Below are 115343 nucleotides of genomic sequence, written 5' to 3'. Positions count from 1 at the left end.
AACACCAGCCAGCAGTTCGGCTCCGTGGTGGGCCTGGCCGTCCTCGTCGCGATCGCCACCGCCCGTACCGACGCGCTGGCCGCGAGCGGCGCGGCCGGCCCCGTCGCCGAGACCGCGGGCTTCCGGGCCGCCCTCCTCGCCGGCGCCGCCCTCGCCGCCTGCGCGGCGCTGCTCAGCCTGCGGCTGCGGCTGCCCGCGCCGGGCCCCGCGCCTTCGCACCAGGACCGGGTGGGTGGCGCCCGGGACTAGATCCATGACGAGGCGCGAGTGCGCAGGCGGGGCGAGGCCCGGTCGACGGTCGAGGTCCGGACACGGGCCGTGGGGGGATCGCGGCGGCGGGGTGAAGGAGCAGCCGGTACCGGCCGGGGACGCGGACACGACGCGGCCCCGGCCGCGACGGCGTGACGCCGCCCGTCCCGTGGACCACCACCCGACCCGACCCACGCCCGAGGGGGGCCATTCCATGACGTTGTACGACCTAGTCGCGCCCGCGATCGAGGCGCGCTGTGAACCGCGCTATCGCATAGCCCGTATCCGCGCGGCCGACCCGCTCGGCGCCGACGCGATACTCGCCGCCGTACCGGCGATGAACCGGGACGCGGACGTCCCCGCGCTCACCGTCGCCCTGCGCACGCTCCTCCCCGACCACGACCGCGCCGCCTCGCTGGGCGTGGTCGAGTCGCTCGCCGCCGTACGCGACCTCGGTCTGCTCCTCGGCTCGCTCAAACGGCACGGCGTCGAACCGCTCGCCGCCGTGCCCGAGGCCCTGCCCGTCCTGGTGGAGCTCGGCCGCCGCACCGACATGGTGCCGCGCGACACGGTGCACCACTACACGACCTGGAATCCGCTCGGCGACCGCCAGCGCATGTACACGGGTGAGCGGATGGAGGCGCACCTCCAGAACGCGGTACGGATGGTCTTCCCCGCCCTGGTCGCCGCGCTGGGGACCTGTACCGAACTGGCGGGACTCGAACCGTACGACCCCCGCTTCGCCGAGGTGCTGGACCGGACCGGCCAGCACGTCCAGGCCATGGTGGACTCGATCGACTTCACCGTCGCGCAGGTCACGCCCGAGTTCTTCGCGCGGGAGCTGCGCCCGTACTTCGAGGAGATCGACGTCGGGGGCCGCGACTACCTGGGCCCGGCCGCCGCGCAGGTGCCGCTGTGGCTGGTCGATCTGACGCTGTGGCAGAGCGACCGGAGCAGCCCGGAGTACGACGCGTTCCTGGACGAGTCGGTGCGCTACAGCCTGCCGTCGTGGCGGGCCTTCCACGCGGCGCACCGGGGCTCGACCTCCGCCGTGAGCAAGCTGTCCGCCGCGATCAGCTGGGAGTCGACGCCGCTGCTGCCGCAGGGGCTGGCGGCGTCGGCGGTCTCGCTGGCGCGGGTGCTGCGGATCCTCAAGACGTTCCGGGCCCGGCACATCGGTCTGGCGCGCAAGGCGTACAGCGACGAACTGCGGCTGTACGAGGCGGGCAGCGGGGGCGCGCCGATCGAACTGCTGCGGTCCGTGCTCGACCTGACACGCGACAACGAGACGCTGGTACGGCAGGCCAACGTCCGCGTTCCCCTCTCCGCCCCCACTCCCGCAGTGCCTGTACCCGAGCCCGTCGCCGTGGCCGCCGCGGCACCGCTTCACGAGGAGAGATACCGCGCATGACCCGGATACTGATCGCGGGCGGCGGCATCGCCGGTCTCACCGCGGCGCTCTCCCTGCACGCGGCCGGGTTCGACGGGATCACCGTCGCCGAGGCGGCTCGGGAGATCCAGCCGCTCGGCGCCGGGCTGAACATCATGCCCAACGCCGTACGCGAACTCGACGCGCTCGGGCTGCTCGGCCGGCTCGACGCGTGCGCCGTACGGACCCGGGAGCTGCGCTACTACCACCGCGCGGGCGGGCTGATCTCGCGGGAGCCGCGCGGCCTGGGGGCGGGTTACCGCTGGCCGCAGCTCTCCATCCACCGGGGGGAGCTGCAACGCGTGCTCGCGGACGCGGTGCGGGAACGGCTCGGCCCGGACGCGGTGCGTTCCGGGGTGCGGGTCGGCGGCGTGGAGACCCTGCCGGACGGGCGGGCGCGGGTGCTGCTCGCGCACCGGGGCGGGACGGGCGAGGATGTGCCCCCGGGTTCGGCCGGTTCGCCGGGCTCCCCCGACTCGTCGGTCTCCTCGGACTTCTCGGACTTCTCCGAGACTGTGGAGCCCGAGGTGCTGATCGGCGCGGACGGCATCCGTTCGGCGGTCCGCGCGGCGCTCAACCCCGCCGAGGGCGAACCGCCGTGGAACGGGCTGCTGGTCTGGCGCGGTGTCTCCCGGGTTCCGGCGGACCGCGTGCACACGTTCATGTTCATCGCGGGCGACGACCGGCAGAAGGCGGTGGTCTACCCGATGACCCACCCGGACGGGGCGGAGGACGCGGACGGGTCCGGCGGGGCGGAGGGGTACGTCCTCGTCAACTGGGCGCTCGCGATGCCCGCCGCGGACATCGCCGATGCCGGGCGCGGTGACTGGAACCGGCCGGTGCCGGTGGCGAAGTTCGCCCACCACTACGCGGGGTGGGAGTTCGACGGCGTCGCGGTCCCCGAGATCCTGGCGGCGGCGGAGCGTGCCTTCGAGTACCCGATGGTGGACCGCGAACCGCTGGACCGGTGGACGTACGGCCGTACGACCCTGATCGGCGACGCGGCCCACGCGATGTACCCGATCGGGTCGAACGGCGCGACCCAGTCGATCGTCGACGCGCGCGCCCTGGCCCACGCGATGGCGACGCACCCCGACCGCGCCGAGGCCCTGCGGGCGTACGAGGCGGAGCGCCGCCCGGCCATGACGGAGCTTCAGCGGGCCAACCGCCGGCAGGGCCCCGAGGTCGTCATCGGCCTGGCCCACGCCCGCGCCCCCCAGGGCTTCACGGACATCGCCGAGGTGATCCCGCCGTCCGAACTGGCCCGGATCGCGTCGCGGTACGCCGAGACGGGAGCGTTCGACCCGGCATCGGTGAACGCGGGGTCCCCGTACGAGCTGCCGGAGACCACGCGGCGGTGACGGGTCGACCGTGACGGGGCGAGGGCGACGCGGCGGGGGTGACGGGGTGACGGGGCGGGTGGCACCGGGGCCCCGGCGCCGTCACCCCGGTCCGCGCGGCACACACCCCCCTCCTGTGCGCTCGTGCGCCGTCGCTGGGGCCGGGTGCCGGGCGCTACCGTCAGGGTGATGGCGGGGCGCACAGCGTGGTGCGGTCCGTCGGCCCCGATGTCCCCTGCGAAGGTGGAACACGTGAAGGCAATCCGTCGATTCACCGTGCGCCCCGTCCTGCCCGACACCCTGCGACCACTCAGCGACCTCGCGCGCAATCTGCGCTGGTCCTGGCACCCCGAGACCCGCGCGCTCTTCGAGGCCGTCGACCCCGGGGGCTGGGCCGCCGCCGGCCGTGACCCGGTGCGGCTGCTCGGGGCCGTGTCCGCCACCCGGCTGGCGGAGCTGGCCGGGGACCCGGTGTTCCTCGACCGGCTGGGCGGTGTCGCCCGTGACCTCGACGCCTATCTGCGCGACGGCCGCTGGTACCAGGAACAGAGCGGCCAGGGCGCCGAGCTGCCCGCGGCCGTCGCGTACTTCTCACCCGAGTTCGGTGTCACCGCCGCCCTGCCCCAGTACTCCGGCGGCCTCGGCATCCTCGCCGGGGACCATCTCAAGGCCGCCAGCGACCTGGGCGTACCGCTCGTCGGGGTCGGACTGCTCTACCGGCACGGCTACTTCCGCCAGTCCCTCTCCCGCGACGGCTGGCAGCAGGAGCACTATCCCGTCCTCGACCCGAACGAACTGCCGCTCAGCCTCCTGAGGGAGGAGGACGGGCGGCCCACCCGTGTCGCGCTCACCCTGCCCGGCGGCCGGTCGCTGCGGGCCTGCGTCTGGCAGGCGCGCGTCGGCCGGGTGCCGCTCCTGCTGCTCGACTCGGACATAGAGGACAACGGCCCGGCGGAGCGCGAGGTGACCGACCGTCTCTACGGCGGCGGCAGCGAACACCGGCTCCTCCAGGAGATGCTGCTCGGCATCGGCGGCGTCCGCGCCGTCCGCGCGTACTGCCGGCTCTCCGGCCACCCCGAGCCCGAGGTCTTCCACACCAACGAGGGCCACGCGGGCTTCCAGGGCCTGGAGCGCATCCGTGAACTCGTCGACACGGGGCTCGGGTTCGACACCGCGCTGGAGGCCGTCCGGGGCGGGACGCTGTTCACCACCCACACCCCCGTGCCCGCCGGCATCGACCGGTTCGACCGCGGCCTCGTCGCCCGCCACTTCGGCGACGACGGAGAACTGCCCGGCGTCGCCGCCGAGGAGGTGCTGGATCTCGGCCGGGAGACCTTCCCCGGCGGCGAGCCGAACCTCTTCAACATGGCCGCCATGGGCCTGCGGCTCGCCCAGCGCGCCAACGGCGTCTCCACCCTGCACGGCGCCGTCAGCCGCCAGATGTTCGCCGGGCTCTGGCCGGGCTTCGACCCGGGGGACGTACCGATCACCTCCGTCACCAACGGCGTGCACGCCCCGACCTGGGTCGCGCCCGAGATCGCCGCGCTCGGTACGGGAGCCGGAGGGAGGACGGGAGCCGGGGGGAGTACCGGAACCGGCACAAGCCCGGCCGCCGTCGGCGTCGCCGGTGTTCCCGACGCCGACCTCTGGGCCGTACGCCGCACCCTGCGCGAGCAGTTGGTGCACGAGGTGCGCGACCGGCTGCGCGCCTCCTGGCACCAGCGCGGCGCGGCCGACGCCGAACTGGGCTGGATCGACGGCGTCCTCGACCCCGACATCCTGACCATCGGCTTCGCCCGGCGCGTCCCCTCGTACAAGCGCCTCACGCTGATGCTGCGCGACCGCGAGCGGCTGACGGAGCTGCTGCTCCACCCCGAGCGGCCGATCCAGATCGTCGTCGCGGGCAAGGCGCACCCGGCGGACGACGGCGGCAAGCGGCTGATCCAGGAGCTGGTGAAGTTCGCCGACGACCCGCGCGTGCGCCACCGCGTGGTCTTCCTGCCCGACTACGGCATGGCGATGGCGCAGAAGCTCTACCCGGGCTGCGACGTCTGGCTGAACAACCCGCTGCGCCCGCTGGAGGCGTGCGGCACGAGCGGGATGAAGGCGGCGCTCAACGGCTGTCTCAACCTGTCGGTGCTGGACGGGTGGTGGGACGAATGGTTCGAGCCGGACTTCGGCTGGGCCATCCCGACGGCCGACGGTTCCGCCTCCGACGAGGACCGGCGCGACGTGCTGGAGGCGAACGCCCTCTACGCGCTGATCGAGGACCGGGTCGCGCCCCGCTTCTACGACCGTACGCAGCCGGGCGGCGACGGCGGCGCGGACACGGACAACGCCCCCGCCCTGCCGGGCCGCTGGATCGAGATGGTCCGCCGCACCATGACCACGCTCGGCCCGAAGGTGCTCGCGGACCGCATGGTGCGGGAGTACGTGGAGCGGCTGTACGCGCCCGCCGCGCACGCCCACCGCGCCCTCGACCCGGCGACGGCGGGGGAGCTGGCCGACTGGAAGAACCTGGTCCGGGCGGCCTGGCCGGCGGTGGCCGTGGACCATGTGGAGGCCGTGTCGGCGACCACGGCGGGCGGCAGCGCCGAACTGGGCTCGACACTCGCGCTGCGGGTGCGCGTCACCCTCGGCCGGCTGCTGCCCGACGACGTCGAGGTGCAGGCCGTCGCGGGCCGGGTGGGCGCCGACGACACGATCGCCGACGCGCAGGTCTTCCCGCTGAAACCGGCGGGCGGGCCCGACGACGCGGGCCGCTGGGTGTACGAGGGTCCGCTTGCCCTCGACCGTACGGGGCCGTTCGGCTACACCGTCCGGGTCCTGCCGACGCATCCGATGCTCGCCGCCGCCGACCTGGGGCTGGTCGCGCTGCCGACCGAGGCCACGGGGGAGGGCGCGGGCGTACTGATGCGGTGAGTTCACCGGTCCGACGTTCAGGACCGAAGGGCCCCGGCGGACGCCGACAGCGTCCGCCGGGCCCTTCGCGTGCGCGGCCCCGGGGTCGAATCCATTGGTCCAGACCTTGACGTGCTCATGGGGAAGCTCTAAGTTCCTGACTCACCACGGATTCACAACTCCGCCCATCGTTCACATGGATGAATCAACGTCCGATGCGGTCGAGTTGGAACACCCCCGACCGGAAGGCACCCCCCATGCGTCCCGGAGTCATCCCCAGAGTCCTCGGCCTGTCCGCCGCCCTCGCCGGTCTGATCGGCGCGGCCTTCACGGCCCCCGCGTCGGCCGGCGACCGGCCGGCGGCACCGCCGGCCGCCGCCACGGCCCTGCCCGCCGCCGTCGCGGCCCCCGCGACCTTCACCCACCCCGGCGTCGGCGTCAGCCGGCCCCAACTCGACTTCGTACGCGGCAAGGTGCAGGCCGGCGCCCAGCCCTGGAAGGCCGCCTACGACCAGATGCTGGGCAGCAGGTACGCCTCCCTGTCCCGGGTGCCCAAGCCCCGCGCGGTCGTCGAGTGCGGCTCGTACTCCAACCCCAACAACGGCTGCACCGACGAGCGCGAGGACGCCATCGCGGCCTACACCACCGCGCTGGCCTGGTACATCAACCGTGACGACCGCTACGCCCGGAAGTCCATCGAGCTGATGGACGCCTGGTCCAACACCATCCGCGACCACACCAACAGCAACGCGCCGCTCCAGACCGCGTGGGCCGGCTCCTCGTGGCCCAAGGCCGCCGAGATCATCAAGCACACCTACAGCGGCTGGCCCAACTCCGGCCGCTTCGCCACGATGCTGCGCTCCGTGTATCTGCCGGAGATCATCAACGGCTCGGGCTCCAACGGCAATTGGGAACTCAGCATGAACGAGGCCGCGCTCGGCATCGCGGTCCATCTGGAGGACCGCGGCGCCTACGACAAGACGGTCGGCATCTTCCGCAACCGTGTGCCCGCGTTCATCTATCTGCCCTCCGACGGCGCGCTGCCGAGGACGGTGCCCGGCAGCGGCCTCGACACGCGCGACGAGATCATCGGCTACTGGCACAACCAGTCCACCTTCATGCAGGGCCTCGCGCAGGAGACCTGCCGCGACCTGACCCACACCGGCTACGGCCTCTCCGCCATCTCGCACGTCGCCGAGACCAGCCGGATCCAGGGCCAGGACCTCTACCCCGAGGTGGGGGACCGGCTGCGGCACGCGTTCGGGCTGCACACCAAGTACCAGAACGGCGAGCCCGTCCCCGGCAACCTGTGCGGCGGCAGTCTCAAGGACAACCTCGGACCGATCAGCGAAGTCGCCTTCAACGCGCTGGGCAACCGGCTCGGCAACGCCATGACCAACACCCAGCTCTACACCGAGCGGATGCGCCCCCAGGGCACGAACAACCTGTTCGTCGCCTGGGAGACGCTGACGCACGCCAACAACCCCGCGTGAACGGGTAGGCACGGGTGGAGCCCTGACGAACCGTCAGGGCTTCACCCATGTCCCGGACTCGTGGTCGCGCCGGTGGAGCCCGTCCGCCGCCGACGCGCTCGTACGGAACGGCCGGCCCCCGTCGTCGATCCGGGTGAGCCCCGTACGGCTCCCGGCCGACCAGCGCACCTCCAGATACCAGTCGCAGTCGCAGCCGTCGGTGCTCGCCTCGACCTTCAGCACGAGCGGATCGTCCGCCGTCACCTGGTACGGAAGCCGGGTCGCGGGCAGCGGCCCGTTCTCGTCGGCGCCGTCGACGGGGCGCAGCACCGGCCGCGGCGCGTCGAGGTCGGCGGTGAACACGGCGGGGGTGACCGACCCGCCGCAGCCGTCGCTCATGTCGTACGCGTTCCACGCGAGCGGCGCCCGGCGGCCCACCACCCGGACGAAGGCCTCCTGGACGACGACCGGGCCCGCGCCGGCCGCCGCGCGCACCGTGGCCTGGGTGATCGACTCGTCGCCGTGCACCGCGCCGAGTGCCGTCGCCCACTGGCGGGCGTCCTGGGCGGCGGGCGGCGGCGGTACGGCGGAGGGGGCGCGGTTGATCAGATACGTATGGCCGCAGTCCAGCTTCCACTTGTGGCTGTCCGCGCTCCAGACGAGGGGCTTCGCCGGGCCGGGCCGGGCGCCGGGCTCGTCCTTGCCGGGCAGGCCGTCGGCGCCTCGCGCGCCGGTGCCGCCACCGCCCCCGGCCCTGCCCGAGCCGGTCGCGCCGGGCGACCCGGACGGTGAACCGCTCTTGCCGCCGGCGGACGCCGAGGGACCGGCCGTCGCCGACGGGGCGCCCGACCGGGCGGACGGCGCCACCGGGTCCACCGGGCCGTCCGGGCCCGGATCGACCGGCCGGGGGCCGCTGTTGTCGCTCCGTGAGTCCGGGTTGCCCAGGTCGGCCGCGACCACGACGGTCCCGCCGAGGACGGCGACGACGGCGAGCGCGGCGCTCACGATCTGACGGCGGCGCAGCCGGGAGGCACGGAGCCGGGACGGGGGCGGGGCCGTGGCGGCGGACGGCGGATCGAGTTCGTCCGCGTCCGCGTTCCCGTCCGAGTGCGCATTCCCGTCCCTGTGCTCGGGTTCAGCGCCGGGCCCGGGTGCGGGTTCAGGTGCGGGTGCGGGTTCGTGGCCGGTGTCTTCGCCCGGCCGCCGCTCCGGTTCCGACGCCGGTTCCGGCTGTGCCGCGCGTACGGGTTCCGCCGCGCGTACGGGCTCCCCGGCGGAGGCCACGACCGCCGCCGTGCCCTGCGGCTCCCCCGGCCCCTCCTCCTCCGTCCGCGCCGTGTGCGCCCGCAGCCACAGCCGGTGCAGCTCCACCCGCTCCGCCGCCGTCGCGCCGACCACCCGGGCCAGCCGCTCCACCGGCGCGTAGTCCACCGGCAGCGCGTGCCCGTGGCAGTACCGGTGCAGAGTCGAGGCGCCGAGGTGGAGTTGGGTGGCGAGCGACCCGTAACTGCGGTCCGTTCTCTCCTTCAGCGCCCGCAGCCGCCCCGCGAACTCCGCCGTCTCCGCCGGGATCTGCTCCGACCGGCCCATGCCACGCCCCCTACCGCCCGCCACGCCGTTCCGCGGTCATTCCAGGCACTTGTCATTTCCCCAGGCCAGGGTACGCGTCGGCGTTCCACCCGTTCCGCACTTCAGGCGGGTTGTTGCCGCCGGACGGATCACCGCCCAGTCTGGGATCACCGGCCGGTCAAGCCGGTACGAACAGCACGACCAGGGGGGATCCACACCATGACCACAGGCAGGAACACGAGAGGCGGCACCGCCCGCCGGGGGCTCACGGCTCTCGCGGCCACGGCCCTCGCCGGGGCTCTGGCGCTCTCGGTGTCCGGCGGCGTCCAGGCCGCGCCGAAGACGCCCGCACCCGGTTTCCTCGCGGCCAAGGACATGCCGCAGGCCCCGGGCAACGCCTGGAACGCGGGGGCGGTGACCGCCGGCGCTCCCGAGTCGGACCCGTTCTGCCTCGACACGGTGCTGCCCGCCCAGGGCACCACCTGGCACCGGCAGTTCCACACGGACCTCGACACGGGCGGCGTCCAGGTGAGTGTGCGGGCGGCGAACGCCGCCGCTGCCGAGAAGCTGGCCGCGCGGGCCGGGGCGGCCGTCGCCGCCTGTGCGGCCGACTGGCTGCGCACCACTCCCGGCGGCACGGCCTCGTGGGACGACTACGGCACGATCGCCGTCGAGGAGGGTGCCCGTGTCGTCGGGGTCGCCATCTCGATCCCGGACGCCGGGCTGGGAGTGCATCTGCTGGGCGTCGGCCGGGACGGCGACACCGTCACGATCGTGTCGTGGGGCCGGATGGGGAAGCTGAGCGACGCACCGGTCGCGGCTTTCAAGAAGACCACCACCACGGCGGTGAACAAGCTCCGTTAGGGGCTGACGCCGGGTGGAGGGCGCGGGCGACGGGGGAAGCGGCTGCCCGGCCCGGGGGATCGGTGACAGTGGGGAAGCGGGGGAGCCGTCGCGGCGTGGTCGGCGACGGTCGGTCTCCTCACTGTTCACTCGACCACGATCCTCCGGGCCGTGAGCCGGTCGTCTGTGACACACGGCCGGCGGACGGACCCCGCGGCGTACTCCGTGACCGGAGTACGCCCGGGAGTCCCCGCCGGCCGGTTCCCGGCCCGCCCCCTCGGGCGCGCTTCGAGGGGGCGGCCGGGAACACGCCCATGCACGACGCGGTGAGGCCGCCCGGATCCTTCAGGATCCGGGCGGCCTCACTCACTTCGGCGGGCCGTGCCGCGCGGTGCCGTTGCCGGTGCCGCGCGGCTCAGCCCAACTCATCTCGCCGCGACTCGACTTACGGGTTACGGGTTACGGGAAGGTGAGCTTCACGCTGTTGATGCGGCCGGTGTCCTGGGCCGCGACGTCCTGCACCCGCAGCTTCCAGGCGCCGTTCGCCACCTCCGACGACGCGTTGACGGTGAACGTCTCCTGGACGTTGTCCGCCGAGTCGGCGCTGCTGGAGTTCTTCAGCCGGTAGGCCGTCCCGTCCGGGGCGAGCAGGTCGATGACCAGGTCACCGCGCCAGGTGTGCGTGATGTCCACCGCGACCGGGAGGGTGGCGGGCGCGTTGCCCGTACGGCCGGTGACGTTGACGGTCGAGGTGACCGCCGCGCCGTTGTCCGGGATCGCGACGGCCGTGTTGTTCTCGAAGACCGTGCCCGTGTTGCCGCCGCCACCGGGGCGGGAGCCGACCGCGATGCCGGCCCACGCGTCGGCGACCGACTTGTACTCGGCGCTCGTCGTGCCGTACAGCTCACCGGCGACCGCGAGCGTGCCGGTGCGGGCCGCCGCGTAGTTGGTCGTGGAGGTGAACTTCGTGGTGAGCGCCTTGAACCAGATCTGCTCGGCCTTCGCCCGGCCGATGCCGGTCACCGGCAGCCCGTCGGAGGTCGCCGAGTTGTAGCTGACACCGTTGATGGTCTTGGTGCCGCTGCCCTCGGAGAGCAGGTAGAAGAAGTGGTTCGCCGGACCCGACGAGTAGTGGACGTCGACGCTGCCGATACCCGAGTACCAGTAGTCCTTCGACGCGCCGTCCTTGCTCGGCTTGTCCATGTACCGCAGCGGCGTGCCGTTGCCGTTGATGTCGATCTTCTCGCCGACGAGGTAGTCGCCCACGTCCGAGGCGTTGGCGGCGTTGAACTCAACGCCCGCGGCGAAGATGTCCGAGGTCGCCTCGTTGAGGCCGCCGGACTCACCGCTGTAGACGAGGCCCGCGGTCACCGAGGTGACGCCGTGCGACATCTCGTGCGCGGCCACGTCGATGGAGGTCAGCGGCTTCGCGTTGCCCGCGCCGTCGCCGTACGTCATGCAGAAGCAGCTGTCCTGCCAGAAGGCGTTGACGTAGTTGTTGCCGTAGTGCACGCGGGAGTACGCGCCGACACCGTCGCCCCGGATACCGGAACGGCCGTGCACGTTCTTGAAGTAGTCCCACGTGAGCGCGGCACCGAAGTGCGCGTCGGCGCCGGCGGTCTCCGCGTTCGAGGCGAGGCCGTTGCCCCAGACGTCGTCCGTGCCCGAGAAGAGGGTGCCGGTGCCCGAGGAGCCGCGGTTCAGGTTGTACGTCTTGTGGTTGCCCCGCCCGGTGTCGGTCAGGGTGAACGAGGGCGCCGTGCCCAGCGTCACCGTGCCGCTGTACTGGGTGTTGCCGGTGCCCTCGTGGACGCCCTGCCACTCGAAGAGCTTCTCGCCGGAGGCCGCGTCGGTGACGACGTGCAGCTCGTTCGGCGTACCGCCCTCCTGGACACCGCCGACGACCGTCTCGTACGCGAGGGTCGGCTTGCCGCTCGCCATCCAGACGACCTTGCGCGGAGCGCGCTCGGTCGCGGCCTTCGCCGCACCGTCCGCCTTCGCCAGGGACAGCGCCTGCTTCTCCGCGGCGGCGGCCGGGATGTCGGCGCTCGTGTCGACGGAGGTGAGGGCCGCCCGGGACGCCTTGGAGACGCCTTCGGTGGCGCCCGCCTTCGAGGTGGCGACGACGAGGTCACCGCCGAGGACGGGGAGACCGGCGTAGGTGCGCTCGTAGCGGGTGTGCGTGGTGCCGTCACGGTCCTGGACGACATCGCGTACGACGAGCTTCTCCTGGGCGCCGAGGCCGAGTTCGTCGGCCGTGGCCGCCTTGGTGGCGTTGGCCTCGCGAAGCAGCTCGGCGCGCTCGGCGGGGGAGAGCGACTTGGGGAGCGCGCCGGGGTCGGCCTTGCCGGCGACCGGTGCCGCCGGGGCGGTCGGCGCGGCGGCAGCGCCGCCGGCCTGGACGCCGACGGCGAGAAGGGCTGTGACTGCGATCAGAGCGCCGGTCGCGGTGATGCGGCGGCTGGGCGTGGGTCTCACGCGAACTCCTTCTGCGAGGGGGGTACCGGACCACACTCGGGTGGGTGGTCAGGACAGTGCGTCAGAGCAGGGTCGAGCACAGGCGGTGAAGCACGAGATGCGAAGCCGAGGTGCACGAGATGCGAAGCAGTGGTGCGCAGAACGCAGGAAGAGTGGCAGGAATCCGGTCTGTCTGTCAGGAGCGCGTCAACAAGTTGGCCGGAAATCGTCCGCTGCGCGAACCGCGGTGTTCGTTAAGCGAAATCTGCGGTGATGTTGCGGGGGTGTTACGCGGACGTACACGGGGCGACCGTGACGATTTCCGGACTCACCCCGGTGAGCGGGCTCCGGTCCCGGTCGCCGTACGGGCATCGGCGGTCGGGACCGCCTCCGCGAGGAACCCGTCGAGGCGGTCGGCCGGGAGGAAGCGCACGGTGCTGTCGCCGCGCCGTGCGGCGGGCTCGCCGGGGAGGCCGGCCGTCGTGCGGAACGACGCCATCTCGCCCTACGCGGAACGAAGTTGACGATCCATCGGCAGCGCACCGCCCGGGTCCCCGGCGGCCCCCGGAGAAGCGACGCCGACGGGCGTGTCCGTCGTCCGGGACTCCCCTGCGCGCGTGTGCGGACCCTGGGTCTCGGAGCCGGACCGCCCGCCCTCCCGGAGCGCCGCGCGCACGGCGGTGGGAGCGGTGCGCACCTCGTCGTGCCCGAGGAGCAGCTGGAACGCGTGCCCGGTCATCGGTACGACGTCGGACTCCCGCTCCCGGGACACCGACCCGGGATCCCCGAGCACCCACTCGATGTCCAGATCCGGCCGTCGCCGGTCGGCCTGGATCAGCCTGCCGTCAGTCTTCAGCAGTCAGCCGTGAGTCTTCAGCTCTCAGTTCCGGCCCCGCCCTCGGCCCTCGGCCCTCGGCGGTCCGGATTCGGCGTCACGGCCGCTGACACCGCTCGGAGGAGTGCTCCGGGCCCGGCGCCCCGCGGCCTCCTGACGCTCCAGTCGCTCGCCCACCCGCGTCACGCTCCGGCACCTCTTCCCCCGCACTCTTCGTCGTGCGCCACCGCCCGCCCACGCCTGCCCCGCGCCCACGCCTGGCCGGCGCCCACGCCTGCCCGGCGGGCGGGCAACGGCCCGTCAGGCACCCGCATTTCCGTCCGCGTCAGGCCAGGCTGTCCCGCCAGGCGCGGTGCAGACCCGCGAAACGGCCCACCCCGGCGATCAGTTCGGACGGGGAGCCGTCCTCCACGACCCGGCCGTGGTCCATCACCAGCACCCGGTCGGCGATCTCCACCGTGGACAGCCGGTGCGCGATCACCACCGCCGTACGGCCGCCCAGCACCGTGTCCATCGCCCGCTGCACCGCCCGCTCACCCGGAATGTCCAGCGAACTCGTCGCCTCGTCCAGGATCAGGACGGACGGGTCGGCGAGCAGCGCGCGGGCGAAGGCCACCAACTGGCGCTGACCGGCCGAGATCCGGCCGCCCCGCTTCCGTACGTCCGTGTCGTACCCCTCCGGCAGACCGCTGATGAAGTCGTGCGCGCCGATCGCCTTCGCCGCCCGCTCGATGTCGTCGCGCGACGCGTCGGGGCGGCCGATCGCGATGTTCTCGGCGACCGTGCCCGAGAAGAGGAACGCCTCCTGGGTCACCATCACCACCCCGCGCCGCAGGGTGAGGGTGTCCAGATCACGCAGATCGGTGCCGTCGAGCAGCACCCGGCCCTCGGTCGGGTCGTAGAACCGGGCCAGCAGCTTCGCCAGCGTCGACTTGCCCGCGCCCGTCGAGCCGACGACGGCGACCGTCTGCCCGGCCGGGATCGTCAGGTCGAAGCGGGGCAGGACCTCACCGCCCGTGCGGTACGCGAAGCTGACCCCGTCGAACACGACCTCCCGGCCCGGATGGCCGCTCGTCAGCTCCGGCAGCGGGCGGGACTCCGCCGCCTCCGGCACGGACGGCGTCTGGGCCAGCAGGCCCGCGATCTTCTCCAGCGAGGCCGCCGCCGACTGGTACGAGTTGAGGAACATCCCGAGCCGGTCGATCGGGTCGTACAGCCTGCGCAGGAACAGCACCGACGCGGCGAGCACCCCGAGGGCCAGCGTGCCCTCGGCCACCCGGTAGGCGCCCCACAGGACGATCCCGGCGACGGCGGTGTTGGCGACGAGCCGGGACCCCACCACATAGCGCGCCATCTCCAGGAGCGCGTCGCCGTTGGTGCGTTCGTGGTGGTGGTTCAGCTCGTGGAACCGGGCGTCGTTCGCGTCCTCGCGGCGGAACGCCTGGACGGGGCGGATGCCGTTCATCGTCTCCGCGAACTTCACGATCACCGCCGCGATGGCCGTGGACCGCCTGCCGAAGATGGTCCCGGCCCGGTGCTGGTACAGCCGCACCAGCGCGTACAGCGGGACGAAGGAGAGCACGGCGAGTCCGCCGATGCCGATGTCCAGATAGAGCAGCATCGCCGAGATGTAGACGAAGGCGAGGACGACCCCGATGAGCTCCTGGAGCCCCTCGGAGAGCAGTTCGCGCAGCGATTCCACGTCGGCGGTGGAGCGTGAGATCAGCCGGCCCGAGGTGTAGCGCTCGTGGAAGTCCACGCTCAGCGCCTGGGCATGGCGGAAGATCCGGCCCCGCAGATCGAGGAGCACGTCCTGGTTGACCCGGGCCGAGGAGCGGATGTAGGCGTACTGGAAGACGCCGGACCCGGCGGAACAGAGGAGATAGCCGACGGCGACGGCGATCAGCGGGCCGTTGTCGTGGGCACGGAACGCGGGTACGCCCCGGTCGATGGCGTACGCGACGAGCAGCGGCCCCGCCTGCACCGCCGCCTGCTGGAGCAGCAGGAACAGCGCGGCGAGGGCGACCCGGCCGCGCCGGGCGCGCAGCAGCGACCGGAGCAGCGCGCCGGTGGCTCCGGGCGGGGCGGGCAGGGCGTCCTGGGCGAACGGATCGTCATCCCCGGGGGCGGGCAGATGCTCGGCGGCGGAGGGCGCGTCGGTCGGTGAGCCGGGCGGCGCGTCGGTCGGTCGCGTGGCCGGTCCCGCTCCCTCGGCCGGTACGGCGGTGCGTACGCCGGCCGGTCCCGGTGCCACCGGCACGGTGACGGTGGTGCCGCTGCCGGGGCCCGCGGTCTCCTCCGGCCGGGACGGGCCGTCGCCCGTGGTCGTCGGCGACGACGTCATCGCATGCTCCCCTCGACGGCTTGCGCCTCTGTGTCGCTTTCGTCACATTCATCGTTCTCCGGCGCGGCACCGTCGGCCGTCTCCGACCCCGCTCCGGGCGCCGACCCCGCTCCCGGCCTCGGCTCCGCCTCCGTGCCGGGCTTCGCGGCCACTCCCGGCTCCGCGTCCGGCTCCCCGTCGGCCCCCGACATCAGCCACGCGTACTCCGCGTTGCTCCGCAGCAGTTCGTGATGGGTGCCGACCGCCGTGATCCGCCCGCCCGAGATCAGCGCCACCCGGTCCGCCAGCATCACCGTCGACGGCCGGTGCGCCACCACCAGTGCCGTCGTCTCCTCCAGCACCCGGCGCAGGGCGGCCTCCACCAGGGCCTCCGTATGGACGTCGAGCGCGGACAGCGGGTCGTCCAGCACCAGGAAGCGCGGTCTGCCGACCACCGCCCGCGCCAGCGCCAGCCGTTGCCGCTGGCCGCCGGAGAGGCTGAGCCCCTGCTCGCCGACCTCCGTGTCCACCCCGTGCGGCAGGTCCTGTACGAAATCGGCCTGCGCCACGTCCAGCGCGCGCAGCAGCGCGGCGTCGTCGGCGCTCTCGGCGCCCATCCGGACGTTCTCGGCGACCGTCGCGGAGAAGAGCGTCGGCTCCTCGAAGGCCACCGACACCAGCTCGCGCAGCCGCCGCCGGGGCATCAGCGTCACGTCCTCGCCGTCGAGCGTGATCCGCCCGCCCGTCGCCTCGTGCAGCCGGGGCACCAGCGCGGTCAGCGTCGTCTTCCCCGAGCCCGTCGCGCCGACGAGCGCCATGGTCTCGCCCGACCTGATGTGGAGGTCCACCTCGGACAGGACGGGCACGGACCCGGTCTCCGCGTCGGGATACCGGAACGACACGCCGTCGAAGCGCAGCCCGTCGGACCTGGCCTCGCCGTCGGGCTCCCGGGCCACCTTGGCGTCGTCCACGGCCGTGTCGTCCGCCGCCGGTCCTGCCGGGTCCGCCGGGTGCGTCCTTCCCGTCCGGTCCGCCGTCTCCTCCTCGGTGTCCATCACCTCGAAGTACCGCTCGGTCGCCGTCGCCGCCTCCTGGCTCATCGCCAGCAGGAAGCCGATCGACTCCACCGGCCAGCGCAGCGCCAGCGCCGTCGACAGGAAGGCGACCAGCGTGCCCGTGGACAGCTGCCCGTCGGCCACCTGGACCGTGCCGAGCACCAGCGCCGCGCCGATCGCCACCTCGGGGATGACCGTGATCAGCGCCCAGATGCCCGCCAGCAGCCGGGCCTTGCCCAGCTCCGTACCGCGCAGCCGCTCGGCGAGCGCCCGGAACGCCAGCGCCTGGCTGCGGTGCCTGCCGAAACCCTTCACGATCCGGATGCCGAGGACGCTCTCCTCGACCACCGTCGTCAGATCGCCCACCTGGTCCTGGGCCTTGCGCGCCACCAGGAAGTACTTCGCCTCGAACATCGAACAGAGGACGACCAGCGGCACCACGGGCAGCATCAGCACGAGCCCCAGCGTCCACTCCTGCATCAGCAGAATCAGAAAGCCGACCAGGATCGTCGTCGCGTTCACCACCAGAAAGGTCAGCGGAAACGCCAGGAACATCCGCAGCAGACTCAGGTCCGCCGTCCCGCGCGACAGCAGCTGCCCCGACGGCCAGCGGTCGTGGAAGGCGACCGGAAGCCGCTGGAGATGCCGGTAGAGATCCGCCCGCATCGATGCCTCGACCCCCGCCAGCGGCCGGGCCACCAGCCACCGCCGGAAGCCGAAGAGAGCCGCCTCCACGATCCCGAGCAGCAGCAGCCACAGCGCGCCGAGCCAGATGCCGTCCTTGTCGCGGTCGGCGATCGGCCCGTCGACCATCCACTTCAGTACGAGCGGGAAGACCAGGCCCAGGCAGGACGCCAGCACGGCGACCAGCGCCGCGGCGGACAGGCGCACGCGGACGGGCCGCACGTACGGCCACAGCCTGAGCAGCGAGCGCACGGCGGAACGATTCGGGACGGCGGAGCTGTCCGTGGCGGATACATCTTCGGAGGTCGGCATCAGGGGCGAGCCTACGTTTCACCACTGACACTGCCCACCGATTTCCGGCTGACCGGACCATCAACCGATCGGTTGACCCCAGGTCGGGCGCGACGGCCGATACCGTCATTGGGCCGTCCGGGTGGATCCTGCTGTCATGGCGATTGTCGAAGTCAACGGTCTGCGCAAGTCGTACGGGGGGAAGCCCGCCGTCGACGGTGTCGGGTTCACCGTCGAGGAGGGCGAGATCTTCGGGATCCTCGGCCCCAACGGCGCGGGCAAGACCACCACCGTCGAATGCGTCGAGGGGCTGCGGGTCCCCGACTCCGGCACGGTCCGGGTCGCCGGGCTCGACCCGGTCCGCGACCACCGGGAGGTCACCCAGCTCCTCGGCGCCCAGCTCCAGGAGAGCGAACTCCAGGCGAAGCTGACGGTGCGCGAGGCGCTGGAGCTGTACTCCGCGTTCTATCCGAAGCCCGCCGACTGGCGTCCACTCGCCGCCCGTCTCGGGCTGGAGGAGAAGCTCTCCACGCGTTTCGGGAAGCTCTCCGGTGGCCAGAAGCAGCGGCTGTTCATCGCGCTGGCCCTGATCGGCGGGCCGCGCGTGGTGGTCCTGGACGAACTGACCACGGGCCTCGACCCGCGCGCCCGGCGTGACACCTGGAGCCTGATCGAGGAGATCAGGGACTCCGGTGTGACCGTGCTGCTGGTCACCCACTTCATGGAGGAGGCCCGGCGGCTCTGCGACCGGATCGCCGTCATCGACCGGGGGAAGGTCGTCGCGCTCGACACCCCCTCCGGACTGATCGCGCGCTCGACCGCGTCCACCGTCATCGCCTTCACCCCGTCCCGGCCGCTGCGCGACGAGGAACTGTCCGCGCTGCCCGGCGCGGCCTCCGTACGGACGGAGAGCGACCGGATCGTCATCAACGGCACCGACGAGACCGTCAACGCGGTCATCACCCTGCTCGCCCGCCACCAGGTCACCGCCCACCAGCTCCGCGTCACCGAGGCCACGCTCGACGACGCCTTCCTGGACCTGACCGAAACCGGCCCCGATTCCGCCGTCGGCACCGAATCCGTGACCGGCACCGGGCCCGGGACGGGGACCGGAACCGATCCCGGCACCGGGTCGGGAACGCCCGCCGGGACCTCCTCCCACGCCCCGTACCCCGAGAAGAGGGTCTGACATGGCCTCCGCGTCCACCGCCGTCCTCAAGACCGAGGCCCGTCTGCTGACCCGCGAACCCGGTGTCCTCTTCTGGATCGTCGCGTTCCCCACCCTGCTGATGGTGATCCTCGGCCTGATCCCCGGCTTCCAGGACCCGGACGCGGCTCTCGGCGGCCGGCGGGTCATCGACCTGTACGTCCCCATCGCCGCCCTGCTCGCCGTGATCATGGCCGGGCTCCAGGCCATGCCGCCGATCCTGATCGGCTACCGGGAGCGCGGCATCCTGCGCCGTATGTCCACCACCCCCGTACGGCCCGCCACCCTGCTCACCTCGCAGCTCGTTCTGCTGGGCGCCGGCGCGCTCGCCTCGGCGGCCCTGGTCATCGTCGTCGGCCGGATCGCCTTCGGCGTGGCACTGCCGGAACAGCCCGCCGGTTATCTCCTCGCGCTGGTCCTCGCCACCGCCGGCGCCCTCGCCATGGGCGGCGTGGTCTGCGCGCTCGCCCCCACCCAGCGGGCCGGACAGGCCATCGGCTCGGCCCTGTTCTTCCCGTCGATGTTCACGGCCGGGGTCTGGCTGCCGGTCCAGACGATGCCCGACCTGATGCGCGACATCGTCTCCTGCACACCGATGGGCGCCGCCTCGGAGGCCCTGGACACCGCGATGCGCGGCGGCTGGCCGCACTGGGCGGACCTGGGCGTCCTCGCCCTCTGGGCGGTCGTCCTGACCGCCGGCGCCGCCCGCTGGTTCCGCTGGCAGTGACGGGGACCGGGCGGGCGGCGGGCGCGGGCGGCGGGAGGATCCTCGCCCGCCGCGCACCGGCCGGGACGGAGCGGGGCACCTCGAACCGGGAGATCGCCGCCGAGCTGTTCATCAGCGAGGCCACGGTCAAGACGCATCTCACCCACATCTACGGCAAGTTGGGCGTCAAGGACCGGGCCGCGGCCGTCGCCGTCGGCTACGAGCGGGGCATCCTCGGCTGAGTGCGCGCCTCCCAGCGTCCCTCCGCGCCTCCCAAGGAGGAGGCGTCCCCCCGCTTACCTCCTGAGGAGGCGGGGTCGTTCAGCCCCGTACCCGCAGCAGCAGCACCGACCGCGCGGGCACCGTCGTCACCGTCCCCGCGTCCAGCACCGTCCCCGGCTCCTCCTCCTGGTCCTCGTACGAGGTGTCCACGACCACCTCGTACGACCGCGCCCACGGCGGGCCCGGCAGCGCGAAGTCCACCGGCTCCGCGCCCGAGTGGAGCACCGCGAGGAAACTGTCGTCGGTGATCTTCCGCCCCCGTGCGTCCCGGCCGGGGATGTCGCGTCCCGACAGGAACAGGCCGAGGGTGGAGGCGGGCGCGTACCAGTCCCCCTCGGTCATCTCCTTCCCGTCGGGCCGGAACCACGCCAGGTCGCGCAGCCCGTCGGGGGCCTGCGCGCGGCCGGAGAAGAACGCGCGGCGCCGCAGCACCGGATGGGTGTTCCGCAGGGCCAGCAGCCGCCTGGTGAGCCGGTGGAGGCCGTGCGGGCCGGGCCGGTCGAGCAGGGACCAGTCGATCCAGCTGGTCTCGTTGTCCTGGCAGTACGCGTTGTTGCTGCCGCCCTGCGTACGGCTCATCTCGTCGCCCGCGACGAGCATCGGCACGCCGGTCGACAGCAGCAGGGTGGTGAGCAGGTTGCGCTGCTGCCTGCGCCGCAGCGCGTCGATCGCCGGGTCGTCGGTCTCGCCCTCCGCGCCGCAGTTCCAGGCGCGGTTGTCGTCCGTGCCGTCCCGGTTGCCCTCGCCGTTGGCCTCGTTGTGCTTGTGCTCGTAACTGACGAGGTCGCGCAGGGTGAAACCGTCGTGCGCGGTGACGAAGTTGACGGAGGCGTACGGCCGCCGCCCGCCCCACGCGTACAGGTCGCTCGACCCGGAGAGCCGGTAGCCCAGATCCCGTACGTCGGGCGTGGCGCCGCGCCAGAAGTCCCGTACGGCGTCCCGGTAGCGGTCGTTCCACTCCGTCCACAGCGGCGGGAACGCCCCGACCTGGTAGCCCCCCGCGCCGACGTCCCACGGCTCGGCGATGAGCTTCACCCGACGCAGCACCGGGTCCTGCGCGATCACCGCGAGGAACGGCGACAGCATGTCGACGTCGTGCATCGAGCGGGCCAGCGCCGCCGCCAGGTCGAAGCGGAAGCCGTCGACCCCCATCTCGGTCACCCAGTACCGCAGCGAGTCCGTGATCAGCCGCAGGACCTGCGGCTGGACGACGTCGAGGGTGTTGCCGCAGCCGGTGTAGTCCGTGTACCGCCGGGCGTCCTGCTGGAGGCGGTAGTAGCCCCGGTTGTCGATGCCGCGCAGCGACAGCGTCGGGCCCAGCTCGCCGGCCTCCGCGGTGTGGTTGTAGACGACGTCGAGGATGACCTCGATCCCCGCGCGGTGCAGGGCCCGCACCATCCGCTTGAACTCGCGGACCTGCTGCCCGCGTGTGCCGCCCGCGGCGTAGCCGGCGTGCGGGGCGAAATAGCCGATGGAGTTGTAGCCCCAGTAGTTGCGCAGACCGCGCCGCAGCAGATGGTCCTCGTGCGCGAACTGGTGGACCGGCAGCAGCTCGACCGCCGTCACCCCGAGCCGTACGAGGTGGTCGATCGCCGCCGGGTGGGCGAGGCCCGCGTACGTCCCCCGCAGTTCGTCGGGGATGCCCGGATGGCGCATGGTGAAGCCGCGCACGTGCAGCTCGTAGATGACCGAGTCCGCCCAGGGCGTCTTGGGGCGCCGGTCGTCGGCCCACTCGTCGTCCGGCGCCTCGTCGTGGACGACGACGCCCTTGGGGACGTACGGCGCCGAGTCGTGCTCGTCGCGCACCGTGTCGGCGACCTGCCGCTGCGGCCAGTCGCGCACATGGCCGTACACCTCGGGCGGCAGCCCGAAGTCGCCGTCGACGGCGCGGGCGTACGGGTCGAGCAGCAGCTTCGCCGGGTTCCAGCGGGCGCCGGTCCAGGGGTCCCAGCGGCCGTGCACCCGGAAGCCGTACCGCTGTCCGGGGCGTATCCCGGGCACGAAGCCGTGCCAGATCTCGTGGGTCAGCTCGGTCAGCGGGAGCCGGGTCTCCACGAGGCCGTCTCCTGGGGAGGGCGCGTCGTCGGCGTCTCCTCCTACGGAGGGCGCCGCCGGGGGAGCGTCGTCGAAGAGGCACAGTTCCACGGCCTCGGCGCCGCCCGCCCAGAGGGCGAAGTTGGTGCCCGCGACCCCGTCGGGGCCCACGCGGTAGCGCGCCCCGAGCGGTGTGGGCGCCCCCGGCCAGACGTCGGGCGGGGGAGCGGCGGACGCGCCGGCCCGGCGGGCGGCCCCCGGGGCCCGCCCGGCCCCGGGCGTGGCCTCGGTCGTGCCCCCGGTCGGGCCCGCCCCGGCCCGGGACGCCGCCCCGCCCGCCCCCGTGCCCGGCGTCCCGCCCGCCGTCCCGACCTCTTCCACCGGATCTGTCACGTGACCCATCATCGGATCCGGGACCGGTTCCCGCACGGTCTCCTGCTCGGCTGCGCTCGCCACTGTGAGGCCCTCCCGGCTCGTCGGCCACGCCCGTACGGCGGCCCCGGCGTCCCGGCCGTGGCTGCCCCGCGCGTGGTCCTTCCCAGGTTCTGCCCGCCGGAAGGCCCGCACTCACGTTTCCCTCCGAGGGGGGTCGTCGTTGGGCGGGTCGTGACACACGTACTGAAGCGCGCAAGGACCGGCCTCGTCACCGCCCTGACCTGGGCAGGACTGATGGCGGGGCTCGCCGGGGCGGCGGGCTGCGCCGTCGGCGGGACCTTCACCGAGAGCAAGGCCCCGGCGAGCGGGGACACGATCCGGATCACGCCCCGGGACGGCGCCGGGAACATCCGGCGCGACGACCCGGTCGAGATCCGGGTCCCGGACGGCTGGCTGGAGCGGGTCGAGGTCGCGCGGGTCGAGAACGCGCGGCGCACGGCCCTGCCCGGCCGGATCTCCGACGACGGGCGGGTGTGGCGACCGGCGGCGGGCGCGGACCTGGTGCTCGCCGCCAAGTACCGCGTCGAGGTGGTCGCCGTCGACGGCCGGGGCCGCCGCTCGGCCCGCCACTCGACCTTCACCACCGCCGTACCGAAAAGCCGGTTCATCGGCTACTTCTCGCCGGAGAACCGGTCGACCGTCGGCACCGGCATGATCGTCTCCTTCGACTTCAACCGGGCCGTCGTGAACCGCGCCGCCGTCGAGCGCGCCATCCGGGTCACCTCCGACCCGCCGGTCGAGGTCGTCGGCCACTGGTTCGGCGACCGGCGCCTGGACTTCCGGCCGCGCGCGTACTGGAAGCCGGGCACCCGGGTCGGGGTCGACCTGCGGCTGCGGGACGTCCAGGCGGCGCCGGGGGTCTTCGGCATCCAGCGGAAGACCGTGGGCTTCACGGTCGGCCGCTCCCAGGTGTCGCTGGTCGACGCGGAGGAGCACACCATGGAGGTACGGCGCGACGGCGCGCTCGTCTCGACGGTGCCGATCACGGCGGGCGCGGCCAAGACCCCCACGTACAACGGGAAGATGGTCGTCACGGAGCTGTACGACGTGACGCGGATGAACGGCGCCACGGTCGGTTTCGGCGGTGAGTACGACATCAAGGACGTGCCGCACGCGCTGCGGCTGACGACGTCGGGGACCTTCCTGCACGGCAACTACTGGGCCACACCGGACACGTTCGGCTCCCGCAACATCAGCCACGGGTGCGTCGGGCTGCGGGACGTGAAGGGTGGCAGCGCGGACACCCCGGCGGGCTGGTTCTTCGACCGGACGCTCGTCGGCGACGTCGTGGAGGTGGTCAACTCCCGCGACAAGACCGTCGCTCCGGACAACGGACTGGGCGGCTGGAACCTCGACTGGCCGAAGTGGAAGGCGGGTTCCGCCCTGGCCGGCTGACGCGCGGACGCCCCGCGATTCCCGGCGCACCCACCCCCACCTGCGCGACCGTCCGTGATTCCAGGGGACGTTGGAACGGAACGGTGACAATCCCGGGGAGTCCCGTACGGCCCCCGGTGTGATTGTCTAGCGCCGTGCGCGCGAGCAAAGCGCGCGGGGGTACGGAGCCCGGTCGTGCGTCCAGGCACCCGGCTCCGAGGCCGTGGCGGGGCCAGGCCGTGTGAGGGGAGACGACCATTGAACGGGCAGCCGATATCGGGGGCATCGGCGACAGCCGGCCGTGGACGGGGCAGGGGACCGACGGCGTTCGCGCTGGGGAGCCTGCTGCTGTTCGTGACGGCGTGCGGCGGGGGCGGCGACTCCGGCGCGAGCGGTGACGCCAAGGGCGGCAAGGACGGCGGCAAGGTCGAGAACGCCGCCTCCCAGGCGGTCGTGACGATCGCTCCGAAGGACGGCGCGACGTCGGTCGCGACGAGCGGGGCGCTCAAGATCGGCGCGGCCAAGGGCAAACTGACGACCGTCACCGTCAAGGACAGCAAGGGCAGAGCGGTCGACGGCACGATCGCCGCCGGCGGTACGGCGTGGCAGCCGGCCCGCCATCTGGCCGGCGCCACGAAGTACACGGTGCACGCGATCGCCAAGGACTCCGAGGGCCGGGTGTCGGCGAAGGACACCACCTTCACCACCCTCGTACCGAAGAACACCTTCATCGGTCACTACACGCCCGAGGACGGCTCGACGGTCGGCGTCGGCATGCCGGTGTCACTGAACTTCACGCGGGGGATCACCGACCCCGGGGCCGTCGAGAAGGCCATCAAGGTGACGGCCGTGCCGGAGGTCCCGATCGAGGGCCACTGGTTCGGCAACGACCGGCTCGACTTCCGGCCCGAGAAGTACTGGGCGGCGGGCACCAAGGTGACCGTGGAGCTCAACCTCGACGGTGTCGAGGGACGGCCCGGGGTCTACGGCAAGCAGGCCAAGACGGTGTCGTTCACCATCGGCCGCTCGATGGTCTCCACGGTCGACGCCAAGGCCAAGACGATGAAGATCGTCAAGGACGGCAAGCAGATCAGGAAGATCGACATCACGGCCGGCGCCCCGGCGACCACCACGTACAACGGTCAGATGGTCATCAGCGAGAAGCACAAGGTGACGCGGATGAACGGCGCCACGGTGGGCTTCGGCGGCGAGTACGACATCAAGGACGTCCCGAACGCCATGCGGCTCTCCACGTCCGGCACCTTCGTCCACGGCAACTACTGGGCGTCGCCCGGGACGTTCGGCTCGCAGAACGTCAGCCACGGCTGCGTCGGACTGCGCGACGTACGGGGTGCCTACGACAAGTCGACGCCGGCCGCGTGGTTCTACGACCGGTCGATCATCGGCGACGTGGTGATCGTGAAGAACTCCAACGACAAGAACATCGCCCCGGACAACGGCCTCAACGGCTGGAACATGCCCTGGGCGGAGTGGACGAAGTAGTCCGCCGCGGGGCTCTCCCCCGCCCCGGCCCGACGGGCCCGGCACACCCCACGCGGGTGCGCCGGGCCCGTGGCGTACCGCCCCGCGACGACCCGTCGCACCGGCCGGCGCTGGAAATGCGGGGCGACGCCCGTCGTACGCAGCAGCCCGCGACGACCCGTCGCACCGGCCGGCCCGCCCGGCCCGGTGCCCGGCGGCCGACCCGTACCGGCCGACCGCCACCGGCCCGCCCGCACTGGCTAACCTCCCAGGTATGTCATCTGTGAATCTCGAAGTCTCCGGCGGCGTCGGCACCATCCGGCTCGACCGTCCGCCCATGAACGCGCTGAACATCGCGATCCAGGACCGGCTCCGTGACCTCGCCGCGGAGGCCGGCCGCCGCGACGACATCAGGGCCGTGGTCCTCTACGGCGGGGAGAAGGTGTTCGCCGCCGGCGCGGACATCAAGGAGATGCGCGACATGGACCACGCGGCGATGGTCGTACGCTCCCGGGAACTCCAGGAGTCGTTCACGGCCGTGGCCCGGATCCCGAAGCCCGTGGTCGCGGCCGTCACCGGTTACGCGCTGGGCGGCGGCTGCGAGCTGGCGCTGTGCGCCGACTTCCGGATCGCCGCCGAGGACGCCAGGCTGGGGCAGCCGGAGATCCTGCTCGGGCTGATCCCGGGTGCGGGCGGCACCCAGCGCCTCGCCCGGCTCGTCGGCCCGTCCAGGGCCAAGGACCTCATCTTCACCGGCCGTCAGGTGAAGGCGCCCGAGGCGCTCGCGCTGGGGCTGGTCGACCGTGTCGTACCGGCGGGCGAGGTGTACGAGCAGGCGCACGCGTGGGCCGCGAAGCTCGCGCAGGGGCCGGCGCTCGCGCTGCGGGCGGCGAAGGAATGCGTGGACGCGGGCCTGGAGACGGAGCTGGAGACGGGGCTGGCGATCGAACGCAACTGGTTCGCGGGCCTGTTCGCCACCGAGGACCGGGAGCGCGGCATCCGCAGCTTCGTGGAGGACGGGCCGGGCAAGGCCACGTTCCGCTGACGGCGGGGCGGCCGGGGCCGGTTCGCTCGGCCTCCGGTGCGCACGGCTCCGCACCTTGCCGGTGACGGAGCCGCGCGCGGAGGAGTCGCGCGGGGAAGATCCGCGCGGGGAGGAGTCGCGCGGGGAAGATCCGCGTGTCGACGGATCGGTGCCGACCGACCGATGGTGGTTCGAGTGTCGGCGGAACAGTGCCGGCGGGGTCGATGAATCGACAGCGAGGGCACGTGCGTCAACCTGGTGCCCGGCTCGGCTCCGCCTTAAGTCCACCTTAAGGCGGGGCCGTTGATCACTTCCGGTGATCACTCGTGTGTGGGGTGTCATCGCAGATCAGGGTGGGTAATGAGAGCGGATCAGTGCCGGGGGCATATGCCGCGCTGGCCTCGGCGGACGGGGCTCCGAGGGGTCCCGATTCCCCCGGAATGCCTCCGAGGGCCCGTCTGGGCAGCCATGATGGACCCATGGCGGGCCTTGAAGGTGTGGAACAACCGCGGCACGGCGGCGACGTGGCCGCCACGCGATTGACGCCCGCCGTCGAGGACGAACAGGCACGCGGAGTCCTCGAACTGTTCGGCAATCCGACGGAGGGCGAAATCCGCCTGGCCTCCCGCCCCGAGAACGCCTTCGCGGCCCGCCGGCTCACCGGCATCGTGATGCTGCACCAGTGGTCGCTCCCCCCGCAGATGGCCGACGACGCGGTCCTGCTCGTCTCCGAGCTGGTCGGCAACGCCGTACGCCACACCGGGGCGCGCATGTTCGGCCTGCGCATGGCGCGCCGCCGGGGCTGGATCCGGGTCGAGGTCCGGGACCCCTCCCGCGGACTGCCCTGCCTGCTGCCGGTGCGCGAGCTGGACACCAGCGGCCGGGGTCTGTTCCTGGTGGACAAGCTCTCCGACCGGTGGGGCGTCGATCTGCTGCCGCGCGGCAAGACGACCTGGTTCGAGATGCGGGTCGCCGACCGCCACCCGTGAGGGATCCCCAGGCCGGACCCCCGCCGGGACCGCTACGACGTGCCGATAATCTGACCTTCGTCAGTAGGTACGAGTAAGGGGCGGAAGCAGTGGCGGACATCGAAGAGGCGCGCAGGGCGTTCGACCGGTTCGACGCGGACGGCGACGGACTGATCACCGCGTCCGAGTACAAGAGCGCGATGGCTCAGCTCGGCGACTTCCACGTGACGGAGACCGTCGCCCAGGCCGTCATCAACGCCCACGACTCCAACAGCGACGGACTCCTCACCTTCGAGGAGTTCCTCGCGTCCCGCGCCAAGGACTGAGCGTGCCCCGGGCGCGGCCCCGTCCGGCTCACGGCGCCCGCACCGGGCGCCGTGAGCCCCGGCGGACGGACCTGCGGTGAGGGCCACGGCCGGACTCGTCCTCGGCGCCGGGTGCTCGCTGCTCGTCCTGCTGTACGGCGTGGACCTCGCCGCGCGCGGCACCGGTGAACTGCGCATACCCGCCGCCGGAATCACCTCCTTCCTGCGCGCCGCCGTCTTCACCGCGCTCGCGCTGCACCTCGGCGAACTCGCCGGTGCCGCGCTCGCCCGCCCGGCCCCTGCCGGAACCCTGCCCCGCTCCCTGGCGCTGCCCGCCGCGCTCGCCGGGGCCGCCGCCTCGGCCGGCCAGATCGTGGTCCTCGCGGCCGTCAGCGACCTCGACCTCGCGGCGGCGTACGGCACCCGCGACGGCGTCCCGCTGCTCGTCATGGCCAACGGCTTCCTGCTCGCCGCCTGGTGCGCCGCCGCACGCCGCCCGCGCCCGGCGCTCCTCGCGCTCGCCGCGGTGATCGTCGCGGAGGCGGTACGCGCCCATCCGGAGCCGTACTCACCGGAGTTGGGCACGGCGCTCACCGTCGTGCATCTGACGGCCGCGTCCCTGTGGGCCGGCGGCCTCTGCCACGCCCTGCGCACCGTGTGGCTGCGGCGGGCCACCCCGGCGGACGCCCGCGCCGTGCTGACCCGCTACGCGCGCGGCGCCGTCTGGACGCTGGCCGTGCTTGCCGCCACCGGCGCCGTCTCCACGCTGCGCCGGCTGCCCGCCGACGTGGTGCTGACGTCGGCGTACGGCCGCGTACTGATCGCCAAGCTCGCCCTCGTCGCCGTGGCGAGCCTCCTCGCCCTCGCGGCCCGCCGCCGGCTGCTGGGCGGCGGTGACACGCACGGCGCGGCCCGTGCCGAACTGGCCGTCCTGGCCGCCGTGTTGCTGCTCTCCGCCGTCCTCACGGTCGTCCCCGACCCGCACTGGATCAGCACCCGCTGAGCACGCCGACAGGGCGCTCCGGGGCGTGGACGTGCCGATCCGTGCCCCGGTGCGGCATCCTCGGGGGGACCCAGTGGACGAGCACGACACGCAGTACGGCGAGGGATCCGGAACGTGAACGCAGACAACGTGAACATGCTGGCCTTCGTCCGGGCACGCCTGGACGAGGAGGAGCACGTCGCCCGGGAGGCCGGCGGCGAGCACTGGCGGTGCCCGCCCGAGGCGCCCGGCGAGGTCCACGACCGCACGGGCGGCATCTCGTTCAGCGTCCGGACACAGGGGTACGACCGCCACATCGCCCTCCAGGACCCGGCCAGGACGCTGCGCCGGATCGAGACGAGCCGGGTGCTCCTCGGCGAGTACGCGGAGGTCGCGCACCTGGACGTCGACCGCCCCGAGCACGACTACCCGTCCGGCCGCGCCGTGGGGCTGGGCTTCGTCGTCCGGCAGATGGCCGCCGAGCACGCCGGGCACGGCGACTACCAGGCACGGTGGCTGCCGAGGTTCACGGGTTAGTGTTCGGAGAGCCCCGCCGGGCGGGTGACGGGGGAGCCCCGCCCGGCGCGTGACCGGGGGCCCGGCGGGCGAACCGGGGCGCGGCAGCCCGGCCGCCGGGCCCCGGTGCGCCCCCGCGTCGCCGGAGTCGGCCGCGTACGCCGACACGCTGACGGCCACTTAAAAGATCATCATCTCCGCACGGTCGACCCGGGCACCGCACTGCCCCACGAACGTGTGAAACCGGGCCCCGGGCCCCCTTCTCCGGCGGTCCGGGGCCCCGGCATGGCCTAGATTGCGGGCGTAATCATCAGCATTTTTCTGGGTATGCCCCGCCGGCCCCTGCGGTTCGCGTCGGTGGTCGGTGACTGAACTGGAGTTGGTGTGGCAGCACAGCCCGGATATGACGTCGACGCCCCGCTGGAAAGCGGCGACGACGCCTATCAGAACGAGCTTCCGGTACGCCGCAAGGAACCCGGGAATGTCGTCATCAGATGGCTGACCACCACCGACCACAAGACCATCGGCACGCTCTATCTGGTCACCTCGTTCGCCTTCTTCGTGCTGGGCGGGGTGATGGCCTTGGTGATGCGCGCCGAACTGGCCCGTCCCGGAATTCAGATCGTCTCGCACGAGCAGTTCAACCAGGCGTTCACGATGCATGGCACGATCATGCTGCTGATGTTCGCGACGCCGCTGTTCGCCGGATTCACCAACTGGATCATGCCGCTCCAGATCGGCGCCCCCGATGTCGCCTTTCCCCGGCTGAACATGTTCGCCTACTGGCTCTACCTGTTCGGCTCGATCATCGTGGTCTCCGGTTTCATCACCCCGCAGGGCGCCGCCGACTTCGGCTGGTTCGCGTATTCGCCGCTGTCGGACGCCGTCCGCTCACCCGGTATCGGCGCGGACCTGTGGATCATGGGGCTGGCCTTCTCCGGCTTCGGCACGATCCTCGGCTCGGTCAACTTCATCACCACCATCGTCTGCATGCGCGCCCCCGGCATGACGATGTTCCGGATGCCGATCTTCTGCTGGAACGTGCTCCTGACGGCCGTTCTGGTGCTGCTCGCCTTCCCCGTACTCGCGGGCGCGCTGCTGGCGCTGGAGGCCGACCGGAAGTTCGGCGCCCACATCTTCGACGCGGCCAACGGCGGCGCGCTGCTGTGGCAGCACCTGTTCTGGTTCTTCGGGCATCCCGAGGTCTACATCATCGCCCTGCCGTTCTTCGGCATCGTCACCGAGATCATCCCGGTGTTCAGCCGTAAACCGATCTTCGGCTACATCGGCCTGGTCGGCGCCACGATCGCCATCGCCGGCCTCTCCGCCACGGTCTGGGCCCACCACATGTTCGTCACCGGTGGTGTGCTGCTGCCGTTCTTCTCCTTCATGACGTTCCTGATCGCGGTGCCGACCGGGGTGAAGTTCTTCAACTGGATCGGCACGATGTGGAAAGGCTCGCTTTCCTTCGAGACACCGATGCTGTGGTCGGTGGGATTCCTCGTCACCTTCCTCTTCGGCGGTCTGACGGGCATCATCCTGGCGTCGCCGCCGATGGACTTCCACGTCTCGGACTCGTACTTCGTCGTCGCGCACTTCCACTACGTCGTGTTCGGCACGGTGGTGTTCGCGATGTTCGCCGGATTCCATTTCTGGTGGCCGAAGATGACGGGAAAGATGCTGGACGAACGGCTCGGGAAGATCACCTTCTGGACGCTGTTCATCGGTTTCCACGGCACGTTCCTCGTCCAGCACTGGCTGGGCGCCGAAGGAATGCCCCGCCGTTACGCCGACTATCTCGCCGCCGACGGATTCACCACGCTCAACACCATCTCCACCATCAGCTCCTTCCTGCTCGGGCTGTCGATGCTGCCGTTCTTCTTCAACGTCTGGAAGACCGCCAAGTACGGCAAGCTCGTCAAGGAGGACGACCCGTGGGGCTACGCCCGTTCACTCGAATGGGCGACTTCCTGCCCGCCGCCCCGGCATAACTTCCTCACCCTGCCCCGGATCCGCTCCGAGTCCCCGGCGTTCGACCTGCACCACCCGGAGGTCTCCGCCCTCGACGACGCGCACAACGACGGCCGCAGGGACATCGTGGAGCCCGGCGAGGGCGTCCTCCCGCCACTGGGGGACGACAAGGGCCGGTCATGACGGGCGGCACCTCACCGTCACCGGGCGAGGCATCGGCCGGAATCCAGCAACTGGAGGGCTATCTGCTGGCGCAGAGCCGGGTGCGGGAGGCGAAGGAGAGTGCCGTGGCCTTCGCCGACCGCATGCCGTGGCTGACCACGGCGCAGCACGAGGAGGTGGTCGGCCTCTACACCCAGGACCACATCGACATCTCCCGCCGCGCCCTGGAACTGGTGGTGGCCCGCGCCGCCGAACTGCGTGCGGAGTACTCGGCACGCTACGAGCAGCTGAAACGCCGTCTGCTCTGTCTGAGCCTCGCCACGCTGCTGGGCGCGAGCTGCGTCCTCCTGTGGCACGCGCCGCGCTGAACGGGCCCGAGGCGCCTCACAGCGACCCCCGGGCCCCCGACCGCGACGGGTCGTGGCCCGTCCGCATCAACTGCTCCGGTCCCGGCGCGCCGTCCTCCCCGGGTGCGAAGTCCTCGACGCTCTCGACCACGTCGTACATCACCCGTACGTCGTCCTCGGTCAGCTCGTCGCGCCGCTTCTGAAGGATCGCGAGCACCCGCAGCCCCCTGCGCGTCCACGGAGAGTCCGCGTCACCGCCCGCGTCCGTCCGGAGAACCGCGCCGATCTCCTGCGAGGTCATGTTCACCACCTCGTGGAATTCGGTCCAGAGGGTTTCGAGTTCGAGTGCGGAGATGCCGGCCATGTCGTTCACTCCTGAGGTCGTTGCCGCGGCGGACGGAGTCCCTCCCCCCGGTACGTCGCTACCGCGTCTACCCGCCGCACGCGACCCGGACGCACCCACCCGGCCCCGCCACCCTCAGCACTCGATGATGTTCACCGCGAGCCCGCCCCGGGCGGTCTCCTGCTGCGTGGCCTTGGGGTGTCCGCCGCCCTGGTCACACTCCCGAGCTGCGATCCCGGGGCGACTCCGGTGACGGGTTCGGGCGGCGGGGACGTCACTGGGACGTCACGGGGACTCCGCGGACACGGCCCGGGAGTCGCCCGGCAGGGTGAAGACGAAGCGTGCCCCGGGGGTGTGGCCGGGGTCGAGGGCGATGGTCCCGCCGTGGTATTCGACGATCTTCTTGCACAGGGCCAGACCTATGCCGTTGCCGGAGTACCGCTCGCGGGTGTGCAGACGCTGGAAGACGACGAAGATGCGGTCGGCGAACTCGGGCGCGATGCCGATGCCGTTGTCCTCGACGGCGAACTCCCAGGTGCCGTCGGTCTGCCGGGCGCGGAGGTGAATGCGCGGGACGCGCTCCGGTGCGCGGAACTTGACCGCGTTGGTGATCAGGTTCTGGAACAGCATGCCGAGCTGGGTGCGGTCGCCCCCGACGGTGGGCAGCGGGTCGTGGGTGACGAGCGCGCCCGTCTCCTCGATGCTCTGGCTCAGTGCGTAGAGCGTGCGGTCGAATACGTCTTCGAGGTCGACCGCACTGTGGTCGGTGAGCAGCCTGCCGACGCGCGAGAAGGCCAGCAGGTCGCTGATCAGCCCCTGCATGCGGTTGGCGCCGTCGACCGCGAAGTCGATGTACTGCCGTGCCCGGTCGTCGAGTTGCGCGGAGTAACGGCGTTCCAGCAGCTGGCAGAAGCTGGCGACCTTGCGCAGGGGTTCCTGGAGGTCGTGGGAGGCCACGTACGCGAACTGTTCGAGCTCCGCGTTGGATCGGCTCAACTCCGCCGCCTGTGAGGCGAGTTCGGCGGTGGCGGCGTCACGGTGCAGCAGTTCGGCCGCGAGCCGGGCGCGCATGGCCTCCACGTCCGCCGCCAGCGCCCGCAGATCGGCGGGGCCCGATCCGGCCACCGGGTGGTCGAAGTCCCCGGCGGCCACGGTGCGTACGTCGGTGGAGAGCCGGTCCAGATGGTCGGTGATCCCCCGGCGCAGGGCGACGACGACGCTGCCGGCCAGGGCGAGGATCACCAGGGCGATCGCCGCGAAGGTCCAGTTCCGCAGGGCGCGCGCGCCCAGCAGGTCCGCGCGTGCGGAGGCACGCTGGTTCTCCAGATGACTCTGCTGGGCGGTCAGCGCGGTGCGGAGCGGATCGAAGAGCGCCTTGCCCGCCTCCGCCTGCTCCTGGATCCGCGCGGGGTCGCTCACGGACGACGCGGCGGGCTCGGCGACCCGGGACCGCCAGCGCTCGGCGAGCCGCCGCACCTCGGCGAGATCCCGGAGTGTCTCGGGGTTCCCGGCGCCCAGTTCACGCAGTTGCCGTTCGGCGGCCCTCTGGCGGATCTGCCCCGTGCGGTACGGCTCCAGGAACTCGGGGCGCCCGGTCATGGCGAAGCCCCGGACACCGGTCTCCTGGTCGATCAGCGCGCTTTCCAGCCGGACGGAGGCGATGAGGGCCGGCGAGGAGCTTTCCACGAGATGGTTGTTGATGGCGGTGGAGCGCGCGAAGATCCACGAGCCGCACAGGACGAGCGCCAGCAGCAACACCAGTGCCACCGTCGTTCCGGCCGCCACCCACCGGCGGGTCGTCCAGCTCCTGAAACCCCCGGTCCGGGTCCCGAAGGGGCGGGATCTGTCCAGGTCCTCGTCGTCCACGGCGCGTACTCCTCGCTGCTCCCGGGCCACGGAGACGCCGAGTCGCACGGAGTGTACCGTTGTCCGACAACAACAGTTGTCATCGGCTGGACGGACGAGCACTACCATGCGTGTCATGCCTGCCGATGCCACCACTTCCGCCGAAGAACGCGAACTGAGCGAGCTGGCGGAGGAGGCCGTGACCGAACTGGTGCGACGCATGGTGGGCCGGCTCCCCGCAGCGGCGGACCGTGGGCGGCACCCGGAGGCCGCACCGGAAGGCTCCCGCGCAGAACCGGCCGGCGGCGATTCCCTGGCCCACCTCCGCGCACTGGCCTATCTCAACCGGGCCGTGAACCGATGCGCCCGGCAGGAGGCCGCCGCAGCGGCCCGCGCGGGCGCCAACTACCCCCAACTCGGGGCCGCTTGGGGAATCAGCCGACAGGGCGCGCGGCAGCGCTGGCCCGGACTTGTCTTCACCGCCCGGCCCGCCTCGCGACCACTGCGCACCGATGAGCACAGGAGTTCCACCGTGAATCCCTTCACCGCCGACCGGCCCTACAGCGTGCTTCTGGTCGAGGACGACCCGGCGGACGCCATGCTGATCGAGGACGCCCTCGTCGAACGGGGCATGGCCCGCGACATCGCCCAGGTCTCCGACGGCGTCGCGGCCCTGGAATACCTGCGTGACTCCGGCAACGGGCGTCCCGATCTGATCATCCTCGACCTGAACATGCCGCGCATGAACGGCAGAGAGCTTCTCGCGGCCCTGAAGAACGACACCGACCTGGGCAGCATTCCGGTCGTCGTCCTCACCACCTCGGCCGCCCCGGACGACATCGCGGGCGCGTACCGTCAGCACGCCAACGCCTACGTGGCCAAGCCCATCAACCTGACCGAGTTCATCGAGGCCGTCCAGGGGATCGACGACTTCTTCCTCGAAACAGCCACGCGCCTGCCCCGCTCGTGACCTTGCCCTGGTCGCCTCGACGGCCGCCGGGCGCGCGGCGTCGGTCAACGCCTCCGGCAGCCCGTCGGCCCGCGTCCCCGGCGGATGGTCCGGCACGCCCACGGCAACGCCCTCACCTGGCACCGCCTCACCGAGAGCCGCCGGACAATCACGCCATGACGACCGTTGTCAGCCGCACCCGTCGCGGTGGGTACGAGGGGGCGCCGGACGGACGCCGGTGTCCGCCGGTCCGGCGGAGCCTACGCAGGTGGTGGGCCGCGGGAGAGCGGCGGTGACGACGGCATCCTCCGCCCGCCCGCCGGAGGCGTCGATCACCGGAGGCGCCGCCCCCGCCCCGGTGGCGTCCACCCGGGATCCCCTCAACACTCGATGATGTTCACCGCGAGCCCGCCCCGGGCCGTCTCCTTGTACTTGACCTTCACGGTGTCCGCCGTGCTGATCAGGCTCCTGAGCTGCGGTTTCAGGGCGATATTGGTGACCAACTCGGCCAGCAGGGACTTCTCAGGGACTTTACGCCCGGTGTTGGTGAACCAGGAGTCCATGGCCGCCAGACCGCGCTGCCCAGCCCCGGGCATGAAGCCGCTCTTCCAGAGCGTTGGTCGGCACCTCCGGATTCCGCCAGGGGGAGGGTGCAAGCGATCGAAGGGAAAAGGCGGAAGTGCGCGAGCGCGCGCGCCGCCAGGTTGGGGGAGAGCGGCACCTCCCGCGTCTTGCCTCCCTTGGGCAGACAGAAGTAGGGACGGCCCCTCGCGTCCCACCGGAGCTGACGCCGGATGTGCACGACCATGTTCTTGAAGTCGAAGTCCTCTCTGTCGGCCCGAACGCCTCGCCCTGGCGCAGACCGAGCCCCAGTCCCAGGTCCACGGCGAACCGGTAGCACTCCTGGAGCTACGCCATCTTCGGCGTCATCATCGGATTTACCACATGGGGATGGGCGCTGAAGATCAGGAAAGCCGTGAAGGTGATCCGGAAGGCTGGAATCAAACGAACGTACCGGTTGCTCAGAGCTTTTCGAAACAAGCCCAAGCGTAACTGGAAGAAGGTGGCGGGTGTCCTTGGCAGGGCCATAGCCACTTTCATGGGAATTTCTTCCGTCCAAGAAGACTGCGGGGCAGTCCTCTAGCAGCACCCAGCCGCCCCGGAGACTCCGACGGAGTCTCCGGGGCGGCTCCGAGGAGACTTATGCTTATCGATGCATGGAAGGCAGCAGCCGTCATGTCGCTGGTCGTCGCGACGGTCACTCTCGCGACCTACTGCTTTCTGAAACTCCGGACCAGACGGGACCCCCGAGCGAGAAAGACCCTGGGGTTCGAACTCCCGCTCACTGTCTTCGTGGGATCGGTCCTGGGATGTCTCATAGGCGAGTTGGTGACAGGGAGGCATCCCGTTGCAGACCTCGACGAAGTCAAGACACTGCTGATTCCGCTCCTTTTCGGCATGACCAGCCGATCCCTCATTATGTTCTTCCTGAAGGACGAGAAGGGCGCCACGAGCGCCGCGAAGTACGCGCCGGGGACCTTTTCGCTGCTCATCGGCGTACTTATCGCCGGTGGCACCACATACCTCGGTGCTTGAACCGTCGCCAGATCACGAGAGCCCGGGGGCACGGTCTGTCTTCCCGCGACACGCACCCCGCCGTCGTCCGTGATCGTGTTCGGCGCTGACCGTCGAAGTCGGCGGGGGGGGTGCCCCTATGGGTTTGGTCAAGCTGATCGGGTGGGTTGGGGTTCGTAGAAGGTGCCGTCGCGGAGCATGGCGAAGAGGACATCGGCCCGGCGTCGGGCGAGGCAGAGCAGGGCCTGGGTGTGGTGCTTGCCCTGGGCGATTTTCTTGTCGTAGTAGGCCCGGGAGGCCGGGTCGCCGAGGGCGGCGAACGCGGAGAGGAAGAAGGCTCGTTTGAGCTGTTTGTTCCCTCTCCGGGAGGGCTGTTCGCCTCGGATCGACGAGCCGGAGTTGCGGGTCGCCGGGGCGAGCCCGGCGTAGGCGGCGAGGTGGGCGGCGGAAGGAAAACTGCTGCCGTCGCCCACCTCGATGAGGATCCTTGCTCCGGTCCTGATTCCGACGCCCGGCATCGAGATCAGGACCTGGGAGAGAGGGTGGGCCTCCAGCAGTTCCTCGATCCGCCCGGCCAGGAGCTTGCGCTGGTCGAGGACTGCGGTGAGCGAGGCGGCCAGGCTCGGGACGATCAGTGCGGCCGCCTCGGTGCCGGGCACCACCACGGTCTGCTCGTCCAGCGCGGTGAATATGTCCTCGGCCAGTCGCTCGGCCATGCGCGGTGCCTTCGGCCGCAGCAGCGTGACCAGCCGGCGCCGGCCTGCCTTGCGGATCTGGGCCGGTGACCCGAACCGTTCCAGCAGGGCCAGGACGGCCGGGTGCTGCAACCGCGGCCCCAGGACCCGTTCCAGGGACGGGTGGATCTGGGTCAGCAGGCCGTGGAGCCGGTTCGCGACCCGGGTTGCCTCGCCCGTCAGGTCGTCGTCGAATCCGACGATCATCTCCAGCTCGGCGATCGTCTCGTCTTCGAGGTCGACCGAGCGCAGGGTGTGAGGCATCGCGCGGGCGGCGTCGGCGATGATGAACGCGTCCCTCGCGTCGGTCTTGGCCTCGCCGGGGTAGAGGTCGGCGATCCGCCGCATCGTCAGGCCGGGCAGGTAGGCGACGGGGCAGCCCATGTCCCTCGCAACCGCCAGCGGCAGGGCTCCGATCGAGGCCGGCTGGTCGACCACGACCAGCACCGTTCCGTGCTTGGCCTGGAGTTTCGCGAACAGCTCGCGGAGCTTGGGCTCGGTGTTGGGCAGGCGTCTGTCGAACGCCTTCTTCCCGGCCGGGGTGACGGCGGTGGCGTGGTGTTCGCCCTTGCCGACGTCCAGGCCGAGATAGACGTCGATGTCGCCGGTCTCGATCACGTGCATCCTCCGGTCGTGCTTCTGCCCGGCCTCGCCCACGGCACCGATCGCCACATCCACATTACGAAGAGCCTCCCGACCTGCGAACAGGCCGGTGGTCATGCCCCTAATCAGCGGTCAGTCAGTGCCTCCGGGCTCGGTGACACCACCCCCCGGATCATGGTTAACAAGGGGGGAAGTCATGCCGGGCCCGGAGGCCGGTAGCCCCGTTGCGGGACCACCAAAAAGGTAATGGGGGGGGGCGCCGGCGGTCGCCGGCTGCGTGCAGGCGAAGCCTCGTCTGGATGGTCCTACACGACATGCGGGTGGGCGTACGACAAGGCCGCCCCGGCCGGGGCGGCCTTCTGTCGTGCTCAGAGCTTGGCGAGGTGGTTCGAGAGCTTGAGCGCGGCGGTTGCGACCGTCAGAGCGGCACATAGGCCGGTCACCTCGTGGAGGGTCGGGCGTACGAGATGCGGCCAGTAGTCCGGCGCGGCGGGCCAGGAAGCGAGATCTACCTCGGTGGTGGTCAGGCCCAGGTAGGCGTTGACGTCCCAGCCGACGAGGGAGGCGGGCGCCCAGTGGAGACGGATACGGCCGAGGGAGAGTCTCGGTGTTCCGGCGGGCAGCCAGGTGACGTCGAGCGGACCGTCGGGCCGGTCCGAGACGCGCTGCACCAGGGCGCCGCGTACGCCGTCCGGCATGGGGCGTACGGCCAGGTCATGCAGCGGGAAGTTGGACGTGGGATGGGGGCGTGAAGGGATGGGTGCCTCCGGGGAGTTAACGGAAGGGGTCAGGCCCAGTCGAGCACGGTGGCCACCTCCGTGGGGAGGTAGCCCTTCTGGCCGTCGTCGGCGCTGTACGCCTTGCCGTCCCGGACGACGACGTCGGCTCCGGCGTAGTGGGCGAAGGGAAAGTCGGGGTTGACGGCGAGGCGGATCGGCAGGGCGTCGTCGAGCCGCTGGAGTTGCTGGAGCAGGTAGCCGACGGTCGAGCGGTGCGACAAGGAGGGACCCCGAGGACAGGACGAGGAAACGGATGAGCCAGTGACGGCTTCGTCAGGCTGCTTTGAGCTGGAGGAGTTCCTGGAGAACGGCGGGTCCGTCGTCGTCGTGGCTGGGGCGCAGCAGCCACCGGTGTCGCCGTAGGCCGCTCAGGGCTCCGCCGGGCCGGAACGGCATTCGGTGAACCGGGCAGGGAGTCGACCAGCAGCAGGCTCAACAGGGCGCCGTCGAAGACCCGGTAACGCACCAGGTCCACCCGCTCTGGCAGCCACTGCACTGCCACCCGGTCATGATGCGAGAACCCGGCCGCGATGCACACCATCCGCCGACGCCGCCAGCCAACCGACTCCGCCGCCTCCGCGCCCAGCACCTTCCGCACGAGCGCCTCGAACTCGTGCCGCGCCGACTCCAGCCACGACAGGTACGAGACCGCCTGCGACAACACCCCGCTGTCGGAGCCCTTCTTGAACTCGATCACCACCGGGGCGCCGTTCTCGTCCAGCCTCAGCGTGTCGATCCGCCCTCGATGCCACGGACCCGTCGCGTACTCCGACGCCAGAAACCGGATAACCAGCATCCGCTCCAGACCGGCCTCCACCCGCCGCTGCAGCTCCACCTCCAATGCCACCGTCGAGCCGGACAACTCGACATCCCGTCCGTCGGCATCCTGCCGAAACAGCATCAGGTCAGCCACCAGCGTCCCCTTCCGCGATCTGTACAAGGGAGGGAATCGAAAGGGTCCGACGCGTATTCCGGAATGAGAGGAGAGACGCGGTTGGGAGGGGGACAACGTGCATTCGCACTCGGTGGTTGGTGTCCCGGTGCAAACAGCGCTGACGAGCTCGGATGCGTCAGCGGCAGACACGACGGTGGCTACCGAACCCCCGGCTGCGCTGGCCGGTGCGAACTGCCGGAGGCTGGTCTCTCATCGGCTAAAGCCAGCTGAGAAGTAGCAACTGGGGCCCCGTCGTAACGAGGAGCGGCGGGACGGCCCGTGACAATTCGATCAGCCGATGATGGCGACTGGTGCGTCCCAGGCGTTGCGGTCGACGTTGATGGTGTGGCCGCCGCGAGTTTCCTTGCTGTTGGCCTTGTACTGGTGGCCGCGGCTGTGGTTGGTGTACAGCTTCGGGTCCCAGGGCCAGTCCTTGGTGGTGGTCTCCTGGCCGTTCCACAGGGCGTACCACAGGTTGCCTGGCAGGTCCGTGCGGTCCTTGGCGGTGGCGATTGCTTTTGCGCTGGAGCTGCTGAAGCCGTAGAGGCCCGCGCGGTAGGTCTTGGCGCGCAGGGTCTTGGTGAACGACCGCACGTAGGCGAGGGTGGCGTCGTTACATGCCTTGTCGGCGATGTCGTAGGACTCCATGTTGAGGTAGATCGCGCTGCCAGCCTTCATGCCGAGCGCCGACGCCTTGGTGACCGCGTCGTTGGCATTGGCGGCGCCCACCGAGGCTGCAGTGGCCGCGGTGAATCTCTCCTTGTTGAGGCTTTTCTGGCAGGGCGGCTGTGCGCCGACATACAGAGGGATGATCCGCCAACCGAGGATGTTGACCGAATTCACCCAGGGCTTGGTGAGATTTGGCTGGGCGCAGCCCCGGTTCTTACCGCCGATGTAGACGGCGACGCCGCCGTAGTGCGCGTCCTTCTTCCACGCCTTCATCGCGGTGAGCGAGGGAGCCGTGCAAGCGTCGAAAGCTCGCCCGGTGTAAGTCTTCTGTGCGGGCCACGCCGTGGTGGCCATCGAGGTCTGCGCCGCGATCCCGGAGCCGGCCACGACGACGATACCGCTCACCGAAAAGGCGATGTAGCGGCCCTTTTTGGACAGCCGATGCTTCGGCATTTCCCCACCCCATAGAAATCAGATGCCGGATTCCCGTATGGCGCTCACTCTATCCTCAGGCGGCACAACCGCAGCAACCTGCCAGGGGGCGTTGAAGCCCTGACAGGAGCCCTGGCGGTGAACGTCACTACGCAGGCTGACTGCGGGTTCTCGGCGTACGAGCGACGGCTAGGCGCCGCAGGAAACCGGGATCGGCCTCCATCCCGAGATACGCAATCCCATCGGCCCGTGAGCTGGCGAATCGTCGCCCACTTTAGCGGCTGGTCGGTGAAGGAGTCGAGCTCGAATCGGCGGGAACGACGGTACCGATGAGGTCTGCCCGCCAGAGGACGATCTGCGTTGTACCGAAGCCGTACCACCTACTCCGCGGACGCTTCGAAGTCGTGAGTCCTCTTCTGTCCACCACCGGAGACGTTTCTCATCGTCAGCGTGGACGCTGTACGGAGCTGTGGTGAGGGCCGCTGGTCGGCCGTTGACAAGCCAGGCCACTGAATGGTCCAGCCAACGATGGTCCAGGTCGAACGAATTGGTGCACATGTCGTGGGGCGGCGTCTGCTGACACGTCGCTGGAGCCAGCGAGGACAACACCCAGACGCGCTCTGCCGTAGGCCGTGGTCCTCGGCCCAGGCGGCCAGGGTCTCCTGCGCTGCGCGCTGGGCTCGGTCGGCGATCTCGAATCTAGACCGTACTTCTCTCGGAACGCGTCCATTCGCCGGAGAGAGGCGTTCTTACGCGGAGCGTCGCATGGGGTACCGGGTACTGCTCTGCAACTCGGACATGTCTGAGTCATTGCGTACGCGTGCATCGGAGAAAAGGGGAGATCGGACTTGGAATTCTTGTTTCCGCTGGAAAATCTCGGGTTCATTCTCTTGGAGGAGATCAGGATGGCGGTGCGCCGAGTCGGTCCCAGGGGACCCAGTAGGCGCGAAGGGGCGGGCCGGCGGGGCTGCCGCCGATGCGCGAGAGACCGCAGGCTTTCCATCGTGGTGCGTTTCGATCCACGAAAGACCGCCCTGGCCAACTTGAAAAAGTGGGTGGGCCCTCACACCGCCTTGGCCGAGGAGCGGGAGCAATTCTCCGCCGCATTAGCCGCACATCGAAGAAGGCCGCCGTAAGCGTGACTTTGCCGACGTCCTCCACGAACTGATGGAAGAGTTCCTACGGCTCAGCCAAATGGAAACCCGCCAGTAGGCCGGGCGAGAACTCGGAACTTTCCTACACCAGCTTTTCACCCTCTTCGATCTCGAGCCAACACTCGCCTACAATCTGATGGGCGAGCAGATCGACGGCGCGATCTACTACAACACCGATCACTACATCGTGGAAGCAAAGTGGCTGGGCGGCGCAGTCGAGGCGGAGCGCATGACAAATTTCGACGGCAAGGTTCGCCGAAGGAGGAAAAACGCCCTGGGCCTGTTCGTGAGCATCAACGGCTTCTCGAACGGCGGAAAGGAACTCTTCAAACGTGGCACATCCTTCATCACCATGGACGGGCACGACCTCTTTTGCGTGCTTGAGGCTCGGATTCGCTTGGACGACCTGATCAGCGCTAAGCTCCTGCACGCCAACCGTACGGGTGACTGCTACTTCCCGGCGTCGGAGATGCACATCTGACGCCCAGTCCCCTGTGAAAGAGGATTCGAGACCTACGGATTACAAGACCGTGAGTGTTCGTGCCGTGTGGTGCCTGGTGGTGTGCAGAGCGACGTTTTACCTGATCAGAGTATGTGCAACTGATTGACCCGTGCCGCCTCGCATTACGTTGTTCAAAGGCGTCCGGCCACCGACTGGCCACCGGCTGATCACGAACAGCCGTCTCATGAGGGCGCTAGGCGGGTTGTAGGTCTTACACAGTCCCCGCTGCGACCGATCCAACTCCTGCGGGAGCATCTTCACGAGATCTCATCAGCAACGGGCAAGAGTCATCATGATGGGGTGTAGTCACTACCCCAAAATGCGTGCCCGTAGCCGGGTCTCCTTGACCGCAAGACTCGCAAGAGCGAGCGGCTTACTCGGCCACGACGGTCTAGACCGTCTGATTCGGAAGTACCGACACCAGAGCCATGTGAAACAACCATGAGTCATAGCACGTCCCCTTAACGTGTGATTTTCTGCATCTAGAAAGGCCCTCGATGGGCAGGAAGTCGCGGGCGAACCCCGGCAAGCCGGAAGAGTCAGCCGACAATCAGATGGAGCTGTTCGGCGCCACGCCCTCGCGGGTCTCGAAGCGACCCTCAGGGCCTCCTCCACGAAGCAAGATCCTTAACGGTCTGGTCCTCGGTATCGCTCGACAGACCGGCCGCCACTACGGTGAGATCAACGCCAGTTTGAACCCCGGACGACGCCCGTCTCGCCTACGTTGCCGTTACCCGTGCAAGAAGGCATCTCGACCTGCTGCTTCCCGGGCAAGGGCCAATAGACTTTCGGCGTCCACCTGCCTGACGAGATTGGGGAACGTATCCAATCTGGAGATGTCCGTCATCAACTCAACGGTGAACTCTCGGTAATCCGCTTCGCGATCCATCAGCATTTTGACGAGCTGAGCCGAGGTCTGCCGCTTCGGTGCGGTGAAGTCGAGGACCACTAGCAACTCAGGGTGCTCGCGCAGTCGGCGACGTAGATCTTCCTGATAAGGAATCTTGTTCCAGTTGATCGTGGTAAGCGCCTCGATCAACGCGCCGTACGCGTCGGGGTGGATCTTCTTCACAGTTTCTGACCGCGCTTCTGCCATGGCTCGCACCCCCCAGTGGCCCGACGGCTACTCTGCCGTCCTTAAGGCCGTCAGATTGTATTCGCCCGAACCGGGCGACTGACGTGCCCGGACGGGGAGGACGAGGCGCCGGAGACCCGGAGACCACCCTGCAGATCCGCCCGGTGATCGTTCGCCCAGGGACTTTTCAGGGACTTTCGCGTCTGTCCCAGGGCCGATCCAGGGACTTTCCGCCGTGCAAGCAGGGAAGGCCCTGACAGCGCTGAAAGATATAAACGCACTGGTCAGGGCCCATCCGCCTAGCACTCGATGATGTTCACCGCGAGCCCGCCCCGGGCGGTCTCCTTGTACTTGACCGACATGTCCGCGCCGGTCTCCTTCATCGTCTTGATGACCTTGTCCAGGGACACCTTGTGGCTGCCGTCGCCGCGCAGCGCCATCTTCGCCGCCGTCACCGCCTTGACCGCCGCCATGCCGTTGCGCTCGATGCACGGGATCTGTACGAGGCCGCCGACCGGGTCGCAGGTCAGGCCGAGGTTGTGTTCCATGCCGATCTCGGCGGCGTTCTCGACCTGCTCGGGGCTGCCGCCCAGCACCTCCGCGAGCGCGCCCGCCGCCATCGAGCAGGCCGAGCCGACCTCGCCCTGGCAGCCGACCTCGGCGCCCGAGATGGACGCGTTCTCCTTGAAGAGCATGCCGATCGCGCCCGCCGCGAGCAGGAAGCGGACGATGTCGTCGTCCTTCTCGGCGTCCGTGTGCCCGGCGGCGGCGAAGTTCAGGTAGTAGTGCAGCACGGCCGGGATGATGCCCGCCGCGCCGTTGGTGGGGGCGGTGACGACCCGCCCGCCCGCCGCGTTCTCCTCGTTGACCGCCATCGCGTAGAGGGTGATCCACTCCATCGCGTGCGCCGCCGAGTTCCCCTCGGCGCGCAGCTGACGGGCCGAATTGGCCGCGCGGCGGCGGACCTTGAGGCCGCCGGGCAGGATGCCCTCGCGCGTCATGCCCCGGTTCACGCAGGCCCGCATGGCCTCCCAGATCTCCAGCAGCCCGGCCCGGATCTCGCTCTCGGTGCGCCACGCCTTCTCGTTCTCCAGCATCAGCCCGGAGATCGACAGGCCGGTCTCCCGGGCCAGCCGCAGCAGTTCGTCACCGCTGCGGAAGCGGTACGTCAGCACCGTGTCGTCCAGCTTGATCCGGTCCTCGCCCACGGCGTCCTCGTCCACGACGAAGCCGCCGCCGACGGAGTAGTACGTCTTCTCCAGGAGGACCTGCCCCTCGGCGTCGTACGCGGAGACCGTCATGCCGTTCGCGTGGTACGGCAGCGCCTTGCGCCGGTGCAGCACCAGGTCCGCGTCGAAGTCGAACGGGATCTCGTGCATCCCGAGCAGACTGATCCGGCCCTCGGCCCTTATGGCGTCCACCCGGGCGTCGGCGGACTCGATGTCGACGGTGCGGGGCGACTCGCCCGCCAGGCCCAGCAGCACCGCCTTGGGCGTCCCGTGGCCGTGGCCGGTGGCGCCGAGCGAGCCGTACAGCTCGGCCCGTACGGAGGCGGTGTGGGCGATCACGCCCTCGTTCTTCAGCCGCCGCGCGAAGAGTGCCGCCGCGCGCATGGGGCCGACCGTGTGGGAGCTCGAAGGCCCGATGCCGATCGAGAACAGGTCGAAGACCGAGATGGCCACGGAGGACTCCTTGCGGGGGTGGTAGACGCCGTTGTCTGCCGGGGTGGTGCAGAGAACCGTACGTAGGGAAGGAACGGTGCGGGGCACCGCACACGCCGGTCGGGCGCGCGCGGTGCCCCACGGCCGCGGTCGTGGTGACTACAGGCCGGGGTACAGCGGGTGCTTCGCCGCGAGCGCGGTGACCCGCGCCGCCAGGGCGTCGCGGTCGAACTCCGGCTTCAGGGCCGCCGCGATGACGTCCGCGACCTCGGTGAAGTCCTCGGTCGTGAAGCCCCGGGTGGCCAGCGCCGGGGTGCCGATCCGCAGGCCGGAGGTGACCATCGGCGGGCGCGGGTCGTTCGGGACGGCGTTGCGGTTGACCGTGATGCCGATCTCGTGCAGCCGGTCCTCGGCCTGCCGGCCGTCCAGCTCGGAGTTCCGCAGGTCGACCAGGACCAGGTGCACGTCCGTGCCGCCGGACAGGACGGAGACGCCGGCCTCCGTCACGTCGTCCTGGACCAGCCGCTCGGCGAGGATACGGGCGCCGTCCAGGGTGCGCCGCTGGCGCTCCTTGAACTCCTCGCCCGCCGCCACCTTGAACGAGACCGCCTTGGCCGCGATGACGTGCTCCAGCGGACCGCCCTGCTGGCCGGGGAAGACCGCGGAGTTGATCTTCTTGGCCAGCTCCTGGGTGGAGAGGATCACGCCGCCGCGCGGGCCGCCCAGCGTCTTGTGCGTGGTCGTGGTCACGACATGGGCGTGCGGCACCGGGTTGGGGTGCAGGCCCGCGGCGACCAGACCGGCGAAGTGCGCCATGTCGACCATCAGGTACGCGCCGACCTCGTCGGCGATCCGGCGGAACGCCGCGAAGTCCAGCTGGCGCGGGTACGCCGACCAGCCGGCCACGATGAGCTTCGGCCGCGACTCCTTGGCCAGCCGCTCCACCTCGGCCATGTCGACCTGACCGGTCTCCTCGTCGACGTGGTAGGCGACCACGTCGTACAGCTTGCCGGAGAAGTTGATCTTCATGCCGTGGGTCAGATGCCCGCCGTGCGCCAGGTTCAGGCCCATGATCCGGTCGCCCGGCTTCAGCAGCGCGAACATCGCCGCCGCGTTGGCCTGCGCGCCCGAGTGCGGCTGCACGTTGGCGTGCTCCGCGCCGAACAGCGCCTTGACCCGGTCGATCGCGATCGTCTCGATGACGTCGACGTGCTCACAGCCGCCGTAGTAGCGGCGGCCCGGGTAGCCCTCGGCGTACTTGTTGGTCAGGACGGAACCCTGCGCCTCCATGACGGCGACCGGGGCGAAGTTCTCCGACGCGATCATTTCGAGCGTCGACTGCTGGCGGTGGAGCTCGGCGTCGACGGCGGCGGCGACGTCGGGGTCGAGCTCGTGGAGGGAGGAGTTGAGGAGCGACTTCGAAGACATCACAGTCCCTGGGGTCTCAGTTGCCGGAGAATTCGGTGTACTCGTCGGCGGAGAGCAGGTCCTTCGGCTCCTCCGTGACACGCACCTTGAACAGCCAGCCGCCCTCGAAGGGTGCGCTGTTCACCAGCGAGGGGTCGTCCACGACGTCCTGGTTCGCCTCGGTGACCTCTCCCGACACCGGGGAGTACAGGTCGCTGACCGACTTGGTCGACTCCAGCTCACCGCAGGTCTCGCCCGCGGTCACCGTGTCGCCGACCGCCGGGAGCTGGGCGTACACGACGTCGCCGAGGGCGGTCGCCGCGAACTCCGTGATGCCGACCGTCGACACGCCGTCCTCGGCGGTCGACAGCCACTCGTGCTCCTTGCTGTAGCGCAGCTGCTGGGGGTTGCTCATGTCGTGAATTCTCCTGTACGCGGGGGAGTGGTGGTGAACACATGTCTTGCGGAGTGAGACGCGGGCACGGCGGCCCACGGCTCCCGGGCGGTTACTTCCGGCGCTTGTAGAAGGGCAGGGCGACGACGTCGTACGGCTCGACCGTGCCCCGGATGTCCACCCCGACACCGGCCGTGCCCGCCGCCGCGTACGGGGCCTCCACGTACGCCATGGCGATCGGGAGGCCCAGTGTCGGTGACGGCGTGCCCGAGGTGACATGGCCCACCACCTGACCGCCGGACACGACCGGGTAGCCGGAGCGCGGCACCCGGCGGCCCCGGGCCACCAGGCCGACGAGCGTGCGCGGGGGCGCGGTCGCGGCGCGCTCGGCGGCGGCCTCCAGCGCCGTACGGCCCACGAAGTAGCCCTCCTTCTCGAACTTCACGACCCGGCCCAGACCCGCGTCGAAGGGCGTGAGACCGGTCGTCAGCTCCTGCCCGTACAGCGGCATCCCGGCCTCCGTCCGCAGGGTGTCGCGGCACGACAGCCCGGCCGGCACGAGCCCGACGGGCTCCCCCGCGGTCATCAGGGCCTGCCACAGCCCTTCCGCGTACCGGGGCTCCACGAACAGCTCGAAGCCGTCCTCACCCGTGTAGCCGGTACGGGCGATCAGCGCGGGCACCCCGGCGACGACACCGGGCAGCCCGGCGTAGTACTTGAGCCCGTCCAGATCGGCGTCGGTGAGCGAGGAGAGGACACCGGCCGACTCGGGGCCCTGGATCGCGAGCAGCGCGTACGCGTCACGGTCGTCCCGCACCACCACGTCGAAGTCGGCGGCGCGGCCGGTCAGCTCGTCCAGCACCACCTGCGCGTTGGAGGCGTTCGCGACGACCAGGAACTCGGGGGACTCGCTCGCGTCCAGCCGGTACACGATCAGGTCGTCCAGGATGCCGCCGTCCTCCTGGCAGATCATGGTGTAGCGGGCGCGGCCCACGGCGAGGGTGCCGATGTTGCCGACCAGCGCGTAGTCCAGGGCCTCGGCGGCCTGGGTGCCGGTGACGGTGATCTCGCCCATGTGGGAGAGGTCGAACAGCCCGGCCTTCGTACGGACGGCGAGGTGCTCCTCGCGCTCACTGGCGTACCGCAGCGGCATGTCCCAGCCGGCGAAGTCGGTCATCGTGGCGCCCAGCGAGCGGTGCACGGCGTCGAGCGCGGTGAGGCGCGGGGCGTCGGGACCGGCCGCTTCGGGGGCGGGGGTGTGAGACGAATTGCTCATAGGTGTGGCTCCCAGGGCATGACAGAGAGGACAATCCTCCCCATCTGTCATCGGAACCTGAGAGGTTCATCACGACCGGACGGACACGCACGCACGTACACGCACGGGTACGGAGGTCATGACTTGCACCTTGGGTGGAACCGCCCCGGCGGCGGTTCGCTTTTCAGATCTGCCTCGTCCGCGCGGTACTGGGCCTGAGAGATTCAAGGGAGGAACTTGCTCCTTCGGCGCCCGGCACCCACGGTGACCAGGACTCTCCCGCGCGGATTCGAACGGCCGGTATGGAGTTGGCGCGCACATCATCGCACGCGACGGCGGCCGGGGGGAGGGAGGGCGCCCGGAAAACGCTTGGTACCGCATTACCAGTTCTTTACACTTCAGGGGAAGGGTTCATCGGCCACGGCGATGGACCCGACAGGGGGAGGGGCGATGACGTTGCAGCGGTCCCGTGCAGGCGCGTTCGCGACGACGGCGGGGGTGCCGGCCCAGTCGGCGGTGGTCCCCCGCAGGGCGCCGGCGCTGGTGGTGCCGGTCATCAGGGACCTCCGTGAACGGGGGCGGCGGGGGCCCCGGCGCCTGACGTTCGCCGAGGGCGACCTGGTCGTCGTCTCCGGACTGCCGGGCAGCGGGAAGTCGACGCTGATCGGCCGGACCGCGGCCGGACGGGGCATCGACTCGCAGGACACCCGCGACCGCTGGGCGCGGCGGCTGCCGGCGCGACTGCCGTACGCCGTCTACCGGCCGCTCGTACGCCTCGCGCACTACGCCGGGCTGCGGCGCGCGCTGCGCTCCGGCGCGAGCGTGGTGGTGCACGACTGCGGCACCCAGGCGTGGGTACGGCGCTGGCTGGCGCGCGAGGCACGGCGGCGCGGCAGACGGCTGCACCTGCTGCTGCTGGACGTGCCCCCGACGACGGCCCGCGCGGGCCAGCGCGAACGGGGCCGGGGAGTCTCCGGTTACGCCTTCGCCCGCCACCGCCGCGCGATCTCCCACCTGGTCACCCACGCGGAATCGGACCGCCTCCCACGCGGCTGCACCTCCGCGATCCTCCTGGACCGCACCTCGGCGGGCACCCTGACGGGGATCGACTTCCCGGGGAACTGACGCGCGAGGGGCGGCTTCGTCGTCCACGGCGGCAGCGGCAGCTACGTCCCGCCCGCACGCGTGACGGACGACGGATCCGCCGGTGGCCGGCGCGGTCGGATCTCGGCGGCGCGTCGCCGGCGTCGTGCGCCGGGCGCCCCGGCGGACTGCGCCGCTGCGTCCGGCGGGAGCGATGCGGACGCCGTCCGGACGGCACACCGGCAACTGGTCCCGCCTGTCGGCCGCTGGCGCGTCGCCCCCGTCGCACGCCGGGCGCTCCCGGCGGATCGTGCCCCCGCGTCCGGCGGGTGCGGCGCGGACGCCGCCCGGACGGCTCGTCGTCCGGGCGGCAGCGGCAGCTGGTCCCGCCTGCATGCGGGACGGCGACCTGGTCGGCCGCCGGCGGACGGATCACGGCACCGGCCCGCAGCGGCAGCCCCCGAACCGGCCCCCGCCGGGGGTCCGGACCGGGCCGGCCGGGTCGGCCCCGTACCGGCCGCCCCGCACCCGCACCCCCTCGGCCACTGCGGCAGCGCCCCCGTGGCGCTAGGGTTCTGCGCGAACGTGTGCGCGATACGGGAGAGTCAGTGAACACAGCATGGCCGGGCAACGAGCTGGAGGAGGTGCTCGCCGCCTCGGTCGGGGTCGGCGGGGCCGGCGGGCGGCTGGTCGAGGTGCTCGGGCGCAGCCAGATCTGGGTGCCCCTGCCCAACGGCGGCGGGCCCGACAGCCGGAGCCTCGATCTGCCCACCCTGGAGATCGAGGGCGCCCCCTATGTCCCCGTCTTCAGCTCCGAGCAGCAGTTCCTCCAGTGCGTCGGGGCCCATATGTCCTTCACCGTCGCCCCGGCCCGCGAGTTCGCGCGCGGGCTGCCGCCGCAGCTCGGCATCGCCGTGAACCCCGGCGGTGCCGTCGGCGCCCCGCTGCCGCCGCCCGCCGTCGCCGAGCTGTGCCGGGTGGGCCGTACGCCGCTCGACGGGCCCGCGAACGGCGGCCGGGTACGGCTCTTCGAGCCCGACTGGCAGCAGGACCCCGTGGACTTCCTGACGGCGGCGGCCGAGGAGTTCGAGGCGGCCGGTGTCGTTCTCACCGCCCGCCGCGCTCTCGCCAGCATCGAGGGCGAGCCCCCCGTACTCTTCGTCGGCGTCCAGGTCTCCTCCTGGGAGGGCGCCGGGAGCGGCGCGCCCATGGACGCGCTCGGCCGGGCGCTCGGCCGGGTCCGGGCGGGCTGGCCGGTCAATCTCGTCCTGCTGGACGCCGTGACGGACCCGGTCGCCACCTGGATGCTGGAGCGGGTGCGGCCCTTCTACCAGCGGACGGCCGTTCCGCCGGGGTGACACGCCGTCGAAACCGGCTCCGGAACCGGCCATGACCCGCCGGACTAAGCTGGTTTGATGGCCGGACCGGTACGGGCCTGAAGCGGGGAGGCCGGTCCGAATGGTGGACGACGAGGGGCGGGACCAAGAGTGAGCGCGTCAGGCACCGCGGCGACGGGGCAGGTCGAGCACATGCTGCGCCAGGTGACGCCAGGGCGCTTCGACGCCTACGAGGCACTGCTCCAGGCACTCGCCGACGGCCCGTCGGGCCAGGTGTGGATGCTGCTCTGGCACGGCCGGCCGGGCTCCCCCGACGCGCAGTACGGGAACATGGAGGTCGACGGTCTCGGCTACGCGCCCTGCGTCACCTCCGCCCAGGAGCTGTCCGTCAGTGGCTGGAACCGCGCGCACGAGGTCGTCACCGGCCTCGACGTCGCCCGCGCCCTCTACCCCGAACGCTGGGGGATCTGGCTGAACCCGCACGCGGCGGGCGGCGGCGTCGGCATCCCCTGGACCGACCTGCGCCGCATCGCCACCGGCCTCGACCGGATGCCCGCCGGACCGCTGCGGCTGTCCGAACCGGCCGTCGAGATCCCGCAGTTCTACGCCCTGCTCACGCAGAACGCGCACCGCACCCACGCCGTGCGGTCGCTGCGCCGTGCCTGGGTCCATCCCGCGCTGGGCGCGCCGTACCTCGCCATCGGTCTGGATCTGTACGACACCAGTCCGGGCTCGGTCGACGCCGTCCGCGCGATGATGCAGCAGTCGATCGGCGCGGTCCCCGAGGGCCTGCCGGTCTCGACCGTCGCGATGTCCGACGAGTACGACCCGGTCACGATGTGGCTGCGGGCGAACACCCGGCCGTTCTACGACCGGGAGGCCCACGGGGCCCCGTCGCCCGCGTCCGGTTACGGCTACCCGCCGACCGCTCCGCCGGCCTACTGACCCCGCCCGCGCGCCGGAGAGCGCCGGAGAAGGCCGCTGCCGGGGCGAGCCGGCCCGACCGGTCGGTGGATACCGAGAGTGACGGCCAAACATGGCCAAATCCGCCCCGTGCTTCCGCTCAGCAGTCGACAACGTCCGGATAACGGTAGCTGTCTGACTCCATCACGTTTGGGCAAACATTCCCTTTACCCCCTGGCGGGTGATCACTAACGCAATGAAGACTCCCGGCAGCGGGGACCATCGGTCCCCTGTGCGAGCGGCACAGCATCGCTCCACGGGAAGCCCCTGACGGACGCTTCCGCGAACACCGGCACCGATGTGTGCGCCAACTGATGCGAGACAGGCCGTGACCACGGCTGGTACGGGGCCGGCCACCGCCGGCCAGGAGGGGTCGAAGACGTTGTGACCGCACCGATCGAGACCACCAAGTCGGCTGCCGAAGTGCAGCCGGAGGCAGTGCTCACGGGCGCCAAGCAGAGCCAGATCGAAGGCCGCTCACTCGGCCGAATAGCCTGGACGCGCTTCAAGCGCGACAAGGTCGCCGTGGCGGGCGGCATCGTTGTCATCCTGCTGGTCCTGCTGGCGATCCTGGCCAAGCCCATCCAGGACATCTTCGGTCTCGACCCCAACGAACTGCACCAGGACCTCGTCGATCCGCAGCTCCTCGCCCCCAAGGGCGCCTGGGGCGGGATGAGCTGGGACCACCCCCTCGGCGTGGAGCCCGGTCTCGGCCGTGACCTGCTCGCCCGGATCATCGAGGGCTCCTGGGTCTCGCTGCTCGTCGCCGCCGGAGCGACGCTTCTCTCCGTGGTCATCGGCGTGGTCCTCGGCGTCGTCGCCGGTTTCTACGGCGGCTGGGTCGACGCCTTCGTGAGCCGGCTGATGGACACCTTCCTCGCCTTCCCGCTGCTGCTCTTCGCGATCTCCATCTCCGCGGCACTCCAGGACGGCGCGTTCGGGCTGAGCGGGCTGCCCCTGCGGATCGGGGTGCTGATCTTCGTGATCGGCTTCTTCAACTGGCCCTACATGGGCCGGATCGTGCGGGCCCAGACCATGAGCCTGCGCAAGCGCGAGTTCGTCGACGCGTCGCGGAGCCTGGGAGCGAGGGGACCTTTCATCCTCTTCCGGGAGCTCCTGCCGAACCTCGTGGCGCCGATCCTCGTCTACTCGACGCTGCTGATCCCCACCAACATCCTCTTCGAGGCCGGTCTGAGCTTCCTCGGCGTGGGCATCGCCCCGCCGCAGGCGTCCTGGGGCGGCATGCTCACCACCGCCGCCGACCTCTACACGGTCGACCTGCACTACATGCTCGTGCCCGGCATGGCGATCTTCATCACCGTGCTGGCCTTCAACCTGCTGGGCGACGGGCTGCGTGACGCACTCGATCCCCGCAGCAAGTAACCCCCCGTACCACCAGCACCATCCACAGCGGCCGACCTTCAGCTCCGTGCCGTATCCATTGATATAGAGGGGCTTTCCTCAGGATGAAGACCAAGAAAGCGACAGCTGTCCTGGCGACAGCCATCGTGCTGGCGCTCAGCGCGTCGGCTTGCGGCGGCTCGGACAGCAAGGACGAGAACAACGACAGCAAGGGTGGTTCGGCAGCCGCCGACGCCGGTCTGACGTCGATCGTCAACACGTCGGACAAGAAGGGGGGCACCGTCACCTTCGAACACTCGGACGTGCCGGACTCCCTGGACCCGGGCAACACGTACTACGGCTGGGTGCAGAACTTCTCCCGGCTGTACGGCCGCACGCTCACCACCTTCAAGCCGGCCGCCGGCGAGGCGGGCCTGGAGGTCGTTCCCGACCTCGCCGAGTCGCTGGGCGAGCCGAGCGCGGACGCCAAGACCTGGACGTACAAGCTCCGTACGGGCGTCAAGTTCGACGACGGCAGCCCGGTCACGTCCAAGGACGTCAAGTACGCCATCGAGCGCAGCAACTTCGCGCCCGAGGCCCTCTCGAACGGTCCGACCTACTTCAAGGCGTACCTGGAGGGCGGCGAGGCGTACAAGGGTCCCTACAAGGACAAGGCCCCCGAGGGCCTGAAGTCCATCGAGACCCCGGACGACCAGACCATCGTCTTCAAGCTCAACAAGCCGTTCGCGGACATGGACTACCTGGCCTCCTTCTCGCAGACGGCCCCCGTGCCGCAGGCGAAGGACAAGGGCGCCGCGTACGTCCAGCAGATGGCGTCGTCGGGCCCGTACAAGTTCGAGTCCTACGAGGAGGGCCGCGGCGCGACCCTCGTGCGCAACCCGCACTGGGACAAGGCCACCGACCCGATCCGCCCGGCGCTCGCCGACAAGATCACCATCAAGTTCAAGGTCAACCCGACCACGGTCGACCAGAACCTGATGAGCGGCAACATCACGGTGGACGCCGCGGGCACCGGCCTTCAGACGAAGACCCAGCCCAAGGTCCTGACGAACCCGAAGGAGAAGGCGCGTACGGACAACTCGTACGCCGGCGCCACCTCCTACATGGCGCTGTCGACGAAGGTCAAGCCGTTCGACAACCCGGACTGCCGCAAGGCCGTCCAGTACGCGCTCGACAAGTCGTCGGTCCAGGCCGCGCTCGGTGGTGACACCAAGGGTGACGTGGCGAGCACGCTGCTCCCGCCGACGGTCAACGGTTACCAGAAGTTCGACCTGTACCAGACCGAGGGCAACAAGGGCGACGTCACCAAGGCCAAGGCCGCTCTCGCGGACTGCGGTCAGCCGAACGGCTTCACGACCAACCTGACGGCCCGTTCCGACCGCCCCGACGAGGTCCAGATGGCCACCGCCATCCAGGCGTCGCTGAAGAAGGTCGGCATCAACGCCGAGATCAAGCAGTACCCGTCCGGCAAGTACTTCAGCAACTTCGCCGGTGTCCCCAGCTACGTCCACGAGCACAAGCTCGGCATGATGATGATGGCGTGGGGCGCCGACTGGCCGACCGGCTTCGGCTTCCTCGACCAGATCGTCAACGGCTCCGCCATCAAGCCCTCGGGCGGCAACAACCTGATGGAGCTGAACGACCCGGGCGTCAACAAGGCCCTCCAGGACGGTATCGCCGAGACCGACGCCGCCGCCCGTACCAAGGCGTGGGGCGAGGTCGACAAGCTGGTCATGGAGAACGCCTCCGTGGTGCCGCTGGTCTACCGCAAGAACCTGCTGTACCGCCCGGACAACGCGACGAACGTCACCGTGACCCAGGCGTACCTCGGCATGTACGACTACCTGCTGATCGGCTCCACCACCTGATCCACCGGTAGAGCCCCTTTCAACCCCCGAATTGCCTGAAAGGCAGGTGAAGGCTTCGGGTCCGCCGGCCGGGTCACCCCCGGCCGGCGGCCCGGCGCCGATCGGCTGTGACTGCGTACATCATCCGACGCGTGATCGCCGCGGTAATGCTGTTGCTGGTGGTCAGCGCAGTCACCTTCGCGATCTTCTTCCTTGTCCCACGGCTCGGTGGGCAGACGATCGACCAACTGGCGGTCCAGTACGTCGGTAAGGACGCCAACCCCGACTCCGTCGCCGCCGTCAAGGCGAACCTGGGGCTCGACCAGCCCCTCTACACCCAGTACTTCGACTTCATCAAGGGCATCTTCGTCGGCGACGAGTTCACCTTCGGCCCGGACCCGTCGATCTGCCACGCCCCCTGCTTCGGCTACTCCTTCAAGACGCACGTCGAGGTGTGGCCCCAGCTGATGGAGCGCGTGCCGATCACGTTCTCCCTCGCCGTCGGCGCCGCCGTGATCTGGCTGCTCTCCGGTGTCGCCATCGGTGTCCTCTCCGCGCTCAAGCGGGGCTCGGTCTTCGACCGGCTCGCGATGACCGCGGCCCTCGCGGGCGTCTCGCTGCCGATCTTCTTCACCGGCATGCTCGCGCTGGCGGTGTTCACCGTCCAATGGCCCCTGTGGGACGGCATCAACTACGTCCCGTTCACGGAGAATCCGGCGGACTGGGCCTGGAACCTGATCCTCCCCTGGTGCAGCCTCGCCTTCCTCTACTCCGCCCTGTACGCCCGGCTCACCCGGGCCGGGATGCTGGAAGTGATGGGGGAGGACTACATCCGTACGGCACGGGCCAAGGGCCTGCCGGAGAGCACGGTCGTCGCCAAGCACGGACTGCGCTCCGCGCTGACGCCCATCGTCACGATCTTCGGCATGGACTTCGGTCTGCTGCTCGGCGGCGCCGTCATCACCGAACAGGTCTTCTCCTTCCAGGGCATGGGCCAGTACGCCATCGCCTCGGTGAAGGACGCCGACCTGCCGATCGTGATGGGCGTGACCCTCTTCGCCGCCTTCTTCATCGTCGTCTGCAATCTGCTGGTGGACCTGGTGTACGCCGCCATCGACCCCAGGGTGAGGTACTCGTGAGCCAGGTTTCCAAGGAGCAGTCGGCCGTACGGGTACCCGGTCCGGCGTCCGCGCCGGGGGAGCCGTTCCTCTCCGTACGCGACCTGCGTATCCACTTCGACACCGACGACGGTCTGGTGAAGTCCGTCGACGGCGTCAGCTTCGACGTCCACGCCGGCAAGACCCTCGGCATCGTGGGCGAGTCCGGCTCCGGCAAGTCGGTCACCTCGCTCGGTGTGATGGGCCTGCACCGCTCCGCCAACGCCGCCATATCCGGCGAGGTCTGGCTGGACGGCGAGGAACTGGTGGGGGCCGACCCCGACCACGTACGGCGGCTGCGCGGCCGGAAGATGGCCATGATCTTCCAGGACCCGCTCTCCGCGATGCACCCGTACTACCGCATCGGCTCGCAGATCGTGGAGGCGTACCGCGTCCACCACAAGGTCCCCAAGAAGACCGCCCGCACCCGGGCGATCGAGATGCTGGACCGGGTCGGCATCCCCGAGCCGCAGAAGCGGGTGGACAGCTACCCGCACGAGTTCTCCGGCGGTATGCGCCAGCGCGCCATGATCGCCATGGCCCTGGTCAACAACCCGGAACTGCTCATCGCCGACGAGCCGACCACCGCCCTGGACGTCACCGTCCAGGCCCAGATCCTCGACCTCATCAGGGATCTCCAGAAGGAGTTCGGCTCCGCCGTCATCATGATCACCCATGACCTGGGGGTCGTCGCCGAGATGGCCGACGACCTGCTCGTCATGTACGGCGGGCGGGCCATCGAACGCGGCCCGGCGGAGCGGGTGTTCTACGAGCCGCAGCACCCCTACACCTGGGGCCTGCTCGGCTCGATGCCCCGCATCGACCGTGAGCAGACCGAGCGGCTCATCCCCGTCAAGGGACAGCCGCCGTCGCTCATCAACGTGCCTCAGGGCTGCGCCTTCAACCCGCGCTGCCCGTACGCGGACGTGCCCAAGGACGGCGTCACGCGCACGGAGCGCCCCGAGCTGAAGCTGGTCGGCCCCGGGCACCACTCCGCCTGCCACATGTCGCAGGAGGAGCGGACCACGATCTGGACCGAAGAGATTGCGCCGAAGCTGTGAGCGCCGACGCCGTGAGCAACGCAAAGGACACCGCTGTGGCGGACAGGCCCGTACTGGACAAGGACACGGCGGGTGAGCCCCTGCTGAGGGTGGAGGGGCTGGTCAAGCACTTCCCCGTCAAGAAGGGGCTGTTGCAGCGCCAGGTCGGCGCCGTCAAGGCGGTCGACGGGCTGTCGTTCGACGTCCGGGCGGGCGAGACGCTGGGCATCGTCGGCGAGTCCGGCTGCGGCAAGTCGACCATGGGCCGGCTGATCACCCGGCTCGACGAACCGACCGGCGGGCGCATCGAGTTCCAGGGCCACGACATCACGCACATGTCGGCGGGGAAGATCCGTCCGCTCCGCCGCGACGTGCAGATGATCTTCCAGGACCCCTACTCGTCGCTGAACCCGCGCCACACGATCGGCACGATCGTCGGCGCGCCGTTCCGGCTCCAGAAGGTGGAGCCCGAGGGCGGCGTCAAGAAGGAGGTCCAGCGGCTGCTGGGCCTGGTGGGTCTGAGCCCCGAGCACTACAACCGCTACCCGCACGAGTTCTCCGGCGGTCAGCGCCAGCGCATCGGTATCGCGCGGGCCCTGGCGCTCAGCCCGAAGCTGGTCGTCGCCGACGAGCCGGTCTCGGCGCTGGACGTGTCGATCCAGGCGCAGGTGGTGAACCTGCTGGACGACCTCCAGGACGAGCTGGGCCTCACGTACGTGATCATCGCGCACGACCTCTCGGTCATCCGCCATGTCTCGGACCGGATCGCCGTCATGTACCTCGGCAAGATCGTCGAGCTGTCGGACCGCAAGTCGCTGTACGAGCGGCCGATGCACCCGTACACGAAGGCGCTGCTGTCCGCGGTGCCGGTGCCGGACCCGAGGCGGCGCGGCGTCAAGAGCGAGCGCATCCTGCTCCGGGGCGACGTGCCGTCGCCGCTCTCGCCGCCGACCGGCTGCCGGTTCCACACCCGCTGCTGGAAGGCGACGGAGGTGTGCCGGACGGTGGAGCCCCCACTGATCCAGCTGGAGCCGGGCCACGAGGCGGCCTGCCACCACCCGGAGAACGCGCCGGACCAGATCCCGGACGACACGACGGTGCTCGCCTCGGCGCGCGAGGCGATCGCGCTCGTGGGCGACGCCGTGGCCGGGGGCGCCGCCGCCCGGGAGGCGGCTGCCGGTGACCCGGTGGCCGGAGACCCGACGACGGCCCCGGTGGCCGGAGACCCGACGACGGCCCCGGAGGTCGCAGACCCGACGACGGCTCCGGAGGTCGCCGAGCCGCCCGGTGGGTTCACCAAGGAGTAGCCGGCCGCGCCGTACCCCCGGCGCAGGTGCCCGAGCCCCCTGTTCCGCATGGTCCACCATGCGGAACAGGGGGCTTCTCGCGTCGTACGGAGGTTTTCCCGTTTGATCTGCCCAACTGCGTGTGACCTGGGATGACTTGACTGGTTGGAGCGCGATGCCCCGAACTCGGGGCATTTGTCGACCGTCCGGATCTCAGGTCTGCAACTCCGCATTGCGACCTGTTCATTTGGCACTTTCTTGACTGTAATGTTCGGCCGTCAAGACCGAGCCTCGACTCGTCGGATCCCTGGGGTGGACCAATGCGAATATTCAAGTCCAGAGCCGCTGGAGCGGTCGTCACGGCACTCGCCGTCGCGCTGATCGCCACCGGCTGCTCCAGCGAGCGCGACGAGAAGGGTGGCGCCGCGGACGGCGCCAAGGACACCTTCGTCTTCGGCGGCCCCGGCGACCCCGGTTCGCTGGACCCCGCGCTCGCCAGCGACGGCGAGACCTTCCGGGTCACCCGCCAGGCGTTCGAGGCCCTGCTCGCGCACGAGTCGGGCGGCAGCGAACTGGCCCCCGCGCTCGCCGAGAAGTGGTCCAGCGACCCGTCCGGCAAGGTCTGGACGTTCAACCTCCGCAAGGACGTGACCTTCCACGACGGCGAGAAGTTCAACGCCGCCGCCGTGTGCGCCAATTACGACCACTGGTTCAACTGGAAGGGCACGTACCAGTCCAGCGCGGTCTCCTACTACTGGCAGACCATCATGGGCGGCTTCGCGAAGAACGAGGACCCCGAGACGCCGAAGGCGAACTACAAGTCCTGCACCGCGACGGACGACAGCACCGCCGTCATCGAGGTCAACGAGCCCTCCGCGAACCTGCCCGGCGGCTTCTCCCTCCAGGCGCTGGCGATCCACTCGCCCAAGGCGCTCCAGGAGTACGCGAAGCAGGACGCCACCGCCAAGGGTGACGCCATCACCTACCCCGAGTACAGCCAGGTGGCGGGCACGGTCGCGGGCACCGGACCGTACAAGATCGCCAAGTGGAACAAGGGCAACAAGGAAGTCACCCTGGAGCGCTTCGACGGCTACTGGGGCGCCAAGGCGAAGATCAAGAACCTGGTCTTCCGCACCCTCGACACCGAGGACGGCCGCCGCCAGGCCCTCCAGGCCGGTGACATCGACGGCTACGACCTGGTCGCGCCCGCCGATGTGAAGACCCTGGAGAGCGCGGGCTTCCAGGTCCCCACGCGTGACGTCTTCAACATCTTCTACGTCGGCATGAGCCAGGAGAAGAACAAGGCGCTCCAGAAGCCCGAGGTCCGGCAGGCCATCGCGCACGCCATCGACCGCGAGAACCTGGTCAAGACCCAGCTTCCCGAAGGCGGCGTCGCGGCCACCCAGTTCATGCCCGACACGGTCGCCGGCTACTCGGACGCCGTACAGAAGTACCCCTTCGACACCAACAAGGCCAAGCAGCTCCTCGGGGACGCCGACGAGAGCGGCCTGAAGATCGAGTTCTGCTACCCGACCGAGGTCACCCGCCCGTACATGCCCGCTCCGCAGGACATGTTCGAGCTGATGAAGGCCGACCTGGAGAAGGCCGGCATCACCGTCACGCCCAAGCCCATGAAGTGGGCGCCGGACTACCTGGACGCCACCGAGGCGGGCAGCTGCGCCCTGCACATGCTGGGCTGGACCGGTGACTTCAACGACGGCTACAACTTCATCGGCACCTGGTTCGCCGAGTACGACAAGCAGTGGGGCTTCAAGGACAAGAACGTCTTCGCCGCGCTGAAGGCCGCGTCGACCGAGACGGACGCGACCAAGCGCGTGGAGCTCTACAAGAAGGCCAACGAGACGGTCATGGCGTACCTGCCGGGCGTGCCGATCTCCTCGTCGCCGCCGGCGATCGCCTTCGCCGACGACGTCAACCCGCCGAAGGTCTCCCCGCTGACGCAGGAGAACTTCGCCGAGGTGTCGTTCAAGTAACCCGACTGTCAGGGTCCGCCCGGCCGGCGGCGCACCACAACCCCGGCCGGGCGGACCCTGGTCCACGTCCGGCGTTCCGACCACGCCGATGCCCGGCGTCGTGCGTCCCCGGCGTACGGCGCCGGTGGACGTCCCACGGCCGTCCCGCTGTTCTCGACCGTTTCGGACCACTCCGACCGTTCCCGACTGTTCCCAACCATTCCTGACCGTTGTTCTCGACGCACCGAAGAAAGGGGCACGCGGGGTGCTGCGACTTGTCGCACGACGACTGCTACAGCTGATACCCACCCTGCTCGGCCTGTCGGTTCTGCTCTTCCTCTGGCTGAACCGACTGCCCGGCGGACCCGCATCGGCCATCCTGGGCGAGCGCGCCACCGAGGCCGAAGTGGCCCGGATCAACCGGGCGTTGGGACTCGACGAGCCCGTATGGGTCCAGTACGGACGGTTCCTCAAGCGGATCTTCCAGCTGGACCTCGGCACCTCCACCCAGACCGGCCAGCCCGTGTGGGACGAGTTCACCCTCCGCTTCCCGGCGACCGTCGAACTCAGTGTCGCCGCCATCCTCATCGCCGTCGTGGTGGGCGTCCCGCTCGGCTACTTCGCCGCCCGGCGGCGCGGCAGCTGGCTCGACGTGACCGCCGTGTCGGGCTCGCTGCTCGGCATCTGCATCCCGGTCTTCTTCCTGGCCCTGCTCCTCAAGGGCCTCTTCGCCGTCAACCTCGGGATCTTCCCCAGCTTCGGGCGCCTGTCCACCGGCATCGACGCCACGAGGGTCACCGGATTCGCCGTCCTGGACGGCCTGTTGACCGGTGAGTTCGACGCCTCCTGGGACGCGATCACCCACTTGGTCCTCCCCGCCGTCGCGCTCGCGTCCATCCCGCTCGCCGTCATCGTGCGGATGACCCGGGCCAGCGTGCTCGAAGTGCTCGGCGAGGACTATGTCCGTACGGCGGAGTCCAAGGGCCTGGACAAGCGCGTCGTACGCGTCCGGCACGTCCTGCGCAACGCGCTGCTGCCGGTCATCACCGCCGTCGGTCTGCTCACCGGAAGCCTGCTGTCCGGCGCGGTCCTCACCGAGTCGGTCTTCAGCTTCGGCGGGATCGGCTCCTTCATCCGCACGTCGATCGACGCCCGCGACTACCCGGTGCTCGTCGGCTTCATCCTCTTCATCGCGCTGGTGTACGTCCTGATCAATCTGCTGGTCGACGTGGCGTACAGCCTCATCGACCCGAGAGTGCGGGTGCACTGACGTGAACGCCATCCCCAACGTGACTCCGAACATGACGAAGAAGGCCGACAAGATCGACCGGCTCGCCCAGCTCACCGAACGGACCGAGACCACCTCGGGCGCCGGTCTGTGGCGCGAGGCGTTCCGGCGGCTGCGCACCAGCAAGACGGCGCTCATCGGCGGCGCGGTCATCGGTCTGTTCGTGCTCATCGCGATCGTCGGCCCGTGGCTCGCCCCGCACAGCCCCACCGCGCAGAACTGGCGCGGCGAGGTCTTCTCCAACCAGGGACTGTTCGTCGGCCCGCGGGCCGAGAACTGGTTCGGCCTCGACCACCTCGGGCGCGACGAGTTCTCCCGGATGCTCGTCGGCGCCCGCCAGACGCTGCTCGTCGGCGTGGTGTCCATGCTCATCGGCCTGGTGTCCGGCGCGCTCATCGGCGCCCTGTCCGGCGCTGCGGCGACGCTCGGCGGCGAGCCCGGCAGGCGGCTCGACACCGTCATCATGCGGGTCACCGACATCATGCTCGCGCTGCCCTCGCTGCTGCTGGCGGTCTCCGTCGCGGCGGTGCTCGGCCAGTCGCTGACCACCGTGATGATCGCGGTGGGTGTGGTCCAGGTACCCGTGTTCGCCCGCCTGTTGCGCGGCTCGATGCTCGCGCAGGGCGGCTCGGACTATGTGCTGGCGGCCAAGGCGGTCGGCATCCGCAAGCGCCGTATCGTCCTCACCCAGATCCTGCCCAACTCGCTCAGCCCGGTCATCGTCCAGGCGACGCTCAGCCTCGCCACCGCGATCATCGAGGCCGCCGCGCTGTCCTACCTCGGCCTCGGCACCCCGGACCCGGCGATCCCCGAGTGGGGCGTCATGCTGTCGCAGGCCCAGCGCTTCTTCGACAACGCGCCGATGATGTCGGTCTATCCGGCGGTCGGGATCATCGTCACCGCCCTCGGCTTCACGATGCTCGGTGAGGCGATGCGGGAAGCTCTCGACCCCAAGCTGCGAGGCTGAAGTCCCATGTCACTTCTGTCAGTTGACGCACTGTCGGTCACCTTCGCCGGGCACACCACGGGACCGCGGCGGGGCAAGGGCCGGGACCAGGCGCCGCGCGGCACCAGGGCCGTCGACGGCGTCTCCTTCGACGTCGCCGAGGGCCAGGTCGTGGGCCTGGTCGGCGAGTCCGGCTGCGGCAAGTCCGTCACCGCGCTCGCCCTGATGGGGCTGCTCCCGCGCAAGGGAGTGAGCGTCGGCGGACGCGCCGAGTTCGACGGCGTGGACCTGCTGACCCTCGGCGAGAAGAAGATCCGCGACCTGCGCGGCAGCCAGCTCGCCATGATCTTCCAGGACCCGCTCTCCTCCCTCAACCCGGTCGTCCCCATCGGCGTCCAGGTCACCGAGATCCTGACCCGCCACCGCGGCCTCAAGGGCGAAGCCGCCCGCAAGGAGGCCGCGTCACTGCTCGACCGCGTCGGAATCCCCGACCCGGACCGGCGGTTGAAGGAGTACCCGCACCAACTGTCCGGCGGTATGCGGCAGCGCGCACTCATCGCCATGGCGGTCGCGTGCGCGCCCCGGCTGCTGATCGCGGACGAGCCGACGACGGCCCTCGACGTCACCATCCAGGCGCAGATCCTCGAACTCCTCAAGGAGTTGGTGGACCAGGAGGGCACCGCGCTTCTGATGATCACTCACGACCTGGGCGTGGTGGCCGGGTTGTGCGACCAGGTCAACGTCCTCTACGCGGGGCGTGCGGTGGAGACCGCGGGCCGCCGCGAACTGTTCGCCCACCCCACGCATCCGTACGCGCACGGCCTGCTCGGCTCCATCCCGCGCCTCGACGCGCCGCGCGGCGAACCGCTGCGGCCGATCCGGGGGTCCATCAACGACAAGATCGCGTGGGCCGACGGCTGCGCGTTCGCGCCCCGGTGCGACTTCTACACGATGGAGTGCCTGACGGGCACACCCGAACTCACCGAACCGCGCGCCGCCGGGCACCAGGTGCGCTGCGTCAACCCGGTCCTGCCGGCGAACGCGACGGTGACGGCGAACGCGCCGACGACGGCGGCGGCGACGGCGACGGACCTGGACACGGCCGACGACGACGCCGACACCGGTGCCCACGGCCCGGTCGGTCCGGCCGACACCGACGGCGACACCGACATCGACGGCCCGGTCGGTCCGGCTGAACCCACGGCGGAGGTCTCCTCATGAGTCTGCTCGAACTGGACGGCGTCAAGGTCCACTTCCCCGTCAGGAAGGGCGTCTTCTTCGACCGTACGGTCGGCCACGTGTACGCCGTCGACGGTGTCTCGCTGAAGGTCGAGGCGGGCCAGACGTACGGCCTCGTGGGCGAGTCTGGCTGCGGCAAGACGACCCTCGGCCGCGCCGTCCTGCGCCTCGTCGACATCACCGACGGCGCGGTCGTCTTCGACGGCACGGACCTGGCGAAGCTGCCCGACGAGGAGATGCGGAGCATCCGCCACCGGCTCCAGATGGTCTTCCAGGACCCGCTCGGCAGCCTCAACCCCCGGCAGAACATCGAGTCGATCCTCTCCGAGGGCATGGCGGCGCACGGCATCGGCGCCGACCAGGACGAGCGGCGCGAGCGGATCAAGAAGATCCTCGCGGAGGTCGGCCTGCCGGCCAACGCGCTCTCCCGCTACCCGCACGAGTTCTCCGGCGGCCAGCGCCAGCGCATCGGCATCGCGCGGGCACTGGTCCTCGAACCGGACGTGATCATCTGCGACGAGCCGGTCTCCGCGCTGGACGTCTCCATCCAGGCGCAGGTCATCAACCTCCTGGAGGAACTCCAGGAGTCCAAGGGCCTGACCTATCTGGTCATCGCCCACGACCTGGCCGTGGTCCGCCACATCTCGGACGTCATCGGGGTCATGTACCTGGGCTCGCTGGTCGAGGAGGCCCCGAGCGACGCCCTGTACGCGGGGCCGAAGCACCCGTACACCCGGGCCCTCATGTCGGCGGTCCCGGTGCCGGACCCGGACGTCGAGGACCGCCGCGAGCGCATCCTGCTCCACGGCGACCTGCCGTCCCCGGCGGCCCCGCCGGCCGGCTGCCGCTTCCACACCCGCTGCCCGTGGAAGCAGGAGACCCGCTGCGCGACGGAACGCCCGGAACTGACGGTGCTGACGGACGGCCACCGGGTCGCCTGCCACTTCGCGGCCGAGATCGAGGCCGGGACGGTGGAACGGACGAGGGCGACGGGCATCGAGGCGGTGACGGAGACGGAGCCGGAGGCCCTGACGGAACTGGTGTGAGACGCGGGGGGTGACGCCGGGGGCCCGGTGAGGCACCTGGCGTCACGGGGGCGTGAGTCGACCGGTCGGGACCGGGTGGCCACGGAGCCGTGTGAGCAGGCCCACGGGGGCGGGCCGGCACGGGGCCCGGGGGTGCGCGGTAGAACTGTCGCGTGCTCCAGGAACTGTTCACGCCCTCGGTCCAGCACTCGCTCGACCTCGCCGGCATCTTCGTCTTCGCGATATCCGGGGCCCTGCTCGCCGTCCGCAAGAACTTCGACGTCTTCGGCATGGCGGTCCTCGCCGAGGCCACCGGACTGGGCGGCGGCCTGCTCCGGGACCTGATCATCGGAGCCGTACCGCCCGCGGCCGTCACGGACCTCGGCTACTTCACGATGCCGCTGGTCGCCACGGTGCTGGTCTTCTTCCTGCATCCGCACGTCGAACGCATCCAGGGCGCGGTGAACGTCTTCGACGCGGCGGGGCTGGGCCTGTTCTGCGTGACCGGCACGGTGAAGGCGTACGAGTACGGGCTCGGCCTCACCGCGTCCGCCGTGCTCGGCCTGGCCACGGCGGCGGGCGGCGGTGTGGTGCGCGACATCCTCGCCAACGAAGTGCCGTCGCTGCTGCGCTGGGACCGCGACCTGTACGCGGTGCCCGCGATCGTCGGCGCCACGACCGTGGTGATCTGCATCCGGTTCGACGCTCTGAACGGCGTCACGAGCGGGCTCGCGGCCCTCATGGCCTTCGTGCTGCGGCTGCTGGCGATGCGCTTCCACTGGCGGGCCCCGCGCGCGTACAACCGGCGCTCCACGGCGACGGAGGAGCCGACGGAATCGCGACCGTGAGCGGGCGGGCGTCGAGGCGCGGTGGGCGGGGCGTGGGCGGTCGGGAGCGAGGCGGGTGGTCGAAAACTTAAGCTACCGCTTAGTAATGCCTTGTTGTACCGTTCTGTTCATGGCACAGGCAGCGCAGGCATCCTCCGCGGACAGCGAGTTCGACCGCGACACCTCCGTCACCCTTCGCGAACCGGGCGTCTACGACGCCGACCTCTCCCCGGGCTGGGCGATCCTCTCCGCCGTCAACGGCGGCTATCTGCTGGCGATCGTGGCCCGCGCCCTGCGCGACGCGCTGCCGCACCCCGACCCCTTCACGGTCACCGCCCACTATCTGACCCCGTCGAAGCCCGGCCCGGCGGTCGTCCGTACGGAGGCGGTACGCACCGGACGTACCCTCGCCACCGGCCAGGCGTCGCTCTACCAGTACGAGCCGGACGGCACGGAGGTCGAACGTGTCCGGGTCCTCGCGGCCTACGGCGCGCTGGACTCCCTCACGGACGACGTCCGTACGTCGGTGAAGCCGCCCACGCTGCCGCCGCCGGACCAGTGCCTCGGTACGGAGGACGGGCCGGCGGCCTTCCCGGGCGAGTCGGGCTTCGCGCACCGCGTGGTGGTGCGACTGGACCCGGAGACGGCGGGCTGGGCGTTCGGCGCCCCGTCCGGCCGGGGCGAGGTACGCGGCTGGTTCTCGCTGGCCGACCACCGCGAGCCGGACCCGCTCTCGCTGCTGCTGACGGTGGACGCCTTCCCGCCGACCGCCTTCGACCTCGGGCTGATGGGCTGGACCCCGACGGTCGAGCTGACCACCCACATCCGGGCCCGCCCCGCGCCCGGACCGCTGCGGGTCTTCGTCACCACCCGCAACCTCGCGGGCGGCCATCTGGAGGAGGACGCGGACGTCTGGGACAGCGCGGACCGCCTGGTCGCCCAGTCCCGGCAACTCGCCAGGGCCCCTCGCGGGGCTGGGGCCCCGGGCGCGCGGTAGGGCGTACGGGGACGGGCGGGGGGACCCGGGCGGGGGACACCGGGCCTTCTGCTCCTCGCCGCGCAATGTTGGTCCACTCGCGGAGCGGTCGGCGGGGGCGGCCCGTTCCAGGCCGCGTGCCGCAGCCGCGCACCGCACGGCGAGGGCCACGCTCTCGCGCCGGGCCGCTCTCGCGCCGGCCGCGTGCGTGGCCTGGCGGTCGGCCCGAACCCGACCCGGACCCGGAGCGGAGCCGCGCGGACAGTCGTCCGCTCCGGCGCCGTCGATGATCCCGCCGCGCCCGCCGCGCCCGGCCCGCCCGTCCCGCCCGCCGCGCCCGTCCCGCCCGCCGCGCCCGGTGCGCGGTCGTGCAGTCCGTCGCCCCCGGCTCCCGGTCGACGCGGCGGCTCGTTCCAGGCCGCGTGCCGCAGCCGCGCACCGCACGGCGAGGGCCACGCGCTCGCGCCGGGCCGCTCTCGCGCCGGGCCGCTCTCGCGCCGGGCCGCTTTCGCGCCGGCGGCGTGCGTGGCCTGGCGGTCGGCCCGAACCCGACCCGGACCCGGAGCGGAGCCGCGCGGACAGTCGTCCGCCCCGGCGCCGTCGATGATCCCGTCCCGCCCGTCCCGCCCGCCGCGCCCGCCGCGCCCGGTGCGTGGTCGTGCAGTCCGTCACCCCCGGCTCCGTGGTCCGCGGGGGCCGCGACCAGGAACGGGAGTCCGTCGTGGGAGGGGCCCGCCCGGGGCGGGCTCGGGTGCCTGTCGGCCCTCGCGCCGGGCCGTCCGCAGGCCGCCGCCTCGCGGTAATGCCGCCCGTCGCTCCCGGCCCGGGACTCCGTCGTCCGCCAGGTGGTCCGTGGGGTCCGCGAGGGCCGCGACCAGGAACGGGAGTCCGCCCGGGACGGGCCCGCCCGGGTGTGGTCCCCCAGTGCCCGCCCGCCCCCGCGCCCTGCCGCGCCCCTCCACGCCCCGCCCTCCGTGATCCGCCGTCGGCCCGGCTCGTAGAATCGTGCGCACCATGGCCTATCTCGATCACGCCGCGACCACCCCGATGCTGCCCGAGGCGATCGAGGCGATGACCGCCCGGTTCGCCGAGACCGGCAACGCGTCCTCGCTGCACGCCGCCGGGCGGCGGGCCCGGCGTACCGTCGAGGAGGCGCGCGAAGAACTCGCCGAGGCCCTCGGCGCCCGGCCCAGCGAGATCGTCTTCACGTCGGGCGGCACGGAGGCCGACAACCTCGCCGTGAAGGGCCTCTACTGGTCCCGCCGCGACGCCGACCCCGCCAGGACCCGGGTGCTCGCCAGCCCCGTGGAGCACCACGCGGTCCTCGACGCCGTCGACTGGCTCGGCGAACACGAGGGCGCGAACGTCGAGTACCTGCCCGTGGACCGTTACGGCAGGGTCTCGCCGGACGCCCTGCGCGAGGCCGTCGAGCGCGACCCCGACGACGTGGCGCTGGCCACCGTGATGTGGGCGAACAACGAGATCGGCACCCTCCTCCCGGTACCCGAACTCGCCGAGGTCGCGGCGGAGTTCGGCATTCCGCTGCACTCGGACGCCGTCCAGGCGTTCGGCCAGACGGAGGTGGACTTCGCCGCGTCCGGACTCGCCGCGATGACCGTCTCCGGGCACAAGATCGGCGGCCCGTACGGGGTCGGCGCACTGCTCCTCGGCCGCGAGTACACCCCCGTCCCCGTCCTGCACGGCGGCGGCCAGGAGCGCCACGTACGCTCCGGGACCCTCGACGTCCCGGCGATCGCCGCGTTCGCCGTCGCGGGGCGGCTCGCCGCCGAACGGCGCGACCGGTTCGCCCGCGACATCGGCGCCCTGCGGGACGAGTTGATCGCCTCCGTACAGAGGGCCGTCCCGGACGCCGTCCTCGGCGGTGACCCCGTCCACCGCCTCCCCGCCAACGCCCACTTCAGCTTCCCCGGCTGCGAGGGCGACTCCCTGCTCCTGCTGCTGGACGCGCAGGGGATCGAGTGCTCGACCGGGTCGGCCTGTACGGCGGGGGTCGCCCAGCCCAGTCACGTCCTGCTGGCCACCGGCACCGATCCCGAACTGGCGCGCGGCACCCTGCGGTTCTCCCTCGGCCACACCTCCACCGAGGCCGACGTCAAGGCGGTCGCCTCGGCGATCGGCCCGGCGGTCCGGCGCGCCCGCACGGCCGGGCTCAGCTGACGCGTCGGACCCTCGCGCCGGGCCTGACGCGGGCCGTGGTTCAGCGGGTCCGGTAGCGCGCGTAGATCAGTCCGCTGTCGAAGGCGCGTTCCTCGACCAGGTCGAGATCGAGGCGCACGCCGTCGGGGAAGAACCGCTTGCCGCCGCCGACCACGCTCGTGGTGAGGAACAGGTGGTACTCGTCCACCAGGCCCGCCGCGATCGCCTGGGCCGCGAGGTTCGGGCCGTTGACGGTGATGTCGTGGTCCGACTCGGCCTTGAGCCTGCGCACCGCGTCCGGGTCGAAGCGCCGCTCGATCCTGGTCCTCTCGCTGGACACCGACTCCAGGGTCGTGGAGTACACGATCTTTTCCGCCGCCTGCCAGTCGCGGGCGAACTGGAGGATGTGCGGCGGCCGGTCGGGCAGGGTGTGCGCGGTCTCCCAATAGACCATCGTCTCGTAGATCCGCCGGCCGTAGAGGTAGGTGCCGACGGGGCGGAAGAGGTCGCTGATGAAGGTGTGCACCTCCGGGTCCTCGGCCCCGGTCCCGAGACCGCCCTCCGCCGCCTCGGCGTAGCCGTCGAGCGAGGTGATCATCGAGTAGATGAGCTGTGCCATGCGCGTCTCCTTGGGTCCGGGCGCGTCGGTCCGCCGACGCTCCCGGGGAGTGTGACCCCCGTACGCCCCGGAACTCATCGACCGCCCGGCCGACAGGCCGAAGGGCCGGTTCCGTCGACCGGCCGGACCCCGTGCCCTCCTAAGGAGGGAGCCTCAACTGCCGGACGGCGCCGGGGTGCTGTCCGGATTCGCCCGCGCCCGCTTCACCAGCGTCATGTACCGGTCCCAGTCCCAGTGCGGTCCGGGATCCGTGTGGTCGGTGCCCGGCACCTCCACGTGCCCGATGATGTGCTTGCGGTCGACGGGTATCGCGTACCGCTCGCAGATCCCCGCCGTCAGCCGCGCCGACGACTCGTACATCTTGTCCGTGAAGTCCTCCGGCCGGTCCACGAAGCCCTCGTGCTCGATACCGACACCGCGTTCGTTGTACGAGCGGTTCCCCGCCTGGTACGCCACGTCCAGCTCGCGGATCATCTGCGCCACATGCCCGTCCTTGCGCACCACGTAGTGCGTGGCGGCCCGGTGCGCCGGGTCCTTGAAGACCTTCAGTGCCGTGCTGTAGCTGCCCTGCACGACATGGATGATCACCCGGTCCACGGTGTAGTCGTCGGGCCGGTCCGCGCGGCGCCAGTTCGCCGACGACGCCGCCACCCACTCGGCGCCCGCGTGGTCCAGCTCACCCGGTGTGCGCGGCTTCTCCACCCCCGGCACCCGGTACCACATCCGCGTGGCCTCGTCCTGGCCCGCGACGACCGCCAGCGTCCCGCCGCCCACCACCGCGGCGGCGCCGCCGATCAGCAGCGCCCGCCGCCCGATCCGCGGCCCCTCGCCGCCCGGAGCCGTACCCCCGCCGCCGCCCGCACCACTGCCCGCACCTGTGGGTCCACCGCTCACGGAGCCCCGCCTTCTCTTGCCCATGGACCGACAACGCATACTCGCGCGACTCTGGTTCCCCGGCACCCGTACGCTGGTAGGGCTATGACTCAGACACCCCAGCGCCCCCTCCGCGTCCTCGCCGCCATGTCCGGCGGTGTGGACTCCGCCGTCGCCGCCGCCCGCGCCGCCGAAGCCGGTCACGACGTCACCGGCGTCCACCTGGCGCTCTCCGCGAACCCGCAGTCGTTCCGCACGGGCGCGCGGGGCTGCTGCACCATCGAGGACTCGCGCGACGCGCGCCGGGCCGCCGACGTCATCGGCATCCCCTTCTACGTATGGGACCTCGCCGAGCGCTTCCGTGAGGATGTCGTCGAGAACTTCGTCGCCGAGTACGAGGCCGGGCGCACCCCCAACCCGTGTCTGCGGTGCAACGAGAAGATCAAGTTCGCGGCGCTGCTCGACAAGGCCCTCGCGCTGGGCTTCGACGCCGTCTGCACGGGCCACTACGCGACGGTCGTCACCACCGCCGACGGGACCCGTGAACTGCACCGGGCGAGCGACATGGCCAAGGACCAGTCGTATGTCCTCGGGGTGCTGGACGAGCGCCAGTTGGCGCATGCGATGTTCCCCCTGGGCGACACCCTCACCACGAAGGACGAGATCCGCGCGGAGGCGGAGCGGCGCGGTCTGGCCGTCGCGAAGAAGCCCGACAGCCACGACATCTGCTTCATCGCGGACGGCGACACCCAGGGCTTCCTCGCGGCCCGGCTCGGCAGCGCCGAGGGGGACATCCTGGACGAGTCCGGTGCCCGGGTCGGCACGCACGACGGGGCGCACGGCTTCACCATCGGGCAGCGCAAGGGCCTGCGGATCGGCCACCCGGCGCCGGACGGCAAGCCGCGCTACGTGCTGGACATCTCGCCCGTCGACAACACCGTGACGGTCGGCCCCGCCGCCGCCCTCGACGTGACCGCCCTGACGGCCATCAGGCCCCGCTGGTGCGGCGGTGCGGCTCCGGCGGGGGCCGCCGCGTACACGGCCCAGCTGCGCGCCCACGGCGACGAGACACCCGTGACCGCCGAACTGGTCGACGGGACGCTGCACGTCGACTTCACGGAGCCGGTACGGGGCGTGGCGCCCGGCCAGGCGATCGTGCTGTACGACGGCACCCGCGTGGTCGGCTCGGCGACGATCGCGACGACGCGCAGGCGAACGGAAGCCTTGACCGGTTGAGCCCGTGGCTCCGGTCGAGCCGGTCGAGTTGAGTCGCTGACCGACTGACCGACTGACCGACTGACCGACTGGCCGGGCTGCTTGGTCGACGGGCTGAACGGTTGAACCGGCTGAACCGGCCGATCCGCCCCGATCGGCCGACTCGCACGCGCCCCGCGGATCCGGCCGAGGAACGGCCCGGCCGGTCGGCCACAGCGGTCGCGCACTACCGCGATTTTCCGTCACCCGTTATACAAGCGTGACCAGACGGACCCTTGTGACTCCCACGGCGCCTGTCCCAAGGTCATGTATGCGCATACAGGCAGCGCATACATGCCGCCGCCTGCCGTCCGCTCCTGCTCTCCCCCAAGGAAGTACGACGCCATGACGCCTGTTCCCGCCCCCCGCCGCCGCACCGTCCTGGGCGGAGCCGCCCTCGGCACGCTCGCCGGCGCGGGCCTGTCCGCCCTCGACGCCCACGCCGCGACAGCCGCCCCGGCGGCGCCCGCCGGTACCGCCCCGGCCGGCCCGGTGTCGTACCGGAACAAGCAGCTTCTCGTCGCCGGCAAGCCCGCGCTCGTACTCGCCGGGGAGATCCACTACTTCCGCCTGAAGAAGGCCGACTGGCAGTCCAGGCTCGACAAGGCCAAGGCCGCCGGGCTCAACACCATCGCCTCCTACATCCCGTGGATGTGGCACGAACTGCCCGACGGCACCATCGACGTCACCGGCCGCAGCCGCCCCGAGCGCGACCTCGGTGCCTTCATCGACCTCTGCCACCGCAACGGCTTCCTCTTCGTCGCCCGCCCCGGCCCCTTCACCATGGCCGAACTGAAGGGCGAGGGTGTCCCCGAGCGGGTGCGGAAGGACCACCCCGAGATCATCTCCACCGGCTGGAACGACGCGCCCGCCACCACGCCCACCGTCGACTACCTCGCGCCCGCCTTCCTCAAAGAGGCGCGCCGCTGGTACGCGGCGGTCATGCCGGTCCTCGCGAAGCGGCTGCACGGCGCCGGGGGCCCCGTCGTCTCCGTACAGCTCGACAACGAGATCGGCATGCTGGCCTGGGTCAGCAACTCGCCCGACCTCACCGACCATGTGACGGCCGACTTCGACGGCTGGCTGCGCGAGGAGTACGGCAACGGGCTCGGCGACCGCTACCCCTTCGCGGGCGAGGACCTGGCCGGGCGCCGCAAGGCGATCCGCAACCCGAAGGACGCGTACGGCGCGGCCCTGATGCACGACCTGGGCCGCTTCATGCGGGGCCGTTTCGCCCGTTACGTCGCCGAACTGCGGTCCGCCGCCGAGGAGTACGGGGTCACCGGCGTCCCGTTCGTGATCAACATCCACGGCACCTCCGACAGCCGCGCCGAGCCCTTCCCCATCGGTATCAGCCAACTGATGGAGACCTACGGGGGTGTCGAGGGGATGATCTCCGGTGCGGACTTCTACCTCGGCGATCTGACGCTGCGGAACGTCACCGACCTGTATCTCGTCAACGCCTTCATGGACGCGGTCAACGACAAGGACCAGCCGGTCACGGCGCAGGAGTTCGACGCCGGGCACGCCGACTACGGGCAGAACCTGGACAGCCAGACCAGCCCCTCGGGCGTCGACCTCAAGACCCGTCTCTGTGTCGCGCAGGGCGCGAAAATGATCAACTACTACCTGTTCGCGGGCGGGTTCAACCCCAAGCTCGACAGGCCGACGGGCGACGGGAACGACCGGATCGGCATCACGGGCGAGCGGCACGGCTTCGCCGCCCCCGTCGATCCGGAGGGCCGCCCGGGGGTCAGCTACGCGCCGACGCGGCGGACAGTACGCGCGATGGGCGGCCTGGCCGACGTCCTCGCGCCGATGCGGACGACGTACGACGACGTGGCGCTCGGTTTCGTCCCCGATCACTATCTGACCGAATACCACCCGCCGGAGCTCGAATCCGTCCAGCGCGTGCTGGACGAGGCGGTGAACACGCGCGGCGCGGGGCCGCGCGGCTCGCTGGCGCGCGCGATGCTGCTCGGCGGTTTCCGCTACCGGGCCGTCAACCTCCAGGCGGGCGACCTGGACCCGGAGGCCGTACCGGTCCTCGCACTGGCCACCGGCGAGCATCTGGGGGCCGAACTCCAGCGGCGTCTCGTCCGTTACGTCGAGGCCGGCGGCAGACTGCTGCTGTCCGGGCGGCTGCCGGTCAAGGACATGGCCGACAAGCGCTGCACGGTGCTCGCGGACGCCCTGGGCCTCACCGCCGGCTCCACGCTCACCGACGCGAACCGCTTCTGGCTGTCGGTCACCGCCCACGGCTGGGCGGCGCCGCTTCCCGAAGTACGGCTCTCACGCGCCCAGTTGTGCGAGGCGGCCCGGGGGACGACGGTGCTGCGCGAACTGACCACCGGCAAGGGCTGCGGCTTCGACATCCCCCTCGGGCGGGGCCGCGCCGTGGTCATCACCACCGACTACCAGTGCGACCTGACCTTCTGGAACCGCGCCTTCCGGGCCCTGGACGCCGCCCCCGCCCTCCGGCACAGCGCGACCGGCCCCGGCGTCTTCCTGCTGACAACGGCGGACGGCGAGCGCGGACGGCTGCTGCACGCCTTCAACGTCTCCTCCGGTTACGACCAGGACTTCACCGTCACGGAGCACGGCAAGCCCCTCTTCGGCGGCGAGAAGCTGCGCCTTCCCGGCAGTACGGCGGCGATCCTGCCGCTCGGGCTGAACGCGGGCGGTCTGCGCCTCGCCTACGCCACGGCGGAACTCACCGGCGTCGCCGACGGGACGGCGACGTTCCGGGCGCTCGGCGGTCCGGGCGCGGAGTCGGTCGTCGCGGTGGAGGGGAGGGCGCGGTGCGACGGCGCCCGTGTCTCGACCGAGGGCGGCCGGACCGTACTGCGGGTACGGCGGACGGAGTTCACCGTGCGCCGCGCCTGACGCACCGCGACGGCGGTCACCCCCGCGTGGCCGCCGTCCCCGCCGCCCCGCCCTCGCGTCCACCGTTCTCACGCCGCTTCGGCGAAGAACTCCGCGAGGACCGGCGCCAGTACGTGCGGGGCCACGGTGTGCACCTGCCCCGTCAGGGTGCGCTGCCGCCCGCGCGGCAGCGCGTCCGCCACCGCCCGCGCCGCCGCCCGGGTCGGCGGCGGACTCGCGCCCCCCTCCACGACCATCGCCCGCGCCGTGATCCGCGCGAGCCGTTCCACCGGCACCGGCCCGGGGCCCACCACCGCGTGGTCGTAGACCAGGGTGTGCGCCAGTGCCGTCAGGCCCTGCCACATCGCCGCCCCACGCATCCTGGCCACCTCGTCGGGCGTTGTCCCGACCATGGCCAGGGACAGTTCGACCGCCTCGTCCCGCAGCCCGCGCGCCAGCAGATCGCCGAGCCGCGCCGGATAGCCCGCCCGCGCCGTCGAGACCGCCGCACCGGCCTCGTACGGAGGCTCGTACACGGCGAGTTGGGTGATCGGCAGCCCCGTCGCCGCCGCCTCCAGTGCCAGCGCGGCTCCCGAGGACGTTCCGTACACACACGCGCTGCCGCCCACCTCCTCAAGGAGGGCGGCGAGATCCGCGATCTCGTGCTCCACCGCGTACGGCGCCCTGTCGCCGCTGCCCCCGCGCCCGCGCCGGTCGTACGTCACGACGCTGAAGCGCGGTGCGAGGAGCGACGCCAGCGGCGCCTCCGTCTCCGCCGTGCTGAACGCGCCGCCCACCATGATCACCGGGGGCCCGTCGCCGCCCGTCCGCCGGTACGCGATGAGGGTGCCGTCACCCGACGTCGCACTTCCCACTGAGTTCATACGGGTACAGACCGGAGGCCCCACCGGAACTCATCGCTCGCGGCGCGGACCGGGAGGAACTTCTTCAGGAAGGCGCCGCCGCCGCTGTCCCGGCGGGCGTCGTTCAGCCCGGGACGACCTCCGTCTCGTAGAAGCAGAAGTGGTCCTTGATCGCCGCGACCTCGTCCTTCGGCTGGGGGTAGGCCCAGACCAGGTCCTGCGCGTCCGGCAGCGACCAGTACGAGGCGTCGCCCTTGAACGGGCAGTGGGTCGTCGTGTCCGACGGGCTCAGCAGCTCCGTACGGACGTCCTCCGGCGGCAGGTAGTAGCGCACCGGCAGCCCGGTCTCGCGCAGCAGCAGCGGCCGGCGGCTCTCCGCGACGACCTGCCCGTCCCGTACGACACGCACGTGCTCCGTGCCCTGGTCGACGGTGATGGTGTGGCCCTTGGCCATGACGATCGGCTCCTTCGGTCGGCGGGCGGGGGCCCGTCGGTGCGGACCTCCTTACTACTGTCAGCAACGGCCGGACACGCTCTCTTCCCGGAGAGGTCACCCGGATACCGTGGTGTCATGAACATCTGTGTCTTCCTCTCCGCCGCCGAACTGGACGAGCGCTACACCCGCCCCGCCCGAGAGTTCGCCGAACTCCTCGGCAAGGGCGGTCACACGCTCGTCTGGGGCGGTTCGGACGTCGGGCTGATGAAGGTCGTCGCCGACGGGGTCGAGGAGGCCGGAGGGCGGCTCGTGGGCGTCTCCGTCGGCTTCCTGGGCGCCTCGATGCGGGCACGGGCGGACGAGATGGTGATCGCCGCGGACCTCGCCGAACGCAAGGCGCTGCTGCTCGCCAAGTCCGAGGCCGTCGTCATCATGGTCGGCGGCACCGGCACGCTGGACGAGGCGACCGAGATCCTGGAACTGAAGAAGCACGGCCTGCACGACAAGCCGGTGGTGCTGCTCAACACGGCGGGCTTCTACGACGGTCTGAAGGAGCAGTTCCTCCGGATGGACCGCGAGGGCTTCCTCCCGCTGCCCCTCACCGACCTGGTGTTCTTCGCGGAGGACGCGGTCGGTGCCCTCGCCTATCTGGAGGAGTCCGCCGGAATGAGCTGACCCGGCGGGCACGCGCGCGCGTGCCCCTGGGCGGCGCCCTACCGCCCCATCCGCCGCCTCCTGTGACCGCCGCGGGAGCGCCCAGGTGGCGCCCCGGCCGCTCCGTACGACCGGCCCGTGGGGTGATGCGAACATGACCCCATGGCTACCCATCTGATCACCGGCGCGGGCTCCGGCATCGGCGCCGCCGTCGCGCGCCGGCTCCACGAGCGCGGCGACGACCTGCTGCTCTTCGCCCGCGACGCCGGCCGCGCCAAGGAACTCGCCGCCGCCCTCCCCGGCGCCCGTACGCTCGTCGGCGATCTCGCCACCCCCGACCGGCTCTCCTGGGCGCTCTCCCACCAGACGCTCCCGGACCGGCTGGACTCGCTCCTGCACATCGCGGGCGTCGTGGACCTCGGCCCCGTCGGCGAACTGACCCCCAAGGCGTGGACCGGTCAGCTGAACGTGAATCTCGTCGCCCCCGCCGAGCTGACCCGCCTCTTCCTGCCCCAACTGCGCGCCTCACGGGGCCAGGTGGTGTTCCTCAACTCGGGCGCCGGACTGAACGCGCACGCCACCTGGGGCGCGTACGGCGCCTCCAAGCACGGCCTCAAGGCGCTCGCCGACGCCCTCCGTGAGGAGGAGCGGCCGAACGGCGTGCGCGTCACGTCCGTCTACCCGGGCCGCACCGCCACCCCGATGCAGGTCCGGGTGCACGGTCAGGAGGGCAAGGAGTACGACGCGTCCCGCTGGATCGACCCGGAGTCGATCGCCACCACCGTCCTCACCGCCCTGGACCTGCCGCGCGACGCGGAGATCAACGACCTGACGGTGCGGCCGGGACGGTGAACGTGACGGAGAACGGGAACGGACCGGACCCCAGGGGCGCGCACGGCGACCGGGACCGGGGCGGCAACGGGGAAGGAGACCGGGACGGCAACGGGAGCCGGGACCGCGAGCGGAACCGGAGCGAGGCGCCGGCCTCCGGCGTCCCGGCGGCCCCGCCGTGGGGCGCGGCCACCGGCGTCGGCTCCCTGCCCGGCGACGAGGCGCGCGAGACCGCCAAGAGCGTCACCGGCACCTTCGAGGACTTCCCGCACCTCGCCGAACTGCCCGCGCGCGGCCCCGGCGCCGACATGATCGGCCGCACCGCCGGACTCCTCGTCGAGGTCTTCGCCCGTGTCGAACCCAGCGGCTGGCGCATCGGCGACCGCCCCGGCCGCGACACCCGCCGCGCCCGCTCCCTGCTCGGCGAGGACCTCGACGCGCTCGAAGAGTTCGCCCAGGGATACGAAGGCCCCCTGAAGATCCAGGTCACCGGCCCCTGGACGCTCGCCGCGGCCCTGGAACTGCGCAACGGGGAGTCGGCGCTCAGCGACCCCGGAGCCTGCCGCGACCTGACCGGCTCCCTGGTCGAAGGGGTGACCGCGCACCTCGCGGACCTACGGCGCCGGGTGCCGGGCGCCCGGCCCGTGCTGCAACTCGACGAGCCGTCCCTCACCGCCGTCCTGCGCGGACACATCAGGACGGCCAGCGGCTACCGCACCCACCGCGCCGTCGACCGGCAGGTCGTGGAGGACGCGCTGCGCCAGGTCATCCGGGTGAACGACGGGCCCGCCGTCGTCCACTCCTGCGCCCCGGACGTGCCGTTCGCGCTGCTGCGCCGGGCGGAGGCGGCGGCCGTGTCGTTCGACTTCTCTCTGCTCACCGAGCGTGACGACGACCCGATCGGGGAAGCGGTGGAGGCGGGCGTGCGGCTCTTCGCCGGGGTGGTGCCGGGCACCGACGGCCCGTTGTCCGACCCGGGAGGTAGCGTCATGGGCATCAGAACGCTGTGGCGCAGGCTGGGGCTGGATCCGGGGATTCTCGCGGAGTCCGTGGTGATCACTCCGGCGTGCGGACTGGCGGGTGCTTCGCCCGCCTACGCCCGTGCCGCCATGGCGCACTGTGTCAGGGCGGCGCGATCCCTCGCGGACAACCCTGAGTGACATTCGAGACAGGCTCGCGCTGATCCGGTGCGCGCGGCGACGTGGTGGGAACGGGAGGACGAGACGGTGGCTGGCGAACAGCGGACGACGGTGCCCGCGGCGGCGCGCGAGAAGCACGCGCATCTCGCCGAGCAGATCGAGGAACACCGGTTCCGGTACTACGTGAAGGACCAGCCGGTCGTCAGCGACGGCGAGTTCGACACGCTGCTGCGTGCCCTGGAGGCACTGGAGGAGGAGTACGCGGAGCTGCGCACGCCCGACTCACCGACCCAGAAGGTCGCGGGGGCCTACGAGACGGAGTTCACCGCGGTCGAGCACCGCGAACGCATGCTCTCCCTCGACAACGCCTTCGACGAGGAGGAACTGGCCGCCTGGGCGGACCGGGTCGCCCGGGAGGTCGGCGCCCCCGGCTTCCACTTCCTGTGCGAGCTGAAGGTCGACGGACTCGCCGTCAATCTGACGTACGAGCAGGGCAGGCTGACCCGCGCCGCGACCCGCGGCGACGGCCGCACCGGCGAGGACATCACGCCCAACGTCCGGACGATCGCCGAGATCCCGCACCGGCTGACCGGCGACCGCGTCCCGGAGCTGGTCGAGATCCGCGGTGAGGTCTACTTCCCGATGGAGGGCTTCCAGGAGCTCAACGCCCGGCTGGTCGCGGCCGGTGACAAGCCGTTCGCCAACCCCCGCAACGCGGCGGCCGGTTCGCTGCGCCAGAAGGACCCCCGGATCACCGCGTCACGCCCGCTCCACATGGTGGTGCACGGCATCGGCGCGCGGCAGGGCTTCGCCATCGACCGGCTCTCGCACGCGTACGAACTCCTGGAGGAGTGGGGCCTGCCGGTCGCCCGGCACAACAAGGTGGTCGAAGACCTCGCCGGGGCACGGGAGTTCATCACCCACTTCGGCGACCACCGGCACTCGGTGGAGCACGAGATCGACGGCGTCGTGCTCAAGCTGGACGAGATCCCCCTCCAGGGGAGACTCGGCTCGACCTCCCGCGCCCCGCGCTGGGCGATCGCCTGGAAGTACGCGCCGGAGGAGGTCAACACCAAGCTGGTCGACATCCGGGTCGGTGTCGGACGCACCGGCCGGGTCACCCCGTACGCGGTGGTCGAGCCGGTCCATGTCGCCGGTTCCGAGGTCGAGTTCGCCACCCTCCACAACCAGGACGTGGTGAAGGCCAAGGGCGTCCTCATCGGTGACACGGTCGTGCTGCGCAAGGCCGGCGACGTCATCCCGGAGATCCTCGGCCCGGTCGCCGATCTGCGGGACGGCAGCGAGTACGAGTTCGAGATGCCGGAGGTGTGCCCCGAGTGCGGCACGGGGCTGCGCGCCATGAAGGAGGGCGACATCGACCTCCGCTGCCCAAACGGCCGTTCCTGTCCCGCCCAGTTGCGCGAGCGGCTGTTCTACCTCGGCGGGCGCAAGTGCCTGGACATCGAGAACTTCGGCTACGTGGCCGCCGCCGCGCTGACGAAGCCGCTGGAGCCGCCGACACCCCCGCTGCTGGACGAGGGGGACCTCTTCACCCTCACCGTGGAGCAGTTGCTGCCCATCAAGGCGTACGTCCTCGACATGGACACCGGCCTGCCCAAGCGGGACCCGGAGACGGGTGAGGAGAAGATCGCCACCGTCTTCGCCAACCAGGAGGGCGCGCCGAAGAAGAACGCGCTGGCGATGCTGGAGCACATCGAGGCGGCCAAGCAGCGCCCGCTGGCCCGTGTCATCGCCGGGCTGTCCATCCGGCACGTGGGCCCGGTCGCCTCGGTCGCGCTGGCCCGGGAGTTCCGGTCCGTCGACCGTATCGAACAGGCCACGGAGGAGGAGCTGGCGGCCGTGGAGGGCGTCGGCCCGACGATCGCCGCCTCGCTCAAGGAGTGGTTCGCGGAGGACTGGCACCGCGAGATTCTCCGCAAGTGGCGGGAGGCCGGGGTCCGGATGGAGGAGGAGGGCTCCGACGAGGACGAGGGACCGCGCCCGCTCGCGGGCCTCACGGTGGTCGTAACGGGCACCCTCGACCACCACACCAGGGATGGCGCGAAAGAGGCCCTCCAGACGCTCGGAGCGAAGGTGACCGGCGCCGTGTCGAAGAAGACCGCCTTCGTGGTGGTCGGTGACAACCCCGGGTCCAAGTTCGACAAGGCGATGCAGTTGAAGGTGCCGGTCCTGGACGAGGCGGGCTTCGCCGTCCTCCTCACGGACGGCCCCGACGCGGCGCGGGAAGCCGCTGTACAGGCGCCGGAGGCGGCCGAGGAGGGGACGGCGAAACCGGACAAGGACACCCCCGCAGACGCCTGACGGAGCGTCTGCGGAGAACGGGGAAGAGTGACCGAACGGGCACAACGAGCAGTCGTAGCTCACCCGTTCGGCGCATACCAGATGGATCCGGAAGGGCGGGTTGCATTCGGGCAACAGCGGGAGAGCGCTGCCCGCTCACCCCGTTCGCGGCCTACTGTTGGGGGGTACGCCTGTCGTGCACGGCTGCGTGTGGGAGATCAGTCGTGGTGGCATGACAACGTGCCATCGCGTGATAACGGCACTGCCGGCTGTGAGAGGGACGGGAATGAAACCGACCGAGAGCGCCGCCCCGGTCTCACGCCCGCGCGGATTCGCGGGACTTGGAGGCACGTCGGCCCGTGTGCCTCTCGCCGTGGTGGCGGTCGCCGCCGCCGTACTGGCACTCGGCATCGCCCAGCACCTCCGGGACGGGCAGGCGCTCTTCCCGGACGGCACCACGGGCTGGTCGCTCGCCGTCCTCACCGGCATCGTCGTCGGGCATCTCGTCGCGCTCGGCCGCGACCGCTGGTGGGGCGGCACGGGCTCCGGCGCCGCCCTGACCCTCGCGGTGCTGCTCCTGTACGGCTGGGTGGCCGCCGGGCTGGTCAGCCTCGCCGTCGTGGTGCTGGTCGGAGTCGCCCGCAGACACCGCTGGCGCCAAGGCGCGCTGCACGGCGCCGTGGACATCCTCGGCATCGGGGCGGCGGCCCTGGTCCTGCGCGCCTTCGGCCACGTACCGACGGTCGCGGAGCCCTGGCTGCCCCTCCACTGGGGGATCGGCACCGTCCCCGAGATCGTGCTGGCGGCAGCGGCATATCTGGTGGTGACCCGGCTGCTGCTCTGGTACGCGCGGACCCCGGGCGCCGGCGGGCTGCCGACCGTGGCCCGCACGGCCCTGCTGCGGCAGTGCCTGCTCGCCGTCGCGCTCCTCGGCATCACCCCGCTGATCTGCGTGGTCGCCGTGGCCCGGCCGGTGGTGCTGCCGCTGTTCGCGGTCCCGCTCGTCGCGCTCGACTCCACGCTCTGGATCGCCAGGGCGCGGGCCGAGGAGCAGTTGCGCGACCCGCTGACCGGGCTGCCCAACCGGCAGTGGCTCCTGGAGCGCACCTGGGCCGCGCTGGAGGAGGCCAAGACACTCGGAGAGCGCTCCGCACTGGTCCTGATCGACCTCGACCGGTTCCGCTCCGTCAACGACACACTCGGTCATCTCGCGGGCGACAGACTGCTGTTGCAGATAGCGGAGCGGCTCAAGCAGGCCCTGCCGCGCGGGGCGGAGGCCGCGCGGCTCGGAGGTGACGAGTTCGCCGTCCTGCTGCCCCTGGTCGACTCCACCACCAGCGCCCAGCGCGTGGCCCGCCATCTCGCGGCCGAACTGTCCTCACCGCTCGACCTGGACGGACTCACGCTCGTCCTGGAGGCGAGCGCGGGCGTCGCCGTCCACCCCGAGCACGCGGTGGACGCGGAAGGGCTGCTCCAGCGCGCCGACGTGGCGATGTACCAGGCCAAGCGGGACCGTACGGGCGTGGAGGTGTACGAGTCGAAGCGCGACTCCAACACCCCCGACCGGCTCGGCCTGCTGGGCGATCTGCGGCGCGCGCTCGACGCGGGCGACGTGGAACTGCACTACCAGCCGAAGGTCCGGTTCGACGGGCAGGTCGTCGGCCTGGAGGCGCTCGTACGGTGGGTGCATCCGGACCGGGGGAGAGTTCCCCCGGACGAGTTCATCGCGATCGCCGAGTCCTCGGGCCTGATGCCGCATCTGACGGAGTACGTCCTGGAGTCGGCCCTCGCGCAGGTCGCCCGCTGGCGCGCCCAGGGCCTGTACGTACCGGTGGCCGTCAACGTCTCGCCACGTGACGTCCACGCCCCGGGCTTCGCCGGGGCGGTCGCCGCACGGCTGGCCCGGCACGGGGTCCCGGCCGGCGCGCTCCAACTGGAGATAACCGAACACGTACTGCTGGAGGACCCGCAGCGGGCCGCCGACACCATGGCGGGACTGACCGCGCACGGCGTCAAGATGTCCCTCGACGACTTCGGCACGGGCTACTCGTCACTGGTCCATCTGCGCCGCCTCCCGGTGAGCGAACTGAAGATCGACCGTTCCTTCGTGGCCCGGCTCGCCATCGACAACGAGGACGCGGAGATCGTCCGCTGCACCATCGACCTGGCGCACTCGCTGGGCCTGGTGGTCGTCGCCGAGGGCGTCGAGGACGACGAGACCTGGGAGCGCCTGCGCGACCTGGGCTGCGACGCGGTCCAGGGCTGGCTGGTGGCCGCCGCGATGCCGTCGCACGAGGCGACGTCCTGGCTGCTGGCCCGCGGCGAGACGGGCTGGCGCCGCCCGCCGACCGTGCCGGCCCTGGAGCCGCCGCGCAGCGACACCTCGGGGACGTCGAGCCGCGTGGTGAAGTAGCCGCGGCGTACGCGTCCGCGAAGCCGCCGTGGCGCCCCGCTCGTACGCCGTGGGGTCCGCGCCGGGTACGCCCCGGACGGCTCCGTCCGTGAGCGGCGGGCCCCGCGTCCGTACGCCCCGACGTCCATGCCCGCAGGCCCGATGTTCCGTGCCCGTACGGTGAGTTGGCCGGGACGGGGCGGCGTCACGTACGCCCGCCGGGGCGGTGCCGGGACCGCGGGTCCGGGCGTGCTTCGGTAAACCGTTTCGTGGGCACGGTGCCGGGACCCATAGGATTGGGCCAAAGTCCCGACACTCACCCAGAGGATCGCTGCATGCCTGGCATCACGCGCGAGGAGGTCGCCCACCTCGCACGGCTGGCGCGTCTGGAACTGAAGGGCGAAGAACTCGATCACTTCGCCGGTCAGCTCGACGACATCATCGGCGCGGTCGCCCGCGTATCCGAGGTCGCCGACCAAGACGTACCGCCGACCTCCCACCCGCTGCCGCTGACCAACGTCATGCGCGCGGACGAGGTACGCCCGTCGCTCACCCCCGAGCAGGCGCTCTCCGGAGCCCCGGCCCAGGAACAGCAGCGTTTCAAGGTGCCGCAGATCCTGGGGGAGGACTAACAGCCATGACGGACACCCAGACCGACATCATCCGGCTCACCGCCGCCCGGATCGCCGAGAAGGTCGCCTCCGGCGAGCTGACGGCCGTCGAGGTCACCGAGGCCCACCTCGCCCGGATCGGGGCCGTGGACGAGAAGGTCCACGCGTTCCTCCACGTGGACCGCGAGGGTGCCCTCGCGCAGGCCCGCGCCGTGGACGAGAAGCGGGAGCGGGGCGAGAAGCTCGGCCCGCTGGCCGGCGTCCCCCTCGCGCTCAAGGACATCTTCACCACCGAGGGCATCCCCACCACCGTGGGCTCCAAGATCCTCGAAGGCTGGATCCCGCCGTACGACGCGACGGTCACCCGGCGTCTCAAGGAGGCCGGGGTCGTCATCCTCGGCAAGACCAACATGGACGAGTTCGCCATGGGGTCCTCCACCGAGAACAGCGCCTACGGCCCGACCGGCAACCCCTGGGACCTCACCCGTATCCCCGGTGGTTCCGGCGGCGGCTCGTCGGCCTCCCTGGCGGCGTACGAGGCCCCGCTCGCCATCGGCACCGACACCGGCGGCTCCATCCGCCAGCCGGCGTCCGTCACCGGCACGGTCGGCGTCAAGCCCACCTACGGCGGCGTCTCCCGCTACGGCATGGTCGCCTTCTCCTCCTCCCTCGACCAGGGCGGCCCCTGCGCCCGTACGGTCCTGGACGCGGCCCTCCTGCACGAGGTCATCGCCGGGCACGACCCGCTCGACTCGACCTCCATCGACGCCCCCGTCCCCCCGGTGGTCGAAGCCGCCCGCAACGGCACGGTCGCCGGGATGCGCGTCGGCGTCGTCCGCCAGTTCTCCGGCGAGCACTACCAGGCCGGCGTCATGCAGCGGTTCTCCGAGTCCGTCGACCTCCTCAAGGAGCTCGGCGCGGAAGTGGTCGAGCTGGACTGCCCGTCCTTCGACCTCGGCCTCTCGGCGTACTACCTGATCGCCCCCTCCGAGTGCTCCTCCAACCTCGCCCGCTTCGACGCCATGCGCTACGGCCTGCGGATCGGCGACGACGGCACCCGGTCCGCCGAGGACGTCACCGCCCTCACCCGTGAGGCGGGCTTCGGCGACGAGGTCAAGCGGCGCGTCATGCTCGGTACGTACGCGCTCAGCTCCGGCTACTACGACGCGTACTACGGCTCCGCCCAGAAGGTCCGCACCCTGATCGTGCGGGACTTCGAGAAGGCGTTCGAACAGGTCGATGTGATCGTCTCGCCGACGACGCCGACCACCGCCTTCCCGATCGGTGAACGCGCCGACGACCCGATGGCGATGTACCTTTCCGATCTGTGCACCATCCCGACCAACCTGGCCGGAAACGCCGCCATGTCGCTGCCCTGCGGCCTGGCGCCGGAGGACGGTCTGCCGGTCGGGCTGCAGATCATCGCCCCCGCGATGAAGGACGACCGTCTCTACCGGGTAGGCGCGGCGGTGGAAGCGGCGTTCGTGGAACGCTGGGGACACCCGCTGTTGGAGGAGGCTCCGTCGCTGTGAGCGCAATGACCAAGAAGGCCAAGGGCTTCAAGAAGTCCAAGTCCGGCATGTACCTGTCGATCGGCACGACCGCGTTCGGCGCGGTCAGCGTTGTCAAGCAGGCCAGGCTGGCCCGTCAGGACAACGACACCCTGCGGCTGATCGACGCCGCCGTTTCCGCCGCCGCCATCGTCACCGGCATCGCCCTGCTCTACCGCGAGCTGAAGCGACTGGGCGACGACGACGTCCTGCTGGGCTGACCGGCCCAACGCGCGACCGGGGCCTTCGGACCGGAGGCCCCGGCGCGGTCGCCCACACGACTGACACGGGACTGGGAAGGGGGTGACACGAATGATCACCCGGATCGAGCTGGAGGGATTCAGATCCTTCCGGGACTGCGCCGTCGACCTGTCCCCGTTCACGGTGCTGGTGGGGCAGAACGGCTCGGGGAAGACGAATCTGCTGGAGGCGGTGGATCTGGCGGCGCAGGTGCTACGTGATTCCACCGCCACATGGTCGCCCGAGGGGAAGGCCCACCTGACCGCCGACGTCCGTCCGGGTGGCAGCAGAGGGGGCCGGGTCGTGGACCTCTTCCACCGGTACGGGGAGGGCGGTGCCGCCAATCGGTTCGGTATCGCGGTCTGTTTCCTCCAGACCGACCCTGATCGCGGCCTGCGGCACCTCAGACTCGACCTTCACATTTCCCGCGACGACGCGTCGACGCTTCCCACCGCGCGAGGAACCGTCACACCGCTGCCCGACGCCCCCGCCCGCTGGGGACTGAGCGAGGCGCAGGAGAGCCAGATCCGACGGAACGGCGGGAAGGTTTCCGGTTTTGGCACCCGGTGGTACGGGCTGGCACCGAACGCCGGTGGGGCACGGCTGGACGCCGATCTCCACGACGACGGGCCCCTTGCCCGTGACGCGCACAACCTCGCCGCCGTACTGGGGCGTCTGCTCGGCGAAGGGGCAGCCGACAGCCGGGAGGCGCTGCTGCTGAAGGCCGACGCCGTCGCCGTACTGCCGGGACTGACCGATCTGCGTGCGACCCCCGACGTGGAGAGGGGAACCTGGGAGCTCGACCTGACTTACCGGGACGCGCCGCCCATCCCCGCCCGGCTGGCCTCCGACGGGACCCTGCACGTCCTGTCGGTGCTCGTGGCGGCCCACGACCGCGGCCTCCGGGAGGGCACGTTCAATCGCTGCTCCACGCTGATGATCGAGGACGTCGAGAACGGTCTGCACCCCGGCCAGGTCAAAGAGCTGGCACGACGGCTCCGCCGCTGCACCGGCCCGGAGACGCTCCAGCAGATCATCGTCACCACGCACTCCCCGGTCGTCCTGGCCGCCGTCTACCCGGAGCACCCCGGCGACGTGCTGTTCACCGACACCGTCACCAGGGTCGGCGGCGGTGAGGCCCCCTCGCGGCACAGCCGGATCCGCCCCCTGGCCGAATCGGGGGAGCGCGGCACGTACGTCCCCGAGCGGGAAGCGCGCCAGTATCTGGAGACCGCCCAGGCAGGCGGCCGGTGAGCCGGTACCTGACGGTCGGGATTCTGGCGGAGGGCCCCGAGGACGAGATATTCCTGAGCACCGTCGCCGTACGCCAGCTCAAGCAGCTGACCGCGCGGCACGACGACCCCTTTGACGTGAGCGACACCCCCCTGCGGAGCCGGTACAGCACCGCCCGTACCGCGCACGAGCAGATCTGCGCCGAGGCCGCCGACCTCGCCGGGGACTGCGACCTGCTGCTGATCCACAACGACCACCGGGAGCGAAACAAGATCGAGAAGATCCGCCAGGACGTCGTGCTGCCGTCCCACTGCCGCATCGTCCCGGTGGTCCCGGTGCGGGAGACGGAGGCATGGCTGCTCGCCGACGGTCACCTGCTCCGCTCGCTGCCCGGAGTGACACCGGCGTGCGTCCCCGCCGACGCGCGTGACATCGAGAGGACCGCGGACCCCAAAGCACTCCTCGCCCAGGTCCTGCCGGGCGGCGACAGCCGGGAACTGGCCGAGTTCCTCGGCGAACGAATTGATCTGGACCGCCTCCGAACCCTTCCCGCGTACCAGATGTGGTGCGCCGAACTGACAGCTGCCTTGAAGGAGTTGCGTTTTCTGTGACCGCCACAACGACTCTGGTGTCCTACGAGGACGCCCTCGCGACGTACGACCCCGTCATGGGCCTGGAGGTCCATGTCGAACTCGGCACCCGGACGAAGATGTTCTGCGGCTGCTCGACCGAGCTGGGCGCCGACCCCAACTCGCAGACCTGCCCGACCTGTCTCGGCATGCCGGGAGCGCTTCCGGTCGTCAACGCCATCGGTGTGGAGTCCGCCGTCAAGATCGGCCTCGCGCTGAACTGCGAAATCGCGGAGTGGTGCCGGTTCGCCCGGAAGAACTACTTCTACCCGGACATGCCGAAGAACTTCCAGACCTCCCAGTACGACGAGCCGATCGCCTTCAACGGGTATCTGGACGTCCAGCTGGACGACGGCGAGATCTTCCGGGTGGAGATCGAACGCGCCCACATGGAGGAGGACACCGGGAAGTCGCTGCACGTCGGCGGCGCCACCGGCCGTATTCAGGGCGCCTCGCACTCCCTCCTCGACTACAACCGCGCCGGCATCCCGCTCATCGAGATCGTCACCAAGCCGATCGAGGGAGCCGGAGCACGCGCGCCGGAGGTCGCGAAGGCGTACGTGGCGGAGCTGCGCGAGCTGATCAAGGCACTGGGCGTCTCCGAGGCCCGGATGGAGCAGGGCCAGATGCGCTGCGACGTCAACCTGTCGCTGCGCCCGCACGGCCGGGAGAAGTTCGGCACCCGTTCGGAGACGAAGAACGTCAACTCGCTGCGGAGCGTGGAGCGGGCGGCCCGTTACGAGATCCAGCGGCACGCGGCGGTCCTCGACGGCGGCGGCACGATCATCCAGGAGACCCGGCACTTCCACGAGGAGGACGGTTCCACCACGTCCGGCCGGGTGAAGGAGGAGGCCGAGGACTACCGGTACTTCCCCGAGCCCGACCTCGTCCCGATCGCGCCCGCCCGCGCCTGGGTGGAGGAGCTGCGCGGCACGCTGCCCGAACTGCCCCGGGTGCGCCGCAACCGGCTGCGCGAGGAGTGGGGCGTGTCGGAACACGACATGCAGTCGATGCTCAACGCTGGCGCGGTCGACCTGATCACCGCCACGATCGAGGCGGGCGCCCCCGCCGACCAGGCCCGCAAGTGGTGGATGGGTGAGCTGGCGCGCCACGCCAACGAGACGTCCACGGACCTCGCGGCGCTCCCCATCGTCCCGGCGCAGGTCGCCCGGGTGGCGGAACTGGTCACGGCGGGCGACCTCAACGACAAGCTGGCCCGGCAGGTCCTGGAGGGCGTCCTCGCGGGTGAGGGCGACCCGGACACCGTCGTGGACAAGCGCGGACTGAAGGTCGTCTCCGACGAGGGCGCGCTCGGTACGGCGGTGGACGAGGCGATCGCCGCCAACCCGGCGATCGCCGACAAGATCCGCGCGGGCAAGGTCGCGGCGGCCGGCGCGCTCGTGGGCGCGGTCATGAAGGCCACCCGGGGGCAGGCGGACGCGGCCCGGGTCCGCGAGCTGATCCTGGAACGGCTGGGCGCCGAGGGCTGAGACGGCCGGGGCCGGTGGACCGGCGGGGGCGCGCCTTACGGGGCGCGCTTCCGCACCACCGGCCCCGCCGTGGGTGTCAGGGCAGGATCTGGGGCTTTGTGTCGGAACGCTCCGGTGCGCCGGGCGGGCTGTACGGCGTGTCAGGTGCGTTCCCAGCCTCGCCGTGTGTCGCAGGGCGGGGCTTGGGGTTGTGCCCCGGCAGTGGCACGATTCGGGGCCCTGGGCGGGCCGTACGGTGTGTCGCGCTTTCTCGGTCCCGCCGTGTGTGTCAGGGCAGGGCCTGCGGCTGTGTCTCGGAACGCTCCGGGGCGCCGGGCGGGCCGTACGGCGTGTCAGGAGCGTTCCCAGCCTCGCCGTGTGACGCAGGGCGGGGCCTGGGGCTGTGTCCCCACAGCGGCACGATTCGGTGCGCCGGGCGGGCCCCGTACGATGCGTCGGGCGCGCTCCCGGCCCTGCCCTGCGTCCCCCGGCAGGACCCTGACCACCGTGCGAGCCACGCCGCGACGCGTCGGGTGCTCCCGGCCCCGGACCGCTCGGGCCGTACGTTGGGCGGGTGCCGCGCGGTGCGCGGGGTGTGTGCCGACGTCCCTCCGCCCACCGGTCCGCAGTACACCGGTCTGCGGCACGTGACCCGCCCGCAGGTGCGCGCCCGTTCCACCCGCACGTGCCCCCGCCCCTGACCGCCCGCCCTACCGGCACCCCGGCCCACCACCCGCACCACGAGAAAGGCACCCGGCGCCGCCCGTGAACAGCCTCGTCGCCGAGATCGTGTCCGTCGGGCTGCTTCTCGGCGTGCTCGCCTTCGCCGTCGTACGGCCGCGAGGTCTGCCCGAAGCCGTCGCCGCGCTGCCCGCCGCCGGGCTCGTGGTCGTCCTCGGCGCCGTCTCGCCCGCCGACGCGTGGGAGCAGACGCACAGCCTGCTGCCGGTCGTCGGGTTTCTCGCCGCGATCCTGGTGCTGGCCCAGCTCTGCGACGACGACGGGCTGTTCGAAGCGGCCGGGGATCTCGTCGCCCGGTTCTGCGGCGGGAGCCCGCGCCGGCTGCTCGGCGGCGTGTTCGGCGTCGCCGCCGTCACCACCGCCGTCCTCAGCCTCGACGCCACGGTCGTCCTGCTGACGCCCGTCGTCTTCGTGACCGCGAGCCGCGTCGGCGCCCACCCGCGCCCGCACGTCTACGCCTGTACCCATCTCGCGAACTCCGCGTCGCTCCTGCTGCCGGTCTCCAACCTCACCAACCTCCTGGCCTTCACCGCCAGCGGCCTCTCCTTCACCCGGTTCGCCCTGCTGATGGCGCTCCCGTGGCTGGCGGCGATCGCCGTCGAGTACGTGGTGCTGCGCCGCTTCTTCGCGACCGACCTCGCCGCCGGGGCGCACCCTCCCAAAGAGGACGCGCCGCCGCGCACCGTACCGACGTTCACGCTCGTCGTCCTCGGCCTGACCCTCGTCGCGTTCGCGGTCACGTCCCTGCTCGGCATCGAACCGCTCTGGGCGGCCTTCGCCGGTACGGCCGTCCTCGCCGTACGGGCGCTGCGCGGACGCCGCACCACCCTGCCCGCGCTCGTCCGCGCCGCCTCGCCGCTTTTCTGCCTCTTCGTGCTGGCGCTGGGCATCGTCGTCAAGGCCGTCGTGGACAACGGTCTCGACACCGGCATCGACCGGATCCTCCCGGCCGGTGACTCCCTCACGACCCTGCTCGTGATCGCCGCCGTCGCCGCCCTCCTGGCCAACCTGATCAACAACCTGCCCGCCATCCTCGCCCTGCTGCCGGTCGTGGCGCCGATGGGCCACGGCCCCGTGCTCGCCGCGCTCATCGGAGTGAATCTGGGGCCCAACCTCACGTACGTCGGTTCGCTCGCCACGCTGCTGTGGCGCCGTGTCCTGCACGAACACGACTCCGCGCCGTCGCTGGGGCAGTTCACCCGGCTCGGGCTGCTCACCGTGCCCGCGACACTGATCGCTTCGACCGTCGCCCTCTGGGGCACGCTCCAGTGGTGACTGACGTGAAGACCACGGCCCTCGTCTGGATCACCCCCGCCACCTGGCCCGCCTGCGTCGACGCGGCGCGCCGACGGGCCCCCGACGACCATGTCGTCCTGCTGCACGTCGGCGACGACCGCATCGCCGCCGAGGCGCACCGCGCCTACGCGGGGCTGCTCGGCCGTGGCCACGGACCCGAACGCGACCCCGGCAGCCGCCTGGAGGCCCTGTCCGGCGCGGCGGGCGCCGACCTCCTGGAGAAGGCGGCGCACCGGCTCGGCCGCCCCTGTGAACTGCTCGACCGGCACGGGCGCCCGCAGGAGGAGGTCGTCCGCGCGGCGGCCGACGCGGACCTCCTGATCTGCGCCCGCGACGGCGACCCCGACCACCCGGGCCCGCACAGCCTGGGCCCGGAGTCCCGCTTCGTGGTCGACCACGCGCCCTGCCCCGTTCTGCTGGTGTGGCCGTACCGGGACTGAGCCCGGCGGCGGTGGGCCGGCGTCGCGGAAGCCGCGCCCCCCGGGCGGTGCCGGCCGCTGGGACAATGCCCGGATGAGCGCACAGAACAGGGACGAGGTGCTGGCCGAGGCCGTCGGCCTGCGCACACGGGGCGAGGCGGAGCGGGCTCGCGAACTGCTGGTCGCCCTCGCGGACCGCTGCCCGGACGACTCGGAGGTCGCCTATCAGACCGCCTGGACCCACGACACGCTGGGCCGGGAGGCGGAGGCCGTCCCGTACTACGTACGCGCGCTGGCGGGCACGGACCTCCCCGACGAGGACCGGCGGGGCGCACACGTCGGTCTCGGCAGCACCTTCCGGGTCCTCGGCCGCTACGAGGAGGCCGTGGAGACCCTGCGCGCCGGGGTGGCGGAGTTCCCCGACGACGGGGCGCTGCGGACGTTCCTCGCGATGGCGCTGTTCAACACCGGGTGCCACGACGAGGCGATGCGGCTCCTGCTGGAGCTGCTGGCGACGACCAGCGACGACCCGTACGTACGGAGCTACCGCAGGGCCATCGGCCACTACGCGAAGGATCTGCGCGAGGTCGTGGCCGACGGGCCCTGAGAGGACCCCGAGGGCCCCTCACGGGTACAGGTCGCGGCCGTACGTCGACGGGTCGTCCAGCGCGCCGAGGACCAGGTCCGCCAGGTCCGCGTAGGTGGTGCGGGGCGCGAGACCCCGGCGCGGGACGAAGGAGCGCGGGCGGTTGCCGCGCGACGGTCCGTGGTGCAGCGCCCCGGACCGTACGACCGTCCAGTCCAGGCCGCTGGTGAGGACCACCGCGTCCTGGGCCTCCCGTTCCCGCAGGAGGGGGCGGGCCGTCGTGCGGTAGAGGACGGCGATGACCCGGCCCGATGCACCGCGTACGTGGGAGCCGTAACCGGCCTCGGAGACGACGATCAGCCGTCGTACGCCCAGCTTCCCCATCGCGTCCACGATGAGTTCGGTGCCGCGCGAGTACAGCGGGGTCGTCCGGTTGCCCTTGAGGCCGAACGCCACCACGGCGGCGTCGGCCCCGGTGAGGGCGTCCGTCACCGCGCTCTCGTCGAACGGGCTGCCGGTCACCACCCGGTCGACGGGGGCGTGGCCAAGCCGCGCGGGCTCCCGCACCTGGGCGGTGATGCGGTGCCCGGCGCGGGCGGCGGCGGTGAGGAAGGCTCGTCCGGTACGCCCGGTGGCGCCGAACACGGTGACATTCATGGGCAGGCTGTCCCTGTCGTCTTCATGAGGTGGGTTCATGCGGTGGGGCTTCATGGGCGGTGGCGCGGGGTGTCGTCGTCGCTCGCGGTGGTGTGGAGCCTTTGTGGAGCCTACGAGGACTTCTTCAGGAGGTCGACGCCTCGGCGCGAGAGGGAGGCGCCGGCCCTCGCCACGGGTCCGGCGGTGCCGCCCGCAACACGCCGCTGGCGCCCGGACGCGCAGAGGCGCCCGATCTCCGCGACGGGGCGCGGGAGTTCACGGTCGAGGGCCGGAGCGCGGCGTCCGGCGGCGCCCGAGGGCCCTCGGGAACGAGCGTGCGAGCACCTCCGGCCGAAACGGAACGTCCGGCTCCCTTTGATCGAACGCCAGGTCACCATCGTGTGAGTATCCCCACCAAACATTCCGACGATCACGATTCGATGACAGAGTTGGCTCTCCGGACGACCCAGGGAGCAGACCGTTGGCAACACTCGCGCGGTGGTGCGTCGGACACCGGCTCCTGGTCGTCCTCCTCTGGCTGCTCGCCCTCGGCGCCACCGCCACGGGCGCCGTCGTCGCCGGAACGTCGTACTCCAACGACTACGACGCCCCCGGCACCGAGTCCGGCCACGCCGTCGCCGTCCTGGAGAAGGCGTTCCCCGACCGGGGCGGCGACGCCGACACCGTCGTCTGGCACACCGAACGGGGCTCCGTCCGCGCCGACGACATCGAACTGCGCATGGGCGTCGCGCTGGGCGAGATCGCCGAACTGCCCGGAGTCGCGGGCGTGCTGAGCCCCTACGTCATCCCCGGCGGTGCCGGGGCGTCCGGCGGCGCCACCGGACCGGAGGACGGCGAGGGCGCCCGTCAGATCAGCGAGGACGGCCGCACCGCGTACGCCGTCGTGACCTTCGAGCAGCAGGTCGACGACATCCCCGCCGCCCAGGCGCGGGCCCTCGTCGACACCGCGAAGAAAGCGGCCACCGACGATCTCCAGGTAGAACTCGGCGGCAGCGCCGTCGCACTCACCGAGGGCACCACCGCCCACACGGCGGAGATCGTGGGCGTCGCCATCGCCGCCGTCGTCCTCTTCCTCGCCTTCGGCTCGTTCGCGGCGAGCCTGCTGCCCCTCGCCACCGCGCTCGTGTCGGTCGGGACGGCGTACGCGGGCATCGCGCTCCTCGGCCAGGTCATGACCGTCGCGGACTTCGCCCCGATGCTCGGCCTGCTCGTCGGGCTCGGCGTCGGCATCGACTACGCGCTGTTCATCGTCACGAGACACCGCAAGGGCCTCAAACAGGGCCTGACGGTCACCGAGGCCGCCACGGAGGCCGTCGCCACCACGGGGCGCGCCGTCGTGTTCGCCGGGGCCACCGTCTGTGTCGCGCTCCTCGGCATGCTGGTGCTGCGGCTGGGCTTCCTGAACGGCGTCGCGATCGCCGCCTCCCTCACCGTCGCGCTCACCGTCGCCGCGTCCGTGACGCTGCTGCCGGCCCTGCTGTCGTACACCGGCGCCCGCGCGCTGAACCGGCGTGAGCGGACCCGGCTCGCCGCACACGGTCCGCTGCCCGAGGCGCCCACCGGCTTCGCCGCCCGCTGGTCCGCCTTCGTGGAACGCCACCCCCGGCTCCTCGGCGGCGCGGCCGTGGTCGTGATGCTGGTGCTCGCCCTGCCGACGTTCTCGCTCCACCTGGGCACCTCCGACCAGGGCAACAACGCCGCCACCAGCACCACCCGGCAGGCGTACGACCGGCTCGCCGACGGCTTCGGCCCCGGCGTCAACGGCCCGCTGACCCTGGTCGCCGAGTTGGACGGCGCCGACGACCGGCTCGCGATGGACCAACTGCCGGACACGCTGCGCGAGTCGGCGGGCGTCGCCTCGGTCGGGCCGATCGTCTTCAGCGGCAGCGGGGACCGGGCCCTGCTCACCGTGGTCCCCACCTCGGCACCCCAGTCCAAGGCCACCAGCGACCTTGTCGACCGCCTCCGTACGGAGGTGCTGCCACGCGCCCAGGACGGCACCTCCCTGGAGGTCTCCGTCGGCGGCATCACCGCCGGTTACGACGACTTCGCCGATGTCGTCGTCGGCAAACTGCCCCTGTTCGTCGGCGTCGTGATCACCCTCGGCTGTCTGCTGCTCCTGCTCGCCTTCCGGTCCGTCGGCATCCCACTGAAGGCGGCGCTGATGAACGTCGCCGCCGTCGCCTCCTCCTTCGGGATCGTCGTCGCGATCTTCCAGTGGGGGTGGGGCAGCGAACTCCTCGGCCTCGGCAGCGCGGGGCCCGTGGAGCCGTTCCTGCCCGTGATCATGGTCTCGGTCCTCTTCGGCCTCTCCATGGACTACCAGGTCTTCCTGGTGAGCCGGATGTACGAGGAGTGGCTCGCGACCGGCGACAACCGGCGGGCCGTACGGGTCGGCCTCGCCGAGACCGGCCGGGTGATCAACTCGGCCGCCGTCATCATGATCTCGGTCTTCCTCGCCTTCGTCCTCAGCGGGGACCGCGTCATCGCCATGTTCGGCGTCGGGCTGGCGGCGGCGGTCGCCCTGGACGCCTTCGTCCTCCGTACGCTCCTGGTGCCCGCCCTGATGCACCTGCTGGGCGGCGCCAACTGGTGGCTGCCGAAGGGGCTCGACCGATGGCTGCCCCGGATCAGCATCGAGGCGCCCGCGGCCCGTCCCACCGGGTCTGGGAGGATCCCGGCGGGGCGCGACGAGCACGTCGCGTACGTGAAGGGCGCGGAGCACGCGGATCGTGCGGAGGGCGCGGCGCGGTGAGCGGCCGCACCCGGGCCCGACGAGTCCGCGACTTTCGGGACATCCACGACGTCGGGGCCGCCCGCAGGGCCCGCGAAGCGCCACAGGCCGGAGGAGAAGAAGGATGTTCGCCGTATCACTGGGGGACGACGGGGCGGAACTGAGACCGCTGGAGCCGTGGCAGGCGGAGGAGTTCCTGGCCCACATGGACCGCGCACGGGACCTGGTGGACCAGCATGTGCGGCTCGCCCAGGTCGTGACCGACCTCGGCTCGGCGCGGGCCATGCTCGTCCGGTACGCCGAGAGTCAGGCCGCCGACGGCGGACGCCTCTACGGCATCTGGCTCGACGGCACCCTCGTCGGCGGCGTGATGTTCCGGCTCTTCGACGCCGACGCGGGCACCTGCGAGGTCGGCTGCTGGCTAGAACCGGCGGCCACGGGGCGCGGACTGGTGACCCGCGCGGTCCGGGTCATCGTCGACTGGGCGGTGGAACGCCGCGGCATCCACCGTGTGGAGTGGGTGGTGTCGTCGGCCAACCTGCCGAGCGTGCGGACGGCCGAACGGCTCGGTCTGCGCCGCGAGGGGGTACTGCGGGAGAGCAGCGTGCACCACGGGAAACGGCAGGACAACGAGATCTGGTCGGTCCTCGCCCCCGAGTGGCGTGAGCTGCGGGGGACGACCGGCTGAGCGAACTCTCATGGATCTCTCATACGGGCCCCCTACCGTGCGGCGCATGAACCCCACGAGCAAGTCAGAAGAGTCCGTCGGCGCCGGAGGCGCCACCGAGACGGAACGCGCTGTCCCGGCCGCCGCCGAGACGCACGACGCGCCGGGCCCGAGCCTGGCGAAGGAGCCCGGGGGGAGTCCCGCGGCGGACAGCGCCGGGGAGAGCACGACCGACGTCACGGCCGCCGACGCCTATGCGGGTGACGTGGTGGCCGGCGAGGACGGGGAGAGCCCGGACGAGGACCTGGACGGCGCGTACACCCCGTCGTCGGCCGGCGGTCTCGCCGCGGCCTCCGCCGCGCTGATCTCCGTCCTGCTGTCGGTCATCTCGCTCATCGGGACCTGGTCCGGCAAGGTCGTCTCCGAGCGCGAGACGCTCCAGGGCCAGATCGAACTGGGCCAGACCGGCACGGCGGAACAGCAGATCTCCGAGATCTACGGCGACGCCTGGCACGCCGTCGCGCTGACGAACGGCGTCTTCGCCGCCCTGGCCCTGGCCGCCGGTCTGCTGGCCTTCGGGTTCCCGCAGCGCACGAGCTGGGTCCGTCCGTTCGCGGTGGCGGGTCTCGTCCTCGCCTTCCTCGGCCTGCTGGTCTCCCTCGGCATGTACTTCGACCTCTTCCTCTCCCTGCCGGAACCGCCGGACGCGCCGCAGCCCGCGGGCTGACGCGGACGGGCCGGGCCGGACGGGACAGCCCGCACAGGCGCGACAACAGGACCGGCACGACAAGGGGGGCACACACCTGTGTGCCCCCCTGTGCCGTGGGTCAATTCGCGCCCGAGGTGCACGCGTCCGATGTCGCCACGGATTCGGTCGCCGGCGATCCGCCGATCCGGGACCCCTTCCCCCGTGGCACAGCCGCCTTCCGCCGTCCCGGCCTCCCGGCCGACGCACCCACAGGCCGATTCCGCTGCCGAGCAGCCGCGTGGGACCCGCTCGGGCGGTCGATCCCCGGGTGGGCCCCGAGTCACTCGCAGGCAGGGCCCACCTCGCCTCCCGGCGGCCCCTACGTCACGTCCACCCGCAGAATCCGGTCGTCCCCCGGCTTCGGGGTGCCCCGGCCGTCCGTGTTGTTGGTCAGGAGCCACAGCGCCCCGTCGCCGGTCGCCAGCACCGTGCGCAGCCGCCCGTACTCGCCCTCCAGGAACGCCTGCGGGGCCGCCGACGCCTTCGGCCCGGCCAGCGGGATCCGCCACAGCCGCTCGCCGCGCAGGGCCGCCATCCAGATCGACCCCTCGGCGAAGGCGATCCCGCTCGGGGACGCGTCGCGGGTACGCCACTCCTCCACCGGATCGACGAAGCCCGCCTTCCCCGCCTTGCCCTCGGCCTCCGGCCAGCCGTAATTCTTCCCCGGCTCGATCAGATTCAGCTCGTCCCAGGTGTTCTGGCCGAACTCCGACGCCCACAGCCGCTTCCCGGAGTCCCAGGCGAGCCCCTGCACATTGCGGTGGCCGTACGTGTACACGACCGAGTCCGCCTCCGGGTTGCCGTGCGCCGGCTCACCCTCCGGGGTCATCCGCAGAATCTTCCCGCCCAGGGACTTCTTGTCCTGCGCGAGGCCCGTGTCGCCCGTCTCACCCGTGCCCGCGTAGAGCATCCGGTCCGGGCCGAACGCGATCCGGCCACCGTTGTGGATGGTGCCCTTCGGGATGCCCCGCAGCACCGTGTCGGGCGCGCCCAGTTGCCGGCCCACCGGCCTCTTCGGGTCGTACAGCATCCGGGCGATGCGATTGTCGGAGTCCGTCGTGAAGTACGCGTACACATAGGTGTCGGCGGCGAACGTCGGCGACAGCGCCAGGCCCAGCAGCCCGCCCTCGCCGCCGGGGGAGACCCCGGGCACCTCGCCCACCTCGGTCTTCGCGCCGGTCTCGGCATCGACCCGGGTGATCGTGCCCGCGTCGCGCGAGCCCACCAGCAGATCGCCCTCGGGCAGCGCGGCGATGCCCCACGGCGATTTCAGGCCCTCGGTGAGCGTGGACACCACCTTCGCCGAGCCCTTCGCGGGCGGCGCCGACGGCTTCGCCGCGCCGTCCGGGGACGCCGACCCGTCCGACGCCGACGGGGAACCCGTCGGGCCCTCGGCCCTCGGCGCCTCGTCGGAGGACGAGCACGCGGTCGCCACGAGCAGCGCCGCCGCCACCAACAGGGCCGTCACTGGAGCACGTTGCACGGTCTTGGATCCCTTCGACTGACGCCGTCTCCACGGTGGAACCTCCGCGGCACCGGTCAAGGTTCCCATCCACCCGGTGTCAGTGCCACGACTCCCACGCCGGGGGCGGCGCCGCGATCTCGGCCAGATCCGCCGGTGACAGCTCCAGCTCCGCCGCGCGCGCGTTCTCCACCGCCCACCGCTCCCGCTTCGCCCCCGGAACGGGCACCACCTGCGGGCCGCGTGCCAGCACCCACGCCAGCGCCACCTGCGCCGGGGTCGCCCCGTGCCGCTCGGCGACCCGCCGCAGCCCCGCCACCACCGGCTGGTTCGACGCCATCATCTCGGCGGTGAAGCGCGGATGCCTGGCCCGTACGTCGTCCGGCTCGAACCCCTGCCCCGGGGTGAGCGTCCCGGTCAGATAGCCGTTGCCCAGCGGCATCGCCGCCAGGAATCCCACCCCCCGCGCCGCGCACCACGGCAGCAGCCGCTCCGCCGCCTCCCGCGACCAGACCGACAGCTCCGCCTGCACCGCGCTCACCGGGAACACCTGCTGCATCCGCTCCAGCAGCCGAATCGTTCCGCCGTACCGGTCCGCGCCCGTACGGCGCGACGCGGACGCGTCCACCGCGCACATCCCCAGCGCCCGCACCTTCCCCGCCGCCACCAGCTCCGCCATCGCGCCCCAGGTCTCCTCGACCGGCACCTCCGGATCGGCGCGGTGCAGCTGGTACAGGTCGATCACATCCGTCCGCAGCCGCCGCAGCGACGCGTCGCACGCCCGGCGCACATAGCCGGGGCGGCCGTTGGCGACGAGATGCTGATCACCCACCAGCAGACCGCACTTGGTGGACAGGAAGACGTCGCCCCGCCGCTCCTCCAGCACCCGCCCCAGCAGCAGCTCGTTGGTGAACGGGCCGTACATGTCGGCCGTGTCCAGCAGCGTCGTACCCGCGTCGAGCGCCGCGTGCACCGTGCGCGACGAACGGTCGCCCCGCCGCTCGGACGCGGTGTAGGCCCAGCTCATCGGCATACAGCCGAGTCCGACGGCGCCCACCGTGAGTGCCGTCGCACCGATCGCCCTGCGCTCCAACTGCCCTGCCCCTCCCGCCGCTTCACACGCCCGCTCCCGCCGGACGCACCGCCGCCGGACACCCACCAGCTAACCTCATGGCCCCGCCGGCGCCGCGACACCCCGGCCCCGTCCGCGCCCGCCCGCACGGCGCCCCTCCCCGCCGCCGGGGCACCGGGCCCTTCTTCGCCCCCGGGGGCGTCGCATAGCCTCCTGACCATGACTCCAGACGTGTGGCTGCCGATCCCCGCCGACGAGATAGAAGGACTCCCCGGGGACCTGGCCTACCGCCACTGGGACGGCGGCGCGGACTACCCCGCCGACCCGGCCGACTGCGCCTTCTACGTCGTGCCGTACATGAAGGGCATGGACGTCGCGCTCCGGCCCCTCGCCGCCATGACGTCCGTACGCGTCGTCCAGACCCTGTCGGCCGGGATCGACCACGTCACACCGGGACTCGGCACACTGCCCGCCGGCGTACGCCTCTGCAACGCCCGAGGCGTCCACGAGGCCAGCACGGCGGAGCTCACCCTCGCGCTGATCCTCGCCTCCCTGCGCGGCATCCCCGGCTTCGTCCGGGGCCAGGACGCCGAGGAGTGGCGCTCCGGCTTCTACCCCGCGCTCGCCGACAGGTCCGTCCTCATCGTCGGCTACGGCTCCATAGGCGCGGCCGTCGAGGACCGGCTCACGCCCTTCGAGTGCGCGCGGGTGGCGCGCGTGGCGCGCTCCGCCCGTGCCACCGAGCGCGGCCCCGTGCACGCGCTCGCCGATCTGCCGGACCTGCTCCCCGAGGCGGACGTCGTGATCATGACGACGCCGCTCACCGAGGAGACGAAGGGGCTGGCCGGAGCCGAGTTCCTGGCCCGGATGAAGGACGGCGCCCTGTTCGTGAACGTCGCGCGCGGCCCCGTCGCCGACACCGGGGCGCTCCTCGCCGAACTGGAAAGCGGAAGGATCCGGGCCGCTCTGGACGTCACCGATCCGGAACCCCTCCCGGCGGGCCACCCTCTCTGGCATGCTCCGGGTGTCGTCATCAGCCCGCACGTGGGCGGCTCCACCTCGGCCTTCATGCCCCGTGCCAAGCGTCTGCTCGCCGATCAGCTCACCCGCTACGCGGCGGGGGAGGTTCTGCGCAACGTCGTGCTCACCACCGGCTGAGCCCGCGCGGATCCGCACCCAGGGATCGACAACTCCCCTGCTCGTCACAGAGAGTAGGAGAACTATGTCCCTGAGTGACGAGTCTGGTGTATCGTCCCGATCTGGGGGCCGCGCCGCGCGAGGGGCGGCGTGGCGGAGCGATCAGAATCCGAGGGGGGCGACGGGCGATGTACTGCCGATGGACGAACGATCCGACGCGGAAGGGCCACCCACGACGGGCCGAGGGCCCGCCGGCACGCGGCCCGGCCGCGACCACGCACGGCCCGGCCGGGAAGGACCGCGCCCCGGCGGCGCGCGTCCTGCCGGCCCCAGGCACGGCGCCCCGTATCGGGACGACGGCCGCCCCGCGGGCGACCGGACCCGGCGGCCCGGCGGTGACGGCGACGCGCTCCGAGGTGACCCCGTGACCGCCCCCGAGGCCCTCATCGGCCGCCCCGACACCTCCGGCGGCACGAACGGCACCGACAAGGACGCCGACGGCGGCGGCCTCCTCGCGCAACTCCTCCTCGCCCTGATCTGCGGCGGCTACGCCACGGGCGCGGCCCTCGGCTGGGGCTCCCGCGAAGTGGCCCTGATCATGGGCGACTTCGGCCTCAGCGTCGCCGCCCTCATCGCGGCGGTCTCCTGCTTCCTCTACGCCCGGGGCAACGACAGCCGCTTCCGCCCCGCCTGGCTGCTCTTCTCGCTCTCCTCCGCGATGGCCGCCGGCGGGAACGCGGTCTGGGGCTGGTACGAGGTGGTCCTCGACCGCCCCGTGCCGAGCCCGTCCCTCGCCGACCTGTTCTTCCTCTGCTTCGCGCCACCGGCCATCGTCGGCCTGCTCGTCCTGGCCAAACGCCCCGTCAGCAAGGCCGGCTGGGTCTGTCTCGGTCTCGACGCCTGGCTGATCGGCGGCTCGCTCCTCACCCTGTCCTGGAGCCTCGCGCTCGCCCACACCACGCACTTCGACGGCGAGACCGTCGCCCACGCGGCGCTCTCCCTCGCCTATCCGCTGCTGGACATCGTGCTCGTCAGCATGGTGCTCGCCCTGCACTTCCGGCGCTCCACCGGCAGCCGTACGGCGATCAACTCCGCCATCGCCGCGCTCGCCCTCACGGTCGTGTGCGACGCGCTGTTCACCTCCCCGCTGCTCCGCGAGAGCTACCGCTCGGGCCAACTGCTCGACGCGGGCTGGTTCGCCGGGTCGCTGCTGCTCGCGTACGCGCCCTGGGGCGTCCGCAAGGCCGAGGAGAGCGCCCCCGCGCACGTGCGGGCGCCCCGGGGACCCCGGAACTCCGGCAGGCCCATAGCGGGCTCCCTGGCGGCCCTCACGCCGTATCTCGCCGCCGCCGTGTGCACCCTGGGCATCCTGTACAACGTCATCGAGGGCCGGCGCGTCGACCGCGTGGTGGTCCTCACCGGCTGCACGGTCGTCCTGGCCCTGGTCGTCCGGCAGGGCATCATGCTCGTCGACAACATCGCGCTCACCCACGAACTGGCCCAGAAGGAGAACCACTTCCGTTCCCTGGTCCAGGGCTCCAGCGACGTCATCATGATCGCCGGACCCGAGGGCACCCTCGACTACGTCAGCCCGGCCGCCGCCGGTGTCTACGGACGCGAGGCGGACGGTCTCGTCGGCGCCCCGCTCGAATCGATCATCCACCCGGACGACCGCGGCCGGGTCAAACGCGAGGTACGGCGCTTCCTCGCCGCCCCTCCCACGGAGGAACCCACCACCCGCATCGAATGCCGCTTCGCTTCCGGCACCGGCGACTGGCTGAACGTGGAGTCGACGGTCAACCGCCACCAGGGCGGCCTGATCCTCAACAGCCGCGACGTCACCGAACGCGTCCGGCTCCAGGCCCAGTTGCAGCACAACGCCGAGCACGATCCGCTCACCGACCTGCCCAACCGCGCCCTGTTCACCGAGCGGGTCCGCCGCTCCCTGTCCGGCCGCCGGGTCCACGACCCCGGCACGGCGGTGCTCTTCATCGACCTCGACGGCTTCAAGGGCGTCAACGACCGCCTCGGCCACCAGGTCGGCGACGAACTGCTGATCCACGCCGCCCGCCGCCTCCAGGAGTCCGTACGGGCCGGGGACACCGCCGCCCGGCTCGGCGGGGACGAGTTCGCCGCGCTCATCCTCGGCGACGGCACCGACGACCAGACCGCCCGCGAGTACCAGGTCCACGAGATCGCCGACCGGCTGCGCCTGCGGCTCTCCCAGCCGTACCGCATCGACGGCAACGACGTCCGGGTCGCCGCCTCCATCGGCGTCGCTTTCGCCGAGCCCGGCACCACCCCCACCGACCTCATGCGCAACGCCGACCTCGCCATGTACCGCGCCAAGGCCGGCGGCAAGAACCGCGTCGAGCTGTACGCGCCCCAGATGCAGGCCGACGTGGTCCGCAGGACCGAACTGGCCACCAAGCTGCGCACCGCCCTGCGCGACGGCGAGTTCGCCCTGCTCCACCAGCCCGTGGTCGACCTGGCCACCGGACAGATCTCCGCCGTCGCCGCCCAGGCCCGCTGGCGCTCCACCCAGGGCATCCTCTACACACCCGCCGAGTTCCTGCGCGGCGCCGACGACAGCGACCGCACCGCCGAGTTAGGACGCTGGCTCCTGGAGGAGGCCGTCAAGCAGGCCGCCGAGCGCGCCCGCGCCGGCCACGCCACACCGGTCACCGTCCGGCTCTCCGCCCGCAGACTCCTCGACCGCTCCCTGCCGCTCGGCTCCATCGAGGCACTCCTGACCCGCCACGGGCTGCCCTCCGGAGCCCTGCTGATCGAACTGGCCGACAGCGATCCCCGGACCTCCCTGGACGAGCTGGAACGCCGTCTGGTCGCCCTGCGCCGTCTCGGCGTACGGATCGCGCTGGACGGCTTCGGCAGCGGCTACGCGGCGATCAACGCGCTGCGCCGGCTCCCCGTCGACGTACTGAAACTCGACCGGGGGCTGGTCGAGGGCGTCGTGGAGTCCGCCCGGCTGCACAAGATCACGGCCGGACTGCTCCGGATCGCCTGCGACCTCGGCATGGTCTCGGTGGCCGAGGGCGTGGACCTGCCGGAACAGGTCACGGCACTGCGCGCCATGGGCTGCACCCACGGGCAGGGCACGGCGTTCTCCGGCCCGCTCGACGAGTACCGGCTGCGCCGCGCCCTGGTCCGGGGCGGTTTCGCCGTCCCCGGGGTCCCGCCGCTGCCGGTGCTGACCGCCGGATCGCTGCCCGTGCGGCGTACGCGCGCGGCCACCCCCGACATGATCCCGCGCCCCCTCAACCGTCCTACCCTCCGCTCAAATGTTGAGACGCCAGTCCCACCCACTTGACAGTGGCGGCGCGTCGGAGGGAGGGTCAATGCCATGCGCACCCGAATTCTCGTACTTGGACAGCGCGTCGGCTGACACAGTGACCGTCATCGGTTCTGTAGACCGCACCGACGCGCTCCCCTCGCCTGCCTCCCGGCACGAGGGGTTTTTTGTTGCACCGGCACCGCCCAAAACCACGCAAAAACCCTCAGCCTTGAGAAGAGATTGACGATGACCGAGCAGGCCACCGGGGCCCACCCGACGCCGCGCGCCCGTAGTGGCGGACCCTCGTCCGCCACCGTTGAGCACGTCACGGGCGCGCAGTCCCTCATCCGCTCTCTTGAGGAAGTGGGGGCCGACACCGTATTCGGCATCCCCGGCGGCGCGATCCTCCCCGCCTACGACCCGATGATGGACTCCACCCGGGTCCGGCACATCCTGGTCCGCCACGAGCAGGGCGCCGGCCACGCGGCCACCGGGTACGCGCAGGCCACCGGCAAGGTCGGCGTCTGCATGGCCACCTCGGGCCCCGGCGCCACCAACCTGGTCACCCCCATCGCCGACGCGCACATGGACTCCGTGCCGCTCGTCGCGATCACCGGCCAGGTGGCGAGCAAGGCCATCGGCACGGACGCCTTCCAGGAGGCGGACATCTGCGGCATCACGATGCCGATCACCAAGCACAACTTCCTGGTCACCAAGGCCGAGGACATCCCGCGCACCATCGCCGAGGCGTTCCACATCGCCTCCACCGGCCGTCCGGGCCCGGTCCTGGTCGACATCGCCAAGGACGCCCTCCAGGCGAAGACCACCTTCAGCTGGCCGCCCACCCAGGAGCTCCCCGGCTACCGCCCCGTCACCAAGCCGCACGCCAAGCAGATCCGCGAGGCCGCCAAGCTGATCACCCAGGCCAAGCGGCCGGTGCTGTACGTCGGCGGCGGGGTCATCAAGGCCCGTGCCACCGCCGAACTGCGGATGCTCGCCGAGCTGACCAACGCCCCCGTCACCACCACCCTGATGGCGCTGGGCGCCTTCCCCGACAGCCACCCGCTGCACGTGGGAATGCCGGGCATGCACGGGTCGGTCACCGCCGTCACCGCGCTCCAGAAGGCCGACCTGATCGTCGCCCTCGGCGCCCGCTTCGACGACCGGGTCACCGGCAAGCTGGACAGCTTCGCCCCCTACGCGAAGATCGTCCACGCCGATGTCGACCCCGCCGAGATCGGCAAGAACCGCGCCGCGGACGTGCCGATCGTCGGTGACGCCCGCGAGGTCCTCGCCGACCTCGTCCAGGCCGTCCAGGCCGAGCACACCGACGGCAACACCGGTGACTACAGCGCCTGGTGGCGCGACCTGAGCCGCTGGCGCGAGACCTACCCGCTCGGCTTCGACCAGCCCGCGGACGGCAGCCTCTCGCCGCAGCACGTCATCCAGCGCATCGGCCAACTGGCCCCGGACGACACCATCTACGCGGCGGGCGTCGGCCAGCACCAGATGTGGGCCGCCCACTTCATCGACTACGAACAGCCCGCCACCTGGCTCAACTCCGGCGGCGCGGGCACGATGGGCTACGCGGTCCCGGCCGCGATGGGCGCCAAGGCCGGCCGCCCGGACCGTACGGTGTGGGCCATCGACGGCGACGGCTGCTTCCAGATGACCAATCAGGAACTGACCACCTGCGCCCTCAACAACATCCCCATCAAGGTCGCGATCATCAACAACGGCGCGCTGGGCATGGTCCGCCAGTGGCAGACCCTGTTCTACAACCAGCGCTACTCCAACACCGTCCTGCACGCCGGCCCCGATGTCGCCTCCGGCGGCTCCTTCGAGGGCGCGGGCCGCGCGGAGGACGCCAAGCCCAACGGCGGCACCCGTGTCCCGGACTTCGTGAAGCTGGCCGAGGCCATGGGCTGCGTCTCCATGCGGTGCGAGTCCCCGGACGAGCTGGACGCGGTGATCGCCAAGGCGAACTCCATCAACGACCGCCCCGTGGTGGTCGACTTCATCGTCCACGAGGACGCCCAGGTCTGGCCGATGGTGGCCGCGGGCACCTCCAACGACGAGGTCCTGGCCGCCCGGGGCGTGCGCCCCGACTTCGGCGACAGCCTGGACGACTGAGCCGGATGCCGAGAGCGAGAGAAAGAACGACGATCATGTCTTCCAAACACACCCTCTCCGTCCTGGTGGAGAACACCCCCGGCATCCTCGCCAGGATCGCCGCCCTGTTCTCCCGGCGCGGCTTCAACATCGACTCCCTCGCGGTGGGGGTCACCGAGCACCCCGACATCTCCCGTATCACCATCGTGGTCAATGTCGAGGACCTGCCGCTCGAACAGGTGACGAAACAGCTCAACAAGCTGATCAACGTCCTGAAGATCGTCGAGCTGGAACCCGGCGCGGCGATCCAGCGCGAACTCGTCCTGGTGAAGGTCCGCGCCGACAACGAGACGCGCTCCCAGATCGTGGAGATCGTGCAGCTCTTCCGCGCCAAGACCGTGGACGTCTCGCCCGAGGCCGTCACGATCGAGGCCACCGGATCGAGTGACAAGCTCGACGCCATGCTGAAGATGCTGGAGCAGTTCGGCATCAAGGAGCTGGTCCAGTCCGGCACGATCGCCATAGGGCGCGGCGCGCGTTCCATCACCGACCGCAGTCTGCGGGCGCTCGACCGCAGCGCGTAGCCCGCGCGGGCGGGCGGGAGCCGGGGCCGTACGCCCGCGATCCCGCGCGCCCGTGCCGGTCCGCCGGTCGCCGGTTCGTATGCCGAGACCGTGAGACGGCCTTTGCCCGCCCCGCCGTACGGTGGGGCGGGGCACACAGCGAAACCTCAGTTTGCACACCAAGGAGAAGACCCAGTGGCCGAGCTGTTCTACGACGCCGATGCCGACCTGTCCATCATCCAGAGCCGCAAGGTCGCGGTCATCGGTTACGGCAGCCAGGGCCACGCCCACGCGCTGTCGCTCCGTGACTCGGGTGTCGACGTCCGGGTCGGCCTGCACGAGGGGTCCACGTCCAAGAAGAAGGCCGAGGAGCAGGGCCTGCGCGTGGTGACGCCCGCCGAGGCGTCGGCCGAGGCCGACGTCATCATGATCCTGGTGCCGGACCCGATCCAGGCGCAGGTCTACGAGGAGTCCATCAAGGACAACCTGAAGGACGGCGACGCCCTCTTCTTCGGGCACGGCCTCAACATCCGCTTCGGCTTCATCAAGCCGCCCGCGGGCGTCGACGTCGCCATGGTCGCCCCGAAGGGCCCCGGCCACCTGGTCCGCCGCCAGTACGAGGAGGGCCGCGGCGTGCCGTGCATCGCGGCCGTCGAGCAGGACGCCACCGGCAAGGGCTTCGAACTGGCCCTGAGTTACGCCAAGGGCATCGGCGGCACCCGCGCCGGCGTCATCAAGACCACCTTCAGCGAGGAGGCCGAGACCGACCTCTTCGGTGAGCAGGTCGTTCTCTGCGGTGGTACGTCGGCGCTGGTCAAGGCGGGCTTCGAGACCCTGGTCGAGGCGGGCTACCAGCCGGAGATCGCGTACTTCGAGTGCCTCCACGAGCTGAAGCTGATCGTGGACCTGATGTACGAGGGCGGCCTGGACAAGATGCGCTGGTCGGTCTCCGAGACCGCCGAGTGGGGCGACTACGTGACCGGCCCCCGGATCATCACGGACCAGACCAAGGCCGAGATGAAGAAGGTCCTCGCCGAGATCCAGGACGGCACGTTCGCCCAGAACTGGATGGACGAGTACCACGGCGGTCTGAAGAAGTACAACGAGTACAAGAAGGCCGACAGCGACTCGCTGCTGGAGAGCACCGGCCGCGAGCTGCGCAAGCTCATGAGCTGGGTCGACAACGACGAGGCCTGAGACGACGCGTTCCCGGTGCCGGACCCGAAGCGCGGGCCCGGCACCGGGGGCCGCCCGCCCGGCCGACGCCGCCCCGCCGGGGGCCGCGACACGGCGGCTCCAGAGGGGGCCTCGTGGCGCCGTCGAAGGGCGCACGCGGGGCCCGCCCACGTACGGGTGACCTCCCCGCCGAGGCGGAAAGCACGTACGAGTGATCTGCCCGTCAAGGCGGAAAACCTCCGCCGCCCGCACCACTACACTGCTCGATACACCCGCGTCAGGCCCACAACGTCGTGCGTCTTCCACGCGATCAGGCCCGGACCAGGGCCTGTCACCCTCCGCCGCCTGCGGCCGTCGGGACGGCCGTCCGCAATGGACTTGTGAGGACCTCACGTGAGCTCGCGTTCCAATGAAAAGCCGGTTGTACTCATCGCCGAGGAGCTGTCGCCCGCCACCGTCGACGCGCTCGGTCCGGACTTCGAGATCCGCCACTGCAACGGCGCCGACCGCGCCGAACTGCTGCCCGCCATCGCCGACGTGGACGCGATCCTCGTCCGCTCCGCGACCAAGGTCGACGCCGAGGCGGTGGCCGCGGCCAAGCGGCTGAAGGTCGTCGCCCGCGCCGGAGTCGGTCTCGACAACGTCGACGTCTCCGCCGCCACCAAGGCCGGCGTGATGGTCGTCAACGCCCCCACCTCGAACATCGTCACGGCGGCCGAGCTGGCCTGCGGTCTGCTGGTCGCCACCGCGCGCCACATCCCGCAGGCCAACACCGCGCTGAAGAACGGCGAGTGGAAGCGCAGCAAGTACACGGGCGTCGAGCTGAGCGAGAAGACGCTCGGTGTCGTCGGTCTCGGCCGTATCGGTGTGCTGGTCGCGCAGCGCATGTCGGCGTTCGGCATGAAGATCGTCGCGTACGACCCCTACGTACAGCCCGCGCGGGCCGCGCAGATGGGCGTCAAGCTGCTGTCGCTGGACGAGCTGCTGGAGGTGTCGGACTTCATCACCGTGCACCTGCCGAAGACCCCCGAGACCCTGGGTCTGATCGGCGACGAGGCGCTGCACAAGGTCAAGCCGACGGTGCGCATCGTCAACGCCGCGCGCGGCGGCATCGTGGACGAGGAGGCGCTGGCCTCCGCGCTCAAGGAGGGCCGCGTCGCGGGCGCCGGTCTGGACGTGTACGCGAAGGAGCCCTGCACGGACTCCCCGCTCTTCCAGTTCGACCAGGTCGTCTGCACCCCGCACCTCGGCGCGTCTACGGACGAGGCGCAGGAGAAGGCGGGTGTGTCGGTCGCCAGGTCGGTGCGGCTCGCGCTCGCCGGCGAGCTCGTGCCCGACGCGGTGAACGTGCAGGGCGGCGTCATCGCCGAGGACGTACGGCCGGGCCTGCCGCTCGCCGAGAAGCTGGGCCGGATCTTCACGGCGCTGGCGGGCGAGGTCGCCGTACGCCTGGACGTGGAGGTCTACGGCGAGATCACCCAGCACGACGTGAAGGTGCTCGAACTGTCCGCGCTGAAGGGCGTGTTCGAGGATGTCGTGGACGAGACCGTGTCGTACGTGAACGCGCCGCTGTTCGCGCAGGAGCGTGGCGTCGAGGTGCGGCTGACGACCTCCAGCGAGTCGCCGGACCACCGCAACGTGGTCACGGTGCGGGGCACGCTCTCGGGCGGCGAGGAGGTGTCGGTCGCCGGCACGCTCGCCGGACCCAAGCACCTCCAGAAGATCGTGGCGATCGGCGAGTACGACGTCGACGTGTCGCTGGCCGACCACATGGTGGTCCTGCGGTACGAGGACCGTCCGGGTGTCGTCGGCACGGTCGGCCGGATTCTCGGCGAGGCGGGGCTGAACATCGCGGGGATGCAGGTCTCGCGCGCGGAGGAGGGCGGCGAGGCGCTGGTCGTGCTCTCGGTCGACGACAACGTGCCGCCCGCGGTGCTGGCGGAGATCTCCGACGAGATCGGTGCCGCGTCGGCCCGCTCGGTGGACCTGACCGACTGACGCGCGGTTGATCGGTCAGCAGGTTGACCGGTGGGCGATTGCCTGGCGATCGGCGGGCATCGGGCCGACTGGCGGGCGATCGCCCGGCGTCGGGTTGATTGGTGGGCGATCGCCAGGCATCCGGGCCGGGCGCCGACCGGCGGGCGACCGGCTGACCGGTGAGGATCGCTTGACGAGCGGGTCGCGCCGGGCAGGCCGACCGACGGTCGGAGTGCTGACGACCGGCTCGCTGATGGCCGACTGGTGAGCGATCGTCTGATGATCGGCCGACGTCGGGCCGGGCGCCGACCGGCGGGCGACCGGCTGACCGGTGAGGATCGCTTGACGAGCGGGTCGGGCCGGGCAGGCCGGCCGATGGTCGGAGTGCTGACGACCGGCTCGTTGATGGCCGGTCGGTGATCGGCCGAACCGACCACCGAACAGGCGGACTTGAGGTCTGCCGACGAGTGGCCGACCGCTTGCACGTCCGGCCGGCTGCTCTGCCGACCGGCGGATCGTAGAACGCCGCCGAGGGGCCCGGGATTCTTCCCGGGCCCCTCGGCCGTTTCCCCGCTGCTTCGCAGCTCCCGGCGGACACGGCCCGGACCGTGCGGCACCGTCCCTCCCGCCGCGACCCGCCGCCCCCCCGCGGACAGACAGGCCACACCTGCGATCCCAGGGAGCAGGTGCCGGCGAACCACCACCGCCCCCGCCCGGCCGTCAGTCGGTGCCGATCAGCGGCCGGGCCGACGTGTCCTCCTCGGGAACACCCGCGTCCGACCTCGTCCCCTCACCGGCCGACGTGCCCATAGCCGCCCGGCTCGCTCAGGGCCCGAGCCGTGCCGCCTTCAGCGCCATGTGCAGGAGCAGCCGGTCCTCGCCGGCGGTCAGGTCGAGGCCGGTGAGCTGTTCGATGCGGGAGAGCCGGTAGTAGAGGGTCTGGCGGTGGATGCCCAGCTCCGACGCCGTACGGCCGGCCTGCCCCGCGTGATCGAGATAGACCTCCGCCGTGTGCGTCAGCTCCGTGTGCGCGGGCGTCAGCAGCGGGCGCACCGCCGGGTCCGCCTCGGCTGCCGGGGCCAGCGACGTCAGGAGCCGGTACGGGCCGATGTCCGCCCACCGCGCGACCGGGCCGAAACGGGGCTGCGCCGCCGCCGCGCGGGCCGCAGCCAGCGCCTCGTGCCAGGCGTCCGGAAGCTGGGCCAGCCGGCGGCGCGGCTTGGCCGCCCCGGCGGTGGCGCCCGGACCCGCGACGTCCCGCAGCCGCGACGCCGCGTCCAGCGTCGGCGCCAGCGCGTCGGTGGAGCGGAGCCGTACGAGCAACGCCAGCGCGCTCGGCACCCCCGGAGCGTCCCCGGTGGCCCCGGGAGGACCGCCCGCCTCCCGGCGGGCCACCCACGGATCGGGCAGCGTGCACAGCGCCGCGGTACCGGCGACCGCGCGCACCGCCGGGTCGGCGCCCCGCCACGGAGTCACGCACACCACCACGTGCGTCCCGTCCGCGCCCGGCCCCAGCGCCGCACGCAGCGCCTCCACCGCCATGTCCCGCTGCCAGCCGTGCTCCGCCGTCAGCACGGCCCGGAACTCCCGCGCCAGGTCGGCGCCCGCTTTCGCCTCCTCCGCCAGCAGCGCCCCGATCCGCCCCGTCACCTCCATGGCCGCCGCCAATCGGTCGTCGGCGGGGCCGCCGCCCTGGCCGGAGTCGTCCAGCAGCCACACGTACCCGAGGACCGTGCCCCGGTGCCGTACGGGCAGGCAGATCCGCCCCCGGAACACCCCGGCGTCCGGCGCCGCCGGGATACGGACGGGGCCGGTCGCGCGCGTGATGCCGAACCCCTCGAACCAGTCCCTTACCGCCGGGGTGGATCTGCGGGTCAGGATGGACCGCGTTCTGACGGGGTCCATCACGCCCTCGTCGTCGCTGTCGTGCACCCCGAACGCGATGAGCCCGAAGTCCCGGTTCTCCAGCGTCAGCGGCATGCCGAGCAGCGCCGAGATCTCGTCCACGAGCTGCTGGTAGTCGTCCTTCACCAGGCCATTCTCCCACCGCTTTTCAGACATGTGTATGAGATCGGGGCCACGGATGCGTGACAGGTGTCGATGGCAGAGGATCGGACCGGTCCCTAGATTTCACAGTGGTTCTCCGTGCCGACGCCGGGCGTTCGCGCCCCGTACGGCCTGCAATGTCGATTCCGTGGAGGTGCCCTGTGCTGGGTCCCGTGATCCTCGCCGCGTCGCGCAGTGACCTGATGCGGCGCGCCGTCTCGGCCGCTCCGGTCACCAGGCCCGTCGTGGACCGCTTCATCGCGGGCGAGACCGTCGACGGGACGACACCGGTCGTCCGTTCCATGACGGCCGGCGGCCTCGACGTCACCCTCGACGTCCTCGGTGAGGACATCACCCACCCCGCCGAGGCCCTGCACGCACGCGACGCCTACCTGAAGCTCATCGAGGCGCTCGCCCCGCTCCGGCTCGGCCCGCGCGCCGAGATGTCGGTGAAGCTGTCCTCCTTCGGACAGGCCCTGCCGGGCGGCCACGACCTGGCGCTCCGCAACATCACCACCGTCGTCGAGGCCGCCACCGAGATCGGCACCACCGTCACCCTCGACATGGAGGACCACACCACCGTCGACTCGACGCTCGCCATCCACAGCACCCTGCGCGAGCGCTTCCCCGAGACCGGCGCCGTCGTCCAGTCGTACCTCTTCCGTACGGAGGACGACTGCCGCGCGCTCGCCGCGTCGGGCGCCCGCGTACGGTTGGTGAAGGGCGCCTACAAGGAGCCCGCGCGCGTCGCGCACCAGGACAAGGGCGCGGTCGACAAGGCGTACGTGCGCTGCCTCCGGACGCTGATGGCGGGCGACGGGTACCCGATGGTCGGGTCCCACGACCCGCGCCTCGTCGCGATCGCCCAGGACCTCGCCGTACGGGCCGGGCGTGAGCGGGACGCGTACGAGTTCCAGATGCTCTACGGCATCCGGGAGGCCGAACAGCGCCGGCTCGCCGCCGAGGGCCACCGGGTGCGTGTCTACCTCGCGTACGGCACCGACTGGTACGGCTACTTCATGCGCCGGCTGGCCGAACGCCCCGCCAACCTCGCCTTCTTCCTGCGCTCGCTCGCCACCCGGGGCTGAGCCGCAGCCCTGACCGCGGCCACCGCCCGCGACTGCCGACCACCGACAGCCACCCCGATCGCCGCCCCCGACCGCCGACCGTGAACCGTCTACTGAAGAAGGAGATTCGGCCACCATGGACGCTGTGACCCAGGTCCCCACGCCGGTCAACGAGCCGGTGCACGGCTACGCCCCCGGTTCCCCGGAGCGCGCCCGTCTCGAAGTCAAGCTCAAGGAGCTGGCCGACCACCCCGTCGACCTGCCGATGACCATCGGCGGCGAGCGGCGGATGGGCGGCGGCGAGCGCTTCGACGTCGTCCAGCCGCACAACCACGGCGCCGTCCTCGGTACGTACGCCAACGCCACCGAGCAGGACGCCCAGGACGCCGTGGACGCGGCGCTCGCCGCCGCCCCCGGCTGGCGCGCCCTGTCCTTCGAAGACCGTGCCACGATCATCCTGCGCGCCGCCGAGCTGCTGGCGGGGCCGTGGCGCGAGACGCTGGCCGCCTCGACGATGCTCGGCCAGTCGAAGACCATCCAGCAGGCCGAGATCGACACACCCTGCGAACTGGTCGACTTCTGGCGCTTCAACGTCGCGTACGCGCGCGGCATCCTCGCCGAGCAGCCGCCGGCCAACTCGCCCGGCGTGTGGAACCGGTTGGACCACCGGCCGCTCGAAGGCTTCGTCTACGCGATCACGCCGTTCAACTTCACCGCGATCGCCGGCAACCTGCCGACCGCCCCCGCGCTGATGGGCAACGTCGTCGTCTGGAAGCCGTCGCCGACCCAGACCCACGCCGCCGTGCTGCTGATGCGTCTTCTTGAAGAGGCGGGGCTGCCCAAGGGCGTCATCAACCTGGTGACCGGCGACGGACTGGCCGTCTCCGAGGTGGCGCTCAACCACCCCGACCTGGCGGGCATCCACTTCACCGGCTCGACCAAGACCTTCCAGCACCTGTGGAAGACCGTCGGCAACAACATCGAGAAGTACCGTTCGTACCCCCGCATCGTGGGCGAGACCGGCGGCAAGGACTTCGTCGTCGCTCACCCGAGCGCCGACCGCGACATCCTCAGGACGGCGCTGACGCGCGGCTCGTTCGAGTACCAGGGCCAGAAGTGCTCGGCCTCCTCGCGCGCGTACGTCCCGGCCTCGATCTGGAACGACGGCTTCAAGGAGGAGTTCGCGGCCGAGGTCGACGCCCTCCCGATGGGCGATGTCACCGACCTGTCGAACTTCATCGGCGCCGTCATCGACGAGCGGGCCTTCGCGAAGAACAAGGCCGCCATCGACCGCGCCGCCGCCGACCCGACGTGCACGATCGTCGCCGGTGGCACGTACGACGACTCCGTCGGCTACTTCGTCCGCCCCACGGTTGTCGTCTGCACCGACCCGGCCAACGAGGTCTTCACGACGGAGTACTTCGGCCCCATCCTCGCGGTCCACGTCTACGAGGACGCCGACTACGACGCGATGCTTGCGCAGATGGAGTCCGTCTCCGCGTACGCGCTGACCGGCGCCGTGATCGCCGGTGACCGCGCGGCGGCGGCCCACGCCATGGCGGCACTCCGCTACGCGGCCGGGAACATCTACATCAACGACAAGTCGACCGGCGCCGTGGTCGGCCAGCAGCCCTTCGGCGGCGGCCGTGCCTCCGGCACCAACGACAAGGCGGGCGCCGCGCAGAACCTGATGCGGTGGACCCTGACCCGGGCGATCAAGGAAGCGCTGATCTCCCCGACGGACTACCGCTACCCGCACATGGGCTGAGCCCCCTGTCCGGGGGCCGTCCGTCCCCATGAACCCCGCCCCCGAGCCGGCCCCGAATCCGGTTCGGGGGCGGTGTCTTCTTCAGGAGGGCGGCGTTCGGCGCACGGGTTCAGTGCGCGCGCGGTGCGCTCGGGCGGGGCGCTCAGGACGCGCTCAGGACGACGTCAGCACGACGTCAGGACCGAATACGCCGACGGCCCCGCCTCTTTACGGAGGCGGGGCCGTCGGCAGTGGTGGCCGTGGCGGTCTCAGACCTTGCGGTAGCGCGCCATGCCGAAGGAGAACATTCCGAAGAGCACCAGCCCGGCCGCGACCAGTGCGAGCAGCCAGGGACCGGCGGGCGTCTCCGTGAACGAGCGCAGTGTGTCGTCGAAACCCTTGGCCTCGTCCGGCTTGTAGTCGACCGCCGCCTTGACCACGAACCAGCCGAGCGCCGCGAACAGCAGCCCGCGCGCCAGTCCGCCGCCGACCCCGGTCACGTCCATGAACCGCTTCGCCCTGCGCGACATCTGCCCGAGCTTCAGATGCTTGTGGTACGACCGCTTCGCGGCGCGCACCCCGATCCACAGCCCGGCACCCAGGATGCCGACACCGGCCGCGCCGACGAGCCACTGGCCCGCCGGGAGCTCCATCGCCCTGGCCGTGATGTCCTGCGACTGCTGGTCGCCGGAGGAGCCGCCCTTGTCGCCCGCGGCGAAGGAGAGGACCGAGTAGGCCACGAAGCCGTAGAACACGAAGCGCGCGGCCGACAGCAGCCGCTTGCTCGCCTTGCCGCCGTCGGGGCCCGAGGCGCCGAACAGTGCCTCCGAGAGCCGCCACAGCGCCATGCCGACCAGCCCGATCCCCAGGGCCCACAGCACGACGGAGCCCATCGGCTTCTCGCCGATCTCGGCCAGCGCGCCGCCGCGGTCGGCCTGCTGGCCGCTCCCGCCGGAGGCGATCTGGAGCGCCAGCAGGCCGATCAGCAGATAGATCACACCGCGCGCGGCGAAACCCCAGCGTGCGGCGGCGTCCATAGCCGAACTGTTGGCCGCCTGGCGGCCTTTGCTCCGCCCTCTGAGCGACAACGCTTGTACGTTCATATGGCACCCTCCCCTTCGTCCGTCGAGTGCCCCCGGTCCGGGCGCGGAAACGGGACGCGCCCCGCCCTCAGCTCCACCCCGCCACGATCAGCGACAGCCCGGCGGCGAATCCGGCGCCCAACAGGGCCAGGTACGCGCCGTAGTGGCGGCGGAAACGGCACAGCAGCAGACCGAACGCGCCGAAGGCCGCGCCGACCGTCAGCGTCCGCGAGCCGCGCGCCCGCGCGGAGTGCGCGAGCCAGTCGGCCGCCGGCACGTCGGCGCGGCCCGCCTCGGCGGCGTACACCTTGAACGGGACTCCGTTCCACGGCTGATGGCGTACGGCGGAGGCCGACTCCGCAGACAGCTCCTGCCGCACCTGGGCGCGCATCCGGTCCGTGGTCAGCGGTGCGGGCAACTGGAGCCCCGTATTCGCGAGTTGGAGAGCCAGCAGCCCGCCGGCCAGGCTGCCGGCGAGCGCGGCGAGGGAGAGCCGCGGGGCGGCCCGGGGAGCGGCGACGCACGCCGCGCCCAGCAGCAGTTCGGGCATCAGCGGCCAGCTCAGCGCCTCCGCGAACGCCCAGGCGAAGGCGAGCGGCAGCCCTTTGCGGGCCGTGGCCACCGCCGCCACCCGGCGCCGTACGGGGGAGTCGCGCAGCCGCTCCTGGCGGGCGCGGGCGTGCAGTGCGGACACCGCCGCCCGTGCCTCCTCCGGCGTGGCCGACGACGGCAGCGGCGCACCG

At 71.4% G+C, this 115343-nt stretch carries 93 protein-coding genes, 1 pseudogene and 1 riboswitch (2 of these 95 only partly in view); of the genes and pseudogenes, 64 read left to right on the top strand and 30 right to left on the bottom strand.

The annotated features are described in order from the left end of the window. The 5 genes from OG875_RS08050 to OG875_RS08030 all read left to right on the top strand — a co-directional run. A protein-coding gene (locus tag OG875_RS08050) for an MFS transporter (protein ID WP_330173529.1) crosses the window boundary here: on the top strand, positions 1-249 show its 3' end. It extends 1209 nt beyond the left edge of the window; only the last 249 of its 1458 coding nucleotides appear in the window; the start codon falls outside the window, past its left edge; the stop codon is at positions 247-249. A gap of 214 nt (positions 250-463) precedes the next feature. Then, a complete protein-coding gene (locus OG875_RS08045; RefSeq protein ID WP_330173528.1) occupies positions 464-1660 on the top strand; it encodes a monodechloroaminopyrrolnitrin synthase PrnB family protein in 1197 nt (398 codons plus the stop codon). Then, positions 1657-3039, top strand: coding sequence for a flavin-dependent oxidoreductase (locus OG875_RS08040; protein WP_330173527.1), 1383 nt, complete (start codon positions 1657-1659; stop codon positions 3037-3039). Before OG875_RS08045 ends, OG875_RS08040 begins: the two co-directional genes overlap by 4 nt. Positions 3040-3270: 231 nt before the next feature. After that, a complete protein-coding gene (gene glgP / locus OG875_RS08035; protein ID WP_330173526.1) occupies positions 3271-5940 on the top strand; it encodes an alpha-glucan family phosphorylase in 2670 nt (889 codons plus the stop codon). 236 nt (positions 5941-6176) lie between these two features. After that, positions 6177-7412, top strand: a complete 1236-nt coding sequence (locus OG875_RS08030; RefSeq protein WP_330173525.1) for an alginate lyase family protein — start codon at positions 6177-6179, stop codon at positions 7410-7412. 33 nt (positions 7413-7445) lie between these two features. Here the strand turns inward: OG875_RS08030 and OG875_RS08025 are convergent, their stop codons facing one another. Then, the gene (locus tag OG875_RS08025) at positions 7446-8981 is read right to left on the bottom strand and encodes a helix-turn-helix domain-containing protein (RefSeq protein ID WP_330173524.1); all 1536 of its coding nucleotides are present in this window, start codon (positions 8979-8981) and stop codon (positions 7446-7448) included. Between the two features lie 198 nt (positions 8982-9179). On the opposite strand from OG875_RS08025, the gene OG875_RS08020 reads away from it, so the two are divergent. After that, positions 9180-9824, top strand: a complete 645-nt coding sequence (locus OG875_RS08020; protein WP_330173523.1) for a hypothetical protein — start codon at positions 9180-9182, stop codon at positions 9822-9824. Positions 9825-10262: 438 nt separating this feature from the next. On the opposite strand, the gene OG875_RS08015 is transcribed toward OG875_RS08020, so the two are convergent. From OG875_RS08015 to OG875_RS07995, 5 genes are all read right to left on the bottom strand, one after another. Beyond that, complete coding sequence (locus OG875_RS08015) at positions 10263-12281, bottom strand: M4 family metallopeptidase (RefSeq protein ID WP_330173522.1); 2019 nt, start codon at positions 12279-12281, stop codon at positions 10263-10265. A gap of 307 nt (positions 12282-12588) precedes the next feature. After that, a complete protein-coding gene (locus OG875_RS08010) occupies positions 12589-12759 on the bottom strand; it encodes a hypothetical protein (RefSeq protein ID WP_330173521.1) in 171 nt (56 codons plus the stop codon). Positions 12760-12765: 6 nt separating this feature from the next. Beyond that, positions 12766-13032, bottom strand: coding sequence for a hypothetical protein (locus OG875_RS08005; protein ID WP_330173520.1), 267 nt, complete (start codon positions 13030-13032; stop codon positions 12766-12768). Positions 13033-13420: 388 nt separating this feature from the next. Next, positions 13421-15439, bottom strand: a complete 2019-nt coding sequence (locus tag OG875_RS08000) for an ABC transporter ATP-binding protein (protein ID WP_330173519.1) — start codon at positions 15437-15439, stop codon at positions 13421-13423. Beyond that, positions 15436-17469 (bottom strand): ABC transporter ATP-binding protein, encoded by a 2034-nt coding sequence (locus OG875_RS07995; protein WP_330173518.1) that lies wholly within the window; start codon positions 17467-17469, stop codon positions 15436-15438. Before OG875_RS07995 ends, OG875_RS08000 begins: the two co-directional genes overlap by 4 nt. Before the next feature lie 136 nt (positions 17470-17605). On the opposite strand from OG875_RS07995, the gene OG875_RS07990 reads away from it, so the two are divergent. The 3 genes and pseudogenes from OG875_RS07990 to OG875_RS07980 form a co-directional block, all read left to right on the top strand. After that, on the top strand, positions 17606-18637 hold the full coding sequence (locus OG875_RS07990) for an ABC transporter ATP-binding protein (RefSeq protein WP_330173517.1): 1032 nt from the start codon (positions 17606-17608) through the stop codon (positions 18635-18637). Position 18638: 1 nt separating this feature from the next. Further along, positions 18639-19382 (top strand): ABC transporter permease, encoded by a 744-nt coding sequence (locus tag OG875_RS07985; RefSeq protein ID WP_330173516.1) that lies wholly within the window; start codon positions 18639-18641, stop codon positions 19380-19382. A 71-nt stretch (positions 19383-19453) separates the two neighbouring features. Continuing rightward, positions 19454-19603, top strand: a pseudogene (locus tag OG875_RS07980) (response regulator transcription factor); the annotation flags it as partial. Positions 19604-19682: 79 nt separating this feature from the next. On the opposite strand, the gene glgX reads toward OG875_RS07980, so the two are convergent. Then, a complete protein-coding gene (glgX, locus tag OG875_RS07975) occupies positions 19683-22079 on the bottom strand; it encodes a glycogen debranching protein GlgX (RefSeq protein ID WP_443079248.1) in 2397 nt (798 codons plus the stop codon). Between the two features lie 204 nt (positions 22080-22283). Between glgX and OG875_RS07970 the strand changes: the two genes are divergently transcribed. From OG875_RS07970 to OG875_RS07930, 9 genes are all read left to right on the top strand, one after another. Beyond that, on the top strand, positions 22284-23507 hold the full coding sequence (locus tag OG875_RS07970; protein ID WP_330173514.1) for a L,D-transpeptidase: 1224 nt from the start codon (positions 22284-22286) through the stop codon (positions 23505-23507). Between the two features lie 237 nt (positions 23508-23744). Next, entirely contained in the window at positions 23745-24989 is a 1245-nt protein-coding gene (locus OG875_RS07965) for a L,D-transpeptidase (RefSeq protein ID WP_330173513.1), read from the top strand. A 253-nt stretch (positions 24990-25242) separates the two neighbouring features. Next, a complete protein-coding gene (locus OG875_RS07960; RefSeq protein WP_330173512.1) occupies positions 25243-26013 on the top strand; it encodes an enoyl-CoA hydratase/isomerase family protein in 771 nt (256 codons plus the stop codon). Between the two features lie 458 nt (positions 26014-26471). After that, positions 26472-26981 carry an ATP-binding protein gene (locus OG875_RS07955; protein ID WP_443079079.1) on the top strand — a complete coding sequence of 170 codons (510 nt, stop codon included), beginning with the start codon at positions 26472-26474 and terminating at the stop codon, positions 26979-26981. 89 nt (positions 26982-27070) lie between these two features. Further along, positions 27071-27286 carry an EF-hand domain-containing protein gene (locus OG875_RS07950; protein WP_330173510.1) on the top strand — a complete coding sequence of 72 codons (216 nt, stop codon included), beginning with the start codon at positions 27071-27073 and terminating at the stop codon, positions 27284-27286. A gap of 76 nt (positions 27287-27362) precedes the next feature. Next, positions 27363-28268 carry a CopD family protein gene (locus OG875_RS07945; RefSeq protein ID WP_330173509.1) on the top strand — a complete coding sequence of 302 codons (906 nt, stop codon included), beginning with the start codon at positions 27363-27365 and terminating at the stop codon, positions 28266-28268. 135 nt (positions 28269-28403) lie between these two features. Beyond that, on the top strand, positions 28404-28784 hold the full coding sequence (locus OG875_RS07940; protein WP_330177649.1) for a DUF6221 family protein: 381 nt from the start codon (positions 28404-28406) through the stop codon (positions 28782-28784). A gap of 399 nt (positions 28785-29183) precedes the next feature. Further along, entirely contained in the window at positions 29184-30917 is a 1734-nt protein-coding gene (gene ctaD, locus OG875_RS07935; protein WP_330177648.1) for an aa3-type cytochrome oxidase subunit I, read from the top strand. After that, the gene (locus tag OG875_RS07930; protein ID WP_330173508.1) at positions 30914-31264 is read left to right on the top strand and encodes a hypothetical protein; all 351 of its coding nucleotides are present in this window, start codon (positions 30914-30916) and stop codon (positions 31262-31264) included. Before ctaD ends, OG875_RS07930 begins: the two co-directional genes overlap by 4 nt. A 16-nt stretch (positions 31265-31280) precedes the next feature. Here OG875_RS07930 and OG875_RS07925 read toward each other — a convergent pair whose 3' ends face one another. Continuing rightward, the gene (locus OG875_RS07925; RefSeq protein ID WP_330173507.1) at positions 31281-31607 is read right to left on the bottom strand and encodes a DUF3140 domain-containing protein; all 327 of its coding nucleotides are present in this window, start codon (positions 31605-31607) and stop codon (positions 31281-31283) included. Between the two features lie 264 nt (positions 31608-31871). Continuing rightward, entirely contained in the window at positions 31872-33452 is a 1581-nt protein-coding gene (locus OG875_RS07920; protein ID WP_330173506.1) for a sensor histidine kinase, read from the bottom strand. A gap of 115 nt (positions 33453-33567) precedes the next feature. Between OG875_RS07920 and OG875_RS07915 the strand changes: the two genes are divergently transcribed. Beyond that, complete coding sequence (locus OG875_RS07915) at positions 33568-34401, top strand: response regulator (protein WP_330173505.1); 834 nt, start codon at positions 33568-33570, stop codon at positions 34399-34401. A gap of 359 nt (positions 34402-34760) precedes the next feature. Here OG875_RS07915 and OG875_RS07910 read toward each other — a convergent pair whose 3' ends face one another. Further along, positions 34761-34976 (bottom strand): hypothetical protein, encoded by a 216-nt coding sequence (locus OG875_RS07910; RefSeq protein ID WP_330173504.1) that lies wholly within the window; start codon positions 34974-34976, stop codon positions 34761-34763. 313 nt (positions 34977-35289) lie between these two features. Continuing rightward, entirely contained in the window at positions 35290-35475 is a 186-nt protein-coding gene (locus OG875_RS07905) for a hypothetical protein (RefSeq protein WP_330173503.1), read from the bottom strand. Between the two features lie 108 nt (positions 35476-35583). Here OG875_RS07905 and OG875_RS07900 point away from each other — a divergent pair, with 108 nt between their 5' ends. Further along, positions 35584-35976 carry a hypothetical protein gene (locus OG875_RS07900; RefSeq protein ID WP_330173502.1) on the top strand — a complete coding sequence of 131 codons (393 nt, stop codon included), beginning with the start codon at positions 35584-35586 and terminating at the stop codon, positions 35974-35976. Positions 35977-36104: 128 nt separating this feature from the next. Here the strand turns inward: OG875_RS07900 and OG875_RS07895 are convergent, their stop codons facing one another. The 4 genes from OG875_RS07895 to OG875_RS07875 form a co-directional block, all read right to left on the bottom strand. After that, a complete protein-coding gene (locus OG875_RS07895; RefSeq protein ID WP_330177647.1) occupies positions 36105-37313 on the bottom strand; it encodes an IS110 family transposase in 1209 nt (402 codons plus the stop codon). Between the two features lie 347 nt (positions 37314-37660). Then, a complete protein-coding gene (locus OG875_RS07890) occupies positions 37661-37990 on the bottom strand; it encodes an esterase (RefSeq protein ID WP_330173501.1) in 330 nt (109 codons plus the stop codon). Positions 37991-38079: 89 nt separating this feature from the next. Beyond that, positions 38080-38292, bottom strand: coding sequence for a hypothetical protein (locus OG875_RS07885; RefSeq protein WP_330173500.1), 213 nt, complete (start codon positions 38290-38292; stop codon positions 38080-38082). Between the two features lie 1004 nt (positions 38293-39296). After that, complete coding sequence (locus OG875_RS07875) at positions 39297-40127, bottom strand: glycoside hydrolase domain-containing protein (RefSeq protein ID WP_330173499.1); 831 nt, start codon at positions 40125-40127, stop codon at positions 39297-39299. 1269 nt (positions 40128-41396) lie between these two features. On the opposite strand from OG875_RS07875, the gene OG875_RS07870 reads away from it, so the two are divergent. Next, entirely contained in the window at positions 41397-41741 is a 345-nt protein-coding gene (locus tag OG875_RS07870) for a restriction endonuclease (RefSeq protein WP_330173498.1), read from the top strand. Between the two features lie 751 nt (positions 41742-42492). On the opposite strand, the gene OG875_RS07865 is transcribed toward OG875_RS07870, so the two are convergent. The 5 genes from OG875_RS07865 to gcvT form a co-directional block, all read right to left on the bottom strand. Beyond that, positions 42493-42858 carry a hypothetical protein gene (locus tag OG875_RS07865; protein WP_330173497.1) on the bottom strand — a complete coding sequence of 122 codons (366 nt, stop codon included), beginning with the start codon at positions 42856-42858 and terminating at the stop codon, positions 42493-42495. 278 nt (positions 42859-43136) lie between these two features. After that, positions 43137-44519: an L-serine ammonia-lyase gene (locus tag OG875_RS07860; RefSeq protein WP_330173496.1), complete on the bottom strand. Its 1383-nt coding sequence runs from the start codon at positions 44517-44519 to the stop codon at positions 43137-43139. A 138-nt stretch (positions 44520-44657) separates the two neighbouring features. Further along, entirely contained in the window at positions 44658-45926 is a 1269-nt protein-coding gene (gene glyA, locus OG875_RS07855; RefSeq protein ID WP_330173495.1) for a serine hydroxymethyltransferase, read from the bottom strand. A gap of 16 nt (positions 45927-45942) precedes the next feature. After that, entirely contained in the window at positions 45943-46320 is a 378-nt protein-coding gene (gcvH, locus tag OG875_RS07850; RefSeq protein ID WP_330173494.1) for a glycine cleavage system protein GcvH, read from the bottom strand. Between the two features lie 91 nt (positions 46321-46411). Next, on the bottom strand, positions 46412-47575 hold the full coding sequence (gene gcvT, locus OG875_RS07845) for a glycine cleavage system aminomethyltransferase GcvT (protein WP_330173493.1): 1164 nt from the start codon (positions 47573-47575) through the stop codon (positions 46412-46414). A gap of 173 nt (positions 47576-47748) precedes the next feature. Continuing rightward, positions 47749-47846: riboswitch (glycine riboswitch) on the bottom strand. Between the two features lie 158 nt (positions 47847-48004). Between gcvT and OG875_RS07840 the strand changes: the two genes are divergently transcribed. From OG875_RS07840 to OG875_RS07765, 16 genes are all read left to right on the top strand, one after another. Further along, positions 48005-48679 carry an AAA family ATPase gene (locus OG875_RS07840; protein ID WP_330173492.1) on the top strand — a complete coding sequence of 225 codons (675 nt, stop codon included), beginning with the start codon at positions 48005-48007 and terminating at the stop codon, positions 48677-48679. A gap of 566 nt (positions 48680-49245) precedes the next feature. Next, complete coding sequence (locus OG875_RS07835; RefSeq protein WP_330173491.1) at positions 49246-49995, top strand: enhanced serine sensitivity protein SseB; 750 nt, start codon at positions 49246-49248, stop codon at positions 49993-49995. 129 nt (positions 49996-50124) lie between these two features. Continuing rightward, positions 50125-50919, top strand: a complete 795-nt coding sequence (locus OG875_RS07830) for an enhanced serine sensitivity protein SseB C-terminal domain-containing protein (protein WP_330173490.1) — start codon at positions 50125-50127, stop codon at positions 50917-50919. A gap of 402 nt (positions 50920-51321) precedes the next feature. Beyond that, positions 51322-52320, top strand: coding sequence for an ABC transporter permease (locus tag OG875_RS07825; RefSeq protein ID WP_330173489.1), 999 nt, complete (start codon positions 51322-51324; stop codon positions 52318-52320). Positions 52321-52403: 83 nt separating this feature from the next. Continuing rightward, positions 52404-54167, top strand: coding sequence for an ABC transporter substrate-binding protein (locus tag OG875_RS07820; RefSeq protein ID WP_330173488.1), 1764 nt, complete (start codon positions 52404-52406; stop codon positions 54165-54167). A gap of 107 nt (positions 54168-54274) precedes the next feature. Continuing rightward, positions 54275-55285, top strand: coding sequence for an ABC transporter permease (locus tag OG875_RS07815; protein ID WP_330173487.1), 1011 nt, complete (start codon positions 54275-54277; stop codon positions 55283-55285). Then, positions 55282-56364 (top strand): ABC transporter ATP-binding protein, encoded by a 1083-nt coding sequence (locus tag OG875_RS07810; RefSeq protein WP_443079078.1) that lies wholly within the window; start codon positions 55282-55284, stop codon positions 56362-56364. The genes OG875_RS07815 and OG875_RS07810 overlap by 4 nt, the downstream gene beginning before the upstream one ends. A 35-nt stretch (positions 56365-56399) precedes the next feature. Further along, the gene (locus tag OG875_RS07805) at positions 56400-57650 is read left to right on the top strand and encodes an ABC transporter ATP-binding protein (RefSeq protein WP_330173486.1); all 1251 of its coding nucleotides are present in this window, start codon (positions 56400-56402) and stop codon (positions 57648-57650) included. Positions 57651-57949: 299 nt separating this feature from the next. Continuing rightward, positions 57950-59623 (top strand): ABC transporter substrate-binding protein, encoded by a 1674-nt coding sequence (locus tag OG875_RS07800; RefSeq protein ID WP_330173485.1) that lies wholly within the window; start codon positions 57950-57952, stop codon positions 59621-59623. Between the two features lie 244 nt (positions 59624-59867). Then, on the top strand, positions 59868-60872 hold the full coding sequence (locus OG875_RS07795) for an ABC transporter permease (RefSeq protein ID WP_330173484.1): 1005 nt from the start codon (positions 59868-59870) through the stop codon (positions 60870-60872). Between the two features lie 31 nt (positions 60873-60903). Continuing rightward, positions 60904-61857: an ABC transporter permease gene (locus tag OG875_RS07790; RefSeq protein WP_330177645.1), complete on the top strand. Its 954-nt coding sequence runs from the start codon at positions 60904-60906 to the stop codon at positions 61855-61857. Positions 61858-61863: 6 nt separating this feature from the next. Further along, positions 61864-63057 carry an ABC transporter ATP-binding protein gene (locus OG875_RS07785; protein WP_443079077.1) on the top strand — a complete coding sequence of 398 codons (1194 nt, stop codon included), beginning with the start codon at positions 61864-61866 and terminating at the stop codon, positions 63055-63057. Beyond that, positions 63054-64121 carry an ABC transporter ATP-binding protein gene (locus tag OG875_RS07780; protein ID WP_330173483.1) on the top strand — a complete coding sequence of 356 codons (1068 nt, stop codon included), beginning with the start codon at positions 63054-63056 and terminating at the stop codon, positions 64119-64121. Before OG875_RS07785 ends, OG875_RS07780 begins: the two co-directional genes overlap by 4 nt. Positions 64122-64273: 152 nt before the next feature. Beyond that, on the top strand, positions 64274-64948 hold the full coding sequence (locus tag OG875_RS07775; RefSeq protein WP_330173482.1) for a trimeric intracellular cation channel family protein: 675 nt from the start codon (positions 64274-64276) through the stop codon (positions 64946-64948). 109 nt (positions 64949-65057) lie between these two features. Then, the gene (locus OG875_RS07770; RefSeq protein WP_330173481.1) at positions 65058-65924 is read left to right on the top strand and encodes a thioesterase family protein; all 867 of its coding nucleotides are present in this window, start codon (positions 65058-65060) and stop codon (positions 65922-65924) included. 993 nt (positions 65925-66917) lie between these two features. Continuing rightward, positions 66918-68081, top strand: coding sequence for a cysteine desulfurase family protein (locus OG875_RS07765; protein WP_330173480.1), 1164 nt, complete (start codon positions 66918-66920; stop codon positions 68079-68081). Between the two features lie 40 nt (positions 68082-68121). Here the strand turns inward: OG875_RS07765 and OG875_RS07760 are convergent, their stop codons facing one another. Both OG875_RS07760 and OG875_RS07755 read right to left on the bottom strand, forming a co-directional pair. After that, positions 68122-68679, bottom strand: a complete 558-nt coding sequence (locus OG875_RS07760) for a dihydrofolate reductase family protein (protein ID WP_330173479.1) — start codon at positions 68677-68679, stop codon at positions 68122-68124. 153 nt (positions 68680-68832) lie between these two features. Further along, positions 68833-69597, bottom strand: coding sequence for an N-acetylmuramoyl-L-alanine amidase (locus tag OG875_RS07755; protein WP_443079076.1), 765 nt, complete (start codon positions 69595-69597; stop codon positions 68833-68835). Between the two features lie 60 nt (positions 69598-69657). On the opposite strand from OG875_RS07755, the gene mnmA reads away from it, so the two are divergent. Next, positions 69658-70788: a tRNA 2-thiouridine(34) synthase MnmA gene (mnmA, locus tag OG875_RS07750; RefSeq protein ID WP_330173478.1), complete on the top strand. Its 1131-nt coding sequence runs from the start codon at positions 69658-69660 to the stop codon at positions 70786-70788. A 363-nt stretch (positions 70789-71151) separates the two neighbouring features. Beyond that, positions 71152-73692: a beta-galactosidase gene (locus OG875_RS07745; RefSeq protein WP_330173477.1), complete on the top strand. Its 2541-nt coding sequence runs from the start codon at positions 71152-71154 to the stop codon at positions 73690-73692. A gap of 68 nt (positions 73693-73760) precedes the next feature. Here the strand turns inward: OG875_RS07745 and OG875_RS07740 are convergent, their stop codons facing one another. Together OG875_RS07740 and OG875_RS07735 are read right to left on the bottom strand one after the other, a co-directional pair. Continuing rightward, on the bottom strand, positions 73761-74546 hold the full coding sequence (locus tag OG875_RS07740; protein WP_443079247.1) for an alpha/beta fold hydrolase: 786 nt from the start codon (positions 74544-74546) through the stop codon (positions 73761-73763). Positions 74547-74658: 112 nt separating this feature from the next. Beyond that, a complete protein-coding gene (locus tag OG875_RS07735) occupies positions 74659-74988 on the bottom strand; it encodes a DUF427 domain-containing protein (protein WP_443079075.1) in 330 nt (109 codons plus the stop codon). Positions 74989-75105: 117 nt separating this feature from the next. Between OG875_RS07735 and OG875_RS07730 the strand changes: the two genes are divergently transcribed. The 14 genes from OG875_RS07730 to OG875_RS07665 all read left to right on the top strand — a co-directional run bounded on the left by OG875_RS07730 (position 75106) and on the right by OG875_RS07665 (position 91082). Then, entirely contained in the window at positions 75106-75645 is a 540-nt protein-coding gene (locus OG875_RS07730) for a TIGR00730 family Rossman fold protein (protein ID WP_330173475.1), read from the top strand. Between the two features lie 141 nt (positions 75646-75786). Next, positions 75787-76476, top strand: coding sequence for an SDR family oxidoreductase (locus tag OG875_RS07725; protein ID WP_330173474.1), 690 nt, complete (start codon positions 75787-75789; stop codon positions 76474-76476). A gap of 2 nt (positions 76477-76478) precedes the next feature. Then, the gene (locus OG875_RS07720) at positions 76479-77615 is read left to right on the top strand and encodes a methionine synthase (RefSeq protein ID WP_330173473.1); all 1137 of its coding nucleotides are present in this window, start codon (positions 76479-76481) and stop codon (positions 77613-77615) included. Positions 77616-77681: 66 nt separating this feature from the next. Further along, positions 77682-79916, top strand: a complete 2235-nt coding sequence (ligA, locus tag OG875_RS07715) for an NAD-dependent DNA ligase LigA (protein WP_330173472.1) — start codon at positions 77682-77684, stop codon at positions 79914-79916. A gap of 265 nt (positions 79917-80181) precedes the next feature. Further along, entirely contained in the window at positions 80182-82308 is a 2127-nt protein-coding gene (locus OG875_RS07710) for a putative bifunctional diguanylate cyclase/phosphodiesterase (RefSeq protein WP_330173471.1), read from the top strand. A 314-nt stretch (positions 82309-82622) separates the two neighbouring features. Continuing rightward, on the top strand, positions 82623-82919 hold the full coding sequence (gene gatC / locus OG875_RS07705; RefSeq protein WP_015036350.1) for an Asp-tRNA(Asn)/Glu-tRNA(Gln) amidotransferase subunit GatC: 297 nt from the start codon (positions 82623-82625) through the stop codon (positions 82917-82919). A gap of 5 nt (positions 82920-82924) precedes the next feature. Continuing rightward, entirely contained in the window at positions 82925-84430 is a 1506-nt protein-coding gene (gene gatA, locus OG875_RS07700; RefSeq protein WP_330173470.1) for an Asp-tRNA(Asn)/Glu-tRNA(Gln) amidotransferase subunit GatA, read from the top strand. A 5-nt stretch (positions 84431-84435) separates the two neighbouring features. Next, on the top strand, positions 84436-84669 hold the full coding sequence (locus OG875_RS07695; protein ID WP_330177642.1) for a hypothetical protein: 234 nt from the start codon (positions 84436-84438) through the stop codon (positions 84667-84669). Between the two features lie 91 nt (positions 84670-84760). Then, positions 84761-85942: an AAA family ATPase gene (locus OG875_RS07690; RefSeq protein ID WP_330173469.1), complete on the top strand. Its 1182-nt coding sequence runs from the start codon at positions 84761-84763 to the stop codon at positions 85940-85942. Continuing rightward, positions 85939-86532: a DUF4276 family protein gene (locus OG875_RS07685; RefSeq protein ID WP_330173468.1), complete on the top strand. Its 594-nt coding sequence runs from the start codon at positions 85939-85941 to the stop codon at positions 86530-86532. Before OG875_RS07690 ends, OG875_RS07685 begins: the two co-directional genes overlap by 4 nt. Next, positions 86529-88040, top strand: a complete 1512-nt coding sequence (gene gatB / locus OG875_RS07680; protein WP_330173467.1) for an Asp-tRNA(Asn)/Glu-tRNA(Gln) amidotransferase subunit GatB — start codon at positions 86529-86531, stop codon at positions 88038-88040. Before OG875_RS07685 ends, gatB begins: the two co-directional genes overlap by 4 nt. A gap of 744 nt (positions 88041-88784) precedes the next feature. Next, positions 88785-90035 carry an arsenic transporter gene (locus OG875_RS07675; RefSeq protein WP_330173466.1) on the top strand — a complete coding sequence of 417 codons (1251 nt, stop codon included), beginning with the start codon at positions 88785-88787 and terminating at the stop codon, positions 90033-90035. Continuing rightward, entirely contained in the window at positions 90032-90496 is a 465-nt protein-coding gene (locus tag OG875_RS07670; protein WP_330173465.1) for a universal stress protein, read from the top strand. Before OG875_RS07675 ends, OG875_RS07670 begins: the two co-directional genes overlap by 4 nt. Positions 90497-90569: 73 nt before the next feature. After that, positions 90570-91082: a tetratricopeptide repeat protein gene (locus OG875_RS07665; protein ID WP_330173464.1), complete on the top strand. Its 513-nt coding sequence runs from the start codon at positions 90570-90572 to the stop codon at positions 91080-91082. Positions 91083-91100: 18 nt separating this feature from the next. On the opposite strand, the gene OG875_RS07660 is transcribed toward OG875_RS07665, so the two are convergent. After that, positions 91101-91718 carry an NAD(P)-dependent oxidoreductase gene (locus OG875_RS07660; RefSeq protein WP_330173463.1) on the bottom strand — a complete coding sequence of 206 codons (618 nt, stop codon included), beginning with the start codon at positions 91716-91718 and terminating at the stop codon, positions 91101-91103. Positions 91719-92178: 460 nt separating this feature from the next. On the opposite strand from OG875_RS07660, the gene OG875_RS07655 reads away from it, so the two are divergent. The 3 genes from OG875_RS07655 to OG875_RS07645 all read left to right on the top strand — a co-directional run bounded on the left by OG875_RS07655 (position 92179) and on the right by OG875_RS07645 (position 95846). After that, positions 92179-94473, top strand: a complete 2295-nt coding sequence (locus OG875_RS07655; RefSeq protein ID WP_330173462.1) for an MMPL family transporter — start codon at positions 92179-92181, stop codon at positions 94471-94473. A gap of 103 nt (positions 94474-94576) precedes the next feature. Next, a complete protein-coding gene (locus tag OG875_RS07650; protein WP_330173461.1) occupies positions 94577-95140 on the top strand; it encodes a GNAT family N-acetyltransferase in 564 nt (187 codons plus the stop codon). A 46-nt stretch (positions 95141-95186) separates the two neighbouring features. Next, positions 95187-95846, top strand: coding sequence for a hypothetical protein (locus OG875_RS07645; protein ID WP_330173460.1), 660 nt, complete (start codon positions 95187-95189; stop codon positions 95844-95846). Positions 95847-96186: 340 nt separating this feature from the next. On the opposite strand, the gene OG875_RS07640 is transcribed toward OG875_RS07645, so the two are convergent. Together OG875_RS07640 and OG875_RS07635 are read right to left on the bottom strand one after the other, a co-directional pair. Beyond that, positions 96187-97350 (bottom strand): PQQ-dependent sugar dehydrogenase, encoded by a 1164-nt coding sequence (locus tag OG875_RS07640; RefSeq protein ID WP_330173459.1) that lies wholly within the window; start codon positions 97348-97350, stop codon positions 96187-96189. A 79-nt stretch (positions 97351-97429) separates the two neighbouring features. Continuing rightward, positions 97430-98422, bottom strand: a complete 993-nt coding sequence (locus OG875_RS07635) for an aldo/keto reductase (protein ID WP_330173458.1) — start codon at positions 98420-98422, stop codon at positions 97430-97432. 198 nt (positions 98423-98620) lie between these two features. On the opposite strand from OG875_RS07635, the gene OG875_RS07630 reads away from it, so the two are divergent. The 6 genes from OG875_RS07630 (at position 98621) to serA (ending at position 108679) form a co-directional block, all read left to right on the top strand. After that, entirely contained in the window at positions 98621-99559 is a 939-nt protein-coding gene (locus tag OG875_RS07630) for a 2-hydroxyacid dehydrogenase (protein ID WP_330173457.1), read from the top strand. Positions 99560-99962: 403 nt separating this feature from the next. Next, on the top strand, positions 99963-102866 hold the full coding sequence (locus OG875_RS07625) for a putative bifunctional diguanylate cyclase/phosphodiesterase (RefSeq protein ID WP_330173456.1): 2904 nt from the start codon (positions 99963-99965) through the stop codon (positions 102864-102866). Positions 102867-103076: 210 nt separating this feature from the next. Continuing rightward, complete coding sequence (locus OG875_RS07620; protein ID WP_330173455.1) at positions 103077-104963, top strand: acetolactate synthase large subunit; 1887 nt, start codon at positions 103077-103079, stop codon at positions 104961-104963. A 35-nt stretch (positions 104964-104998) separates the two neighbouring features. After that, entirely contained in the window at positions 104999-105526 is a 528-nt protein-coding gene (ilvN, locus tag OG875_RS07615; RefSeq protein ID WP_078074922.1) for an acetolactate synthase small subunit, read from the top strand. A 174-nt stretch (positions 105527-105700) separates the two neighbouring features. Next, on the top strand, positions 105701-106702 hold the full coding sequence (gene ilvC / locus OG875_RS07610) for a ketol-acid reductoisomerase (RefSeq protein WP_330173454.1): 1002 nt from the start codon (positions 105701-105703) through the stop codon (positions 106700-106702). Positions 106703-107074: 372 nt separating this feature from the next. Next, on the top strand, positions 107075-108679 hold the full coding sequence (serA, locus tag OG875_RS07605) for a phosphoglycerate dehydrogenase (protein ID WP_330173453.1): 1605 nt from the start codon (positions 107075-107077) through the stop codon (positions 108677-108679). Positions 108680-109483: 804 nt separating this feature from the next. On the opposite strand, the gene OG875_RS07600 is transcribed toward serA, so the two are convergent. Further along, a complete protein-coding gene (locus tag OG875_RS07600) occupies positions 109484-110689 on the bottom strand; it encodes a PucR family transcriptional regulator (protein ID WP_330177641.1) in 1206 nt (401 codons plus the stop codon). A gap of 176 nt (positions 110690-110865) precedes the next feature. On the opposite strand from OG875_RS07600, the gene OG875_RS07595 reads away from it, so the two are divergent. Both OG875_RS07595 and pruA read left to right on the top strand, forming a co-directional pair. Beyond that, positions 110866-111792: a proline dehydrogenase family protein gene (locus tag OG875_RS07595; protein ID WP_330173452.1), complete on the top strand. Its 927-nt coding sequence runs from the start codon at positions 110866-110868 to the stop codon at positions 111790-111792. Between the two features lie 115 nt (positions 111793-111907). Next, positions 111908-113539, top strand: a complete 1632-nt coding sequence (pruA, locus tag OG875_RS07590) for an L-glutamate gamma-semialdehyde dehydrogenase (RefSeq protein WP_330173451.1) — start codon at positions 111908-111910, stop codon at positions 113537-113539. Between the two features lie 248 nt (positions 113540-113787). Here the strand turns inward: pruA and OG875_RS07585 are convergent, their stop codons facing one another. Both OG875_RS07585 and OG875_RS07580 read right to left on the bottom strand, forming a co-directional pair. Beyond that, entirely contained in the window at positions 113788-114621 is an 834-nt protein-coding gene (locus OG875_RS07585) for a DUF1206 domain-containing protein (RefSeq protein ID WP_330173450.1), read from the bottom strand. Positions 114622-114688: 67 nt separating this feature from the next. Next, a protein-coding gene (locus tag OG875_RS07580) for a lysophospholipid acyltransferase family protein (protein WP_330173449.1) crosses the window boundary here: on the bottom strand, positions 114689-115343 show its 3' end. Its footprint extends 758 nt past the window's final position; the window shows 655 of its 1413 coding nt (coding positions 759-1413); its start codon lies beyond the right edge, outside the window; the stop codon is at positions 114689-114691.

Source organism: Streptomyces sp. NBC_01498, assembly GCF_036327775.1.
In the GTDB taxonomy this organism is placed as follows: domain Bacteria; phylum Actinomycetota; class Actinomycetes; order Streptomycetales; family Streptomycetaceae; genus Streptomyces.
The sequence above is the reverse complement of the archived record's forward strand: the minus strand, read 5'-3'. Positions and strand labels throughout refer to the sequence as shown.

Coding starts and splice junctions, on each gene's coding strand:
- OG875_RS08045 (WP_330173528.1), top strand. CDS start 464: ATGACGTTGTACGACCTAGTCGCGCCCGCGATCGAGGCGCGCTGTGAA.
- OG875_RS08040 (WP_330173527.1), top strand. CDS start 1,657: ATGACCCGGATACTGATCGCGGGCGGCGGCATCGCCGGTCTCACCGCG.
- OG875_RS08030 (WP_330173525.1), top strand. CDS start 6,177: ATGCGTCCCGGAGTCATCCCCAGAGTCCTCGGCCTGTCCGCCGCCCTC.
- OG875_RS08025 (WP_330173524.1), bottom strand. CDS start 8,981: ATGGGCCGGTCGGAGCAGATCCCGGCGGAGACGGCGGAGTTCGCGGGG.
- OG875_RS08020 (WP_330173523.1), top strand. CDS start 9,180: ATGACCACAGGCAGGAACACGAGAGGCGGCACCGCCCGCCGGGGGCTC.
- OG875_RS08010 (WP_330173521.1), bottom strand. CDS start 12,759: ATGGCGTCGTTCCGCACGACGGCCGGCCTCCCCGGCGAGCCCGCCGCA.
- OG875_RS08000 (WP_330173519.1), bottom strand. CDS start 15,439: ATGACGTCGTCGCCGACGACCACGGGCGACGGCCCGTCCCGGCCGGAG.
- OG875_RS07995 (WP_330173518.1), bottom strand. CDS start 17,469: ATGCCGACCTCCGAAGATGTATCCGCCACGGACAGCTCCGCCGTCCCG.
- OG875_RS07990 (WP_330173517.1), top strand. CDS start 17,606: ATGGCGATTGTCGAAGTCAACGGTCTGCGCAAGTCGTACGGGGGGAAG.
- OG875_RS07985 (WP_330173516.1), top strand. CDS start 18,639: ATGGCCTCCGCGTCCACCGCCGTCCTCAAGACCGAGGCCCGTCTGCTG.
- glgX (WP_443079248.1), bottom strand. CDS start 22,079: ATGGGTCACGTGACAGATCCGGTGGAAGAGGTCGGGACGGCGGGCGGG.
- OG875_RS07960 (WP_330173512.1), top strand. CDS start 25,243: ATGTCATCTGTGAATCTCGAAGTCTCCGGCGGCGTCGGCACCATCCGG.
- OG875_RS07955 (WP_443079079.1), top strand. CDS start 26,472: ATGGCGGGCCTTGAAGGTGTGGAACAACCGCGGCACGGCGGCGACGTG.
- OG875_RS07940 (WP_330177649.1), top strand. CDS start 28,404: ATGCTGGCCTTCGTCCGGGCACGCCTGGACGAGGAGGAGCACGTCGCC.
- OG875_RS07930 (WP_330173508.1), top strand. CDS start 30,914: ATGACGGGCGGCACCTCACCGTCACCGGGCGAGGCATCGGCCGGAATC.
- OG875_RS07925 (WP_330173507.1), bottom strand. CDS start 31,607: ATGGCCGGCATCTCCGCACTCGAACTCGAAACCCTCTGGACCGAATTC.
- OG875_RS07915 (WP_330173505.1), top strand. CDS start 33,568: ATGCCTGCCGATGCCACCACTTCCGCCGAAGAACGCGAACTGAGCGAG.
- OG875_RS07910 (WP_330173504.1), bottom strand. CDS start 34,976: ATGCCCGGGGCTGGGCAGCGCGGTCTGGCGGCCATGGACTCCTGGTTC.
- OG875_RS07900 (WP_330173502.1), top strand. CDS start 35,584: ATGCTTATCGATGCATGGAAGGCAGCAGCCGTCATGTCGCTGGTCGTC.
- OG875_RS07895 (WP_330177647.1), bottom strand. CDS start 37,313: ATGCACGTGATCGAGACCGGCGACATCGACGTCTATCTCGGCCTGGAC.
- OG875_RS07890 (WP_330173501.1), bottom strand. CDS start 37,990: ATGCCGGACGGCGTACGCGGCGCCCTGGTGCAGCGCGTCTCGGACCGG.
- OG875_RS07875 (WP_330173499.1), bottom strand. CDS start 40,127: ATGCCGAAGCATCGGCTGTCCAAAAAGGGCCGCTACATCGCCTTTTCG.
- OG875_RS07870 (WP_330173498.1), top strand. CDS start 41,397: ATGGGCGAGCAGATCGACGGCGCGATCTACTACAACACCGATCACTAC.
- OG875_RS07865 (WP_330173497.1), bottom strand. CDS start 42,858: ATGGCAGAAGCGCGGTCAGAAACTGTGAAGAAGATCCACCCCGACGCG.
- glyA (WP_330173495.1), bottom strand. CDS start 45,926: ATGTCTTCGAAGTCGCTCCTCAACTCCTCCCTCCACGAGCTCGACCCC.
- gcvH (WP_330173494.1), bottom strand. CDS start 46,320: ATGAGCAACCCCCAGCAGCTGCGCTACAGCAAGGAGCACGAGTGGCTG.
- gcvT (WP_330173493.1), bottom strand. CDS start 47,575: ATGAGCAATTCGTCTCACACCCCCGCCCCCGAAGCGGCCGGTCCCGAC.
- OG875_RS07840 (WP_330173492.1), top strand. CDS start 48,005: ATGACGTTGCAGCGGTCCCGTGCAGGCGCGTTCGCGACGACGGCGGGG.
- OG875_RS07820 (WP_330173488.1), top strand. CDS start 52,404: ATGAAGACCAAGAAAGCGACAGCTGTCCTGGCGACAGCCATCGTGCTG.
- OG875_RS07800 (WP_330173485.1), top strand. CDS start 57,950: ATGCGAATATTCAAGTCCAGAGCCGCTGGAGCGGTCGTCACGGCACTC.
- OG875_RS07790 (WP_330177645.1), top strand. CDS start 60,904: ATGACGAAGAAGGCCGACAAGATCGACCGGCTCGCCCAGCTCACCGAA.
- OG875_RS07785 (WP_443079077.1), top strand. CDS start 61,864: ATGTCACTTCTGTCAGTTGACGCACTGTCGGTCACCTTCGCCGGGCAC.
- OG875_RS07780 (WP_330173483.1), top strand. CDS start 63,054: ATGAGTCTGCTCGAACTGGACGGCGTCAAGGTCCACTTCCCCGTCAGG.
- OG875_RS07770 (WP_330173481.1), top strand. CDS start 65,058: ATGGCACAGGCAGCGCAGGCATCCTCCGCGGACAGCGAGTTCGACCGC.
- OG875_RS07765 (WP_330173480.1), top strand. CDS start 66,918: ATGGCCTATCTCGATCACGCCGCGACCACCCCGATGCTGCCCGAGGCG.
- OG875_RS07760 (WP_330173479.1), bottom strand. CDS start 68,679: ATGGCACAGCTCATCTACTCGATGATCACCTCGCTCGACGGCTACGCC.
- OG875_RS07755 (WP_443079076.1), bottom strand. CDS start 69,597: ATGGGCAAGAGAAGGCGGGGCTCCGTGAGCGGTGGACCCACAGGTGCG.
- mnmA (WP_330173478.1), top strand. CDS start 69,658: ATGACTCAGACACCCCAGCGCCCCCTCCGCGTCCTCGCCGCCATGTCC.
- OG875_RS07745 (WP_330173477.1), top strand. CDS start 71,152: ATGACGCCTGTTCCCGCCCCCCGCCGCCGCACCGTCCTGGGCGGAGCC.
- OG875_RS07735 (WP_443079075.1), bottom strand. CDS start 74,988: ATGGCCAAGGGCCACACCATCACCGTCGACCAGGGCACGGAGCACGTG.
- OG875_RS07730 (WP_330173475.1), top strand. CDS start 75,106: ATGAACATCTGTGTCTTCCTCTCCGCCGCCGAACTGGACGAGCGCTAC.
- OG875_RS07725 (WP_330173474.1), top strand. CDS start 75,787: ATGGCTACCCATCTGATCACCGGCGCGGGCTCCGGCATCGGCGCCGCC.
- OG875_RS07710 (WP_330173471.1), top strand. CDS start 80,182: ATGAAACCGACCGAGAGCGCCGCCCCGGTCTCACGCCCGCGCGGATTC.
- gatC (WP_015036350.1), top strand. CDS start 82,623: ATGCCTGGCATCACGCGCGAGGAGGTCGCCCACCTCGCACGGCTGGCG.
- gatA (WP_330173470.1), top strand. CDS start 82,925: ATGACGGACACCCAGACCGACATCATCCGGCTCACCGCCGCCCGGATC.
- OG875_RS07695 (WP_330177642.1), top strand. CDS start 84,436: ATGACCAAGAAGGCCAAGGGCTTCAAGAAGTCCAAGTCCGGCATGTAC.
- OG875_RS07690 (WP_330173469.1), top strand. CDS start 84,761: ATGATCACCCGGATCGAGCTGGAGGGATTCAGATCCTTCCGGGACTGC.
- OG875_RS07665 (WP_330173464.1), top strand. CDS start 90,570: ATGAGCGCACAGAACAGGGACGAGGTGCTGGCCGAGGCCGTCGGCCTG.
- OG875_RS07660 (WP_330173463.1), bottom strand. CDS start 91,718: ATGAATGTCACCGTGTTCGGCGCCACCGGGCGTACCGGACGAGCCTTC.
- OG875_RS07650 (WP_330173461.1), top strand. CDS start 94,577: ATGTTCGCCGTATCACTGGGGGACGACGGGGCGGAACTGAGACCGCTG.
- OG875_RS07645 (WP_330173460.1), top strand. CDS start 95,187: ATGAACCCCACGAGCAAGTCAGAAGAGTCCGTCGGCGCCGGAGGCGCC.
- OG875_RS07630 (WP_330173457.1), top strand. CDS start 98,621: ATGACTCCAGACGTGTGGCTGCCGATCCCCGCCGACGAGATAGAAGGA.
- OG875_RS07620 (WP_330173455.1), top strand. CDS start 103,077: ATGACCGAGCAGGCCACCGGGGCCCACCCGACGCCGCGCGCCCGTAGT.
- ilvN (WP_078074922.1), top strand. CDS start 104,999: ATGTCTTCCAAACACACCCTCTCCGTCCTGGTGGAGAACACCCCCGGC.
- pruA (WP_330173451.1), top strand. CDS start 111,908: ATGGACGCTGTGACCCAGGTCCCCACGCCGGTCAACGAGCCGGTGCAC.
- OG875_RS07585 (WP_330173450.1), bottom strand. CDS start 114,621: ATGAACGTACAAGCGTTGTCGCTCAGAGGGCGGAGCAAAGGCCGCCAG.